This window comes from Bradyrhizobium cenepequi, from assembly GCF_020329485.1.
Classification (GTDB): domain Bacteria; phylum Pseudomonadota; class Alphaproteobacteria; order Rhizobiales; family Xanthobacteraceae; genus Bradyrhizobium; species Bradyrhizobium cenepequi.
This window is the reverse complement of record NZ_JAGKJI010000002.1, coordinates 226,566-341,908: the sequence shown is the minus strand read 5'-3', so window position 1 is coordinate 341,908 and position 115,343 is coordinate 226,566. Positions and strand designations below refer to the sequence as shown.

The window sequence follows — 115,343 nt, the reverse complement described above, 5'->3', positions numbered from 1 at the left end:
GGTGAAGGTGAACGGGCTCGGATTGTTGCAGAGGACGCGCCGCACGCCGGCGCGGACTTCGTCGACCACGCCGGGCCTCAGCGGAAAATCGCGGTTGAACGGGATGTCGTCGTTGTCGGCCATGGGGGTGCCTGGAATGCGGTCTTGTAGGATGGGTAGAGCGCAGCGAAACCCATCACGCGGCGCACGGGGCGTTAAGATGGGTTTCGCTTCGCTCTACCCATCCTACGCTGTCGACGCGACGGTTTACGAAAACGCCTGGATGCCAGTGATGGCGCGGCCCAGGATGAGCGCGTGCACGTCGTGGGTGCCCTCGTAGGTGTTGACGGTTTCCAGATTCGCGGCGTGGCGCATCACGTGATACTCGATCTGGATGCCATTGCCGCCGTGCATGTCGCGCGCCATGCGGGCGATGTCGAGCGCCTTGCCGCAATTATTGCGCTTGACGATGGAGATCATCTCCGGGGCCATCTTGCCCTCGTCCATCAGGCGGCCGACGCGAAGCGAGGCCTGCAGGCCGAGCGCGATCTCGGTCTCCATGTCGGCAAGCTTCTTCTGTACCAATTGCGTCGCGGCAAGCGGGCGGCCGAACTGCTTGCGATCGAGGGTATATTGCCGCGCACGGTGCATGCAGTCCTCCGCGGCGCCCATCGCTCCCCAGGAGATGCCGTAGCGGGCGCGGTTGAGACAGCCGAACGGGCCTTTGAGGCCGGAGACGTTGGGCAGCAGTGCGCTCTCCGGAACCACGACGCCATCCAGCACGATCTCGCCCGTGACCGAGGCGCGCAAGGACAGCTTGCCGCCGACCTTCGGCGCGGAGAGGCCCTTCATGCCCTTCTCCAGGACGAAGCCGCGGATCTGGTTGTCGTGCGCGGCCGACTTCGCCCACACCACGAAGACGTCGGCGATCGGCGCGTTCGAAATCCACATCTTGCTGCCGGTCAGCCGGTAACCGTCGGAAACCTCCTCTGCGCGGGTCTTCATGCCGCCGGGATCGGAACCCGCATCCGGCTCGGTCAGGCCGAAACAGCCGACCCATTCTCCGGTGGCGAGCTTGGGCAGATATTTCTTGCGCTGGCTCTCATCGCCATAGGCATAGATCGGATACATCACCAGCGAGGACTGCACCGAGTTCATCGAGCGATAGCCGGAATCGACCCGCTCGATCTCGCGCGCCACAAGACCATAGGCGACATAGCTCGCATTGGCGCAGCCATATTCCTCCGGCAGCGTGACGCCGATCAGGCCGAGTTCGCCCATCTCGCTGAAGATGTCGCGATCGGTCTTCTCCTCCAGATAGGCGTTGATGACGCGCGGCAGCAGCTTGTCCTGCGCATAGGCGCGCGCAGTGTCGCGGATCATGCGTTCGTCTTCGGTGAGCTGGTCATCGAGCAGGAACGGATCATCCCACTGGAAAGAAGCCGCTGTCGGCTTGTCCTTGGCCTGGGGGCGCACGCTCATGAAAATCCCTTTCGCATCGTCGTTCCGGAATTGACCGATAAAGTAAAGCGCCGTGAGTGGAAGCGCAATTGCATTGGGTTCCCTCCAGTTCACGCTACGCGCGCCCCGGAATGACTTTCGTCAGCTTTCGAGTTTCTCGTTGGAGACAATCTCGATACCAAAACCCGACAATCCCTTGTAGTCGTGCACGGACGAGGTGAGATTGCGGATCGAGGTGACGCCGAGATCGCGCAGGATCTGCGCGCCGACGCCGACTTCGCGCCATTGCCGGTGGCGATCCGCCTCCGCGGTCTTCGGCGCACCAACGGGCTCCACGGGAACACCGGCGGCGCCGTCGCGCAGGTAAACCAGCACGCCGTGGCCGGCCTTCTTGAACTGCTGCAAGACCGCTTCCATGCGGCTTTGGCCGGTGAAGAGATCCTTGACGATGTTAGGCTTGTGCAATCGCGTCAGCACGTTCTTGCCATCGCCGATGCCGTTATAGACGAAGGCGGCGTGCATGATCTCGTCGAACGGCGAGCGGTAGGCATAGCCCTGCAGCGGCCCGATCGGGCTGTCGGCCGTGAACGTCGCGACCCGCTCGATCAGCTTCTCGCGGGCCTGGCGATAGGCGATCAGGTCGGCGATCGTGACGTGCTTGAGGTTGTTGGCGGCGGCAAAGCGGGCGACCTGCTCGCCCTTCATCACCGTGCCGTCGTCGTTCATCAATTCGCTGATCACGCCGACCGGCGGCAGGCCGCTTAGCTTGCAGAGGTCGACCGCGGCTTCGGTATGACCGGAGCGCAGGAGCACGCCGCCGTCGCGGGCGATCAGCGGAAAGATGTGCCCGGGCCGCGCAAAATCATTGGCGCCGGCATTCGGATTGGCCAGCGCGCGGCAGCAGGAAGCGCGCTCTTCCGCTGAAATGCCGGTGCCGCCATCGGGCTTGTAGTCGATCGAGACGGTGAAGGCGGTGGTGTGGCTGGAGTCGTTGTGCGCGACCATCGGGTCGAGCCGCAGCCGCTTCGCATCGTCGGTCGTGATCGGCGCACAGACGATACCGGAGGTGTGGCGGATGATGAAGGCCATCTTCTCGGGGGTACAGAGCGAGGCTGCGACAATCAGATCGCCCTCGCCTTCCCGGTCGTCGTCATCGGTGACGACGACGAGTTCACCCCTGGCAAAGGCTTGCAACACTTCCTGGATCGTATCGGCCATGTCTCAAAATCTCGCTTCTTGCTGGCAGTGCATTAGCCGGAACCGGCAGCCCGCGCCAGCATCAATCCTCAGGCCAGCAGGTATGCCAGGAGGCGTTCCGCTCTGCATCTAGGGCAACACCTCGCGCCGCTCGGCGAGTTGCGCATCCATCTCGGCGCGCTTCTCTGCAAGGAGACCGGCCTCCGCCGCTTCGATCACCGAGAACAGCTCCCTCGCGTCACTGATCCGCGTCACCGTCACGTAGTCCGCCCCAGCGGCGTACAGATCGTTCACGTCGGCCAGAAAATCGGCAGTCGCGACGATCTTGGCAGTCGGATTGAGGCTCCGGACATGGCGCACCAGCTTCTCGTTGTTGGCGCCGACCAGGAGCGAATCCGGCACGCTCAGGATGATGATCTCGGCCTTGCCGATGCCGGCATGCACCAGCGTATCGACATTGCTGATATCACCATAGATCACCTGCAGGCCGCGGTCTTTCAAGGTCCTGAACACCAGCGGGTTGAAGTCAATGACGCTGATCTGCTCCATGAGCGCCTCGTTCTGCCGCTCGATTTGGCTGAGCAGGGCGCTGGCGGCGCGGAAAAAGCCGAGGATGACGATCCGGCGGCTCTCGCCATGGCCACCCTCCTGGTCGCTCCCTTCCGCAAGCTGCGCCTGGTCGAGGTCATGGAGCCCGATCCGCTTCAACGGCCCGATCAGGGAACGGGTGACCTCACCGCTCTTGGTCATCACGAAGGTGCTGAGCACCGCCAGCACGACGAAAGCGAAGGAGACCGCGCTCGACGTCGCCGTGGAGATGTGCCCGGCGGCAACGCCGGTCTGGATCACCACCAGCGAGAATTCCGAGATCTGCGCCAGGTTGATCGCCGGCAGCAGGCTGGCGCGCAGCCCCTGCTTCATCAGATAGAGCGGCGTGAATGTCGTGACCAGGCGGCTCACCACGGTGAACGCCGCGATCAGCAGCGCGAGCCCGATCACGGAGAGGCCGGGAACCGGAATGGTCATCCCGAGCGCCACGAAGAACAGCGTGATGAAGAAATCGCGGAGGGTGGTGACCTTGGCGGTGACGTCGAGCGCATACGGGAAGGTCGACAGCGACACCCCGGCGACCAGCGAGCCCATCTCGCGCGACAGGTGCAGGCGTTCTGCAACCTCGCCGATCAGGAAGCACCAGGCGAGCGCGCCCAATAGGATCAGTTCCGGGCGCCGGGCGATCTGCTGGAACAGCCGCGGCAGCACGTAGCGGCTCAGCACCAGCGCCGTTGCCACCAGCACGCCGACGCGCAGGATCGAAAGCAGGATGACGCCGACCTGGAGGTTGTCGAGGCTCGGCTGCACCGCAAGGAACAGGATCGCAAAGATATCCTGCAGCACCAGCACGCCCAGCGTGATGCGGCCGGGCAGCGTGTCGAGTTCGTGCTTCTCATAGAGCACCTTGACGATGATCACGGTCGAGGACAGCGCACAGGCGACGCAAAGATAAAGCGCGTCGAACTTGCCGCCGCCGCCCATCGACAGCCCGATTCCGACAAAAAACAGGATGCCGAGCAGGCAGCCGCCCAACAGCTGGCCGCCGGCCGCGAACAGGATCACCTTGCCGGCGCGAACGATCTTCTTCAGGTCGATCTCGAGCCCGATCATGAACAGCATGAAGATCAGGCCGAGTTCGGAGATGACGCTGATCGATTCCTGGGACTTGACCCAGGCCGTGCCGAATGGACCAATCAAAAACCCGGCGATAAGGTAGGCCAGAATCAGGGGCTGCCGGGAGAAATGAGCTAACAGGCCAAGCACCCAGGCGAACAGGATGCTTAGAGTAATATCTCCAATAAGTTCATGCATGTCTTGGGGCTTCTCCTCGTCGCAACCTAGAGACCCAAGCACGGGGGTCAAACGAGCAATCTGTCACATCTGCGCCCTTAGCCTATTTTTCGCGATTTTGGCAGACATAAAGAGCCGGAAGGTTTTGGCCTTCTCAACGACAACAACACGGGAGTGAATGTCCATGTCCGCTTCAACCCAATTCGATTTCACGGCGCTGTTGCCCGCCGGCCTGCCGGCACCGGCCGCAAAGTGGACCGGGCTTGCCAAATACAGTTTTGTCGGCGGCAACAATGATCCGGACGGGGTTCCGGTCGATGGGCTGATCGAGGCGGTCAATGCGGTGTTGAAGCGCGAGGGCAAGGCGCTCGCGACCTACAACCTCGCCCATGGCCCTCAAGGGTATCGGCCCTTGCGCGAATTCCTTGGCCAGAAGCTCAAGCGCGATGCCGGCATCAAGTGCACGGCCGATGACATATTGATCGTCTCCGGCTCGCTGCAGGCGCTCGACCTCGTCAACCACACGCTGCTTGCGAAGGGCGACACCGTGCTTATCGAGCAGGAGACCTATCAGGGCTCGTTGAACCGGCTCACGCGGCTCGGCGTCAATACGGTCGGCATCCCCCTCGACCAGGACGGCATCCGGATCGATGCGCTGGCGGCCGCGCTCGCCGACCACAAGCGGCGCGGCATCACGCCGAAATATATCTACACCATCCCGACCGTGCAGAACCCGACCGGCACGATCCTGCCCGAGAGCCGCCGCGCCGAGATGCTGAAGCTGTCGCGCGACTATGGCGTGCCGATCTTCGAGGATGATTGCTACGCCGACCTCACCTGGAGCGGCAAGCGCCCGCCCGCGATCTACGCGATGAGCCAGCATGGCGGCGTGATCCATATCGGTTCGTTCTCGAAATCGATCGCGCCGGCCTTGCGCGTCGGCTTCATCGTCGCGCCCTGGAAGGTGATGTCGCGGATGCTGGCGCTGAAGACCGATGCAGGCTCCGGCGCGCTGGAGCAGATGGTGCTCGCCGAATATTGCGCGTCGCATTTTGCGACCCACGTGCCGGAGCTGACCCGCGGCCTGCGCAAGAAGCTCGATACGCTGATGGAGGCGCTGAACGAGCAGTTCGGCACCGTGGCGGAATTCGAGGAGCCGAAGGGCGGCATCTTCCTGTGGGTCAAGCTTCCGGATCATGTCGATACGCTCAAGCTCTACCAGGCGGCGCTCGCCGCCGGGGTCTCCATCAATCCGGGGCCGGAATGGTCGACCAACAAGGCCTGGTCCGGCAGCCGGCTGCGGCTGTGCTTCGCCAGCCCCTCGCATCAAGAGATCCGCGAAGGCGTGGCGGTGCTCGCCGAAGTCTGCCGGCGCGAATTCGGTGTGCCGACGAGGAGCAGCAATATCGAGCGCGCGCAGCGCTGAACGCATTCATCATCGCATGCTGAACAGAGGTGTAGGGCCGCGCTGCGTAGGATGGGTAGAGCGCAGCGAAACCCATCGCGATGGAGCGAGCCGCGCAAATGATGGGTTTCGCTTTCGCTCTACCCATCCTACGACTGTCGTCCCTGCGAAAGCGGAAAACTCATAACCACCGATGTGTGTTGTGGCGTGAGGAAGCGGTTGCGCAGGGTGGGCAAAGGCGCGCTTGCGCCGTGCCCACCATCCAGCGCCGCGCTCGCGATGGTGGGCACGCTCCGCTTTGCCCACCCCTACGGCTACGATGTCGTCCCCGCGAAAGCCGGGACCCATAACCACAGGGAGCTGTTGTGGCGGGAGCAAGCGGTTGCAGCGGAGCACATCACAAAGTCCTGTGGTTATGGGTACCGGCTCAAGGCCGAGACGACGCGGGGAGAGAGCGGATTAAAATTTCAAACAGCGGAGGGGATGTGAGTCCGCATTCTCGCAGCGCTTTGCGCCCGAGCTTTGCATCACTTTCCACCCTCTTATTGAGTAGAGGGCGCAGGGAAAGCCGGGTGCCGGTTGCACCCGTGGGCCCCGTGCAACAAAAAGCACGGGGGTAGGACCACAGGTCAACCGGAGCAACACCGGCTTTCCCTGCGCAGTGGTTTACGGCTTACTTCGTGCTCTTCCCGGTGACCGGGCTTTCTTGCCACCGTCGCCTGACAGATCATCTCTGCAAGACTTAGCGCCAGCGTCGGGGCGCCAGAACCACACGACTTCGCCGTCCACGGATAGCCACGCTCGTCAGTCGCAACACCCGCGTCCACCGCATCCCACCGCAACGTTCGTGACGATCGCGAGCCGCCCCTCATTCGGGTGAGACGCGCGGAGTTAAATCACTGATTTGCCCGACGACGGAAGCGGAATGTTTTTCGCAGGCTGACTGGACAGGCCAAATCACTTTGGAATTGCTGGCGAATTTTCCTCCGTCATTCCGGGGCATCGCGAAGCGATGAGCCCGGAATCCATATCACCACCTGCGCAAATGGACGAATGGATTCCGGGCTCGCGCTTTGCGCGCCCCGGAATGACAGCGGTGGTTTGCGGCTGACCGAGACACGCGCGGATGGAGTCAAATATGCCGGGCCATGATCTCGTCGGGCCGCGCATCCGTCCGTGGCTCGATGTTGACCGACCAGAGGTCGTGGTTGTGCACGTCCTTCAGCGTCACCGTCATGACTTCGCTTTCGCCATCGATGTCGACGCGGCCGAAGAATTGCAGGCTGAAGCATGGAGCAAGATTGTCGCCCTGCTCTGGGCTGCAACCTTTCTGGTACATCGCTTTCGGGCCGAAGGTGTTGTCGAGCACGCCGGGTGACCAGGTGCCGGCGTGCAGCGGACCGGAGACGAATTCCCAGAACGGCTCGAAATCTGGGAATACCGCGCGGTTCGGATCGTAATGATGGGCCGCGGTGTAGTGCATGTCGGCGGTGAGCCAGACCGTGTTGCGGATGCCGGCACGCTTCATAAAGCACAGGAGATCGGCGATCTCGTGCTCGCGCCGCTCCGGCGGACCGTCACCGAGCGCGACCGCATCCAGGCTGATGAGGCCTATCGGCAAGTCCGCGGCGATCACCTTCCAGGTGGCGCTGGACGCAACAAGCTCGCGCTTCAACCAGGCCAACTGCGCCTTGCCGAGGATGAAGCAGTCGCGATCATCGCCGTTGTTCCAGGTGGAGTCGCGGTAAGAGCGCATGTCGATCAGGAATACGTCGAGCAGCGGACCGTAGGCGATCTTGCGATAGACGCGGCCATCCTGCGCGGGAATAGCGCGCATGGGCATGAATTCGTGGAATGCTTGGCGCGCCCGCGCCACAAGCAGCGAACTGCCGTCCTCGGCATAGCCGGTCTCATCAGCGCTGCCGGTCGGCGACCAGTCGTCGCAAACCTCGTGGTCGTCCCATTGCGCGAACATCGGCACCTCCGCGTGGAAAGCGCGGAAGTTCGCATCACACCAATTGTATTTGTAGTTGCCGCGAAACTGCTCGAGACTCTTGGCAACGACCGACTTCTCCTCGGTGACGATGTTGCGCCAGAGCGTGCCGTCCGGCAGCGTCAACTCTGACGGCACCGGACAATCGGCATAGATGTGGTCGCCGGAATGGATGAAGAAGTCGGGACGGTTTTCCAGCATAGTGCGGTAGCTGCGCAGGCCGCCGCGGGAGGGATCGATGCCCCACCCCTGCCCCACGGTGTCGCCGGACCAGACGAAGGAGATCAATCGGCGCGTCACCGGCGCCGTGCGGAAACGGCCGGTGCTCGCCTCGCCCGCAAGTCCGTCGGACGATTCGAAGCGGACGCGATAGAAGATGTCCTGTCCCGGCGGCGGGCCTTCGAGCAGGAGCTCTGCGGTGAAGTCGGCGGAAGGCAACGCTTCGGTCGAAGCAGTACGAAGGATGGTTTTGAAATTCTCATCAGCCGCGCATTCCACCTGCATCCGCGCGGCCCGATCGGCGCGCGACCAGATCACCGCGGCATCGCTCGAGACGTCGCCCGATTGAATGCCGCATTGAAGCTGCGGTCGATCGGCGGCGCGGCTGAGATAGGGTTTTGCGAGAGTGTCGAGAGTTGCAAGCGCTGCGGTCGAAGCTGAACGGATCAGCAACTGGCGCCGGGTCAGACCGCGCCTGGCGCGCGTGGTGATCGCCATTGGGCAGGACCTCCGTCGAATCGCGACGGAGGTTGCCTGCGCTGCTTGACTCCCGACTTACGGTTTTACGACAGGCGGATGACTCCTGCGTTTGGCGGAGGCGACAGAACGTGGACCAGAAGTAACGGAACAGCGGACTCAACTCTATCTCCTCATCCTGAGGAGGCGCGAAGCGCCGTCTCGAAGGATGAATGGCCCCGCTGTGAGATCGGGGCCTCATCCTTCGAGACGCGCGTTCCGCGCTCCTCAGGATGAGGGTCTTCTGTCGCGAGGAGACTTTCAGTCGTGAGCGCGATCAGCGCCAGTTGCAGATGCCGCCGGAGCGGCAGGGCCAGGTCTGGATACGGGTGTCGCGGGCCTGGGCGTCGAGGGGGTTGACGTGGCGGCGAGCAAGCCAGGCGCGGGCGTGAGCGCGACGCTCGGTGCGCGCCGACCGCTGCGGCGCAGGCGCGGCATGCGCCGCCCTGACCTTCGTCGTTTGCACCGGCTTCGGTTCCGCGACCACGCGCGCCGCATCACTGGGATCGCTCTTGGCCTCGACGGGAACCCGGGCGAACTCAGTAGGCGGACCGAGGCGCTTGGGCGACAGCACGGCCTTGGAGAGATCGAGATTGAAATAGTCGCCGGGCCGGTACTCGTCCGCCAGCGCCGGGGTGCTGAGGACCAGGGCGGCGGTACCAACGGCGGCAAAAACTACATTTCTGGAGATCACCGAACGCCTCCGAAATGACTCAAAATGGAACATGCCCATCATGTAGGAGGCCGGCCGGACAATTCCAGCCGATCCTGCGGGCACGGTTACCGATCAGCGAAGCTATGGCCGCAGATTGCTTCCCACGGCCCAGGGACCGCCACGGAGGGAACCTATTCAGCGGCCTGCGCGACCGGGGCTTGAAGCGCGGCCTCTAACCGCTGGCATTCCTGGCGGTAGCGGGCGACGTTGGCTTCCTTGACGTGGCCGTAGCCGCGCACCAGCTCGGCGGCCTTTGCCAGCGCCACCAGCCGCGGCAGATCGAGCGGCTTCTTGTCGAGATGGCCCAGGATCATCGCCGAATAGTCGCCCGGTAGTGCCCGCTCCATCCGCCGCTCTGCCGTGTAGCCGAAGATGTCGAGCGCGCTGCCACGCAAGCGCTTCAGCCGCGCCAGCAACTTGAACGCGCTGAACACCCAGGGCCCGAACTCGCGCTTCTGCAGATGCCCGGTGACCTTGTCGCGGCGGGCGAACAGCGGCGGGGCGAGCAACACCTTCAGGCCGGGCTCGCCGTCGAACTGCTCCTTCAACGCCCTCGCGAACTCGCCATCAGTATAGAGCCGCGCGACCTCGTACTCGTCCTTGTAGGCCATCAGCTTGAATAGGCCTTTTGCAAACGCTTCCGTCAGTTCATGCGAGCCGGGAGCAGCCGCGGTCTCGGCGGCGCGCACCCGAGCGACGTCGGCGAGGTAGCGCTGCGAATAGGCCTCGTCCTGATAATCGGTGAGGAATTTGGCGCAGAAGGCGGTGATCTCATCCAGCGTGCGCCTTGCCGGCGCCGCGCTCGATGTCTTGAAGCCCGCGGCGCTGACGACGCGCGCGAGATCATGCGCGGCGAGGCGGCCCCAGGAGAAAGCCATCTTGTTCATCTCGACCGCGGCGTCATTGAGCTCGATCGCCTTCATCAGCGCCTCCAGCGACAGCGGCACCGCGCCGCGCTGGAAGGCGAAGCCGAGCAGGAAGGCGTTGGTAGCGATGCTGTCGCCCATCAGCGCGCTGGCAAGCCCGGTGGCATCGAGGATGTCGAGATCGGACGAGGTGACGGCTTCGCTCAGCGCATCGCGCATCGCGCCCGCCTCGAAATCGAGGTCGGGGTTCATCACGAAGCTTGCGGTCGGCAGCAGGTCGGCGTTGACGATCGCGCGCGTGACACCGCGCTCGGCCCGGCTCAGCGCGGCGACGCTGGTCGCGACCACGATATCGCAGCCGAGGATCAGATTGGCGCCGCCGGCGGCGATGCGGACGCTGGCGAGGTCTTTGGCGCCAGGCGCAAGGCGGACATGGCTCATGACCGCGCCGTTCTTCTGCGACAGGCCGGTGAAGTCGAGCGTCGAGCACGCCAGCCCGTCGACATGCGCGGCCATGCCGAGCAGCGCGCCGATGGTGATGACGCCGGTGCCGCCGATGCCGGTGACGAGGATGTTGTAGGAGCTGGAAAGCGCCTGCGGCTTCGGCGTCGGCAGGTCCGCAAACAGCGCCGACGGATCGGCAGCGGCGCGGTCGGCCTTGCGGAGCTTGGCGTCATGGACGGTGACGAAGCTCGGGCAGAAACCCTCGATGCAGGAGAAATCCTTGTTGCAGTTACTCTGGTCGATGCGGCGCTTGCGGCCGAGCTCGGTCTCGAGAGGCTGCACCGAGACGCAGTTCGACTGCACCGAGCAGTCGCCGCAACCCTCGCAGACGCGCTCGTTGATAAAGACGCGCTTGGGCGGATCGGGATAGAGCCCGCGCTTGCGGCGGCGGCGCTTCTCCGCGGCGCAGGTCTGGTCGTAGATCAGGACCGTGAGGCCGGCGATGTCGCGCAGCTCGCGCTGCACGCCATCGAGCTCGCGGCGGTGGTGCACGGTGGCGCCGGCGGGGAAATAGTTGGCCGGGTATTTTGTCGGGTCGTCGGAGACGATGGCGATGCGCCTGGTGCCTTCGGCGGCGACCTGATGCGCGATCTGCGACACCGTGAAGCTGCCCTCGGCGGGCTGGCCGCCGGTCATCGCGACCGCGTCGTTATAGAGGATCTTGTAGGTGATGTTGACGCCGGCGGCAGCGGCCGCGCGCAGCGCCAGCAGGCCGGAATGTGTGTAGGTGCCGTCGCCGAGATTCTGGAAGACGTGCTTCTCCTCCGTGAATGGCGCCTGCCCGATCCAGGCCACGCCTTCCGCGCCCATATGCGAGATGGTCGCGGTGCGGCGCGCAGGAATCGACAGCGCCATGCCGTGGCAGCCGATGCCGGCCATGGCGCGGCTGCCTTCCGGGATCTTGGTCGAGGTGTTGTGCGGGCAGCCCGAACAGAAATAGGGCGTGCGCTGCAGCTTGGCCGCGCCGATGCCCTCGGCCGGGCGGTCGAAGGCTTCGAGCTTGGCTAGCCGCTGCTCTAGCATCGGGCTGCGATGGCCGAGCTTGCGCAGCCGCGCGACAACGGCGGCGGCGACCATGGTCGGCGTCAACTCGCCCTCGCTCGGCAGCAGCACCGCGCCGCTCTCGTCGCGCTTGCCGACCACCGACGGACGTTTCGACGCATCGACATTGTAGAGGATGCGGATGAGCTGCTCCTCGATGAAGCCGCGCTTCTCCTCGACCACGAGCACATCCTGCAGGCCCTCTGCGAAGGCGCGGGCGCCGGCTTCCTCGAGCGGCCAGGTCAGCGCAACCTTGTAAATGCGAAGGCCGAGCGCCTGCGCCTCGGCATCTGATATGCCGAGTTCGGCGAGCGCCTGGCGCAGATCGAGATAGGCCTTGCCGGTCGCCATGATGCCGAGCCGCGCCGGCCTGGAATCGAGCACGATGCGGTCGAAACGGTTGGCGCGGGCAAACGCCGAGACCGCCGCCATCTTAGGGCCGTGCAGGCGCCGCTCCTGGTCCAGTGGCGCGTCCGGCCAGCGGATGGAGAGGCCATCCGGCGGCATCTCGAAATCATCGGGCGTGATGATGCGGATGCGGTCGGGATCGCTGATGATCGAGGCCGAGCTCTCCACCGTCTCGGAGATGGCCTTGAAGCCGACCCAGCAGCCGCTATAGCGCGAGAGGGCAAAACCGAGGATGCCGAGGTCGAGATAGTCTTGGAGCGTCGCGGGATTGACGACCGGCATCAGCGCGGCGGCGAACACCTGCTCGCTCTGATGCGCCAGCGTCGAGGACTGGCAGCCATGGTCGTCGCCGGCGAGCGCGATCACGCCGCCGTTCTTCGAGGTGCCGGCCGAATTGGCATGCTTCAGCGCATCGAGCGAGCGATCGACGCCGGGGCCCTTGCCGTACCAGATGCCGAACACGCCATCGACCTTGGCGCCCGGAAACATGCCGACCTGCTGGCTGCCCCATACCGCGGTCGCGGCCAGATCCTCATTGAGGCCAGGCACGAAGGCGATGTCATGCTGCTTGAGGAAAGATTTCGCCCGCCACAACGTGTGGTCGTACATGCCGAGCGGCGAGCCGCGATAGCCGGAGATGAAACCCGCGGTGTTGAGTCCCTGCGCGCGATCGCGTTCGCGCTGCAACATGGGAAGGCGGACCAGCGCCTGGGTACCGGAAAGGAAGATGCGTTTGACGTCCAACCGGTACTTGTCGTCCAGTCCAACTTCCATCAGCGCCATGCTTCGCTCCCCGTCCCTGCAGATTGTGTGGTTACCGCACAGCATGCACCGATTTTGCTATGCATGGACAGGGCTGCGTTCATGGCCTGACGGCATATCTCACAGCATTCTCCGCCCCTTGCCGAGGTGGCGCATCTTTGAAACGCTGGCGGCAACGGGGAAGACCCAACGGACAAAGATCCGACAGCGGGAGTGAAACGAGATGCGCCTTCGAGATCGTGTCGCCATCATCGTCGGCGCCGGCCAGAGCCCTGGCGAGGGCATCGGCAACGGCCGCGCCACCGCGCTGACCTTTGCGCGCGAAGGCGCCAAGGTGCTGTGCGTCGACCACCATCTGGACTCGGCGCAGGAGACGGTGGAGATGATCGCGGCGAACGGCGGCACCGCGGTCGCATTCAAGGCCGACGTGACGAAGAGCGCCGAGATCAAGGCGATGGTGGCGGACGCGCATCAGCGCTGGGGCAAGGTCGACATCCTCCACAACAATGTCGGCGTCAGCCTCTCCGGCGGCGACGCGGAACTGCTCGAGATCAGCGAAGAGGCGTTCGACCGCTGCGTTGCGATCAACCTCAAGAGCTGCATCCTCGCCGCCAAGCACGTGATCCCGATCATGCGCGTGCAGAAGAGCGGCGCCATCATCAACATCTCGTCGATGGCCGCGATCACGACCTACCCTTACGTTGCCTACAAGGCGACGAAGTCGGCGATGATCGCCTTCACCGAACAGCTCGCCTATCAGAACGCGCAGTACGGCATCCGCGCCAATGTGATCCTGCCCGGCCTGATGAACACGCCGATGGCAGTCGACACCCGTGCACGCGAGTTCAAGAAGAGCCGCGCCGAGGTCGAGGCAGAGCGCGACAGCAAGGTGCCGCTGCGACAGAAGATGGGCACCGGCTGGGACGTCGCCAACGCCGCGCTGTTTCTGGCTTCAGATGAAGCGGGTTTTATTACCGGAGTAACGTTGCCTGTGGATGGCGGTGCCAGCGTACGGCGCGGTTAACTTGCTTTACTTCGCCCCGCTCTTGCGGGGAGAGGTCGGCGCGCAGCGCCGGGTGAGGGATCTCGCCGCGAACGCATCTCTCTCGAAACCGAATATGCGAAAACACCCCTCACCCCACCCTCTCCCCGCAACAGCGGAGCGAGGGAGATGAGGCGGAGCGAGCGTACGGCGCGGTTAAAATTCAATGGATGATTTGATCTTATTGAAGAATTCCAGCCACACGATGATGTGACGCGTTGTTCGAAATCCTGACTCGATCTGGTCGCACGTTCTTCACGAGCGCTGGGTAAACCCCGGCTCGCTAGTGTTAACGAATCCGAGGAACCATGAACGACGAATTCGACACCGAATTAACGGCGGATCAGTGGGAAGTTCTCAAGGCCTTGCGTGCACCTGCAGCAAATCCTTCGAGAATAAACAGGTTTTCGGTCGAAAGCCTGATCACGCTCGGGCTCGTCGCGATGCGCGGCGAATCGCTTGTGTTAACGCCGGCCGGACGCAAGGTGCTGGTCCGCGGCTCCTCGAAACTGCTGCAGGACCTCGCGGCCTGAAGCAGGTGCGAGCGCACGCGACATCATGCCGCGTGCGCCTTTGCAGGAATGGTGGCTTCGCCGTGATGCGTCAGCGGCTTCATGCCGGTCGCGCTGCGGAGCAACACATAGAATACCGGCGTCAGGAACAGACCGAAGATCGTGACGCCGATCATGCCGGAGAACACCGCGACGCCCATCGCGCGCCGCATCTCGGAGCCGGCCCCCGTCGACAGCACCAGCGGCAGCACGCCCATGATGAACGCCATCGACGTCATCAGGATCGGGCGAAGACGCAAGCGGCTCGCCTCGATCGCGGCGCGAATCGGCGAGCGGCCGGCAAATTCCAACTCACGCGCGAACTCGACGATCAGGATCGCGTTCTTCGCCGACAACCCCACCAGCACGATCAGGCCGATCTGGGTAAAGATGTTGTTGTCGCCACCCGAGAGCCAGACGCCGAACATCGCGGCCAATAGTCCCATCGGCACGATCATGAGGATCGCGAGCGGCAGCGTCAGGCTTTCATAGAGCGCAGCCAGCACCAGGAAGACCAAGAGGATCGCCAGCGGGAAGACCCAGATGCCGGAATTGCCGGCGATGAATTCCTGATAGGTCAGGTCGGTCCATTCGAAGGCAAAGCCCGGCGGCAGCACTTCGGCGGCAATCCGCGTCGCCGCTTCCTGCGCCTGGCCGGAAGAATAGCCGGGCGCCGCGGCGGCATTGATGTCCGAGGACAGGAAGCCATTGTAGCGGATCGCGCGCTCCGGCCCTGCGCTCTGGCGGATCTTCAGCAGCGCCGACAGCGGCACCATGTCGCCGGACGCCGAGCGAACCTTCAACTGCCTGATATCGTCGGCGCGGGCGCGGAACGGCGCGTCGGCCTGGACATAGACTGAGTACGTACGACCGAATTTGTTGAAATCGTTGACGTAGTACGAGCCCAAATAGATTTGGAGCGTGTTGAAGACCTCCGTCACGGGCACGCCAAGCTGCAGCGCCTTGGTGCGGTCGATGTCGGCAAAGAGCTGCGGCACGTTGACCTGGAAGCTCGAGAACAGGCCCGATATCTCCGGCGCCTTCGACATCGCCGCCATGAACGCCTTGGTCGCATCGTTGAGCGCGTCATAGCCGAGGCCGGCGCGATCCTCGATCTGCAGCTTGAAGCCACCGATGGTCCCTAAGCCGTTGACCGGCGGCGGCGGGAACATCGCGATGAAGGCTTCCTGGATGCCGGCATATTTCTTGTTCAGTTCGGCGGCGATCGCATTGCCGCTGAGCGAAGAGTCCTTCCGCTCGTCGAACGGCTTCAGCGTCGAGAACACGATGCCGGCGTTGGAGGAGTTGGTGAAGCCGGAGATCGACAGCCCCGGGAACGCCACCGAGCTTTCGACGCCGGGCTGGGTCAGCGCGATGTCGCTCATCTTGCGGATGACCTCTTCGGTGCGATCCAGCGTCGCCCCGTCAGGCAGCCGCGCAAAGCCGACCAGGTACTGCTTGTCCTGGCCGGGGACGAAGCCACTCGGCACCTGCTTGAACATCACGGCGGTGACGCCGATCAAGAGCACATAGACGCCCATCACGGCCGCCTTGCCGAAAATCACCTTGCCGACGCTGCGGCCATAATTCTCCGAGGAGCGCGTGAAGACGCGGTTGAACCCGCGGAAGAACCAGCCCAGCGCCTTGTCGAGGATGAGCGTGAGCCTGTCCTTGGGCTCGTGATGTCCCTTCAACAGCAGCGCCGCGAGCGCCGGCGACAGCGTCAGCGAGTTGATCGCCGAGATCACGGTCGAGATCGCGATCGTCAGCGCAAACTGCTTGTAGAACTGCCCGGTGAGGCCGGAGATGAAGGCGAGCGGCACGAACACCGCGATCAGGACCAGCGCGATCGCGATGATCGGGCCGGACACTTCCTTCATCGCCTGGTAGGTCGCCTCGCGAGGCGACAGCCCAGCCTCGATGTTGCGCTCGACGTTCTCGACCACGACGATGGCGTCGTCCACGACGATGCCGATCGCGAGCACCAGGCCGAACAGGCTGAGCGCGTTGATCGAGAAGCCGAACACATGCATCACCGCGAAGGTGCCGACGATCGACACCGGCACCGCGAGCAGCGGGATGATCGAAGCGCGCCAGGTCTGCAGGAACAGGATCACGACCAGGACGACCAGCACGATCGCTTCCAAGAGCGTATGGACCACCGCCTCGATCGAGGAGCGCACGAACTGGGTGGGATCGTAGACGATCCGGTAGTCGACGCCGTCAGGCATGTTCTTCTTGATCTCGGCCATGGTCGCGCGGACCTTGTCGGAGATATCCAGCGCATTGGAGCCGGGGGCCTGGTTGATCGGGATCGCGACCGCCTGCTTGTTGTCGAGCAGGGAGCGCAGGCCATATTCGGAGGCGCCCAGCTCGATGCGGGCGACATCGCGCAGACGTACCACCTCGCCGCGTGAACCGGTCTTGACCACGATGTCGCCGAACTGCTCCTCGGTCGCGAGCCGGCCTTCGGCATTGACGGACAGCTGCAGATCGATGCCCTTGACGCTCGGCGAGGAGCCGACCACGCCGGCGGCGGCCTCGACGTTCTGACCCTGGATCGCCTTGACGACGTCGCTCGCGTTCAGGCCGTGTTCGGCGGCCTTCTGTGGATCGACCCAGGCCCGCATCGAATAGTCGCCAGCGCCATAGAGCTGGACGTCGCCGACGCCGTCGATCCGCGCCAGCCGGTCCTTGACGTTGAGCACCGCGTAGTTGCGCAGATACGTCACGTCGTAGCGGTTGTTCGGCGACAGCAAGTGCACGACCATGGTGAGATCGGGCGAGCTCTTCTTGGTGATGATCCCGAGCTGGCGCACCACCGCCGGCAGCCGCGGCTCGGCCTGCTGCACGCGGTTCTGCACGAGCTGCGTCGCCTTGTCGGGATCGGTGCCGAGCCGGAAGGTCACCGTCAGCGTCATCGCGCCATCGGTGGTCGCCTGGCTGCTCATATAGAGCATGTCCTCGACGCCGTTGATCTGCTCCTCGATCGGGGTGGCGACCGTTTCCGCTATCACCTTCGGATTGGCGCCGGGATAGGTCGCGCGCACCACGACCGATGGCGGCACGACATCGGGATATTCCGAGATCGGCATCGCCAGAAGCGAGATGAGGCCGGCGAGGAAAATCAGGACCGACAGCACACCCGCAAAGATCGGCCGGTCGATGAAGAACTTTGAGAGATTCATGGGTCTTCCCCCGCCTACGCGGAGCCTTCCAATGTGATCAGGTGATGTCGGGTTTCCCCTTCTCCCCGCGCGCGGGGAGAAGGTCGGGATGAGGTGTAGTCTCCGCGAATGCGGTCACAGTTGGACTCGTGGAGGCTCCCCCCTCAGTCGGATCGCATCTGCGATGCGATCCGACCTCTCCCCGCAGGCGGGGCGAAGTGAAGTCCGGCGGCTCGATCGAACGCCAAGCCGTCACGCGTCACCGCTGCACGATCTGCTTGTTGTCTTCGTTGGAGGCCTGCTGCGTACCGCGTGCGCCCATTTCAGCGATCTCCATCTTCAGGAGAGCACCGGGGCGCACGCGCTGCAGGCCGTTGACGACGATGCGGTCGCCGGACTTCAGACCGGAGGTGATGATGCGCAGGCCCTCGACGGAGCCGCCGAGCGTGATCGGACGGTAGGCCGCGCGACTGTCCTCGCCGACCACCATCACGAACTTCTTGTCCTGGTCGGTGCCGATCGCGCGTTCGTCGATCATGACCAAGGTCTGCTTCTGCGGCTGACCCATGCGCACCCGCGCGAACTGGCCGGGGATCAGGCGGCCGTCGTCATTGCGGAACACCGCGCGCACGCGGATGGTGCCGCTCTGGCCGTTGACCTGGTTGTCGATGAGCTGGATGTGGCCCTTGGCGGTGGTGCCGCCGGACGTCGTCATCTCGACCGGAATCCGGTCGAGGTTGCCGCGCCTGCCGGAGCCATCTGCGATCGAGTTCAACGCGCGCAGCACCACCTCTTCATCAGCATCGAAGCTGGCATAGATCGGATTGACCGAGACCAGCGAGGTCAATACCGGCGAGGCGGTGCCGGCGGCGACGAGATTGCCGACGGTGACCTCAAACTTGCCGACACGGCCGTCCACGGGAGCGCGCACTTCGGTGTAGTCGAGATTGAGCTTTGCGGTTTGCAGCGTCGCTTCGGCAGCCTTGACGTTGGCGATCGCCTCGCGATTGGCGTTGTCGCGCTGGTCATAGTCGCGCCGGGTCACGACGGCATTGCCGACGAGCTGCGCGCCGCGCTCGAGCTCGCTGGTCGTGAAGACCACGCGCGCTTTGGCCGCCTCGAGCTGCGCCTGGGCCTTGTCGACCTCGGCGGCATAAGGCGCGGGATCGATCTTGAACAGGAGATCGCCGGCCTTCACCAGCGAACCCTCGGTGAAGTTGGTCGCCAGGATCGCGCCGGCGACACGGGGCCGCAGCTCGACACGGTCGATGGCCTCGAGCCGACCGGAGAAGTCGTCCCACAGATTGGCCTGTCGGGGCTCGATGACGGCGACCGTCACGGCGACCGCCGGCTCCGGCGCGGCGGCCGCACTGGTCGCCTGCGCGGCATAGAAATAGCGGCCGGAAAGGACCGATCCGGCCGCCGCGATGGCGCCAACGATCACAATACCGCCAACAATGCGTCGGAACCGGCCGGAACGGGGGGTGATGCGGGATGGGGGCATTTGCGCGCTCCAGAATTGTAGTGAGCGCTACAAATGTGAAGCTGGACGCCGATCCGCAAGATACTTATGTAGCGGATGTTAAGAAATTTTCAGGGAGCACGCAATGGCGATGGGCAGGCCCCGGGCGTTCGACGCCGATGCGGCGCTGGACCAGGCGATGGAAGTGTTCTGGCGACACGGCTATGAGGGCGCGACGATCGCGCAACTCACTGACGCCATGGGCATAAATCCGCCAAGCCTGTACGCGGCCTTCGGCAGCAAAGAAGGTCTCTTGAAGGCTGCGCTCGATCGTTACAGCGCCAAGCGCGCCTGCTGGCTGGAACAAATCGTGAGCGCTCCGACCGCCCGCGAAGTGGCCGAGCGAATCCTGATGGGCACCGCCGATACCCAGACCGACCCGGCCAATCCGCCCGGCTGCCTGCTGGTCCAGGGCGGCCTTGCCTGCGGCACCGGTTCGGAAAACGTTCCCTTCGAACTCGCCGCCCATCGGGCGCAGACCGAGAACCAACTCCGCGACCGCTTTATAAGGGCGCGGGCCGAGGGCGATCTCAAGGAAACCGCCGACCCTGCCGCGCTCGCGCGCTATCTTTCCGCGGTCATCGCCGGCATGGGCGTGATGGCTTCGTCCGGCGCGGACCGCGAGGCGCTGCGGCAGGTCGCGGCGGTATCGCTGAAGGCGTTCGAGGAGCAGAGCAATTCATAGTGACCGGCAATGAAGCATTGGAGCTGCTGGCTGCCAGGTCTCGACACCCTCCGTCGATATGAAGCGGCGGCGCTGCCGCGCGATGTCTTCGCCGGGCTCGTCCTGGCGACCATGCTGGTGCCGGTTGGGATTGCGTACGCGGAAGCATCGGGCCTGCCTGGCATCTATGGTCTGTACGCAACGATCGTACCGCTGCTCGTCTACGCATTGTTCGGCCCCAGCCGCATCCTTGTGCTGGCGCCGGACTCGGCTCTGGCAGCCGTCATCCTCGGCGCCGTCGTTCCGTTGTCCGGCGGCGATCCTCTGCGCGCCATAACCTTGGCCGGCGCGATGGCCATCGTGTCCGGGACGATATGCATTCTGGCAGGGATCGTGCGTCTGGGTTTTGTGACCGAGCTTCTCTCCAAGCCGATACGCTACGGCTACATGAACGGCATTGCCCTGACGGTATTGGTCAGCCAACTGCCAAAGCTCTTCGGTTTTTCCATTGAGAGTGATGGACTGTTGCGGAGCTTGCGGGCGATCGCCGGTGCAATCCTTGAAGGCAAGACAAACTGGGTCGCATTTGGGATTGGGCTCGGCACGCTGGTCGCCATTCTCCTGCTCCGCAACAACAAGCGGCTGCCTGGCATTCTGATCGCTGTGGTCGGGGCGACGGTCGTCGTCAGTGCGCTGGATCTCGGGCCGCAATACGGCGTGACCGTTCTGGGTCCTCTTCCGGAAGGTCTGCCGGGCTTCGCCGTTCCCCGGATCGGCTACAACGACATATTGCCGGTCATGATCGGCGGCTGCGCCGTCGCGCTGATATCGTTCGCCGACACCAGCGTGCTTTCCCGCGCCTTTGCCGCACGATTGGGCACGCAAGCCGATCCCAACCAGGAGATGATCGCACTCGGCGCCGCCAATCTGGCAACCGGTTTTTTCCAGGGCTTCCCGATCAGCAGCAGCAGTTCGCGGACGCCGGTTGCGGAAGCCGCGGGCGCCCGCACGCAACTGGCCAATGTCGCCGGCGCGCTGGCCATCGCTCTTCTTCTGCTGGCAGCACCAAACCTCCTTCGGCATCTGCCCAACGCTGCGCTAGCCGCCGTCGTCATCGCCGGCGCGATCGGTCTGATCGAAGTCGCCGACCTCAAGCGAATCTATCGCATCCAGCAGTGGGAGTTCTGGCTATCGATCATCTGCTTTGTCGGCGTGGCAGTGCTTGGAGTCATTCCGGGAATTGGTCTCGCCATCGCGATCGCCATTGCCGAGTTTCTGTGGGACGCGTGGCGCCCACACTCGGCCGTATTGGGCCGCGCAGATCGCGTGAAAGGTTATCACGATATCACGAGATATCCGGACGCACGCCAGATCCCCGGGCTTGTCCTGTTTCGGTGGGATGCGCCTCTGTTCTTCGCCAACGCCGAGTTCTTCAAGGAGCGTGTTATGGACGCCATGGCGAAATCACCGACGCCCGTGCGTTGGCTGGTCGTTGCCGCCGAGCCGGTCACGAGCGTGGACGTCACCGCCGGCGATGCGCTTGCCAAGCTGGACGAGGCGTTGCACGCACAGGGTATCGAGCTGTGTTTTGCCGAACTCAAGGATCCCGTAAAGGACAAGCTGAAGAAATTCGGATTGTTGGCGCAGCTTGGTGAACACAACTTCTTCCCAACCGTCGGCGCCGCCGTTTCCACCTACCTGGAAATCAACAATGATGTGGAATGGGAGGACTGGGAAAAGTGAAACGGGCTCACGGCCAATTCGACCAAATCGCACTACGCCCTGGAGCAATCGGCGATCGGCGAAGGTGCGCGCCCTCGCCCGCTTGCGGGAGAGAGTTGGGGCGAGGGTGTCTCTCCGCATTGGGACTCCCCGAGTGGAGAGAACCCTCACCCGGCGCTATGCGCCGACCTCTCCCGCAAGCGGGAGAGGTAAAGATTCAGTCTGATCGGATCATGCTTTGGATCAGCTCGCTTCGCGCAATTTGAAGCGCTGGACCTTGCCGGTCTGCGTTTTCGGCAGCGCGTCGACGAAGCTGATGACGCGGGGATATTTATACGGCGCGATTTTGGCCTTGACGTGGTCCTGCAAGAGCTTCACCTGCAACTCGTCGCAGCGGCAGCCCTGCTTCAACACGACGAAGGCAGAAACGATCTGCCCGCGTTCATCATCGGCCTGCCCGACCACCGCACACTCCGCGACGTCGGGATGTGTCAGCAGCGCCGCCTCGACCTCGGGACCTGCGATGTTGTAGCCGGCCGAGACGATCATGTCGTCGGCGCGGGCGACGAAGGAAAGCCGGCCATTCTCGTCGCGCACGAATGCATCGCCGGTCAGGTTCCAGCCATCGCGCACATATTTGATTTGGCGCGGGTCCGCGAGATAGCGACACCCGGTCGGGCCGCGCACCGCGAGCTTGCCGACCACACCGGGCGGCAACTCGTTCATGTCGTCATCGACGATCTTGGCCTCATAGCCACAGACCGGATGTCCTGTTGTCCCGGCCACGGCATCGCCGATCCGGTTGGTGATGAAGATGTGCAGGATCTCCGTGCTGCCGATGCCGTCGAGGATCGGCTTGCCGGTCTTCCTGGTCCAGCTTTCGAACACCGGCGCCGGCAGCGTCTCTCCGGCGGAGACCGCAACACGCAGCGATGACAAATCGGCGCCGTTGTCCATCGCGGCCATCATCGCGCGATAGGCGGTCGGCGCGGTGAAACAGATCGTCGCCTTGTAGGTCTCGATGATCTCGACCATCTGGTTGGGCGCAGCGTTTTCGAGCAGCGTTGCGGTGGCACCGAAACGCAACGGAAAGATCGCGAGCCCGCCGAGACCAAATGTGAAGGCGAGCGGCGGCGACCCGACGAAGACGTCATTTTCGGTGACTCCAAGCACTTCCTTCGCATAGCCGTCCGCGATGATCAGGAGATCGCGGTGGAAATGCATCGTCGCCTTCGGCTCGCCGGTGGTGCCCGACGTGAATCCGAGCAGCGCGACGTCGTCGCGGCCGGTTCTCACCGCCTCGAACCGCACCGGCTTGCTGAGCGCGACGCGGTCGAGCTCGGCGTCGTGGTTCTGCGTGCCGTCGAAATTGACGACCTGCTTGAGGAATTTGCTGGTCTTGGCGCAGGCGACGAGTTCATCGGCGATGCGGCTGTCGGTCAGCGCCAGCGCGATCTCGGCCTTGTCGACGATCTTTGTGAGTTCGCCCGCGCGCAGCATCGGCATGGTGTTGACGACGACGGCGCCGGCCTTGGTCGCGGCGAGCCAGGCGGCGACCAGGGCCGGATTGTTGCCGGAGCGGATCAGCACGCGGTTGCCGGGCTTGACCCCGTAGTTTTCGACAAGCGCATGCGCGAGACGGTTCGACCAGTCGGTTAGCTCCTTGTAGGTGCGCTGGCGGCCGTTGCCGATCAGCGCAATGCGGTCGCCAAAGCCCTTCTCGACCATGCGGTCGGTCAGCTCGACCGCGGCGTTGAGATACTCTGGATATTGAAACTCCGGCCGGTCCAGCAGCAGATCCGGCCATTGATGGAACGGCGGAAGATTGTCGCGCGTGAACGTATCGACGTGGGCGGAAGGGCCCAGCTTCGGTGCAAGAACTGCCATATCCATCGCCCCTCGCTTTCCAGCAAGAATGCTCACGATCACGCATCGCGGACGCCCGGCAGCGCATCCGCCAACAATTTTATACTTAAAACAATTCCGCGCAAGCGCCGATTTTTTGCGCTTCGCTGGAACGTGAAGAGAATCAGCCCTGCGCCAATTCGCGCAGCCGTGTGACCATCGCCGAGTCCGGATCGACGAGCGGCGCGATCGCGGTAAAATGGTTGGATTCGGCGATGACGTCGTAGCGGGTGGCAACGCCGGCGGCGCCCCATTCCTCAACGATGGCGCGGCTTTGCCGATGATATTCGGCGCTTTCGGTTTCGCCGACCACGGCATCCAGCGCCGTTCCGGCCGGCGGCTGCCAGAACAGCGGACTTGCGGTCTTGGCCGATGCGACATCCAGACGCAACGCCTTGTTGATCGGGGTCTCGACCAGCGGCGCGAGCTCGAACAGACCCGAGATCGAATAGGCAGATATGACCGGCCGTTTCGGCAGCGACGCATCGAACGTCGTCCAATCGGTGGCAAGCATGCAGGCGGCGAGATGCCCGCCCGCAGAATGGCCGCTCATCACCAGCGGCCGGCCGAGCCGCGCCAGTTCACGGGCCGCGTCGCGCATCTGAATGATGATGTCGGCAATGGTCACGGCGGGACAGAGATCGTAGCTCGGCACGGCGACACTGATGCCGTGAGCGTTGAGCCCGCGCGCGCAATGGCTGAAGAACGAGCCATCGAGCGCCTGCCAGTAACCGCCATGGATGAAGACGACGACCGGCCCGTCGCCCCTTTCAAAAAGATCGATGGTGTGGCGATTGCCGGGGCCGTAGGCGATGCGGCGGGGCGCATGCTGCGCGCGATAGATGGCTGCGTCCCTGGCCCAACCTTCGATCAGCTCAGGGTGTTCCGGCACCCGCGCACGGTTGTTGTATTCGACTTCGTAGTCGACGGCACTCATGGCGTCCGCGCCTTGGCCGATCGCTGCGCCGAGGCCTTTGTCTTGGCAAGCAGCCGCATCAGGTCGCGGATGTCCTTGTGCGAAAGGTCGGCGAAGATGTCGGCGATCCAGGTCTCGTGCTCGGTCGCCATCTTGCGGAACTCGGCGCGGCCGAGCTTTGTCAGCCGGATGAACTGCACGCGGCGATCGGTGTCCGAGGTGCGTCGGTCGAGATGACCCGATTCCACCAGCCGCTCCACCAAGCCCGTGACATTGCCGTTCGACACCATCATCCGCTTGGAGAGATCGGACAGCGTCATGCCGTCGGGCACTTTGTCTAGCTGGGCCATCATGTCGAAGCGCGGCAGCGTGACGTCGAAACGCTCGCGGAGGCGGCTGCGCACCTCGCCCTCGATCAGGTTGGTGCAGGTCAGAAGCCGAAGCCAGAGCCGAAGCTCCGTGCCGTGATCCTCCGGCAGTTCGACCGCTTTTGTCTCGGAATCAAGCATCATGGACAATCACGCCTTTCGCGGCGCCAATCACGGCCAATCGTTTTGACCTTCAAACAATTCATAGCCTATCGCAAGTCCAATGATGAGGCGTACTGTAGCCTATCGCGGAATTTCTTTAAGCTTCAAGCAATTTGGCGCAACGCTTGCATATGGCCTGCCGATGGCCAAGACGCAGCGTGGCATTCGCTTGCGGCGGTTGCCGTCATCGGAATAAGCTGCGGCGCGAGGTTTTGATCTTGTTGGCGCGAGGAGAGACCATGAAACAGGCATTGAAGTTGGCAGGATTGGCGGCGCTGTTCGGAGTTGCTGCCGCACCTAGCCTGGCGCAGGACAAGATCAAGATCGGTGTGATCGTGACGACATCGGGCCCCGCCGCTGCGCTCGGCCAGCAGGTGCGCGACGGTTTTGCGCTGGCGATCAAGGATATCGGCGGCAAGATGGCGGGCCGCGACGTCGAGGTCGTCAATGTCGACGACGAGCTGAAGCCGGATGGCGCGGTGACCAAGGTGCGCGGACTTCTGGAACGCGACAAGGTCAATTTCGTGGTCGGCCCGATCTTCTCCAACATCCTGCAGGCGATCCATCGCCCCGTGACCGAGAACAAGACGTTCCTGATCTCGCCCAACGCGGGGCCTTCAAGCTACGCCGGCAAGGAGTGCAACCCGTTCTTCTACGTCACCTCATACCAGAACGACCAGGTGCACGAGATCCTCGGCAAGGTGGCGCAGGATCGCGGCTACAAGCGCGTCTATCTCCTGGTGCCGAACTATCAAGCCGGGCGCGACTCGGTGGCCGGGTTCAAGCTGGACTATAAGGGCGAGATCGTCGACGAATCCTACACGCCGCTCAACACGCTGGATTTCCAGCCTGAGTTGACAAAAATCTCCTCGCTGAAGCCGGACGCGCTGTTCACCTTCATGCCTGGCGGCATGGGCGTCAATCTGGTGAAGCAGTACAAGCAGGCCGGCGCCACCATCCCCGTGCTGTCGGCCTTCACGGTCGATGAATCGACGTTGCCCGCGCAGCAGGATGCGGCGGTCGGCATGTTCGGCGGCGCCAATTGGGCGCCCAATCTCGACAATCCTCAGAACAAGAGGTTCGTCGCTGCCTATGAAGCCGCCTACAAGAACGTGCCCGGCACCTACGCCATGCAGGCTTATGATGCGGCGCTCTTGATCGACAGCGCAGTGAAGGCGGTGGGCGGCGATCTCTCCAAGAAGGAGGCGGTCGCGGCGGCGCTGAAGAAGGCCGACTTCGTTTCGCTTCGCGGCAGCTTCAAGTTCAACACCAATGGCTATCCGATCCAGGACTTCTACCTGACCCAGGTTACGAAACGTCCTGATGGAAAGTTCCAGACCGAGATCGTACAAAGAGTGTTCGAAAACTATGGCGATCGTTACGCCAAGGATTGCTCAGCCAAGTAAGCGAGGGAGTGGACCGATGAACGACGAGATCGCAGGCATCACCCGCGCCAATGAGGGTATCCAGGGCATCACCTGGAACATTCTCGGCCAGACCTATGTGCCGAAGAACCGCACTGAGCACTCGTTCTCCTGGCATGCGACGTTTCCGCCCGGCACCTTCGTGCCGCCGCACATCCATCCGGACCAGGACGAATATCTCTACATCCTCGAAGGCAAGCTCGACTTCATGCTCGACGGCGCCGATGAATCCGCAACGCCCGGCGATCTCGTGCGCCTGCCGATGGGCAAGCCGCACGGCATCTTCAACAAGTCGCAGCAGGCGGCGAAGACGCTGTTCTGGGTGTCGCCGACGCGCCGGCTTTATGACCTGTTCTGGGCGATCCACAATATGCGGGAACAGAATCCGGACGACGTGGTCCGGCTGGCCGCCGAATACAACATCCACTTCCTGCCGCCGCCTGCGTAAACCCATAGCTTAGGATGGAGCTCGGTCTTCCACCTCTCCCGAAGGGAGAGGTCGGCGCACAGCGCCGGGTGAGGGGTTTCGGTCCCTCATGCACACCGCCCCCTCACCCGGATCGCATCTGACGATGCGATCCGACCTCTCCCCGCCGGGGAGAGGTGGGACGAGCTACTGCCGCGCCACTACGCGGGCGGCGAAGCCGGCCTTGGCGGCGTAGCCGCGCACGATCGCCTCGCGGGCCTCGTAGCTCAGGATGGTATCGATGTCTGTAAAGCCCTGTGGCGCGATCTGTTCGACCGCATCAATCACGCCCTCCGGCCCGCCGCGGCGGTTGGCGGCGACGATGTCGGCGGTCATCGGCAGGCGCTGGCGTTCATAGGCGACCAACGCCTGACGCGGATGTTCCGAGCGCGTCAGCGCGTCCGCAAGGCACCGCGCATCAAGGATGGCCTGCGAGGCGCCGTTGGAGCCGACCGGATACATCGGATGCGCGGCATCGCCGAGCAAGGTGACGCGCCCGCTTGTCCAATAGGGCAAGGGATCGCGATCGCAGCACGGATATTCCCAGAACTCCGGCGTGGCGCTGACCAGCGCCGCAAAATCGACCTGCGGGATCGAGAAGCCTGTGACATGGGGCATCAGCTCTTCCCGCCTGCCGAGATTCGACCAGCCCTCGCGGCGCGGCGGCGGTGACGCGCCGTCGCCGATCCGCACCATCACCGCCCAGTTGGTGAGACGGCTTGCCGGGCTCGAGCCCTCCGCGATCGGATAGATCACGGCCTTGGCGTTCAGGCCGCCGGCGATGATCATCGAGCGGCCCGTCAGAAACGCTGGCCAGTCGGCGGCGCCGCGCCACAGCATATGGCCGTTCCAGCACGGCAGGCCTTCGTTCGGAAACAGCGTCTCGCGCGCTTTCGAGTGGATGCCGTCGGCGCCGATCAGGATATCGCCGCGCGCGGTGTGCACATGCTGGCCGGCGCGATCGAAGAAATGGGCGGTCACGCCGCCCTCGTCCTGCGTGAACGCGCCGAGCCGACAGCCGGTGTGGATAGCCTCAGCGCCAAGCCGCTCGACCACGGCTTGATGGATGACGCCCTGCAGGCGGCCGCGATGAACGGAGAATTGCGGCACGTCGTGGCCGGCATCAAGCCCGCGCTTCTCGTGCCAGACCTGTTGGCCGTGGCGCGTCAGGTAGAACAGCTCAAAGGTGCGGATCGCAACCTTATCGAGCGCGTCGAGCAGGCCAAGGCCGGCGAGTTCGCGGATCGCATGCGGCAAGGTGTTGATGCCGACGCCGAGCTCGCGGATCGTTTCCGCCTGCTCGAACAATTCGCAATCGATGCCGCGGGCCCGCAGCATCAGCGCCGTTGTGAGCCCGCCAATCCCGCCGCCGACGATAATCGCCTTCATCGCCCTACTCCACTCGAAACCCGGACGTTGTGAGACATTGGCAGGGTCGCACGGCGTCAGAGCCGCTCGCAAGACGCTTTATGGTCTCAGCATCCGCTCCGCCCGCGACTTAAGGTTAACGTCTCACCACCTCAATCCGGAACCACCGCGAATGCCTGGATTTCGACCTTGGCGCGATCCTCGATCAGGCCGGAGACCTGCACCGCCGTCATCGCCGGGAAGCGGCGGCCCATGATGTCGCGGTAAACAGCACCGATTTCCTTCAACCGCGAGGAATATTCGCGTCGGTCGAGCAGGAACCAGGTCATCGATACGATATGCTCGGGCCTCGCGCCGCCGCTGGCGGCGACCGCGACGACGTTCCGCAGGGCCTGCCCGATCTGCGCCACGAGGTCATCGGTCTCGAACACGCATTGCGCATTCCAGCCGATCTGGCCGGCGACAAAGATCATCTTGCCGCGCGCGCTAACGCCATTGGCATAGCCGACCGGTTGGGCCCAGCCTTCGGGCTGCAGGAGTTCGATCATGTGCTTGTTCCCGTCACCGCCTCAATTCCCCTCGAAGACCGGTTTCTTCTTGGCGACGAAGGCCTCGAAGGCGCGGCGGAAATCGCCTGTGGCCATACAGATCGCCTGCGCCTGCGCTTCCGACTCCACCATCTCGTCGATGCCCATCGCCCATTCCTGGTTGAACATCGTTTTCGTCATGCCATGCGCGAACCACGGACCGTCGGCGAGCGAACGCGCGAGTTCATAAGCAGCGGACGACAACTCCGCCGACGGCACCAGGCGGTTGTGAAAGCCCCAGGCAAATCCGTCCTCCGCACTCATGGCCCGGCCGGTATAGAGCAGCTCGGCCGCGCGGCCCTGCCCGATCACCCGCGGCAACAATCCGCATGCGCCCATATCGGCGCCGGCGAGCCCCACCCGCGTGAACAGGAAGGCGGTCTTGGCCTGCGGCGTCGCCAGCCGCAAATCGGAAGCGAGCGCCAGCATCGCGCCCGCGCCAGCGCAAATGCCGTCGATCGCAGCAACGATCTGCTGCGGGCATTTGCGCATCGCCTTCACGACATCGCCGGTCATCCGTGTGAACGCGATCAGGTCGGGCATCGCCATCCGCGTCAGCGGCTCGATGATCTCGAACACGTCGCCGCCCGAGCAGAAATTGCCGCCCTCGCCGGTCAGTACGATGGCGCGGACGTCGGAGGCATAAGCGAGATCCCGGAAGAGATCGCGCAGTTCCTCGTAGGACTGGAACGTCAGCGGATTCTTCTTGTCCGGCCGGTTCAGCGTGATGGTGGCGACACGGGCATCGTCATCGGTGGACCATTTGAAATGGCGCGCCGGATAATTCTTGAACGATCGCAGCTTTGCTTTCATCTCGGACATGATTTGTTCCTTTGGCGTTTCCCTTATCCCGTGAAGACCTCGCCGCCGGCGACTGCGATGGACTGCCCGTTGATGGACGACGCGCCCACCGAGGCGAGCCAAAGAATGGTGTCCGCGACTTCCCCTGAAGTCACCAGCCGCTGCATCGGATTGACTTTTGCAAGGGCAGCGCGCGCTTCGGCTTCGCTGCGGCCGGTCTTGGCGACGATATTGGCCGCTGCCTCAGCGACCAATGGCGTATCGGTATAGCCGGGACAGACCGCATTGATGGTGACGCCGCGGCGCGCATATTCGAGCGCGAGCGCGCGCGTCAGCCCAACGACGCCGTGCTTGGCGGCGACATAGGCCGAGACGTAAGAGTAGCCGGTCAAGCCTGCGGTAGAGGCGACATTGATCACCCGCCCGCGCCCTCGTTGCGCCATGCCGGGCACCACCGCTTGCGTCACCAGGAACACGCTGGAGAGGTTGCTCGCCAGCATGTCCGACCACAGAGCCGCATCCGTCTTCTCGAACGGTGCGCTCAACGCCTTCCCCGCATTGTTGACGAGGATGTCGATCGGGCCGGCCTCGGCCTCGATCCGCTTGATGCCCTCAGTGACCGCAATTTCGTCGGTCACATCCATCGACAGAACCGCGCCAGCGCGCTCCCCGAGCGACGCTGCGGTCGTGGCAAGCGCATCAGGCCTTCTGCCTGCGATACTTATGCGGATGCCGGCCTCAGCCAGCGCGCGTGCACTGGCGGCACCGATGCCGGAGCCGCCGCCGGTGATGAGCGCATGCGCGTTGGGCCAGAACTTCCGGGTCATGCTTTCGCTCCCGCTGACGCGCGTTCCAGATTGGCCTCGTATTGCTGCTTGCCGGAGAGATACTGCTTCGGCCACGCAATCGACTTCACGCCGATCTTGGCGGCTTCGTGCAGCGTCCAGGCAGCATCGGCAAGATGCGGGCGGGCGATGGCGCAGAGATCGGCGCGGCCAGCGGCGATGATGGAATTGGCGTGATCAGCCTCGGAGATCGCGCCGACCGCAATCGTCGCAATCCCAACCTCGTTCCGGATCTTGTCGGCGAACGGCGTCTGATAGAGCCGGCCATAGACGGGATAATCGTCGGCCCAGACCTGGCCGGAGGAACAATCGATCAGGTCGGCGCCGGCCTCCTTGAACAACTTCGCGAACTGTAGCGCATCGTCCGGCGTGTTACCGCCCTCGGCCCAGTCATGGCACGACAGGCGGACCGAGATCGGCTTGTCTTGCGGCCACACGTCGCGGATCGCACGAAACACTTCCAGCGGATAGCGCGCGCGGTTCTCGATGCTGCCGCCATATTCGTCCGTCCGGCGGTTGGTGAGCGGCGAGAGAAAGCTCGACAACAGATAGCCGTGAGCACAATGCAGTTCCAGAATGTCGAAGCCGGTCTGCACCCCGCGCCTCGCCGCGGCGACGAACTGTTCGCACACTTCGTCCATTTCGGCGCGCGTCATCGGCTTCGGCGTCTGCCCGTCCGGCAGGTAGGGAACGGCGGAGGCCGACACCACTGGCCAGTTTCCTTCCGGCAGTGGGTCATCCATTCCCTCCCAGGCCACGCGCGTGGAGCCCTTGCGTCCGGAATGGCCAAGCTGGATGCCGATCCTGGCGGCGCTATTGCCGTGGACGAAATCGACGATGCGCTTGTAGGCCTTTGCCTGCGCGTCGTTCCACAGCCCGCAGCAGCCCGGCGTGATCCGCGCTTCTGGTGACACACAGGTCATCTCGGTGAAGATCAGCCCGGCGCCGCCGAGTGCGCGCGCGCCGAAATGGACGAGGTGGAAATCGTTCGGCACGCCTTCCACAGCCGAATACATCGCCATCGGCGAGCAGATGATGCGATTGGGCAATGACAAGCCACGGATGCGGAACGGCGTGAGCATCGGCGGCGCCACGCGATCGTTGGAATCCGGCAGCCCGGCGCGTTCCGCAAACCAGCGCTCATAGCCTTCGAGCCATGCCTTGTCGCGAAGACGCAAATTCTCGTGGCTGATGCGCTGCGAGCGCGTCAGCAGCGAATACATGAACTGCTCGGGCTCCAGTGTGTCGGCATAGCGCGCGCCGACCACCTCGAACCACTCCATCGCATTGCGCGCGGCATTCTGGATCCGCGCAACATCGACGCGGCGGAGCTCCTCGTAGGCTGCGAGCACCGCGGGAATCTTGTCGGACGTCGCGCCGAACTGCTTGAACTGGTTGGTCAGCTCGATCGCATCCTCGAGCGCGAGCTTGGTTCCCGAGCCGATCGCGAAATGCGCGGTATGCGCGGCATCACCCATCAGCACGACATGGCTATTGCCATTGAACGCGGTCCACTTGCCGCAGATCAGCCGCGGGAAGGAAAGCCAGGCCGAGCCGCGCAGGTGGCGGGAATTGGAGACCAACGAATGGCCCTCGAGAATCTCCGCGAAGATCTTTTCACAGAAAGCGATGGAGCCAGCCTGGTCGAGCTTGTCGAGACCATGCGCCAGGAACGTCTCTTCCGTGGTCTCGACAATGAAAGTAGCCGCGCCCTCCTCGAACTTGTAGATATGCGCCTGGAACCAGCCATGCTCGGTCTTGCGGAAGTCGAACGTGAAGGCATCAAAGCGCTTGTTGGTGCCGAGCCAGATATAGCGGTTCGGCCGCATCAGGATGTCAGGCTGGAAGGCATCGGCATAGCGCGTCCGGATCTTCGAGTTCACGCCGTCGGCGGCGACGATCAAATCGGCGTCAGGAAATTCGAGATCGGAATCGACCTCGCGCTCAAAGACCAATTCGACGCCAAGCTCCTCGGCGCGCGCCTGCAATATATTGAGCAGGCGCTTGCGGCCGATGCCGACAAAGCCGTGGCCGGTGGTGCGCATCCGGCGGCCCTTGATCAGGACCTCGATATCGTCCCAGTGATTGAAGGCTTCCTCGATCGCATCTGCCGTGACCGGATCCCATTTGCGCATGTTGTCCATGGTCGCGTCGGAGAACACCACACCGAAACCGAAAGTGTCGTAGGGGCGGTTGCGCTCGACCACCGAGATCCGGTGCGCGGGATCGAGCATCTTCATCAGGATGCCAAAATAGAGCCCGGCCGGCCCGCCTCCGATGCAGACGATGCGCATGACTGTCTCCTCGCTTCGACGGCCAGCGGGGCGCAGCAAACAGAAAGGTTCCCCGGGGCGAAGCCGGCCGATATTTTATGCTTAAAATAATCTTGTCAAGCGAGGGCCGGGCCGCCCGGGCAAAAAAGCGGCCGGCCGCGCCTTTGGGCACGGCGACCGGTCAGGACAGATTGGATCGATGGACGGCCGCCCTCCCTCTCCCTGAGGTGAAAGGGAGCCCGCTGCCGGGTCTTCAATAGGCCAGTGGTTTCGGCCGGCCGACACCGCAATAATGGAAACCGTTCCGCGTCACGTCTTCAGGCGAATAGACGTTGCGGAGGTCGACGATCACGGGCGCTGCCATGATCGTTGCCATCTTCTTCAGGTCAAGCGCGCGGAACTGCTCCCATTCGGTCACGATCACGATCGCATGGCTTCCTCGTGCACAATCATACGCGTCGCGGCAGAAGGTGACGTTCTCGAACACCTTCTTGGCCTGCTCCATCCCGATCGGATCGAACACACGGATTGCCGCGCCCAGGTCCTGCAGCGCTGTTATCAGCGGGATCGACGGCGCATCGCGCATGTCGTCGGTGTTCGGCTTGAAGGTGATGCCGAGCACGGCGATGGTCTTGCCGCGGATGTTGCCGCCAAAGGCGTTCGCCACCTTGCGCGCCATTGCGCGCTTGCGCTGGTCGTTCACCGCGACCACTGTTTCGACGATCCGCAGCGGGGCTTCGTGGTCCTGCCCGGTCTTGATCAGCGCCAGCGTGTCCTTGGGAAAGCAGGAGCCGCCGAAGCCCGGACCGGCATGCAGGAATTTCGAGCCGATCCGGTTGTCCAGTCCGATGCCGCGAGCGACCTCCTGGACATTGGCACCAACCTTCTCGGCAAGATCGGCGATCTCGTTGATGAAGGTGATCTTGGTCGCAAGGAACGAGTTGGCGGCGTATTTCGTCAGCTCCGCGGTGCGGCGGCTGGTATAGAGGATCGGCGAGGCGTTGAGATGCAGCGGACGATAGACTTCCGCCATCACTTCCTTCGCAAATGCATCCTCGGTGCCGATGACGATGCGGTCGGGATGCTTGAAATCCTGGATCGCGGCCCCTTCCCGCAAGAACTCGGGGTTGGAGACGACGGCGAATTTCGCGTCCTTCTTCTCCTCGCGGATGATGCGCTCGACCTCGTCGCCGGTGCCCACCGGAACGGTCGACTTCGTCACGACGACCGCAGATTCCGGCAAGGACGCAGCGATCTCGCGCGCCGCGGCGTAGACATGCGAAAGATCGGCGTGGCCATCGCCGCGGCGGGACGGGGTGCCGACCGCGATGAAGACGACCTCGGAACGGCTCACCGCCCCCTTCAAGTCGGTCACAAAGGCCAGGCGCCCCTGCGCGACATTTCTCGCCACCAGATCGGAAAGTCCGGGTTCGTGAATTGGAATCTCGCCCTTGTTGAGCGCTGCGATCTTCTTTTCATCCTTGTCGACGCAAACGACGTAGTGTCCGAAGTCGGAGAAACACGCCCCCGACACCAGTCCGACATAACCGGCGCCGACCATCGTGATATGCATGGCTTATCCTGTTTGACAAAATGATCGCAGCGGCCGCGCCGGTCATCATTTGACCAGCATCGACTCGCCGTCGAGATGCTGCGGGAAGAAGAAGAAATTGTTCACGTAGAACCGGCCGTCCTTGCGGCCGCCATCTGGGTCGAGCGCGGCCACGTCCTGCAGCTCCCCGACGTCGAATCGTTCGACGTCGACCACATCATCTTCCTTCAGGAAGAAACCACGGTAGGACCGTTGCCGGAAGAAATCGAACACCGATTCCGTCGCGGCAGGCCGATGCCGATCCTCTGCTTCCACCAGGAACACAGGCCGGCAGCGATCCAGGAGTTCGACGGCGCCATTGAGGACGTTGAGCTCGTGCCCTTCCACGTCGATTTTCACGAAGGCGACCTCCTGATGCATCAACGAATCCAGCCGTGCCATCGGCACATGGGCAGCAACGACCGGATCGGACGACGCCATCACCCGCCGCTCGAGCGAGGCCAGGCCATGGACCAAGCCGCTGTCACCGCGCGGGATGAAGAGTTCGGCGTCGCCTTCGTGGTCCGACAGTGCAATCTCGTGCACGCTGACGTTTGAAGCAGACGTCCGCCGCAACAACCGCGCCATGTCGTGCGAAGGCTCAAAAGCGTGAACCTCGCGGGAAAGCCGCGCCAGCGTTCGCGTGTAGAGCCCGCAATTGGCGCCGACATCGACCGTCACCGCATCTTCCGGAATGATCTTGTCGAGATAGGAAAGCTCGCGCTCCGCCGATTTCGGGCGATGCATGAAATGCCATTGCAGCCAGATCGATGGGAATGCATCCTTCAAGAGATCCTTGGCTTGCTGCTTGGCACTCATGTCCATTCCCTCCGTTGTGCGTTGATGTTGGTCGGGCGTGCCGGACGCCGCTTGCCGGATTGGCTTGCGGTCGCCGCGTTACACCCGATGGTAGATGTCCTGCACCCGGACGATGTCGTCCTCCCCAAGATACGTGCCCGACTGCACCTCGATCAGGTTGAGCGGAACTTTACCTGGATTTTCCAGGCGATGCAGGCAGCCGAGCGGAACGAAGATCGATTCGTTCTCGCGCAGCAGCACCTCCTCGTCATCACGCGTGACGACCGCGGTGCCGTTCACCACCACCCAATGCTCGGCGCGGTGAAAATGTTTCTGCAGTGAGAGTTTGGCGCCCGGGTTGACGGTGATACGCTTGACCTGGAAGCGGTCGCCAGCATGAATCGACTGATAGTAGCCCCAGGGACGGTGAACGCTGTGGGTCTGCGTCGCGGCGCGATGGCCGTTGGCTTTCAGCCGCTCGACCAATTTGCCGACATCCTGGGCGCGCTCCCGTTTCGTCACCAGCACGACGTCCGGTGAGGCGGTGATGACGAGATCCTCGACGCCAAGGGCTGCGACCAGCGGACCATCTCCCCGCACATAGCAGCCGGAGGTCTCCTCGGCCACCGCGTCGCCGATCACGACGTTGCCGGAGGCGTCCTTCTCGCCCATCATCCACAGCGCCGACCAGCTTCCGACATCGCTCCAGTCAAAACTGGCTGGCACCACCACGGCCTTGTCGGTCTTTTCCATCACGGCATAGTCGACCGAGATGGACGGGCAGGACTCGAATGCCTTTTCTTCCAACCGCAGGAAATCGAGATCGCGCGCCGCGCCGGCCAGCGCCGCGCGGCAGGCTTCCAGAATGGCGGGCTCGCGCCGCTCCAGCTCGTCGATGAAAGCCCGTGCAGGCAGCAGGAAGATTCCGCTGTTCCACAGATGGTCATTGCCGGCGAGCAAGCGCTCCGCAGTCGCGACGTCGGGCTTCTCGACGAAGCCCGCGACTTTGCGGATCTCGGGAAGATCGCCGATGCCGCCGCCCATGCGGATATAGCCATATCCGGTCGCAGGCCCGGTCGGCTTGAGGCCGAAGAGGACAAATTGTCCGCGGCGCGCCGCCGGAAGGCCGCTCGCGATCGCGGCCCGGAATGCCGCGTGATCGCGCACCCAGTGGTCGACCGGTGTCACCAGGATCACCGCGTCAGGATCGATCTCGCTGGCGAGAAGCGCCGCGATCGCCACCGCCGGCGCCGTGTTTCGTCCGAACGGCTCCAGCACCATGGTCGGACAGGCGATGCCGGCCGCGCGCAGTTGCTCGCCGATGGCAAAGCGGTGCTCGGTATTGGCGATCACCATGGGATCGGCAAACAGCGAGGGCTCGGTCACGCGGCTGGCCGTCTGCTGCAGCAGGGTCTTTTCGCCGAGCAGCGCGAGCAGTTGCTTCGGCTGGTTCTCGCGCGACAGCGGCCACAGCCGCGAGCCGGTGCCGCCCGACAAAAGAACTGGGACTATGCGGCCGCGTGGCTGCAGCATCGTGTCGCTCCCCTTTTGGTGATGATGACGTCGGTGGGCTAGAAGCCGCTGCCGGACAGGAATTCGCGGCGGACGGTGCGCACGATGATCATGACGTCCATGCGCAAGGACCAGCGCTCGATGTAGTCGAGGTCGTAATCGATTCGCGAGATCGCACGGCCGGCCTCAACGGTGCTTCCGCGGCAGCCGCTCACCTGCGCGAGACCAGTGATCCCGGGCCGGGCGCTGTGGCGCTGGAAGTAATACGGCACGAGGTCCTCATAAGGCAGATCGGCGGCCAGCATACCCGGGACATGCGGACGCGGGCCGACTAGCGACATGTCGCCCCTGATGACATTGATCAATTGCGGGATTTCGTCGAGGCTCGTCTTGCGCAGGATCTTGCCAACCCCGGTGACTCGGGAATCGCCTTGGACGGTCTGCTTCACGCCGCGCACGTCACAGGCATTAGTCCGCATGGTGCGGAATTTGTAGATCTTGAAGCGCCGGTTTCGGTAGCCGTAGCGGTATTGGTGAAACAACACCGGTCCTCGCGACGTCAGCTTGATGCCGATGGCGATCGCAATCAAGAGCGGCGCGAAGAACAAAAGCGCCATGCTTGCAACCACGATGTCGAAGATGCGCTTTGCAATGGAGGAGCCCGGTTCGGTGCGCGCCGCTGATCCGCGTGGGCGCTTTGCACGATAAGGGCTGTATGTGCTACTGCCGGCATATTCGACCGGGCGCATCGAGATCGTGCTCCGCTTGTTTCGGAGCGACCTGATACTGTCCTGATCGAAGTTGGCTGTGACGATGGCGGCCATTTGCTCTCGCTCTCTCTGTTGAACCCAAAGAGGTCACATGCGCGACACACGCAGACGGCCGCTGCCCATCTCGCGGGCACCTTCGCAATTGCGAATTTTCCTGCGTAGCAGAGACGCGCCTCGATCGCGCGGCCGTATACCTCTACGAACTCTTTGAGCGAAATGGGGCAGCAAAACGAAAATGTTGCGTGCGGTTTTGCATCGCGGCATCGTGAAGTTTGTGCGATGCAAAGAATCCGTTTTGTTCGGAAGCGCTTAGATTGAGCTGCACGCGAATTGCGCTGCGTGTCCTTCGGTGCAGCCATGCATTAACGCAAGTCTGAAACGGCACGCGAACCGGATTCGATTCAGAAATAGTCGGCCACGCGCTACATCCAGCACTAAATCTGTGCGATCATTTTTGAAGGATTTTTTTCACCGCATACTAAACGGCTACTCGTACTTTGCCCGATGCGACCATTTCAATTGATGGTTTCGTCGATGATTGCGAGGCGTCAACATATGGAAACGGCGTTAACCAAGAAGCCGCTCGTCTCGGAAGAACTTTCCAGGGAGGCGCCAATGATCGCGGCGCGTTTGGATCGCCCTGAACCAAGACGGCTCGATCCGGCGGGGCGCAAATTGAGAAACCGCATCATCCTGGCGAACGTGCTTGCCTGGATCGTGATCATCCTGCTCATCCGAATGATCTTCTTCTAGACCTTATATACTTGGGAGGAACAGGGAAGCAGGTGCCGCGGCGGCGCCGCCGATTGACCTTATGACGGTTCCATGATCGAAGCAGTCGATGATGCGGCCGCCAATTGCACATCCGCAGTTCGTTGCACCCTCGGCTCCCGCAGACACGCGCATCTACGCGGTCGGCGACATTCATGGACGTGCCGACCTGCTCGCCGAGACCATCGCGCGCATCGACGATGACGTAAGCCGGCGGCCGATCCGTTACGTTCTCGAGATCTATCTCGGCGACTACATCGACCGCGGCCCCGATTCCAAGACCGTGCTCGATCTGCTGGCAGTTCGCCTGGTCAGGCATCACGCAGTCTGCCTGCGCGGCAATCACGAAGAGCTGCTGCAAGACTTTCTTCACGATCCGGCGGTATTCGCACAGTGGCGGCGGCTCGGCGGCATGCAGACGCTCGCCTCCTATGGCGTCGTTCCGCGCGATATGCCCGTCTCCGAAGTCAGCCTGCAACAGCGCTTTCTCAGCGTCTTCCCACGCGCGCACGCCCTGTTCCTGCAGTGCCTGCGCGACAGCTTTAGCTGCGGCGACTTCTTCTTTGCCCATGCCGGGATCCGCCCCAAGGTGCCGATCGAGCAGCAGCATCCGGAAGACCTGCTCTGGATCCGTCAGGAGTTTCTCAATTCGGATGAAGATCACGGCAAATGTGTCGTGCACGGCCACACCCCGGTCCCCCATCCCGATATCAGGCACAACCGCATCAATATCGACACCGGTGCCTGGAAAAGCGGCACCCTGACCTGCGTCGCCATCGAGGGAACAACAGTCCTGGTCCTGTAAACCCTGCAAAAGGAGGCAGGCGCCATTAACGCTGCGCGGCCATGGAACCGCATGGCGGCGTCGCGGAACCGCCGTCCACATTGTTTCGCCTTGTTTGCTTACCTATGATCCGCACCGTTACTGACAGACTTTCGTGGGGATATAGTCATGCAGCAACAAACGATCCGTGTCGCCCTCGCGGCGCCACGCAATGTCCTATTTGCGCTTGCTTTAGCGAGTATCGCGAGCTTCGCAACTTGCGCATCAGCCCAAACATATACCGGCGCGCATGCGTTCTCGACGGGAACCTACGTGCTTGGTCCGAACGACAGGGTGCGTGTGAAGGTCTATGGGGAGCCTGATATCACCGGGGAGTATGAGATCGACGCGAGCGGTCAGGTCTCAGTGCCACTCGCAGGACGCCTGAAAGCGTCCGGCATGACGACCAAGCAGTTGGAACGCGCGATCACATCCGCGCTATCGAAGGACATCGTGCGTGATCCGAAGGTGAATGTCGAGATCGTCGCGTACAGGCCTTATTACATTCTCGGCGAGGTCAAGAAGGCCGGCGAATATCCGTATCGTCTCGGTCTGACGGTGATGGATGCCGTCGCAAGCGCCGGCGGATTCACCTATCGTGCCAACGAAGCCAAGGTCTATGTGCGGCGCTCGGGCAGTCCAGCGGAAGAAGTCTACGCGCTCGATGCGCCGATCCTGGTGTTTCCCGGCGACAACATCCGGATTGCCGAGCGCTACTTCTGAGTGCTCGTTCGACGGAGCAATCTCGCTCGCAAATCACGCGCGTAAACATTTACGTCATGCGCACTGCCATAGTGTCGTCGATTTGCGGTGGGTATTATTTTGCAATGCAGAAAACCTTTTCCCGCGACGCACGTTGGGAAGATGTTCTCTGATCGAACCAGCAATGCTCCGTAGTGCGCGCGTAATAAGTGCAAGGATTGCCATGTCGATGGGCAATCCGCGGTGACTTTGTGAGCACGGGTAACCGGACCTCGCGATTTCGCCGTCTCCAGAGTTCCCGCAAGGGATGGATTATGGAACGCACCACTGCATTTGGCTGGTTGAACGCGCTTGGAACGAGTGGGTCGCAAACCCGTTCGGTCGTCGCGTTCGGTCGCCGCGGACTGAAGATCGTACCCGCGCTGGTGACTGCGATTGTCCTTGGATTTGGATCACCGGCGAATGCGCAGGTGCTCCCCTGGCCAAATTTGGAGGTGGCACCGCCATGGAATGCGCAGCAGATCTTCGAGCCATCCCCGTTACCCAAGCTGACTGATCCTGACACCCGTGAGGACATCCCGCCGGAGGACACGCCCGTGAAAGGCCGCCTGCAGCCTGGCTATGAGCCTGTGGGCATTCGTTCGGGCTCCTGGATGTTCAATCCGTCGCTGATCACCGGCGGCTTCTTCGACAGCAACGTGTTCGCGTCGAATACCGACATTCGCGGTGACTTCGCGGCGGTGGTCGAGCCGTCGCTGCGCGCCCATACACTCTGGGAGCGGCACGGCATCGACCTCAAGCTCGATGCCCAGGAGACGGTCTACAAGCAGAACTCCAGTCTCAACCAGACCAATGCCAGCCTGAAGGGCAATGGCTGGATCGACATCGCCCATGACATGGCGCTGCTGACCAGCTTCCAGGTCGCACATTTCAACGAGGGCGTCGGCTCGCTGAGTTCGCCCGCCAACGCCATCGCACCGACACCTTATAATTGGTACTCAGGCGATGTGACCTTCCGCAAAGAATTCAACCGGCTGACCACGTCGGTTGGATTCAGCACCGATTCCTACGACTTTGGGTCGACCCGCGCGCAGAACGGGACCATCATCAGCCAGGACGCCCGCGACGGCCAGATCTACGCGCTGCACAGCCGGATCGATTACGCGTTTTCCGAAACCCTCGGCTGGTTCGCCGGCGCCGAGGGCAATGTGCGCGACCTCCGCGGCCTTCCAGGTGCGCCACTGGATTCCCAGGGCTATCGTGCACTCACCGGCGTCACCATCGGACTGACCCGTCTGATCACCGGCGAATTCGGCGTCGGCTATGTGCAGCAACGCTTCGTCGATCCGACCATCGGCACGATCGAAGGCCCGACCTATCGCGCCCGGCTGACCTGGAGCCCGACGCGGATGATCGACGTTCACTTCAACGCCGAGCAATTGGTGACCCAGACGTCCGATACCAGCGCGACCGGCGTGCTCGCCAACGCCGTTCAGCTCGGGCTGGACTATGAGCTGCGCCGCAACGTCATCGTTTCGCTTGCCGGCGCCTATGAGAGCGACCGCTTCTTCGGGCAGGTGCGCAAGGATCAAGTCACCACCTCCGATGCCCGCGTCAAATATCTGCTGAATCGTTTCGCCGCGATCGCGGTCTACTACCGCTTCACGTCGCGCGAAAGCAACGTCTCGACCTTCAGCTACGACAAACACCTGGTGGGATTGAATGTTACAACGCAGTTCTGAGCACTTGGCTCGCCCCCCGGAAGAGGCCACCGAACCTGCGGCGCCCCGTTGGCAGCCTCCGACCGTCGATCTGCGCGAGATGGGGCGCATCCTGCGCCGCCGCTACAAGTTCGTCATTCTGCCGCCTGTGGTGCTGGTCGCGCTCGCGCTGACCTTCTGTCTTCTGGCCACTACATTATATACGGCGACCTCCACCGTGCTGGTCGATCCACGCCGTGCCGCGGCTGTCGAGACGAATAGCCAGACCGCGCTTTCGAACTATGGCACCGATGATGCAACCATCGAAAGCCAGGCCTTGCTGATCCAGTCGGTCGCTATCCTGGATCGGGTGGTCCGCCGGCTGAAGCTCACGGAGGACCCGGAATTCATCCCGACACCGGGTCTCCTCGATCCGATCAAGCGGCTGTTCGCCGCGTCCGCGCCCAAGGGTGCGGCGAATCCTCAAGACGCTGCGCGTGCGCGTTCGATCGATATCCTGCAGAAGCGCTTGAAGGTGGCGCGGCAAGGCACAACCTTCCTTGTCGACATCAATGTCAGCTCGGAATCGCCGTCGAAGGCCGCTCTGATCGCCAACGCGCTCGCGGACGCCTATTTCGACGACCAGGTCCGCGCCAAGAATGACGCGACCCGCATCGCCGCGAACTGGCTCAACGGCCAGATCAACGATCTCAAGGCGAGGGTCGTCACCTCCGAGAAGGCGGTCGAGGATTTTCGCTCCGCCAACAATCTGACCGTGTCGCAGGGCGTAACCGTCAACGATCAGCAGATCACCGAACTCAACAACAAGCTGATCGCGGCGCGGGTGCAGACCGCGGAGGCGCGCGCCAAATACGACCAGGTGCAGCAGACCGCCAAGTCGGGCGGCGATCCCGGCGGCATCAATGCTGCAATTTCGTCGGACATGATCACGAAATTGCGCACGCAGTATGCCGACATCGCCAAGAATGAGGCCGATCTCTCCAGCAAATACGGCGCGCGACACCCGCTCGTCACCAATGTGCGTGCACAGCTCAAGGATACGCAGCGGCTGATCAACGAGGAAATCAAGCGCATCCTCGAGAGCACCAAGCACGACTACGACGTGGCGCTCTCCCGCGAGAATTCGCTCAGCCAGAGCCTGGAGCAGTTGCAGAACGTGTCCAATACGTCCGGTCAGGCGCAGGTGCGGCTGCATGAGCTGCAGCGCGAGGCCGAGGCCAACCGCACGCTCTATGAATCCTATCTGGCGCGCTCCAAGGAAACGACCTCGCAGGAGAGCCTGGAGCTGCCGGACTCGCGGGTGGTGACCAAGGCCAGCGTCCCGATCCGTCCCTCCTGGCCGAAAAGCATGCTGATCCTTGGTCTTGCCGGGATGCTCGGCCTCGGTTTGGGCACCGTACTCGCCTTTGGCGCCGACTACCTCGACGGCCGCATCAAGACGCTGGAGCAGGCGGAATCAGTATCTGGCGTGCCGGCGCTGGCTGCGGTGCCGTTGATCGGCACGAGGGAACTTGCAGGACTCGCGCGACGACGCGGACGACGCGAGCTCGAAAATCACGATCCGAAGACGATCAAGCTGTTGCCGGCCGCCTTGCAGCCGCCCCTGATACGCTATGCGATCGACGAACCCGCCACATTCTTCGCCGAAGCAATTCGCTCCGTGCGCCTGGCACTGCAACGGACGATGCGGATGCAGCCGGTCAGGGTCGTGCTCGTTACCTCCGCCCTCGACAGTGAAGGCAAGACCACGCTCGCCGGCAATCTGGCGCAGTCGCTGGCGACGCTCGGCATCCGGACGCTTCTGATCGACGGCGATCTCCGCAACCCGCAACTCACCCGCTCGCTCTGCCCGCGCGCCGACATCGGGCTTCTGGACGTGGCCCTGGGCCGCGCGGCCATTGAGCAGGCTATCCTGACCGATGAAAGCACCGGCCTGTCCGTGCTGCCGTCGACTGCGGTCAAGCAGGCCGAGATCATCACTGAGCTGATGTTCTCCGACCGCATCGTCGACGTGCTCGATCATCTGCGTCATCGCTACGAACTGATCATCATCGACTCGCCGCCGCTGGTGCCGCTGGTTGACGGCCGGGCGCTGGCCGAGCTTGCGGACCGCATCATTCTGGCGCTGGCCTGGGATCAGACCCCGCGCGAGGTCCTGACCCACACCATCGATCTGTTGTCGCCGGTTCGGGACCGCATCCTCGGCACCGTATTGACCCGCGTCGACCTCAGCCGTCTGCAATTCTACGACTACTACCGCAGCTCCGCCTATCTCAAGCCATACGCAACTGCGAGCCTCAGCCCCGGAGCGGCGCGGTGAACGTCCGCGGCTTCGCCAGCCAGCCTGTGGGCCTGCCCGGCGCGGCGTCGCGCGTGCCGTCCGGAGCGCAGACGCGTGCGATGGCGTTCGACACGTTTGTCGAGTGGCTGGCGACGGGGTTTCTTCTGCTCGCGATCGTCGCGATGTTCATGCTCTCGGCCGGCATGCTCACCAACTTCAAGATCCACTATCTGACGGCAGGCGGGAATTTCTACGAGAAGCTGCATCCGGCGACATACCTTACGTTCCTCGCCTTTTTCCTGCTGCTGATGCGCAGCCGCGGACCGATCGGCGAGATCGACCGGATGTTCTCGGAGGCGAAGCTTCTGCTGTTCTATATGGCGTGCTGGTTGTTCCTGCTGGTGCAGATGTTCGTGCTGGAACGGCCGTTCACAGTGATCTTCGACACGTTCCTGCTGCCGGTCGTGCTGTGCCTTGCGATCTGGCAGCTCTCGCCGTCACAACGACGGCCGCTGGTGTGGGCGGTCCATGTCACGATTCTGATCAATATCCTGGTCGGCTACTATGAGTATTTCTCGGGTCACCGCCTGATTCCGCTGACCATGGGCGACATCGTCGTCCTCGGCGAATGGCGCGCCTCGGCCTTTCTCGGCCATCCCCTCACGGCATCGGGCGTCGTCGGCGGCTATGTGCTGGCCTTGCTGCTGCGCCCGGCGCTCTGCCCTCAAATCCTGATACGGGTGCCGCTGATCGCCTTCAGCCTGGCTTCGCTGATGGCGTTCGGTGGTCGGACCGCGCTGGTGACCGTGCTGATCGTGATGGGACTGCTTCTCGCCTTCGAGATGCTGCGCATGCTGCAGGGCAAGCGCATCCCGCTCTCGGCCGCGATCCTCGCGATCTGCTTTCTGTTCGTGGCGGGCGCGGTCGGGTTTGCGGCGCTCGACCTCGGCATCTTCGACAAGATGCTGCTGCGCTTCTCCTCCGACAAGGGCAGCACGCTGGCGCGCTATGCCACCTTCCACCTGTTATCGTATTTCGATTGGAGAGAGTTGCTCCTCGGGCCCAATCCGGTCCGGGTGACTTCACTGCAGAGCCAGCTCGGTCTCGGTTATGGCATCGAGAATTTCTGGATCTCCTGCATCGCTCAGTTCGGCATCATCCACACCGCGGCACTGACGATCGGACTTGCCTGCCTCTTCACCGAGATCATCAGGCGCGCCAACCGCAGCGTCTGGGCGATGCTGCTGCTGATGTTGACGATCGCTGCAAGCTCGGTGAGCTTCTCGTCCAAGAACATCCAGCTTGCACAGTTCATCGTCCTGATCACCGTGCTGCTGCCGCGCGAGGGATATCGGCGGACATCCCCTCCGCCTGCCGTCGCCCAACGGCGTTACCGGCCCGTTCCCGCGTAATTCTGGCGTCAGGACATCGTATGGACATCTACGTCGACAACACCCATCTCGGACGTCATGTCACCGGGCTCGAGCGCATCACGCTCGAACTGTTTTCCGCGACCGCACTCGCTCCGCTCAATGTGATGCCGGTCACCGCACGCGGCACGCGGCAGATGGTGACGACGCAGACCTTTGGCTTGCCGCTACGGCTTGCGACTTCCTCGGCGATGCTGCTTTGCCCCGGATTTCCGCCGAGCCCGCTTCTGCTGCCGTTCGCCTCGCGCGTACTGCCCTACATCCACGACGATTTCCTGGTCACGCGACCTTCGGAACTCAATGCGCGCGCCCGTCTGTATATGGCGCGTCCCTTCAAGCTGGCGCTGCGGCACTATCCCCGCTTCCTTGCCAATTCCAATGATACGAGGCGCCGAATCGCCGCCCACACGCGATCCGATGCCGAGATCACGCTGTACCGCCCCTCCGTACGCAACGTGTTCGGGCTGCAGTCAGACAAGCGCGCGGGGCGCACGACCACGCCGCGCCCGCTGCGGCTGGTCGCACTCGGCACCGTGGAGCCGCGCAAGAATTTCAAGGCAGCCGGCGCGCTCGTTGCGGCGCTGCGCGAGAGGGGTTTTGCCGATGCCACGCTGCATATCGTCGGCCGGCGCGGCTGGGGCGATGACTGGCAAGCGCTGGAAGCCATGCCAGGCGTTACGCTGCATGATTATCAGCCCACCGAACGCGTCAGGGAACTGCTTGATACGGCGGACCTCTTCGTCTGCACGTCGCATGACGAAGGGCTCGGCCTGCCTTTGCTCGAGGCACAATATGCCGGGCTGCCGATCGCAGCACCCGATGCGCCGATTTTCCGCGAGGTGCTTGATGCATCCGGCATCTTCATCAATCCCGCCGACCCCGCCGCAGCGGCAGCGCAGATTGTCGCCACACTCTCGATCCAGAATTGGCGGGCACGCTATGTCGCGCTTGCCGAGCAGAATCTTGGTCGCTGGAACGCGCTTGCCTACCGCGACCGCGAGGCGGTGATCGATCTGATCTCGCGCCTTGCTGCTCACCCCCTCGACTCCGGCCAGGTCAACCCGAAGCGGATCTGAAATTTGCGCACGACCATCAACGCGATGCGGCACCTCGACAGCCTGCGGATCATCGCAGCCTGCGCCGTGGTGGTCCTGCACTATTCCGATTACTTCAAGGAACTCGCCGTCGGGCGCTTGATGATCGCCCATGTCTGGCATTTCAATCTGTTCGTGGACCTGTTCTTCGTGGTCTCCGGCTTCGTTATCGCACGTCAATATTTTGACGACGTCGGTGACGGCCCTGCGATCGGACGCTTCCTGTGGCGGCGCATCGCCCGCATCTATCCCCTGCACCTGGCCACGCTGGCATTCTATATCTGTATCGCTCTCGCGCTCTCGTTCGGCATGGCGCATACGGACAATCCCGCGCGCTATTCGTTCTCCGATCTGCCGGCCCAGTTCCTGTTGCTGCATGCTTTCGTTGGCGAACGATTGACGTTCAATTTCCCGAGCTGGTCTCTATCGGCGGAAATATTCTGCTATCTGCTGTTTCCGCTGATCGTTGCGATCACATTGCGGCGCAAGACGTTAATCATCGCACTCGTGGCGGTGTCTGCGCTCGCCAACAGCATTTGGGCGGCGACCAACGACACCTTGCCGTGGCCCGAGTGGATCAACGAGGGTGGCGCCTTCCGTGCGGTTCCCGCATTCAGCCTCGGCATTGCCTGTTCCGTCTACCGCGATCAGATCGCGCGCTGGCCCACAACGCGCGGCGCGCTGATCTCGACGCTCGGCGCGTTCATCCTGTTCGGCTCGTGGCTAACGCCAATGGCTGCGCTCGTTGCTGTCTACGTCATCGCCGTACTTGCGATCCAACTCGACTGCCGCGGCCGCGATACGTTGTTATCGATGCTCAAGCTCGATCGCTTGGCACCGTTGACCTATGCCAGCTATATGCTGCACATGCCTATCGCGACCATCATCATCACTTTGGATTCGCGTCTGGCCCTCTTCGCCTCTCCAGAGGCCAAGCTGATCCTGGCACCCGTGTCGGTCACCGTCCTCGGCATCGCCAGCGTGTTCTCCTACCGATATTTCGAGACGCCGGTCCGGCGCTATCTGACCGATCTCTACGACCGCCGCTTCGCAAAGGCCGTAGCGGCACCGGTCCCGCAGCGGGAGATCGCCTGATGACACTCGCGGCATCGGCACAGGCGGACGTCGTTCACGCACCCACAGGCGTGCGGGCGAAGAGTCGCGACGCGGTGATCGACACCATGCGAGGCGTTGCCATCCTGATGGTGATCGGGATCCATTCGCTGCCACAGCCGCTCGATCTCGCCTGGACAAAAACGATCGATGCGGCGCTGCGGCCCTGCGTACCCATATTCCTGTTCGCGTCCGGCTATCTGACCGCGCGGGCCGGACGCGTACCGCTGCTCAAGCGACTGAAAGCGGCAATGATCCCCTATGCCGTTGCCTTCGCCGCCGCCTACCTCTATATGGCCCTGCACAATCCCGCGATGGATCATCGCGTAACCACGACGGCGGCGCGATTCGTGCTGGCTTATGTCTTCGTGTACTACTACGTGTTCGTCTATGTCGGTTGCACCGTCGTACTGTGGCTGATCTATGCTGCCGCTGGTTCTGACCGGCACGACACGGAACTGCGGATGACAATCCTGCTCGCCATTGCGATCGGTTTCGGGCTTGTCGCCGGAAGCTACCTCGATCCCCTGCTGTTCCGCCTCGGCTTTGTCGAATCTTTCGTCGATGAAGTGCGGATGCGCAACATACCCTTCTGGTTTTCGTTCGTGGCGCTCGGCGCACTGACGGTCACTTTGGCCGGCGCAACCGCGCGGAACATGCGCGCAATCCTTGTCGCTGCCATGCTGCTCGCCTATTTGCTGTATCTGGCCGTCCGCCTGTCCGGAATCGGCGATGCCGCGGTCTACGACTCGACGGCGTTCTTCCTCTATGCGGCGCTGTTCAGCCTTGCTTTGCTTGTGCTGCAGCCGAACGCACCCTGGCTCGCGAGCCTCGGCTCGGGCAGCTATTTCATCTATCTCTGGCACATCTTCATCGTGATGTTGTTGCGCGACCATGCCGGATTGCGCCAGTTCGGCTCGGCCGCGAGTTTTGCAGTCACCTTCGGACTGACGGCCATCGTCAGCATCGCCGCGCTCGGCGCGGTCAGGCAATTCTCCTCCGCACGCGTTGCTCGCTGGCTTGGAGCCTAACGATGCTGCTGCGCCACACCCTGCTCTATCTTCCTGCGCAGTTCGTCGGACCGCTGTTCCAGCTGATCGCTATGATCGTGTGGACCCATGTGGTCAACGATCACACGCTGGGCATCATCACACTGGTTACCGCCACGCACGAATTTCTGCAGATCGCCTTCCTTGCCTGGTGGTCGCAATACGCACTGCGCTTTTCCGGCCGCTATCGGGATGGCGAGGCACCGCGCTTCTACCGCACTGAAAATGCGGTGCTGCTGGCGTCGGTCCTGCTGCAGAGCCTCGTCGTCGTCGTCGTGCTGCGCCTCGTCATTTCCCCCGACGCGCACTTCGGCATGCTGCTTGCCGCCATCGCCTACGTGGTCACGCGTTCGCTCAACCTATATATCGGCGAGCGCGCCCGCGCCCAGCAGCAGATCTGGGTCTATACGATCCAGCAGGTGGTCGGGCCCGCGGTCGGTTTCGCCGTGGGCCTTGTGATGATCAAACTGTTCGGCCAGTCCGCCGAATGGCCGCTGGCGGGCTACGCCATCGCCCAACTCGCCGCCGCGCTGGTCGTGCTGCCCAAGATGGCCCACGGCCGACGCCTTTGGCCGGTCGATCGCGAGATCGTTGCGCACGCCCTGCATTACGGCGTTCCCCTGATCATCGGCGGCGGACTTGGCTGGGTCGGGCTCAATGCCTCGCGCTTCATCATCAACGAAATGTCGGGCGTGGCCGCCGCTGGTCTGTTCGCCGTTGGTTACGGACTCGGACAGCGCGCCGCCGCGGTTGCCGCCATGCTGGTGACAGCCGCCGCCTTTCCGCTCGCAGTCAAGAGCATGGAACAAAGCGGCAGCAAGGCGGCGATGCGGCAGCTTGCCGATAACACAGCTCTTCTGGTCGCGATCCTCGCGCCAAGCCTGACCGGCATCTTCATGCTGCGGTTCGAGATTGTGCATCTCCTGATCGCGGTGCCGTTTCAAGACGCGACTCTGAGCGTGCTGCCGCTCGCCACGCTCGCCGGCGCAATCCGTAACCTTCGTGCTCATTTCGGCGACCAGGTCTTCCTGCTGCACAACCGCACGCGCTGGATGATGGCGATCTCCGCCATCGACGCCACCATGACGGTGATCCTGAGCGTGGTCGGCCTGCGCTACTGGGGACTTGCCGGCGCGGCCGGCGCCACAGTTCTCGCCGCGACGGCCGCAGCCGCCACGAGTTTCAGCATCGGCTTCTCGCTGTTCGGGCTGACCCTGCCGTTTTCACATCTCGCGCGCATCGCGGTGGCGACCGTCGCGATGGCGGCGCTGCTGCGCGAGTTCCCGGAGGCGGGAAGCGCCGCCATGCTCGCTGCGCACATCGCAGCGGGCGCGGTGGTCTATCTTACAGCGCTGGCGCTGTTGTACGCGCCGTCACTGCTAAAGATGTTGCGGGCACGCCCGCAACATTCCGGCGCATGACAGTTCTGTTACGCCTTCTTTGCATTCTCGAACGCGCGCGCGATTGCGAACCACAGCGGCTTTCGTTGCATCGATGAATCGTAAGGCAGCGGCCGCGGCAGCCGTTGCGCCAACGGATCCTTCTTCTTGGCGGCGTCCGTATAGAAGGAATAATTGTCCGCGAGCTCCCAGGCGATCACCATCTTGACCGCCGGCACCCGCAAGACATTGGTGAGGAATTTCTCGCCGGTTTCGGCGATCATCGCGTCACGGGTGGCGATGTCGTCCGGGAACGTGTCATCGCGGACGTCGAATTCGGTGATGTAGATCTCCACGCCGCGTGATGCGAGCTCGTGCAGGAACTCCGCAAACCGTCCCGGATCATGCGGATAGCGCGGCTGCAAATGGCCTTGTAGGCCGACGGCCGCAAGCGGCACACCGGCCTGCTTCAATTCATCGACAAGCTGCAGCAATCCGCGACGCACGATGTGTCCCACCTCGTCATCGCGCTCGGTCTGCGCTTCGTTGAGAACGAATTTCGTTTTCTTGTCGACCATGGCCGCGCGTTCGTAAGCGCGGCGGATGTAGCCGGTTCCGCCGAACGCGTCATACCATGGGCCGAGCCTGTAGCCGCCCGGCGCCTTATGGCCCGGCCAGAACGGCTCGTTGACCACGTCCCATGAATGCAGCTTGCCGACATAGCGGCTCACCACTTCCTCTATGTAGGAATCGAAAAACGCCTGACGCTCCGCGTTGCTCATGTTCTTGATCCACTGCGGAACCCAATCGTTCCAGATCAAACAGTGGCCGCGCATCGGGATGCGGTTGCTCGCACAAAATTGCAGCAGACGATCGGCGCTCTCGAAACGTTTGGGGCCAGGTTGTGGCGCGATCGTGCCCATTTTCATCGCAATGTCGGTCGTGATGATGCGCGTCTGCGTCGTGTAGAGCTGGCGATAGGCACCGTCCTTGTCGATGACGGGACCAGCAGCAGCGCCAAATGCGAATCCATGTTGTGCAGCGATCGCACCGAGACTCTGACTTTGCGTCGGCGCCGCAGTTGAAACTCCTGCACGCGCGGCGAAGCTCGTTCCTGCGAGAATGGCGAGTGCACTTCGTCGCGACATCTGCATGGCTGCTCTCCATCAAGTGAATGCATTCGTTGCGCTGAGTCACTTCTGCACAGCGGCATCGCCATCGTTGCGACGCAATAGTTCTATTTCGTGACGCCGCTCGTCGAGGAAGAGTCTTCGAGATGCGAGTTCCCTGTTCGCACAAGCATTGAGCATGCCGACGACTTCCGTCAGCGCGCACCTCGGCTCCTCTGTCACCTGGAGATCGACATGCCGGAAATACAGACGCAGCCTGCGACATCCAATCTCAATGTTGATGGCATCGCCATCAACATTGGCTCACTTCCCGAAGCCGTGAACTCGATCGTATCGGCCGCGGAGCAAGGTGAGAACTTCAGCGTGTGCACGTTGAATCTCGATCACGTCGTTCAACTGCAACATCGGCCCGACTTCCGGGCGGCTTATCGCCGCGCCAAATTTGTGACGGCCGACGGGTTCCCGATCGTGGTGCTGTCGCGTTTGCTTGGCACGCATATCGAGCGGACCACCGGCGCCGACCTTGTGGAACCGCTCTGCGAAGAAGCACGGAAGAAAGGCCTTCCTGTATTTCTGCTCGGATCGAATGACGCGACACTGAAGGTCACGGCGCAACGTTTGTCGGAACGGTTCCGCGGCCTGCAAGTCGTGGGCTGGTACGCGCCAGGTCGCAACTTCGATCCTTATTCGGCCGAAGCCGACCATGCGATCGAACTGATCCGCGACTCCGGTGCAAGGCTCTGTTTCGTTGCGCTCGGAGCGCCGCGTCAGGAAGTATTTGCCGCACGCTGCCTCGACGAACTCGATGGCACCGGCGTGTTGTGCATCGGCGCCGCGCTCGATTTCATCGCCGGGGCGCAGAAGCGCGCACCATCGGTTACCCAGAAGGCCGGACTCGAATGGGCCTGGCGCATGCTGAGCAATCCGAGCCGGCTCGGACCGCGCTATGCCCGCTGTATGGCCGCCGTTCCGGGACTCGTTGCGCGAACCCTGCCCCAGATCATCAACGCACGAATCCGGAAGACCGCATGACCTCGACCGTGACACTGGCGCTGCGCGCCCGCAATGCAAGCCGCGTTCGGCCACGCTATCAGATCTGCTTGATCCATCCGTTCGACCCGCGCGGCCAGAAGGTCGGCGGGCTCGAGACCTATATCCGCGACTTCATCACCTTCCATCCTGACAACACCGACATTCTATTCGTCGGCGTGGATTCGATCGGCGACCTCGCGCTCGGCGAAGTGCACCGGGTCACGTTTCGCGGCCGCACTTTCGATTTCCTTCCGATCCTGCGCTACAGCGATGCTCAGGCGCGTGAAGCCGCGCGCACCATTCGTTCTTCCCTGACCGGTCAATTCTTCATGGCGCTGCTACACCATTTTGGCCAGATCGCACGGCTGGTACGGTCGCGGCGCTGCTCGATCGACCTGCGACGAGTGGAGTTCTCCTGGCTGCCGGCTATCCTGCGTCTCCCCTTCGTGCAGATGCTGCATGGCGAGGGCGCACCGAAGCTGCAGATGGATTCGCTGCTTCGGAAATATTCCTTCGTTCACAATACCGGCGAACGGTTCGCGGTGACGATGAGCGAGAAATTCCTCTGCGTTAATCCGTTCATCACCGAGCGGATGCAGAAAACCTATCCGCGCAGCAAAGAGAAGATCGATACGCTGTGGACCTGGGTCAACACCGACATCTTCCAGCCGCAGCCATTCCCTGAACGCATTTCGCCATTCCAGATCGTGTTCGCCGGCAGGCTCGACGAATTCAAGGACCCGCCGCTGATGTTCCGCACTATCGAGCGATTACGCCAGCGGCTGAACGGCGCGATCCGTTTTCACTATATCGGCACCAGCGATCCGCATCGCTTCAGCGAGTTTGCCGCGATCGAGGACATCACCATTCGCCACGGCTTCAAGGATGCCATGGGCATGGCGAAGACGCTGGCAGGGGCGCATGCGGGGATTCTCACCTCCGAGTTCGAGGGCATGCCGCGCTGCGTGCTGGAGACGCTCGCGGTCGGCCGTCCCGTGGTCGCGATGCATCTGCCGCAGCTCGAGTCCGTCATCCATGACGGCCAGAGCGGTTATCTCGTGACGCGCGACGGCAGCCGCGACGACATGGCTGAGACTCTCGCGCAGCGCTTCATTGATGTCCGCGATGCGATCGACGGCGGCAGGATCACACGCCAGCAGGTCGCCGATGCGATCCAGGACTTCACGCCGGCCACGCAACTGGCGCGCGTCTATCGCTATCATCAGGAAATTCAGGACGCCCGCGGCTTCGCCGCCGCCATCGCCTCTTGAGGCATCGACGTGGATATCCTGCTGCTGACCAGTGAGTTCGCTCCCGCCATGGGCGGGATCGGCACCTATGCAGGAGAGATCGCCGCCGCCGCGGCGCGGCTCGGCGCGCGCGTCACCCTGGTGGCGCCGGACTATGGACAGGACAATGCAGGCCGCGATCGCGTGCTGCCGTTCGAAGTGACCCGCTTTTCCGGCCGCCTGCATTCAATGAAGGACCTGCCGGCGAAAATGATGCTGGCCCGCAACAAGGTTCGCGACCGCCGCTACGATGTGATCCATGCGGCCGATTGGCCGTTCTTCATTCCCGTCGCGTTGTCACGCTGGCAGACGCCGGCACGCCTGCTGATGACGGTGCATGGCACCGAGATCAACGAGACCCAGACTCCGCTGAAGCGGCTGGCGATCCGAAGCGCCGGCGTGTTCGGACCGCGGACCGAGATCATCGCCAACAGCCGCTACACCAGGGATTTGTTCTGCGAACGGTTTTCCGTCGATGCGGGCCAGATCAGCGCGATCAGTCTCGGCGTTTCGGACTTCTGGTTCGGAGAGCGCCGGGATCGCGCGGACATCCGCGGCGGCCTTGGGCTGGCGCCGGAACGTCTGGTGATGGTCACCGTCGCACGGATCACCCACCGCAAGGGGCATCATCTGACGCTCGCGGCACTGGCGCGTCTCCCCGAGCGGCTGCGCCAGCGCATCACCTGGCTCGTGATCGGCCCGAACGGCGAGGCCGAGTATGTCAACGAGCTCCAGCGCCGGATCGGAACGGCGAATTGCGATGTTCGCCTGCTTGGCCCGCTGCCGAACGAGGAAATCCGCGACATCTATGGCGCCGCTGACCTGTTCTGCCTGACAGGGCTTCCGGATTCCTCCGGTCGGGTCGAAGGATTTGGATTGGTCTATCTCGAGGCGGGCGCCGGCGGCGTGCCCAGCGTTGCGACGGCCGTCGGCGGCGTTCCTGATGCGGTGCTGCCGGACCAGAGCGGCATCCTTGTTCCGCCCGATATCGATAGCATCTCCGCCGCGATTGCCAGGTTCGCCGAGAATGACGCATTGCGTGCGACCCTTGCCGCGGGCGCATCTGCTCACGCGCGCTCATTGTCCTGGGAGCGGTGCGCTGCCGCGACCTACGGACTGGCGCGGAACGAGGGGCCTGCGCCCCAAGCGGAGGTCGTGACGGCATGAGACGGATCGCCCTCGCCGCGACCCTGCTTGTGCTCGCAACCGGCGCAGCGCGCGCTGACGCCGACAATTGCCGTCGAAGCCGCGAATATCTGCTGGGCAGCCTTGGCGGCGATCTGAAGATGCCGCCCCAGTCCTACAACGATCTGTTCAAGATTTGCCTGGCGGCGAGCAACATGACGAATGTAAAGGACGCCTACGTCCTCAAGGACGGCGGCATCGCGGTCGTTCCCAAGCAGGACACCATTCCCGCCACGGCAGCGACGCTTTCGCAATTCTGCAATGCCTATCCGAGCGCGACGCTGCGCTTCCTCACCCGCAAGGAGATGCTGGCGATAAAATCCGTCGTCGACATCGTGCAGCTTTCCTCGACCTCGGCGACACCTTGCAAGAAGATCAAAGGCCTCACCTGAAGGCCGAAGACGCCGAGCATCATTTCTGTGCGTCGTAATATTGCGGCATGACGTGCGGATCGATCGGGCGCTCCGCCCGGCGCCCGAGGAAGAAGAAGCCGCTCGCCGCATCCGATCCTGCGCGGCCGCGCGTCAACGGATCGAGCAGGCGGATCCAGAAGAACGGCAGCGCGACCAGGCGCGACAGCTTGTCGCCGGCGCCGAGCGCACGGGCGAAGTAGCGGATCGACCATACCAGAGCGACGCCTGCACCACCGACGCGGCCCGCGCGGATTTCCGAGAACTGCCTGAACAGCCAGCGGTGGCCGCTGCGCGTGAAACGCGAGAAATCATAGCCGCGCTCATGCACTTGCTGCATGAACGGCGTCTCGGCATAGACGAGGCCTCTGCGCCGGAGCACGCGATGTATCTCGCTGACGACGGCGGTAGGCTCCAGCACATGTTCGAGCACGGCCTGGACCCAGACGCCGTCAAACACGCCATCCTCGAACGGCAGCCGGTGCGCGTCGGCCACCAGCAGGGTGTAGGGCGAGGCGTAGACGTCGGTCCCGATCAACTCGAGCGAGTCATCCGTGTAGAGTTCGTCGGCGCCGTCGCCAACCGCACCCCCGCCGATGACGAGCACGACCGGCCGTTCGGATTCCTGCTTCAGGAGCTCGATGAAGCGCGCACAATTCGATTGTGCCACCTGATTGCCGCCGAAGGTGAGTTGATGGAGGCGCGAGCTGATCGAGCGACGCGACACATCGCGATGAAAGATTGAACCATTGCCGCCGCGATACATTCCGCGATCGAAGACGCTGGTGGCGAAATCGATCAGGACCGGCTGGTCCTCGACGACCGGAAACCCGCTTCCGGCGTACTCACACGTCGCATTGGAACAGAACGGCCGCGCGTCGATCTCGCGCAGCGGGGCCGCACAGCGGGGACAGCGGACCGCGCGCCGCCACCAGTCGGTCTGGGCCCACGCGTCCACTCGGTCGGTGACGTAAGAATCCAATGAGGCCCCTTCGTTCAGCGAGGTTCCCAGGTTCGGCCCAAGAACTGATTATATCTCGATTGTTTGAGGCAAATTACGGCGCCTGTGCGACGCAACAAGCCAACGCGTGCGGGGCAAGATGGTTCTGTTTGGTGAGCGAATAGACCTGCTTTCAACAAGTCATAAGCTACCCGCCGCCGGTCACGTCACGTATGGACGTGTGCCCGCTTCCGATTGGGCAGAATGAATCTTCAAGTTGTCAGCACGATGGCCGCGCCGGTCGCCAACACGATCCGAGTGCGGCTCACTGTGTGAAGATGGTTCACGGAACTTCTTTGCTCGGACAGCCAGTTCCTAGAGCGTTTTCGAGCGAAGTGGATACCGGTTCGCGTGAAGAAAACGCGTCAAAACAAGAGTCTAGAGCTTCGGTTCTGATTCAATCAGAACCGAAAATGCTCTAGCAGAACTCAGATCAGTGCACGGCTCTTCAGCGAGGTGCTGTTGGTGGACTGAGTGCACTGGGTGGATTTCGTGGAACTGGTGGACCTGCGGTTCTTCGATTCCGCGAAATCATGCATTCCCGTTTGCCACTGCAGGCCGACGATCGCGCCTTTCGTCGGCTGGAGCAGCGCGAGCGACGAGAACAGCGTCAATGGCAGCCATATCGCGAGTTGCAGCCATGCTGGCGGCGCGTAAGCCATCTCGACGGCGAGCAGGGCCGGCACGATCACGTGTCCGACGACGACGATGACGAGATAAGCGGGAAAGTCATCGGCACGCTGCGGCGTGTAGTCCTCGCCGCAAACCTCGCAATGATCCACGACCTTCAGGAAGCGGCGGAAAAGGTGACCCTTCCCGCAATTGGGGCATCGCATGGTGAAGCCCCGCCACGCGGCTTGGGCAAGCGAAACTGGCTGTGTCATGGCTGAATTCCTTGACGTGAGGCATGTCCATACAGTACGAGAATGTATGGATACAATCAAAGACAACTAGGCTTATTGTATGGATTGGGCCCCTACACTTTCCGAATGGCAAGGCCCCCTGTTCATGCGCATCGTCGATGCGCTGGCCGCCGACATCGAGGGCGGCCGGCTTGTTCGCGGACAGCGACTGCCAACACACCGTGCGCTCGCGACTGAACTCGGCATCGATCTCACCACCGTCACCCGCGCCTACGGCGAAGCGCGCCGGCGCGGGCTGCTGGATGCAAGGGTCGGCCAGGGAACGTTCGTCTCGGAGACCACGGTCCGTTCGCCATCGCACGTTCCTTCGCAAGTCACTATCGATCTTTCGATGAACCTTCCGCCTCAACCGGTGGAAGCCAATCTGGATCTTCGGATCGCGCAGGGGTTGGACACCATTCGCCGGGAAAGCGGCTTCAGCGCATTCCTGACCTATTCAAGACCAGGCGGCAGCGATCTCGAATTGGAGACGGCCACCAATTGGCTGCGCCATCGTGTGATGGATGCGAATGCCGAGTGTCTTGTGATCTTTCCGGGATCGCAAGCCATCGTGTTCAACGCGCTCCTCGCCCTGACCTCGCCCGGTGATGTGGTCCTGACGGAGGCTCTCACCTATCCCGGCCTGAAGACGGCGGCTGCCCGATTGGGCGTTCGGCTGATCGGCTTGCCCATGGACGAGCAAGGTGTGCGCCCCGATGCGCTCAAGGATGCATGCCGCAAGCACAAGCCGAAGGCCGTCTATCTGGTGCCGACACAGCAGAACCCGACGACAGCAACGGCGGGCCCGGTGCGGCGCAAGGCCGTCGCCGAAATCATCCGTCATGCCGGGACCTTCCTGATCGAGGACGACGCCTATGGTCTGCTCGAGCCATCGGTTTCCCCGATCGCGAACCTGATCCCCGAGCGGACCTATTTCGTCGCCAGCACGTCGAAATGCATCGCGCCGGGATTACGCGTCGCCTATCTGGCGGCGCCCCATGCCACCGCCGCACAGACCATGCGTAGCGGATTGCAGGCGACGATGCAGATGTCGCCACCCTTGATGGTCGCGCTCCTCACCCATTGGATCCGAAACGGTATCGCCGACGAGATCATCGAGGCGGTACGCAACGAGGCCAAGGGACGACAGCAACTGGCGAGCCGCATCCTGAAGGGTATTACTTTCGCATCCCGTCCCGCCAGCCATCACCTTTGGCTGGAGGTACCGCCATCCTGGAATCGGATGGACCTGCTCTCGCATCTGCTGCGGCACGGGCTTGCCGTTGTCGGCGAAGATGCGTTCGCCGTCATCGATACGCCGCCGCGCGGGATCCGCGTCTCGCTTGGAGCGGCGCGCAACCGCGCCGATGTCAGCCAGGCCATGCAGGTACTCGCCGCAGCGATGAAATTGTCGGTCATGGCGACGCAGATCGTCTGAAGCGCCGGCAGCTCAATTCGGCTTTCGCCCCCAGATGAACAGCGCGTAGAGAACGACCGGAACAGCCAGCGTCACCCATGAGACGGTGTCCCACCAGCCGTCTCCCACGAGCGCGCCGACGAGGCCGAGCGTGCTGACGATCGCAACCAGCAGGGGCGCGATAAAGATCTGCGAAAGCGTACGATGCATGGACTTGCGCGACGGCATCAGGACGACAATGCGGGACTTTCGATGCCGGAGGAGCGCGCGATCACGCGGTCGACGCTCACCCCTGCCTTTCGCCGCCGTACCCACAAATAGATGCCGGTGACGAGGATGATGATCGTGAGCACGTCGAGCACCGCCCAGAGGATCTTGAGCGGCATTCCGCCATAGTCGCCGAAATGCAGCGGCTGGGAGACGAACAGCGTCGAGACATACCAGGGCATGTCGCGGCTGTCGGTGAGCGCGCCGGTCTCGGCGTCGATCAGGGCTGGCTTCAAGAGGCGCGAGGTGAGCGGCGTGTTGCCGCGCAGGAATACGGCATAGTGGCTCTTGCTGCTGAAGATCGAGCCGGGGAACGCGACGAAGCCTGGCGTCATCCCCGGCACCGTGCGGGCCGCCACCTCGACCGCAGCATTGACCGACGTCAGCCTCGTCGGCGGCGAGCGGTCTCGATATTGCGCGGTCATCTCGGCAAGCTGACCATACTGCCACATCTTCAGGACCAGGTCGGCCCATGTGTTGATGACGCCGGTGAAGCCGACCACCAGCGTCCACGCGACCAGCAGGATTCCTGCGAGATTGTGGACATCCAGCCAGCGCACCACCCGCCTCCGCCCCGCGCGGTAGGTGCCGAAGCTCAGCTTCCGCATCGATGGAGCATAGACGACGATGCCCGAGATGATGGCGACGCAAAACAGGATGCCCATGAGGCCAAGGAAGAGCTTGCCCGGCAGCCCGGCGAACATATCGACGTGCAGCTTGAACATAATGTAAGTGAAACGGCCGGTGACATCGGGTGCGTCCAGATAGGCACCCGTGTGCGCGTCCATCCGGATCAACAGGTTCTTGGACGGATCTGATGTGATCGACGGCCCGACGCTGACGAACATGGCGTTCGGGTCGTCACGATCCCAGACCAGGAAATGAGGCACCTGCCCCGGCGCGTTGGCAAGCGCATTGGCGAGCAGATGATCGAGATCGGCAAGTGGCGTGTCCGGCGCCACCTCCGCTGCCTTCACCTGACTGTGCAGGACGTCGTCGATCTCCTCATGAAAGATCAGCGGCAACCCCGTGATGCACAGGAGCAGCATGAACACCGTGCAAATGAGGCTCGTCCACTTGTGGACGAAACCCCACCGCCGAAGAGACCTGGTCGCTGCCGTCACTTTGCCTTCCTAGTTCCAGCTATATTTCAACGTGCCGAGCACCGTACGCGCATTTCCCAATCCACAATAGGGCAAGCCGGTCAAGCACGATGCCACATAGAAATGGTCGGTCAGGTTGGTCACATTGACCTGCGCCTTCAATCCCTTCAAGTCCGGCCGCAGATAGCCGAAATCGTAGCTCACTGCGGCATCGAACAGCGTGTAGGATGGGATGACGAAGGTGTTGAAGCTGTCCCCGTAGGTCTCACCGACATAGCGCACGCCGAACCCGAGTCCGAGACCCGCAACCGGACCATCGTACCAGGTGTACTTTGCCCAGAGCGAGGCCTGGTCCTGGGCCGTGTTCATCATGTACTTGCCGGCATATCCGGCAATGCTTGAAGTGACCTTCGGATCGAGATGGCTGTAGCCGCCGACGATCTCCAGTTCGCGGGTGATGTTGCCTTTCGCTTCAAACTCGAAGCCGCGAACGCGCACCGCGTCGGTCTGCACGTTGAACAGCGGATTGATCGGGCTCGCTGTGAGGATGTCCTGCTGGTTGATCTCGAACACGGCCGCCGTCAGCATCAGGTTCGATCCGTTCGGCATGAACTTGACGCCGGCTTCAGTCCCGTCACCAGTCGTCGGCTTGAACGAGTTGCCGGCGAGATCCGCGCCAAGGTTGGGCGTGAACGACGTCGCATAGCTCACATAGGGCGACAGGCCGAAATCGAAGAGATAATTGAGGCCAACGCGCCCCGTCTGCGCCCGGTCGTCGCGAGAATAGCTTCCGGCGGGGGGAAAGAATGCGCCACTGGTGAATTCCGTGTGGGCCCAGTCATTGCGGCCGCTGACCGTCAGCGTCCAGCGATCGAGCTTGATCTGGTCCTGCAGATAGAGACCGGCCTGGCTCAGCTTGTCGTCGCGCAGGATGAACGGCGCCAGCGATGCGAAGGACGGAACCGCGGTATTATATATCGGAGCGTAGGCATCGATCGGAGCGATGCCGGCCGATCGATAGTCGGTGTTGGACCAGAGATTGAAGTAGTCGAAGCCCAATAGCACCTTGTGGGCGAGCGGCCCGGTGAGGAAATCCGCTTGCAGCTGGTTGTCGACGGCAATGTTGGCCGAGCTTGCCTTCACGTAATTATAGGTGCGATTGACGAGACGGTCGCTTGCCATGCCTTCGGTGCGAACCGACGAGAGATCGTTGGTGACATCGGTGTAGCGCAGATTCTGGCGGAACTGCAGGTTGTTGTCGAAGCGGTGCTCGAAGGCATAGCCGAGCATGAATTGCTCGAGACTATAGCCGTCAGCCCCGGGCACGCCGAGGTAGCGGCTATACGGAATGTGTCCGTTCGGATTGGGCAGGAACGACACCTGGCCGGTGACGTATTGCTGGTAGCCCCTGTTGTCCGCCTTCTGATATTGCGAGAGCAGCGTGAAGCTGGTGTCCACCGTCGGACTCCAGGTGAAGCTCGGCGCGATGAACAGCTTATTGTCCTGCACGAAGTCGGTCTGGCTGTTGCTGTCACGTGCGAGCCCGACGATGCGGTACAGGAACTCGCCATTCTTGTCGATCGGACCGCCAAGGTCGAACGCGCCCTGGAAGCGCTCGAACGAGCCGAACGTACCCTCGATCGTATATTGCGGCGTCGCCGTCGGCCGCTTGCTGACAAGGTTGAGCAGACCGCCCGGGTCCGACTGGCCATAGACCACCGACGACGGCCCCTTCAGCACCTCGATCCGCTCCAACCCGTAGGTCTCGATCCGCGGGATGGCGAAGGTCGTTTGATCCTGCGGCAGTCGCAGACCATCCAGATATTTCGGCGCATCGAAGCCCCTGAGCTTAAAGGAGTCGAAGAACGCGTTGGCTCCAAAGCTCTGCACTGTCACACCCGGCGTGTAGCGCAAGGCTTCGGTGATGTTCTGGGCGCCTTGCGCCTGGATCTGGTCCTGGGTGACGATCGAAATCGACTGCGGTGTCTCCAGCAGCGGCGTGTCGGTCTTGGTCGCGGTCACGCTTTGCGTGGCGAGATAGCCGACCACCGGACCAGTGCCCCTTTCACCGGTCGAGCGGCCCGCCACTCCGGCCGGCGCGGCGGCTTCCTGCGTCACTGGCGCCGGCGACCGCCGCGCGACGTTGCGGCCGGATCGTGCGGCTCGCGTCGATCGCACCGGGGCCACACGAGTGCGTTGCTGGCGCGGGGCATCGACCGTGACCGGCGGCAGCTCGCTGTTCGATCTCGGCTGCTCGGCGCCGGACGGGCTCTGCGCCAATGCCGGCGCGTCCGTGAACGCCACCATGGCGACACCACAAATCGTCATAAGGGCGAGTCCCCACTCGCTCTTTCGCTTGAATTCCATCGCTTGATCCCCCGTCGCGGAGCGCCCGCTAACTGAGGGGACTGAGTGCAAGAATTTCAACGCTCACGCCTTTGCGATTGCGCAAAAACTCTTTGATCTGTTGTCGACGACCTCCAGATTGGCCGCAGAGACATTCCGCCTCGGCACGCGCTCCCGCTATATTGGTGCGCGTCGCAACCAGTCGGCCTATTACGTAGAATTATTCTTATTCTAATTCGTTGGCAGACGGCAGCGACTGGGGGCGTATCCGAAGTGCTTGCGAAACGCGGTTGCGAAATTGGCAGGGTTGCCGTAGCCCGCGAGATAGGCCGCCTCGTTGATCGATATGCCCTGCTCGATGATCGCATCGCGCGCCGATTCGAGCCGACGGGTCCGTAAGTATTCGGAAGCGCTGACGCCAAACGCCCGTCGGAAGTGGGTGTTGAAGGAGCGGCGGCTGATGCCGGCCTCTCGCGCCAGTTGGGAGACTTTCCACGGACGCCGGAGATCCGCATCGATCGCATTGCGGATCGCGCACAAGCGCCGCTGCTTGTGGTCGCCAGCCATCTCCATGCTCGCGCGCTTGCCCGCGATCGATATGACGCGCGCGAGGATCTCCATTGCATGCGCGGACAGCAGCAGTTCCCCTGCGCGCCCGTCGAGCGTCGGAGACAGCATTTCCGTCGCCATCGCAAGAATGCGTGGCGGCGCCTTCAGCGTGATCACGAATTCATCGGCTTCGGCCGAAGAAAACAGTTCGAAGAACTCGTGTTGCAGACCGAGGCGGTCGATCGATGCCTTGGGAAAGGCAAGGCCCGCGGCGAACATGCGGGCGCCACTGCACGTCTCGCCGGTCCACAGCAGAGGCTTTCGCAAGGCCATCACGACGATCGAATTTTCCGAGTAACGGAACCGCGTCATATCGCGATGCGGCCCGCCCTGTCCTGAGCCCTTCAATACGATGGTGACGAACAGGCCGGCCTTGATCACGCCTTCGCCGCGTATCATGCGATCAAGGATGAAATTGTTTCGCTGGAACAGGCAGCCGGGAGATTCAAGCCATCGCGCGGCCTCCGCGAAGTCATCCTCCCTTGATGCACCCTCGGAGTCGAAGACACGGAACTGATCAAAGATGCGATGATAGATCTGCGTCACGTCCTTTGCCTGGAGCCGGCGGGCGAAACAACCTATCTGCCTCTCAATCGTTGCCGAAGCAATTAGAACGCTTTCAAAGTGCCGCGCAGCCTCCGCGAGGCTGTATGATAGTAGAGTGAAACCCATCGCGGTGGAGCAAGCTGCGCGATGATGGGTTTCGTTCTACCCGCCCGACGATTCTGCTAGTCCCTCATCCTGAGGAGCCGCGAAGCGGCGTCTCGAAGGATGAGGTGGTGACGCTGTTCAATCGCCTGCTCTGGCGGCAGCTCTACGCCTTTGGCGAACGTCGCTTGCGTCTTGACTGAGTTGCATCCGGGCAGAGTGCGGAAACCGGCATCCTGATGTGTATTGAGATCAGGTTAAGTTGCGTCCGCAACGGATGCTGCGCTCCCTCTCTGACTGCCTAAAATGGCGCCGCGTTGCCTAACCAGTCCGGAACCGCCGGAGCCCTATTCCGAAACGCGGGATTGTGCATCGCAGCACCATCGCTAGATTGCGCCTCTCCAAGAGGTTGCTACGTGTCTGAAATCAATGCCGAGGCCTGGGTATCGTCAGGCCACCGCCCAATGGGCTTCCCCGAATTTGTCATTGTGATCGCATCGATCATGGCGCTGAACCCGCTGGCGATGGACATGATGCTGCCGGCGCTGCCGAGCATCGGCGCCGCATTCCAGATTGCCGACGTCAACCATCCGCAGATGGTGCTATCGATCTTCCTGCTCGGCTTCGGCGTCGGGCAGTTCGTGATGGGCCCGTTATCGGATCGCTTCGGCCGCCGCCCGGTGCTGCTCGGCGGCATGGCCGTCTATGGCGTCGCGAGCCTGCTTGCGATCGCTGCGCCTTCCTTCGAGACGCTGCTGTTGGCGCGCGCGCTGCAGGGCCTCGGCACGTCGGCAACGCGCGTGATCGCCACCTCGGTCGTGCGCGACTGCTACGCCGGAAGGCGGATGGCGAGCGTGATGTCGCTCGCGATGATGGTGTTCATCGCGGTGCCCGTGGTCGCGCCATCGCTCGGCCAGGCGGTGCTGCTGCTAACGGAATGGCGCGGCATTTTCGTAGCGCTGATGCTGTACGGCGTGATCGCGCTGATGTGGAGCGCGCTGCGCATGCCGGAGACGCTGCCGGCGGAAATGCGGAAGTCGCTCGCGATCCGCGACGTGCTCGACGCCTTCCGGCAGACGCTCACCAACCGCCAGACGCTGGGCTATGCGCTTGCGGCCGGCGGCGTGCAGGGTGCGCTGTTCGCCTTCGTGTTCACCTCGCAGCAGCTCTTCACGGACATCTATCGGCTCGGACATTATTTTCCGCTGGCGTTCGCTTCGATCGCCGCGGGCGTCGCGATCGCAGGCTTCCTCAACTCCCGCTTTGTCGGACGGCTCGGCATGCGCGTGATCTCCCACGGCGCGCTGGTCGGCTTCGTCCTCGTTGCCGCGGCGATGCTGGTGGCGGCGAAGCTGCAGATGCTGCCGCTGCCTCTGATGATGCTGCTGGCAGCGTTGATGATGTTCACCTTCGGGCTGATGATCGCCAACTTCACCGCACTGGCGATGGAGCCGCAGGGCCATATCGCCGGCACCGCCTCATCGCTGTACGGATCGATCACCACGCTGCTCGCCATCGGCATCGGCATGGTGATCGGGCAGGGCTACGACGGCACGCTGCTGCCGTTCTCGACCGGCTTCTTCCTCTGCGCGCTGGCGGCGCTGGCGGTGGTGCTGGCGACGGAAAGAGGCCGGCTGTTCAGGCCGCATCACGCGACTCGCTAACTGCGCAGGCGTGACGACTTGAATCGAGCAACCGCTCGGCTTTACCTCGCCCGCGTGCGGGGAGAGGTCGAAATTCAAGCATCGCTTGAATTTCGGGTGAGGGGGAGCCTCCGCGAACGCTTCTGTCACCGAATTCGCGGATAGAGCCCTCACCCCAACCCTCTCACCGTAAGAACGGGGAGAGGGAGAAGGATCGTCAGTCGCTCCCGACCTGGCATCGTCGCGCTTATTTTCCGCCACGCACCTGAACCACCAGCGCGTTCAAACTCGCGTTCAGCTTGGCGTAATCGACATTCGCGCCGCCCAGGCCGGCCATGCATCTGCGCTTGCATCCACCGCCGCCACCGCCACGGGCCGGCTCGCCGAAGGTGGCGACGGGAACGCTGCCGGTGACCTGGAAGCCGCGCGCCATCAGCCGCGAGCGCACTGCAAGACAGTAGCTCACCGACAGATGGGAGAAGCGCGTCTCGCCATGGCCGGCGCGGTATTTCATCACGGCGGTGCAGAGATCGCCGCGGGCGAGCCGCCACGCCTGCGCGAGGTAGGTCACGCCGTAATGGATGTTGGTCTCGGGCATGGCGAGTTCGGCACTGGTGCCGGTGAAGCCGAGCATCCGCGCGGTCGAGGGCAGGACCTGCATCAATCCGATTTCGCCGACGCCGCCGATCGCGCCAGCATTGTAGCCGCTCTCCACGCCCATCACGGCTTCCGCGATCTCGGGCGCGAGGCCCGTGCCGGCGGTTTCCTTCTCGATCAGATCGCGATAGCGGGAGCGGGGCTGCGCGCTCGAGGTCGTAACACCTCGCGTCGGGGGCAATCCGACCTTGGCATTCTCGCGCCATCGCCGTTCGATGGCTGCCGGTGCTTCGGCCGGCGCAGCGTCCTTGGCTGGCGCTGCGTCCTTTGCAGGCTCGCTTGCCGACTCGGTAGCAGGAGATTCCTCCGGCGCCGCGGGCAAGGTATCGGCGAATGCGAAAGTGCTTGTCAGCAGCAGGCCGACGCCGGTCGCCAGCGCAAACGACCATCCGCGTAACAGTCTCTTCCCCCGCTGCCCCCGCACGCCCCGCCTCGCTCACTCTGTGGATCGAAGCCGCAGGCGAAGACGCAGCGGCTGAAGCATGTCGGGAGGCGGCGTGCCGGCATTGGCGGAGGCAAGCAGCGGACGCAGCCGGCCGCCAAGCTCGGGATCCATGCTGCTGTCGAATGTGATCCGATCCATCCTGCCATCCGGCAGGATCGAAGCGCTCACGACGAACGTCAGCGGCTTGTTCTCCTTCTCCCGCCCCGCCGCGAAGTTAACAAGCCACTGCGACATGTCGCCGTCGGCCTCGATCTGCTGCTGAAAGGCGCCCTGCAGCCGCGACGCATAGTCACGCCAAGCCGCGGGCGCCTCGGACGCGGCCTTGTAGTCGGTGGTCTGCGCCACAGCCGGCGCGCGGGCGGCGGTAACGCCAAGCGCCACGAGGCCAAAGGAGCGCAGCAGACGCCGCAGCCTGCCGGGATGGCCGTTCACGATCGGGGATTTTGACGCCATCGCTTCCGTGCCGAACGCGGTTAGCGGGCAGCGCCGGCCGACTGCGTCAGCTCGCCGGCGATGCGGGACAGTGCGATCTCGTTGACCGCAGGCGGATTCTGTTCGAGCACCCGCGCAACATAGGCGCGGCGGTTGAGCTCGGCGCGCTGCGCCCGCAGGCGCTGGACCAGGGTGTCGCGCACGTCGGCAAGTGCCATGGTTTCGGATGGCTTGGTCTCGATCAGCTTGACGATGTGATACCCGTCGGCAAGCTTGATCGGCTCGCTCACGGCGTTGACCGTCATTCCCATCACGCGGGTCTTGATCTCGGGAACGAGCTGCGGTTCGGGCAGCCAGCCGAGATCGCCGCCCTTGTCCGCGAGATCGCGCTGGTCGGTGGTATCCTTGGCGATCTGGGCGAAGTCCGCCTTCGGCTGCTTCAGCTTGGCCTGGATGTCCGCGACCTTCGCCTTGGCCTTCTCTTCGGCGGCACTGTCCGATCCTTCCGCGAGCGCGACATAGATCTGGGCGAGATGAAAGCGGCGCGGCATGACCAGCGCGCCCTTGTTGGCGTCATAGGCCTTCTGGATTTCAGCTTCATCCGGATAATTCTCCGGCGGCGCCGACACCGACTGCAGATAGGTCTCGACGATGGCCTCCTCGCGCAGCTTGGCGAGCTGAGCGGCGATGGCCGGTTGCTCCTGCCACTTCTTGTCTGCGGCTTCCTTGAGGATGAGCTGCCTGGCAAACATCGCGCGGAGTGTCTGGTTGAGAAGCGCGGGATCGCGGGCAAGCGCAGCGCGCTGATCGGGTCCGACGGCCGCCAGGAAGGTGCGGATTTCCGACGAGGAGACATCACGCCCGCCAACCCGCGCCACCAGCTCGCCGGCCGATGCCGCCGCCCCGGTATGTGGCGCCCCGGTATGTGGCGCCGGAGCAGCCGGCTGGGCCGCCGCGGCAGCCGCCGGCGCAGCGGCGGGCGCCTTCGGCTTCACCGCCCGCTGCGGCGCCGCCGGTGGCGGGTTCTGCGCAAGAGCAGCTTCAGTCCCGCCCCAAGCGCCGGCCATTCCGATGATCGCCAAAGCCACGACATGACGGCCCGCACGCAAGCGCCGGTATCGAGGTGTTGGGCCTTCAAACGCAGAACGATGGACAATCATAGCGACCTCAGGGTTCGATCTTCTGGTTCAGGACCCGGTCGCCTTAATCGTGAAGCAGGTTCTGGATCTCGACGCGACGGAATCCGAGCAGCGGTTCATCGGTCACTACTACATCACCAAATGCCACAGTTTCATAACAGCCATCAGCGCGCAGCCGACCTTGATCGGTTACTGGTATCTCTGTACGCACTTGGTTGATCAGCGCCGAGAAGGTTCTTGGGCCAGAAGGTTCTTGTAGACCTTTCCGCCCTTCATGATGACCAGGAAATTCCTGGCCGGGTCTTCTACGAGCTTGATGTTGTCAATTGGATTGCCATCGACCAGCAGGAGGTCCGCCAACGCGCCCTCCTCCACCACGCCGAGCTTGCCGGGATAAGGATTTCGGAGTCCGGACAGGCTAAGCAATTCGGCGTTCGTCGATGTCGCCATCGCCAGCGCTTCAGCTGGCGTGTACCAGCGGGTGAGGTCGGCCAGCATGGCACCTTGCCGCTCCGCCAGCGCCTTCGAGAACAGGATGTCAGTGCCAAAGGCTGTCTTGATTCCGTATTTCTTTGCCAAGGCATAAACTCTTTCGGTGCCGGCAACCACTTGCCGCATCTTTCCCTGCTCCGAAGGTCCGAGCGCACTTGCGCCCGCCAGATCGAGGAAAGGTTGCGTGCTGAGCCAAATTCCTTTTTCAGCCATGAGGCGCGCCGCATCCTCGTCCATCAGATGGCCGTGCTCGATGCACTTTGCTCCCGCCGCGATCGAGCGCTGGATTGCAAGCGGCGTATAGGCGTGCACGGCGACATAGGTGCCCCAGTTCTCCGCTGCTTCGACGGCGGCCCGCAGCTCCGGCTCGGTGAACGTGGATACATCGAGCGGGCTGAATGGCGATGCGACGCCGCCGCCCGCGGTGAGCTTAACCTGCGAGGCGCCCTGCATGAGTTGCTCACGCGCGCGCATGCGAACCTCATCCGGACTGTCCGCGACCATGCTGCCGCCAATCCTTTCCATGCGGCTGAGCATGCCGCCGATCGTTCTCGGCAGATCGGTAAGCTGCCGGAAGTCGCCATGGCCGCCGGTGATGGTGATCATGGCACCAGACGGGTAGATGCGAGGACCGGGGACGAGACCTTCGTCAATCGCGCGCTTGAGCCCAAAACTTGGTCCGCCCATGTCACGCACGGTGGTGAAGCCCCGCATGAGCGTGGCAGTCGCTTCCGCAGCCGCAAGAAGATTGTTGTAGCCGACATCATCCGCCAGGGAGGCCGCCGGCGTCGGGCGCACCAGCATCGCATGCCAATGCGCATCGATCAGCCCGGGCATCAGCACGCGTTCGCCGCCATCGATCACCTGAGCGTCCGCTTTGATCGCGGCCACCGAAATCTTCTCGATCTTGTTGTCCCGGATCAGGACATTGGACAGCGCGGAGAGCGCGGCGTTCCTTCCGTCGAAGATGCGAACGTTCTGGAACAGTATTGCGGGCGTCTGTTGAGCCTGTGCAGCCGGCAACGCAGTGAGGCTCATGCCAATTGAAGCCAGAAATGCAGCAATCTTGAAAGTTCGACCCGGCGGCTTCAAACCTGACATATCTGATCTCCGCCAATCGCGCATGGCACGAAGCCCGTATCGATCTTGCCGTACGGGAGAGAACGCCCGACATGATCGCGGGCGGTTAGCGAGTGTACTTGCCGGTCCTTGTCGATCGACGGCCGCTAGCCCGTTCTGGCAGCCGGCAGCCAGGCGAGGGTTAGCCATCCGACGCCGTGAGTAAGCAGGTCGATGCCCAGCAGCAATCCGAGCACCCATGCACCGGTGGCCGGAAATCCTGTCAGGATGATGAGGCCCGCCAGAACGCCGAACAGGCCGGACACCAGCATGATCCAGCCGAACTGCCGCCAGTGCGTGATGCCGATCAGCACACGGACGATCCCGGAGATCAGAAGCAACAGACCGAGCACATAGGTGAGGATCAGCGCACTCATCACCGGCTGAGTCACCAGCACGATGCCGAAGGCAAGATAGAGAGCGCCGAGCAGCAACTGCCATACGAACCCTCCCCACCCTTTGGTCCAGAACGCGTGAACGATCTCGAATCCACCGGCGATGATCGCCATCCAACCGATGAAGATGGTGCTGATCACGGTGAACAGCACGACATCGCCCAGGACCAGCAGGCCCGCGATGATCATCACGATTCCCAGCAGGATGCATACCCACAAAGGCGGTGTCGGCAGCCCGGTCAGGCGCATCGCGGAACCGTTGTCGTAGGTGGTCATGTCATTCTCCCTGATTTCAAGGCTACCGACCCCAGCGCGCGTCAGGTCGATCGCCCTCCTTCGCTCGCCGCCTCGTCGCTCGGAATCTCTCCCGGTCGATAGTTCGGCAGCCGCCCGGCCGGAATGATCGCAAGCAGCGCAAGGCCGGCCATGATCAACAGCCCGATCTTCAGCGCGCGCAGCCGCGCCTCGGTGTTGACCTGCACGGCCTCCTCGACCTGCTGCGGCGTGGCGCTCGTGCCTTCCAGCACGGTCCGCAACCGGTCGTTGCTGACGAAATTTATGCTGTCGAGATTGACCTGGCTCTGAATTTCCTTGGGCAGCAGCGGGTCCTCCACGATCTTGCCGAGCACGATCGTGCTCAGGAGGCCGACGAGCAGTGCGCCGGCGACCGCGGTTCCGACCGCCGCGGCGAGATTTTGCGTGGTACCGCGCAGCGATCCGACGTCACCAGCCAGTTCCTTGGGCGAAGCGGTGACCAGCACGTTGAACAACAGCGTGACCAGCGAACCCTGCCCGATCCCGAACAGCACGAGGCCGACCAGCACAGGAATCTCGCTCCAATCGTTGCGCATGACGACAGCGAGCCACACCAGCGCGATGGTGCAAAGGGCAAATCCATAGCGGCCGATCTGCCGCGGCGTTAGCCTGTCGTAGAGATTGATGATCAGCATCGCCGCAAAGAATACCGTGAGATTGAACGGCATCATCGCGATTGCAGTCGCCAGCGGCGAGCGGCCCTGCACGATCTGGATATAGAGCGGCACCGAAAAATTCAGCGCGGCCTCCAATGCGACCACGGCGAACAGCGCATAGACCGCGCAACGCTCCTCCGGCGAGTCGATCACTTCGAGCGCCAGGAGCGGCGTCTTGCCTGCCTCCTGCCGCCAGTGCGTCCACATCAGGAATGCCTGCCCGAGCACGACGCCAATAACAATCAGGATCGGCGCCGGCGAAATGCCGAGCAGATCAAACGGCGCGTTGGGCGTGGCCAGGCCTGCGCCCCAGCCATTCAGATTGTTGAAGCCGAAGCTGATGCAAATGATCGCGGCCGCCGCCAGAACGACGCCCACCAGATCGATCTCCACGTCCGGCCGGCCGTGGTCGCGCTTGAGCCGGAAGCTCAGCAGGAAAACAATGGCGGAAACAGCAATAAGAATTCCGAACGCGGGCCGCCAGCCGATATAGGTGCCGAGGATGCCGCCAATGACGAAGGCGAGGACACCAGCCGCCGCGCGCGCAGAGCCGAGCGCACCCACCGCGGTCGCCTGCTGGCGTCCGGTGTAGTTCTCGGCAATGAGGGCGACCAGCGAAGGCACGATCACCGCACCGGCGGCGCCGCAGAGCGCCTGCGCCGTGACCATCACGACAGCCGTGGGGCTGAACGTCATCATGACCTGCGATATGAAGAACAGCACAACGGCGGCGCGGAACACCTGGAGCGCGCCATACCGCTGCGCGAGCTTCGCGCCGAGCATCACGAAGCCGGCGACCAGCATGGAATAGGCCACGATGCCGGTCGCGACCGTCGTTGGAGGGACACCGAAGCTGTTGACCATTCCCCCCATCGCCACCGGCAATGAGGCGACGTTGAACGACATGATCATCTGGCCGAGCGCGATTGCGATCATGGGAATCCATGATGCGCGTTCCTCCTGGTGGGTGCCGCCGATCGAGATTGTCTGTGCCACTATGGCGCCCTCTGATTTGCTCGGGCTTTTCTGGATCGACTAGCTGGACGGGACGCCGATCCGGTCAACATTTGTCAGTTTTCCGGTTGCGAGACGAACAGATCCATGCCCAATCGCTGCGACAGAAATTTCGCGGCGAGTTGTCCCCTCACGCTGTTGCCGGCCGCGTCCAGCGGCGGAGCGAACGTGCCGAAGCCACCTTTGCCGGGAGAAACCGCGACAATGCCGCCGCCGATCCCGCTCTTTCCGGGCAGGCCGATGTCGTAAAGCCAGTCGCCTGATGTCTCATACAATCCGGCCGTGATCATCACGGCCAGGGCGTAGTGGCAAACCGCAGCGTCGACCACGCGCTGCTTCGTGATGGGGTTCACCCCTCCGTCCGCCAGTGTTGCGCCCATCACCGCGAGGTCTCTTGCGGTCACATTCAGCGAACACTGCCTCGTGTAGAGATCGGTCGCCTGCTTGGCGTCGCAATAGATCCGGTCGTAGCTCTCAAGCAGCCGCGCGATGCTGCGATTGCGGAAATTGGTCCGCGAAGCCGAGGCGTAGACCTCTTCGTTGAGTGGAAGCTTGCGGCCTGCGAAGCGCGACAGCCCATCGTGGATGAACTCCCACTGCGGTTCGGCGGACCCGCCGGGCGCGAGGCTCGTCGTGGCGATCGCGCCCGCATTCACCATCGGATTGGTTCGCCCTTCCCCACGCTCGATCGCAGCGAGCGAGTTGAATGGAAATCCAGTGGCGTTCGCGCCGAGTTTCACGCGCGCCTCTTCGGGGCCGATCGTCTCGCAGATCAGCGCAAACACGAATGGCTTCGACACGCTCATGATGGAGAATTCGTAGTCTATGTCTCCCGCGCCATAGACATGCCCATCGGTCGCAACGACACAAACGCCGAACAGCTCGCTCGGCACTCGGGCGAGTGCCGGGTAGACTTGCGAGTTCTTGCCGTCAGCGTTCGATTTGAGGCGCCGGTGCGCGTCTTCCACCAGCGACTGCACCATCTCGGGATTAGGTAGATGGCCGGTCGAAACGTAGGGCCGTTCATCGATCGCCGCTCGTGACGCCATTGCACCACTCCGCCAAACTCGGCTCTCAACTCCGGCCGGGTTATCCGATCCAGAACTCGATGCAGCGTTTCATCATCTAACGCCTACGTTTAAATCGAGTCAATCTGCAACCGTCGCAACGGTTTGCCGGCGGACCACCAGCTGTGAGGGCTACCGTCGATTTCGCCTCTCACGGGTACGCAAGGCTCCAACACTCGCTAGGTAAGGCACGCTGTCGCAATCATCATCGTGCGCAATTGAATCAAAGCGCAGTCATTGCCTGCAGAATCTGAACGCCGGGAAATTTCCAATATGGCCCGGTCGAGTGTACGATTGCGTTCTGCTCATGCGAGCCTGCCGCTGATCTGAGAAAACTGACGCGACGAGAATCGGAGAAGGCGGGGATCATCTGAACAGCGAGGCTGATCATGGTGGCAAGTACGAGTGACGGACACCTTCTGCTGGTGAAGAAGCTTGGTGGGTTGGTTGCGATCATCATCGGATGCCTGCTGACGGCAATCGGCGTGGCGTACGAATCCGCCAGCACAACGACGGTCGGCGTTGTATTTCTTGTGCTCGGCGCGGTGCTGCTCGCGCTCAAGATCATAAGACGAAATCAAGGAAGCCCGCTCGGATAGCTGGGACAACGGGCGGCGCGAGCGGAACGGGTCAGCACCCTGTGCCGCTCGGGCGTCTTCTGCTTGAACGCTTAATGCCGTCCCAAGGGCGGCGAATACACCAGCGGCGGCGGCCGGTACGGCCGGGCCGAAATGCCGAAGTTCTGTCCGTACTGCTGCTGGACGGCCGGTATGTTGATGACGCCGACACGGGTGTCCGGCGATCGCGCATCGATCGGCGGCTGATTCGTGACCGGAGGATTGACGCGGTTGACCTCGCCCCTCAAGCGCCGGTTGAGATCGTCATAACCGCGATTGGCGGCATTGCCGGTGCTGCCGCCGGCGACGCTGCTGTTGCCTGATCCCTGCGGCCCGACGCCGAGAGCCGGCGGCAGATTATTCTGCTGCGCGTCGATGCTCACGGGCGGAAGGGCGAATGGCCGCTCGTCCGCCACAGCTACTCCCGCCACGGCGAAGGCTGTCAAATTGATAAGCAATAATAGGCGCATCCCAATCACCTGCTCGACAGTTACGATAGCGACACCCCTTAATATAGTGCACGCTGATTGCAAAAGCGTGTGTCTTGCGCAGGGGTGCAATTCAAATTCTACGTGCTTCCGCTGCTCCCGGTAAACCGCTTGTTCAAACGAGACCCGATCAGCATCTTCGGCAGGATCAACCCCCAGGGTGATCGCAAGGGTGATCAGGACCGCGTTGGCTCCATCCGCAAGTGTTGCCTGGCGCAAACGCGAGGAAACGTTACCGTCGCTTGCGACGAGCTCGAGCAGTCCGTCCGCCATCCGGAACAGGAATACGCCCGGGACCAACCAAACCACGGATGCAAAAGGCAAGCCCAGCATAGGGCAACCTGAGGCGTTCTGCCACAGGCGTGGTGATCACTCCGACGATGAGGCAGGCGACGAAGGTGCCGCCCGCCAGGCTTGCGCCGGCCTTGGCCAACAGGGCCCAGCGCGCCATGGGCGAGCATCCCGATCAGGATCGGGACAGGCAGCATCGGCCATGGCATGGAGAAAAAGGTACCATAGGCCGCGATCACGCCTGAGCAAGAGCCTCTTCGCGGCTTGCAATCAGGGCCCGCAACGGCTCCGCCACGGCAACCGAGTTATGGGTTCGCTGGTCCGTGCACACCCACACGATTTCGCCGGTGGAGCGGAGGTCATCGCTGCCCTTGGCGAAAATCGCGAGCGCGAGCGTGATCGAGGATCGGCCGATCCTCGCGACACGCACGCACACATCGATCTCCTCGTCGAACCGGATCGGCGCCTTGTATTCGACGACCGACCTCACAAGATGGAAATCGACGCCGGTCCTTTCGACCTCGCCGAGATAGTCATAGCCGAGCGCGCGAAAATACTCGGTGATCGCCGTGTCGAAATAAGTCAGGTAATGCGCGTTGAACACCACGGCCTGTGCATCAACCTCAGAATAGCGTACCCGAAATGGATGATGGAACCAGAAATCCTGACGCATGCTTCCTCCTTGCACGAAGTATCGTCCGTCCTCTGATACCACGATCGCTGGGGATGTGGATTGCCCATGACAACCTGCCGTGATCGCTCTGGCGTGACCGTCCTTAGGCCTGGAAACAATATGCAATCGCACGCGCGGCGGGAGACATGATGTCCCCGGCGCGATTGGCGCATGAGTCTAAACGAGCTGCTTTGGTAGCGAGTGGAAGAGCGGAGCGCCGAAGTTGGCCGTGACCTGCCGCTGCAGCTCGACCGGGCAGGTATCGGCCGCGGTCGGACAAAAGCGCAGTGAATCAGGTCGCGCGGCTGCGCTCGCTGGCGATCGAGCGGTGCAGCGTATTGCGCGGGAAAACCGACCTGCAGGGTGCAGCGATGCCGCTCGATCGTGTCGAGGACGGCGTCGGCGTGGAAGCTCTCCATTAGCACAAAGGGGATGTCGGACTGGATGCAGGTGAGAAAGCAGGCAAGCCCGCCAGGGGCAGGGGCATGGCGATGCCGGCAAAGCACTCAATTGCGCGTGACCTTCTCGCGATCGCAGGGCAAGCCGAGCGGCTGCGACGCTTGCGCACCGGCGCCAGCGATCCCCCTTTCATGCTCCTGAGAATCTGCCATAGTAACGACAATGTGCTCCGCTCTCACCATGCTGACCCCGCCGCGGATTGCGACCGACGCGTTTACTGACGCCGCTGCAGCGGTTGCCCGCCTTGAAGAGATCTACGGGCGCAACACCGCCTTCCTGCGGGATCACTTCGAAGCCTATGCCAATGGCGGGTCGCTCGCGGCGCGCGTGCGCGCCAACTATCCGTTCGTGCGCATTGCAACCTCGACCTATGTGCGGGTCGATTCGCGCCTCGCTTACGGCTTCGTCGCGAGGCCGGGCGTGTATGAAACCACGGTCACGAGACCGGACCTGTTCCGCACCTATCTCACCGAGCAGATCGGACGATTGATCGACAACCATGGCGTACCGGTGGAAGTCGGCGAGTCGGACGAGCCGATCCCGATCCATTTCGCCTATCGTCGCGACATCAACATCGAAGCCGCACTCTCTCCCAGCGACAAGTCGAATGTCATGCGATCGCTGCGCGACCTCTTCGACGTGCCTGACCTGGCCGCCATCGACGACGCGATCGCCAATAATACGCTCGAGCTCGCGCCCGGCGCTCCTCAGCCGCTGGCGTTGTTTCGTGCGGCGCGTGTCGATTATTCGTTGCGCCGGCTTTATCACTACACCGGCACGGATCCTGAGCACTTCCAGAACTTCGTGATCTTCACCAACTACCAGTTCTACATCGATGCGTTCGTTGAGTTGTGCCAGAAGCGCCTGGCTGCAGGCGAAAGCGGCCCGGACGCCTTCGTTGGCCCGGGAAACGTGATCACGCACAACGCGCGCCTTGGCGGCGGCACGACCGGGATTCCCCCGGAACGCATGCCGCAAATGCCGGCCTTTCATCTGGTCGAGGCCCGCTATCGGGGCATTACCCTGATCAACATCGGGACCGGTCCGTCCAATGCGCGGAACATCACCGACCATGTCGCGGTGCTGCGTCCGCACGCATGGTTGATGCTCGGGCATTGCGCCGGCCTCAGGAACACGCAGCGGCTCGGAGACTACGTGCTCGCGCATGGCTATGTGCGCGAGGATCATGTGCTCGACCACGAACTGCCGCTTTGGGTGCCGATACCGGCGCTGGCCGAGATGCAGGTCGCGCTCGAGGAGGCAGTGGGCGAGGTGACAGGGGTCGAAGGGTTCGAGCTGAAGCGGTTGATGCGCACAGGAACCGTCGCAAGCGTGGACAATCGCAACTGGGAGATCGGCGATCCCTCGGTTATCCGGCGTTTGTCGCAATCGCGCGCGGTTGCCCTCGACATGGAATCGGCCGCGATCGCCGCCAACGGCTTTCGTTTCCGTGTTCCCTACGGCACGCTGCTATGCGTCTCGGACAAGCCCTTGCATGGCGAGATCAAACTCGCGGGCATGGCGAGCGAGTTCTATCGGCAGCGCGTCGGCCAGCATCTTGAAATCGGCCTGAAGGCACTCGAGCGGTTGAGAGAGCAGCAGTTGGAGCGCCTGCATTCGCGCAAGCTCCGGAGTTTCGCCGAAGTCGCGTTTCAATAACACGACAGACTTTTGCGCGGCCGAGCGCGATCTTCCGCCCATAAGCGGGCCTGATGTGGGGGATGGCTGTGAAGGAGGGCGGAACTGCTGGCAAATAGAGACCCCGCCAGTTACCTTAGTAAACTGACGGGGCTCGTGAACGGTACCTGGTTGGACTTCCTTTTGTACCGCTCACTTACGTGCAGAACGCGTATCGGTATCCGACGTTCCGGGCGTTACAAGAATTTTTTTGCAGCTACCGGCTATAGGTTCCGATCAGCTCCGCCTGCCCGAGCATGTGCTTTTCCGCCGCGCTCCAGATGTCGGCGACCGGCATGTTGGGCGCCCGGGAGAGTTCTTCAACGTCGAGTGCGGCGAGCTTGAAGTGATAGTGATGGGTGCCATGCCCCTTGGGCGGCGCCGGTCCGCCATAGCGCTGTTCGCCAAAATCGTTCACGCCCTTGCCGAGGCGCTCTGTCTTGGGGCCGCGGCCCACGCCTTCCGGAAGCAATGTTCGCTCGCCCATGATGTTGTAGAGACCCCAGTGGCGGAAGGTTCCAGAGGGCGCGTCGGGATCCTCCACAATGAGCACAAAACTCCTGGTTCCTGCAGGCGGGTCCGACCATTCGAGCGGCGGTGACAGATTTTCACCGTCAGCCGTGTATTTTTGCGGGATCGTCTTGCCATCCGCAAAGGCGGGGCTTTTCAAGTTGAATGTCATGCGATCACTCCTGCGGCTTCAGCATCAGGAAGCTTCTTGCTGGCTTGGAACGCAAACCCTCAGCGACGCTCCTTGTCCGTCATCTCGGAAATGCCCTGCAGCGCATCCTGCGCGGCGCCGCCTTTTGAGCGGCCGAGATCGGCAAGCGCGATCACGCCGACCATGCGCTTGTCGCGATTGAGCACGGGAAGCCTGCGCACCTGATGCTTGGCCATCACCTGGGCCGCGGCCTCCGCATCATCATCGTCAAAGCAGTAGCTGACGCCTTCGGACATGACCTCGCGCACCGCTGTGTTGCCCGCGGCGCGGTTGTCGGCGACGGCGCGCACGACGATGTCGCGGTCAGTCACCATCCCAATCAACCGGTTATTCTCGCCGACCGGTAGCGAACCTATGTTGTCGGCCCGCATCTTGCGCGCTGCATCCCCGATCGACATGTTTGGATCGGTGATCTCGACGTCGGGTCGCATGATTTCTCGAACTTGCATCCTCTTCTCCTGCAACTTTGATCGAGGATCCTGTTCCACCCGCTGCACGCTTCGACTGCGAGCGGCGATGAGGAGGAACGTCCGGCTGCGGGATGAGTTGCGTTGAAAATTGCCAGTTGAAAATTACCAAATGCGTCTCTCAGCCGCGGGACCGGTCTGCCGCTGTGCGATGTTGGCGCGCTGAACCAACAAACACCAAGGGAACCCAGCATGGCCCTCTCCCCTGCTGCCGAGCGCGTCCGCGAGAGCAGCGACCGCAAGCGCATCGATCTCCTCCGCGCGGCGCGTGAGCACTTGCCCGACCTCTGTCCATTCGGATTCCGATCATGACGAGCGGACCAGAGCAGATCAGCGACGTCAGCATTGGTCCGCATCATCTCGCCGGCATACTGGGCGTGCCTAAGGGCGCGACTGCCATCGTGGTCTTCGCGCATGGCAGCGGCAGTGGCCGCAACAGCCCGCGCAACAATCAGGTGGCAGCGGGACTACGCGCGGCAGGTTTCGCTACCCTGCTGCTTGATCTCCTCAGCGAACAGGAAGAGCGCGACCGCAGCAATGTCTTCGATATCGGCCTGCTGGCGTCACGGCTTGCCGAGGCCACGGACTGGGTTCATGCCAGGCCCGAATTCGCGATGCTTCCCGTCGGCTATTTCGGCGCAAGCACTGGGGCCGCGGCTGCTCTGGTGGCGGCGGCCGAACGGCAGAATGTCGGCGCGATGGTCTCGCGCGGCGGACGGCCCGATCTCGCCGGCACGGCGCTGCGCGCCGTCACCGCGCCGACGCAATTGATCGTGGGAGGCGCCGACTTGCCGGTCATTCCGCTCAACCGTGCCGCCTTCGATGAGCTCTCCTGCGAAAAGAATTTCGTCATCGTGCCGCGGGCCACTCACCTGTTCGAAGAACCGGGCGCGCTCGAGGAGGTCATCGAGCACGCGAGACGCTGGTTCCGCCAGTTCCTGTCATCGCCTCTGCCAGGAACGTCCGACGAATGGGTCTTCGCCGACCGGCGCGAGGCAGGACGCCGGCTCGTGACGGCTCTCGCGAAGTTTGGGAACGACAACCCGGTGGTGCTGGCGCTGCCGCGTGGCGGCGTGCCGGTCGCATTCGAGGTCGCGCAGGCGCTGAACGCGCCGCTCGATGTCGTGCTGGTGCGCAAGATCGGTGCGCCCGGACACGAAGAGCTTGGGCTGGGCGCGGTGGTCGACGGCGCCAAGGCGCAGGTGGTAATGAACGACGAGATCGTTCGCGCCATCGAGCCCGGCGCCGACTATCTCAAGGCCGAGACATCGCGCCAGCTAGCCGAGATCGAGCGGCGGCGCCGCCTCTATCGCGACAGCGAGCCACCCGTCGACATTGCCGACCGCACCGTGATCGTGATCGACGACGGCATCGCAACCGGCGGAACGATGAGGGCCGTGCTCAAGGCGCTCTCCAGGGTGGGGGTGCGCCGGCTGGTGCTCGCAGTGCCAGTCGCTCCGCGCGACACGCTCGAGAGCCTGAAGGCGGAGGCCGATGAAATCATTTGCCTGATGACACCCGAATCGTTCTTTGCAGTCGGCATGCACTACCGGGACTTCAACCAGACCTCGGACCGCGAAGTGGTGGAGCTGCTGCGTCGCGCCAAGGGGAATGGAGGCCGTGGGTGAGCCGATCGGGCGAAGGTAATGCGGCGAACTTGAATGCATGATGTCGAGAATGGCTTCATGATTACCTCAATCCTTTGTCAAAACTATTGAGCCGGAAGAGCGTCATCGATGGTGCCGGTGACCGCCGTGCCGCAATCGCCTGGCGCAGGCCGGTCCGCGAACCTGGCGTCGTTGACGCGCTGGACAAATGAATCAGATGACGCGGTAAATGAGGTTTGGCATCAAATTGTCCTTTCCAACAGAGCGCGGGCCGGTGCGGGCCTACCCGCCAAGGTGGCGAGACAAATGATGGGGACGCCGGGCAAAACAAATACTGCTTCGATATGCAGCCATCGGCGGATATGGCTGGTGCTGGCCGAGCCATTCCGCCCCCGCAAGCCCTCCTCGCGGAGCGCGATTTCGACAATTTCCCTCAGTGGCTTGCGTGCTGCCTGACTAGCGTAGCTCAGTGGAAAATCGTTTGAGGAGATCAGCGAACAGGTCAGGAACGAGAGGCGGCGGGAGCGATCCAGCGCGCTGATCGCTTACTCGGCAGGACCGCGCCTTTCGACTGACTCGACGAACTGTTGCACGAAGGACGCACTCCATGACATCCATGTCCGCGATCATCGGCGCTTCACGTCGGTCATCTTCCAAGACGGATACGGCACCCCACATTTCCCAGCACATGCGCCACTCGACCTGCCGCAACCCCCGACCGCGTGCACGGCAGGCGTCACCCGCTATCAATATTTCGAACGGCGGATGATCGCATTTTTGACGCGCGCATCAACGCCGATCGTCTGAATACGAGTCCCCTGGAAGTCAGCCCTCATGGTTTCGACCTATACCAAGAACGCCGTTGTGCTCGGCCTGCTGTCGGCGGTCGGCCCATTCGCCATCGACATGTACCTACCGGCGCTGCCGACCATCGCGCATGACCTGAACGCCTCGACGGCGGCGACGCAGATGACCTTGATGGTGTTCTTCGTCGCCTTCGGCATCTGCCAGATCGTCTACGGCCCGATCTCCGACATGGCCGGCCGCAAGCCGCCCCTCTATGTCGGCCTGACGCTGTTCATCATCGGCTCGATCGGGTGCGCTCTTTCGCCTAGCGTCGGCTGGCTGATCGCCTTCCGGTTCGTGCAGGGCATCGGCGCCTCGTCGGTGATGGTGATTCCGCGCGCCATCATCCGCGACCTGCACACCGGCATCGAGGCGACGCAACTGATGGCGCTGGTGATGCTGGTGCTGAGCGTCTCGCCAATCCTTGCGCCGCTCGGCGGCAGCGCGTTGATCGTGCCGTTCGGCTGGCGCGCCGTCTTCGTGGCAGTCACCATCGTCGCGGTGCTGGCCTTCATCCTGATGGCGCTGCACCTGCCGGAAACGCGGCCCGCGCACGAGCGCGTCGACGTGAGCATGCACCATGTGCTGGAAAGCTTCGGGCAATTGCTGCGGCACTGGCACTTCCTCGGCCTCACCTTCATCGGTGGGCTCGGCATGGCGAGCTTCTTCGCGTTTCTGGCGAGCTCTTCCTTCGTCTATATCGACCATTACGGCCTATCGCCAACCACCTTCAGCTTCGCGTTTTCGATCAACGCCTTCGGCTTTATCGGTGCCTCGCAGTTTGCAGCAAGGCTCGGCCAGCGCTACGGCATGGGCCGGGTGGTGATTGCGGCGACGGCGGCCTATGCGCTGTTCACCACGCTTCTGCTCGCCCTCAACCTCGCCGGCATCGATAGTCTTGCAGTGATGATGGTGCTGCTGTTCCTGGGCTTCGCCGCCATGGGGCTCGTAATCCCCTCGACCATGGTGCTGGCGCTGGAGGAGCACGGCCCGATCGCCGGCATGGCATCGGCGCTGGGCGGTACCCTACAGATGGTGACGGGCGGTCTGATGATCGTGATCGTCAGCCTGTTCTTCGATGGCACCGCGCGGCCGATGGTCGCGACGATCTCCTTGTGCGCGCTCGGCGCTCTCGCACTCTCGCTCGCCACGTTGCGCCGGCGCGAGCTCGCCACGCCGCAGCCCGCAGAGTGACTGCGGCGGCCGCGCCGAATCGCGCCACCAGCGTCTGGAAACTGTCCGAAATCGCGGCCCATCCGCCGTGCAACAGGCCATTACGTTGTGCAGCCAGGATATCGAAACTATAAGTACTTGAAACTAATGGTCGGAGTGGCAGGATTCGAACCTGCGACCCCTGCGTCCCGAACGCAGTGCTCTACCGGGCTGAGCCACACTCCGACTAAGAACGCGGCTTATAGCGTCGGGCTTGGGTAACCGCAAGCAGCGCATTTGAGGATTTTAGTCACAGTGGAAACCAGCCTGGAAACCCGGATCCTGCCGGCCGGAACAGCCGCGACCGCGGCGGCCGCCGGCGCGCTCGCAGGAGGCGGCCTGGTGGCGTTCCCGACCGAGACCGTCTACGGGCTCGGCGCCGACGCCACCAATGCGGCCGCGATCGCTCACCTCTACCAGGCCAAGGGGCGGCCGGCGTTCAATCCCCTGATCGCGCATGTCGGCGATCTCACTGCTGCACGGCGGATCGCCCGGTTCGATATGGTGGCGACCGCGCTCGCCGAGGCGTTCTGGCCGGGGCCGCTGACGCTGGTGCTGCCGAAAACCGAAGACTGCCCCGTGGCGGAGCTCGCGACCGCGGGGCTCGAGACCGTCGCGGTGCGCGTGCCCGCCCACCCCGTCGCCCGCGACATCCTCCGCGCCTTCGGCCGGCCAGTGGTGGCGCCGTCCGCCAACGTGTCCGGCCACGTTTCGCCGACCACGGCGGAGCATGTCGCAAGCGACCTTTCGGGGCGCATCGACCTGATCGTCGATGGCGGCCCGGTCGAGGTCGGAGTCGAATCGACCATCGTCGGCTGCTTCGAGCGCGCGACGCTGCTCCGGCCAGGCGGGCGGCCGCGCGCGGAGATCGAGCGCGTGCTCGGCCACAGGCTCGACCAATTGCCGGCGGATGCCGAAAGCGACAGCGGCCAGCCGCTCGCGCCGGGCGACGGCGGCAGGCCGCTCGCGCCGGGCATGCTTGCCTCCCACTATGCCCCGCGCACACGCGTGCGACTCAACGCCGACAGCATCGCGCCCGGAGAGGCGCTTCTGGCGTTTGGGCCCTTGAGAATATCGGGGGTTGATTCGGCCGCCGCCGTGATGAATCTGTCCGTTGGCGGCGATCTTGCCGAGGCCGCCGCCAATCTGTTCGGCCATCTCCGCGCGCTCGACACCAAGGCCGCGCGTGCGATCGCGGTGATGCCCATTCCGGGTGAAGGTCTGGGCGAAGCCATCAACGACCGGCTGCGCCGCGCAGCCGTTGGCCGCGACTGAAGCGCGGCCGGAGTGAAAGAGACCGGGATGAACATCGCAGAGCCGCCAGCACCGCCGCTTTCGCCGGACCTGATCGACAAGTTCCGCGCCATTGTCGGCGACAAATATGCGGTGACTGACGCCACCGACATCGCGCCCTATCTGGTCGAAGAGCGCAACCTGTTCCAGGGACGCTCGCCGCTGGTGCTGCGGCCGGGCTCGACCGCGGAAGTATCTGATATCTGCAGGCTCGCGAGCGAGCATCGCATCGCGCTGGTGCCGCAGGGCGGCAATACCGGCCTGGTCGGCGGGCAGACACCGCATCATGGCGAGGTCGTGATCTCCCTGCGGCGGCTGGACAAGATCCGCGAGATTGACACCGCCTCCAACACCATGACCTGCGAAGCCGGCGTGGTGCTGCAGGTGGCCCAGCAGCGCGCGAGCGATGTCGACCGGCTGTTTCCGCTCTCGCTCGGCGCCGAGGGAAGCTGCACCATCGGCGGCAACCTCTCGACCAATGCCGGCGGCACGGCTGCATTGGCGTATGGCGTGGCGCGCGAGATGGCGCTGGGGCTCGAAGTGGTGCTGGCCGACGGGCGAGTGCTCAACGCACTATCGAAACTGAAAAAGGACAATACCGGCTACGACCTGCGCAACCTCTTCATCGGCGCGGAGGGCACGCTCGGCATCATCACTGCCGCGACCTTGAGGCTGTTTCCCAAGCCGCGGGCGATCGAGACCGCCTTTGTCGGGCTGAAATCGCCGGCGGACGCGTTGAAGCTATTGTCGATCTCGCAAGCGGAAGCCGCCGGGAGCCTGACCAGCTTCGAACTGCTCGCCGACATCGCGGTGGATTTCTCGATCCGGCACGGCATCGACATCCGCGATCCGCTTGCCAGCAAGCACCCCTGGTATGTGCTGATGGAGCTGTCCTCGCCGCGCGACGACGCGCGCGACACGCTCGAGGTGATCCTCGCCGAGGGCATGGAAGACGGGATCGTCGACGACGCCGTGATCGCGGCCAATTTGAGCCAGCGCCAGGCGTTCTGGAAATTGCGCGACGAGATGTCGGCGGCGCAGAAGCCCGAAGGCGGCTCGATCAAGCATGATATTTCGGTGCCGGTCGCCGCAGTGCCGGCCTTTATTGAAGAGGCCAATGCAGCGGTGGTGAAGCTGATCCCGGGCGCAAGGCCGGTGCCGTTCGGCCATCTCGGCGACGGCAACATCCACTACAATGTCAGCCAGCCGATCGGTGCCGACAGCGCGGACTTCCTCAGCCGCTGGCATGAGGTCAACGCTGTCGTGTTCGACATCGTGCTGCGGATGGGCGGCTCGATCTCGGCCGAGCACGGCATCGGCGTGCTCAAGCGCGATGAATTGCCCGACGTCAAGGACGGGGTCGCGATCGAACTGATGCGCAGCATCAAGGCGATGCTCGATCCGCTCGGCATCATGAATCCCGGCAAAGTGCTGTGAACGCTTCAACCCACGAAACGCTGACGATCAGGCCAATCGAAGATGCTGACGTCGGCGACGTCATCGCGCTGTGGCAACGTTGCGGCAGCGCGCGGCCATGGAATGATCCGGCCTCCGACATCGCGCTGGCGCGCAAGGAAAGTAATTCGACGGTCCTGCTGGGCCGTCATGACGGCAACATCGTCGCGTCAGTGCTGGTTGGCCACGACGGCCATCGCGGCTGGGTTTACTACGTCGCGTCCGATCCCGATCACCGCTTCAAGGGTTTTGGCAGGGCGATGATAACGGCGGCTGAAGACTGGCTCCGTGCCCGCGGTATCGCAAAAATCCAGCTTATGGTGCGACCCGACAACAGCAAGGTTCAAGACTTCTATGAATCGCTCGGCTATTTCGAACAGAAGCGTATCTTCTACGCCAAATGGCTCGATGGACGCGAACCGACGCCGTAGCCGGAGTCACTCATGAGCATCTCCGATCTCGTCCGCGTCAAGGAGGTCCGCACACTCTCGGACGAGCACTACGTGCTGAAATCGGTGACCTTCGACTACCGCCGCAGCGACGGTGCCTGGCAGACACTGAACCGCGAGGTGTTCGACCGCGGCAACGCCGCGACGCTGCTGCCCTACAATCTCGCAACGCGCAGCGTGGTGCTGGTGCGGCAATTCCGCCTGCCGCCGTTCCTCAACGGCCATGATGATCTCATGATCGAGGCGGCCGCGGGCATGCTGGACGATGAAACCCCGGAGAACCGGATTCGCGCCGAGGCGGAAGAGGAAACCGGCTACCGGCTTCATCATGTCCACAAAGTATTCGAAGCCTTCATGAGCCCGGGCTCGGTGACCGAGAAGCTGCATTTCTTCGTCGCCGAATATGATTCCTCGATGCGGATCGGCGACGGCGGCGGCCTTGCCCATGAGGGCGAGGACATCGAGGTGCTGGAACTGTCGATCGATGAAGCGCTCGCGATGATTGCAGACGGCCGCATCGTCGATGCCAAGACCATCATGCTCGTGCAATACGCGGCGCTGAATATTTTCAGGTGAAGTGTAGGGTAGGCAAAGCGCAGCGTGCCCAGTCTAGAGACTATGCCTTCGCGGTGCCAGTTACTGTGCCCTCTCCCCTTGTGGGAGAGGGCAGCGCCGGGGTCCGCAACGAACTCGATTGGGTGAGGGGTCTCTCTCTGCGAGCGCCTCGCCCGCGGAGACAACCCCTCATCCGTCGCGCATTGCATGCGCGCCACCTTCTCCCACAAGGGGAGAAGGGAAAGAGGTGCGCTTTGCCCCACGCTACCACTTCAAAACAAACTCCCCTGCCCGTCGTCATCCGCCACGGTCGGCGGCTTGCGCGGCGCGGCCCGTTTTGCCTTCGGCGTCTCGGCCGCACGCTCTTCTTCCGAAATCGGCAACGGCAATTGCGCATCGTCATTGGCGGCGTGGTTGACCCGCATTGAGACCTCATGCCAGGCGAATTCGCCGACCACCGGGCCCTCCAGCATCGGCGTTGCCAGCGAGACATCGTCGTTGCGGCAATCGAGCCAGCGCTCGAACGCGTCCGGCAAGATCGTCACGGGCACGCGGGGATGTAGCGTCGCCAGATCAGCACTGGCTGGCGCGGTGATGATCGCAACCGTATCGACCTCCTCGCCGTTCGGTCCCATCCAGGTCTCCGCCAGCGCGGCGAAACCAACCGGCTGCTTGTCGCGACGATAGATGAAGTAGGGCCGCTTGCGGCTGCCCTCATCGTGCCATTCATAATAGCCGTCGGCCGGGATCAGCGAGCGGCGGCGCCTGATCGCATTCTTGAAGGCGGGCTTCTCCAGCACCGTCTCCGAACGGGCGTTGAACAAGAGGCCAACCTGGCGGGGATCCTTGACCCAGGCGGGCACCAGGCCCCAGCGCATCAGCCGGAAATGCCGGCCGCCGTTCTCGAGGATCACCACCGGAACGGGTTGGGTCGGCGCGATATTGTGCCGGGGCGGGAAGTTGGGCTGCTCGACGTAGCCAAAGAGCAGCCTGATCGCCTCCGGCGGCGAGGTGATGACGAAGCGTCCGCACATGGTTCAGGAAAACTAAGTACTCGTTCAGGACCTTTTAACCGCCTCTGTCAAACACTGGACGGGATGACATCCACGGGCTCACCAGCAGCGGAATCCGATCGCCCGACACGGCGACCGGCGGGCCCGGACGAGGCCCGGACGGCAACATTGCGCGCCGCCAACATCAATCCCCGCACCGGGCTCGCCACCGATTACCTCAATCACTTCAACGAAGCCATCATGCTGCTCGAGATGATTCCGGACATGCCGGAATGTGCCGAGGATTTCATGAGCTGGCGCCCGCTGTCATACGCCGAGCACTTCACGGCCTCCAACTTCAGGGCACGCGATCTCGCGATCGAAGCCTATGAAACCGCCGATCCCACCATCCGCGCCGAGTTCGACAACATCACGACGACCATGACCTCGATCCTGACGGCGGTGAGTGCTGCGATGGGCAAGGTGAGCCAGGACAAGACCCGCGCCAAGCTGGCGGAGCAGGCCACGATCTGGGTCAAGCCGCTGGTCGCACTCGCCGGCGGCATCATCAATGGCGGCACCGAAGCCGATATCGAGCGCATCATGGCGAGCGAGTAGCTGCGCTGCGGTTAGACCTTTCGTCGCCAATCGGGCATGATCGCCGCCGGTTTCCCCGGATTTGGATCGCGTCTTGACCTCCCCCGCCCTGCCTGCCCGCCCCCAGCTTGCCGTTTCCGGTGCGATCTTTCGCAACGGCAAGGTGCTTTTGGTTCGCCGCGCCCGCTCGCCAGGCAAGGGCTTCTATTCGCTGCCGGGCGGCCGGGTCGAATTCGGCGAATCCCTGCATACGGCGCTGCACCGCGAGGTCGACGAGGAGACCGGACTCAAGATCGACGTCGTCGCGCTGGCCGGCTGGCGCGAGGTGCTGCCGGGTCCGACCGGCAGCGGGCATTATCTGATCATGTCGTTCGCGGCGCGATGGGTGGCGCGGGAACCACGCCTGAACGACGAGCATGATGATTTCAAATGGCTGGAGCCCGAGGCGATCGGCGACCTCAAGGTCACCGGGGGCCTGCAGGAGATGATTGAGGCGGCCCGGCGGCTGATTTGAAGCCCTGGATCATGATCCGATTAAACGGAATCGGATCATGATCTCATCTCTTTGTTTGAGCATGATCTTTTCGGAAAACCGGGTTCCACTTCTCCGGATCATGCTCCAGGGGCGGCTTCCGGCGCCTTGCCTGCAGCACGATCCACGGGCATATGACGGCTCCCATGTCGAAATTTCTCCTGGCCGCCCTCATCCTCGTCACGGCGTGCAGTCTTGCGCCCGCGCGGGCCGAGGATGCTGCGGCGCCATTTGATGGCGACCTTCAGCGGCTCGCCGAAATCCTCGGCACCCTGCATTATCTGCGCGGCATCTGCGGCAGCAACGAAGGCGCCAAATGGCGCAACGAGATGCAGGCGCTGATCGACGCCGAAACCCCCTCCGGCGACCGCCGCGCCCGCATGATCGCGGGCTTCAACCGCGGCTATAACGGGTTCCAGCAGACCTACCGCAGCTGCACGCCGGCGGCTGTCGTGGCGATCCGCCGTTACGTCGAGGAAGGTTCGAAGATCTCGCGCGACCTGACCGCGCGCTATGCCAACTGAGCGATTCACCCTAGGCGCCGCCATTAACCTTTCCTAAAGATGTGGCCTAGGCGCGTCCGATGCGCGTGCTACAGCTTGCTGCATGACGCGATTCGCCGTGAATCGCGCCCACATGCCCCGTGAGTTTCATGCGCATTCCAGCGTTCTCGATTGCCCGCAATCCCCTGCCTGACCATGAGCAGAAGCAGGCCGCGCTCACCTATTTGAACGAGGCCTGGGCCGAAGCACGCCATGACGGCATCGACGGCGACTGCCTCGCGCAGGCGAGCCTGTTCGCCGCGCTGGCCGAGCTCGTCGGCACCTATGGCGAGGAAGCGGTGGCGAAGTTCGTCGAGGGGCTGCCGGCGCGCGTGCGCAACGGCGAATTCTCGCTGGCGCTGGCGCGGCAGTAGATCCTACGGCCTCAGCGTCTCCAGAAACCGCACCGGCTCGCCCAGTGAGGACGTCACCACTTCGCCCTGCCACATCACCCGCCTGCCGCGCACGAACGTGCCGACTGGCCAGCCGGTGACGCGCATCCCGTCATAGGGCGTCCAGCCCGCACGCGAGGCGACCCACTGGTTGGTGATGGTCTCGCGGCGCTTGAGATCGACAATGGTGAAATCGGCGTCATAGCCGGCCGCGATACGGCCCTTGCAGGCGATGTTGAAGAGCCGCGCGGGGCCGGCGCTGGTGAGGTCGACGAAACGGGCCAGCGACAGCCGGCCGGCGCTCACGTGATCGAGCATCAAGGGCACCAGCGTCTGCACGCCGGTCATGCCGGAGGGCGAGGCCGGATAGGTCTTCGCCTTCTCTTCCAGCGTGTGCGGGGCGTGATCGGAGCCGAGCACGTCGATGATGCCCTGCTCGATGCCGTACCAGATCCTCTCGCGATGATCGGCCGAGCGCACCGGCGGATTCATCTGCGCGCGGGTGCCGAGCCGCTCGTAGCATTCCGGCGCGGCCATGGTGAGGTGATGCGGCGTCGCCTCGCAGGAGGCGACATCCTTGTGGTCGCGCAGGAAATCGATCTCCTGCTTGGTCGAGATGTGCAGCACGTGGATGCGCTTGCCCGTCTCATGCGCGAGCTTGACCAGCCGCTGTGTCGCCATCAGCGCGGCGACCTCGTCGCGCCAGACCGGATGCGAGCGCGGATCGCCCTCGACCCTGAGCGGCTTGCGGTCGTTGAGGCGATATTCATCCTCGGCGTGGAACGCGGCGCGGCGGCGGATCACCTGGAAGATGCGGCGCAGACTCTCGTCGTCCTCGACCAGCAGCGTGCCGGTGGAGGAGCCGATGAACACCTTGACGCCGGCGCAGCCCGGCGCGCGCTCGAGCTCCGGCACGTCCTGCACGTTCTCGCGGGTGCCGCCGATGAAGAAGGCAAAATCGCAATGCATACGGTGATGGGCGCGCTTCACCTTGTCGGTGAAGGCGGCTTCCGTCACCGTGAGCGGATCGGTGTTCGGCATCTCGAACACGGCCGTAACGCCGCCCAGCACCGCGCTGCGCGATCCGGTCTCGAGATCTTCCTTGTGGGTCGGGCCGGGCTCGCGGAAGTGCACCTGGGTGTCCATCACCCCGGGCAGGACATGCAGGCCCTTGCAGTCGATCACCTCGTCGGCGGAATCACAGTTCAGGCCGCCAATCTCGGCGATGCGGCCACCCCTGATGCCAATGTCGCGGACGCCCTCGCCGTCCTGATTGACCACGGTGCCGGATTTTAGAATGGTATCAAAACGCTGATTCATCGCTCCTCGCGCGTGCCGTCCGGGCCTTGTTCGGCGCAGTCTAGCGCCTTAACTTCGCAGGGGATATCCGCTAGCTCCGTTTCCCAAAGGAACCCTGGAAAAAGGCCCAATACAGCTCGATGAAAGCAGCATTTCTACCCGATCGGGGCGTGGTCAAGGTGACGGGCGAGGACGCCCGCAACTTCCTCAACGGCCTCGTCACATCAGACCTGACCGAGCTCAAACCGGGCATGGGCCGGTTCGGCGCGCTGCTGACCCCGCAGGGCAAGATCATCGTCGATTTCCTGATCACGGAGGCTCCCGCGGGCCATGGCGGCGGCTTCCTTATCGATGTGCCGCGAGCACTTGCGCAGGCGCTGACGGACAAGCTGCGCTTCTACAAGCTTCGCAGCAAGGTCGCGGTCGAGAACCTCTCCGACGGGCTTGGCGTGCTGGCCGCCTGGGATGGCGAGCCGGCGCTGAAGCCTGACCTCTGCTTCGCCGATCCCCGGGGTGACGCGCTGGGTTTCCGCATCCTGGTGCCCGAAAACTTGAAAGCCAAGGTCGCAGGTCTTATCGACGCCGATCTCGTCGACAGTGCCGTCTATGAGGAGCATCGCATCGCGAGCGGCATCCCGCGCGGCGGGCTCGACTTCAGCTATGGCGATGCATTTCCGCATGAGACCAATATGGACCGGCTGGGCGGCGTGGATTTCGACAAGGGTTGCTATGTCGGCCAGGAAGTCGTGTCGCGGATGCAGCATCGCGGCACTGCGCGCACGCGCACCATCAAGGTCATCCTGGACGGTCTCTCGCCCGAGCCGGGCGCCACGATCCTCGCCGGCGACAAGCCGGTCGGCACCATGGGCTCGACCGCAGGACAGAACGGCCTCGCGCTAGTCCGCACCGACCGCGTCACTGATGCCCTTGATGCCGGCCTTTCACTCTCCGCCGGCGGCCTTGGCCTGAGGCTCGCCGAGCCGGACGCCGTCCGCGCCACACCGAAAAAGACGGTCGCATGAGCCGCGCTGCGCAACTGCATCCCGACGGCAAGATTCGCTGCCCGTGGCCGGGCGAAGATCCGTTTTACGTCGCCTATCACGACGAGGAATGGGGCGTGCCGGAATATGACGACCGCGCGCTCTATGAGAAGCTCATCCTCGATGGTTTCCAGGCCGGCCTCTCCTGGATCACGATCCTGCGCAAACGCGAGAATTTCCGCAAAGCCTTCGACGACTTCCAGCCCGAGAAGATCGCGCGCTACAACGCCAAGAAAGTCCACGCGCTGATGAACGATGCGGGCATCGTGCGCAATCGCGCCAAGATCGAGGGCACGATCGAGAGCGCGAAGTCCTATCTGAAGATCATGGAAGAAGGACCGGGCTTCGCGAAATTCCTGTGGAATTTTGTCGACGGCCGACCCAAGGTCAACGAGTTCAAGACGACGGCGAGCGTGCCGGCCTCGACGCCATTGTCGATCAAGATCTCGAAAGAACTGGCCTCGCGCGGCTTCAAGTTCGTCGGCCCGACCATCGTCTACGCCTTCATGCAGGCGACCGGCATCGTCAATGACCATCTCGTCACCTGCTTCTGCCACGAGGCCTGCGACGGCAAGCATCGCAGTCCGCGCTTGAAAGTGAAATGAGCAGCAGACGATCGGCGCCGAAGCAGGACGCGCGGGCCTGGCAGCGCATGCTGTCCGGGCGGCGGCTCGATCTGCTTGACCCTTCGCCGCTTGATATCGAGATCGCCGACATCGCCCATGGCCTCGCCCGCGTCGCCCGCTGGAACGGGCAGACCAGCGGCGCGCATATCTTCTCGGTCGCGCAGCATACCCTGCTGGTCGAGGCGGTGATGCGCCAGGAAATGCCGCGCGTCGATGTCAGCGTACGACGCGCTGCACTGCTGCACGATGCGCCGGAATATGTCATCGGCGACATGATCTCGCCGTTCAAGGCAGTGCTCGGCGGCGACTACAAGTCGGTGGAGAAGCGCCTGCTCTCCGCGATCCACATCCGCTTCGGCCTGCCGCCGGTGCTGGCGGACGAGATCACGCAGCAGATCAAGGCCGCCGACCGCGGCGCCGCCTTTCTCGAAGCAACCCGCCTTGCCGGATTTTCGGAAACCGAAGCCAAGCGCCTGTTCGGCCGTGATCCCGCACTGCCGGAGGCGACCGAGCGCGACTACCTGACGCCCTGGACCGCCGCAAAAGCCGAAAAGCGGTTCCTCGAACGCTTCAAGGCGGTAGCCGGCCTAAATTAGTAGGGTTGGCAAAGCGCGCGTCCTTCCCTTCTCCCCTTGTGGGAGAAGGTGGCGCGAAGCGCGGATGAGGGGTTGCCTCCACGGGCAACGGCGCTCGTGGAAAGAACCCCTCACCCAACGAGTTCATTGCCGACGCCGGCGCAGCCCTCTCCCACAAGGGGCGAGGGCGCAGTAATTGGCACCGCGAAGGGCGCCTTTGCCCACCCTACGGCAGCGGTTATAATTGGGTCCAACCACCTTGCCCAAGGACCATGATGCTTCACGTCTGCTCGCTCGCCCTGCTTCCCGAAACCGTCAGACTGACCGGCGCCAGCCATATCCTCACCGTGATGGCCAATGTCGCGCAGGTGCAGCGGCCGGCTTCCATACTCGAGGCCAACCATCTGCGCGTGCAGGTCGACGACATCACCGAAGTGATGGACGGCTTCATCGCGCCGTCGGAAGAACACATCGAACGTGTCTTGAACTTCGTGCGGAAGTGGGACCGCAGCGCTCCGATGGTGGTGCACTGCTATGCCGGAATCAGCCGCTCGACCGCGAGTGCTTTCGCCGCCGCCTGCGCGCTCAATCCACATCGCGACGAGATCGAGATCGCGCGCAAGATCCGCGCCGCCTCTCCGGTCGCGTCGCCGAACCGGCTGCTGGTGAGCCTCGCCGACAAGGCGCTCGGGCGGGAGGGGCGGATGCTGCGCGCCCTCGACGAGATCGGGCCAGGCGCCATGAGCATCGAAAACCAGCCGTTCCGGGTCGACCTGGAGTGAGTCGCGCGGAAATGCCGCTTTAACGATTGAACTTTGTACGGGGCAGCCTCCACTCAGAAGATTGCGACGACCGCGGACGTGATTGGTTACGCCCCTCGCGCGTCCGCCTGGAGGCCTGATGCTTGAGTTCATTGTTTTCGTCATTGCGATCGTCGCATTTGCATTTGCGCTGAAGGCAACGAATGAGGTGGCCGCGCTGCGCACGCGGCTGGACGCCCTCGAAGGCGCGAACGTCGCGGCGCCAAGGCCAGCACCGCCGCCACTCGCCCCGGAGCAAGAGCCGGAGCCCACGCTTGCGACCTCGCGGCCGGTGGCCACACCTCCGCCATTGCCGCCAGAGGCCATCCAGCACGCCCCTGCCATGGCCGAGCAAGCGGCCGCGCCAAGTGGTCCCAGCGAGGCGCCGCCCGCACCGCCACCCGCGCGACCCGGCTTCGAAGAGACCATCGGTACCCGCTGGGTGGTGTGGCTCGGCGGCCTGACGCTGGCGCTCGGCGGCTTCTTCATGGTGCGCTATTCGATCGAAGCCGGCCTGCTCGGTCCCGGCGTGCGCACCACGCTCGGCGGCGTGTTCGCACTGGCGCTGCTCGGCGCCGGCGAATGGACGCGGCGCAAGGAAAGCATCTCCACAATCGCGCCGCTGCCGATCGCCAACATTCCAGCGATCCTCACCGCCGCAGGAACGGCAGTGGCATTCGCGACCATCTATGCGGCCTACGCGCTCTACGACTTCCTTGCGCCGGCCACCGCCTTCGTGCTGCTCGGACTGGTCGCGCTTGGCACGCTCGCCGCGGCGCTGTTGCATGGGCAGGCGCTGGCCGGGCTTGGCGTCGTCGGCGCCTTCGCTACGCCGATCCTCGTGTCATCGGAAAAGCCGGACTTCTGGGCGCTCTACATCTACCTTGCGATCGTGACCGCGGCATCGTTCGGCCTCGCCCGCATCCGGCTGTGGCGCTGGCTTGCCGTCACCACGGTCGTGTTCGCGCTGCTCTGGACGTTCCCCTGCCTGCAATGCGGGCCGTCGATGATCGGGCCGCACGCCTTCCATGTCATCGCAGGATTCATTCTCGCGGGCGGTATTGGTCGTCTGCGGCTTCATGCTCGGACCGGAGCCGGAGGGCGAGCATGTCGAGCCGATCTCATCGGGCTCCTTGATCGCCTATCTGTTCGGCGCGCTGCTGATCGTGCTCAACAGCTTTCACGCCGACCCCGCGCTGATCAGCTTCGGCCTCCTCGTCGCCGGCAGCTTGTTCGTCGCCTGGCGGACGCCGGCGGCTACTGCTGCGATCGGCGCCGCCGCGCTGTTCGTGTTTGTCGTGTTCGCCGAATGGGCGGTGCGCGGCAATCCGGACATGCTGGTGCTGCCCGGCGGCCCCCTGCCCGGCATCGGGCCAAACGCCACCGACGGTTCGGTCTCGCTGCACATGACCACGGCGGCGATCTTCGCGAGCATGTTCGGCGTGGCTGGCTTCCTGGCGCAGCGCCGCTTCACCACAACTGCGATCATCGTGCAGTGGGCTGCGGTGGCCACGTTCACGCCGCTCGCGCTGCTGGTCGCGCTCTACGCCCGGATCGCGCAGCTCGACCGTTCGATCCCGTTCGCGATTTTCGCGGTATTGCTCGCCGCGGCCTTCGCCGCCACGACCGAATTCCTGACCAGGCGCGAGGACCGGCCCGAACACTCCGCGCCGATCGCGCTGTTTGCGACCGGCACGCTCGCCGCGCTGGCGCTCGCACTCACCTTCGCGCTGGAAAAAGGCTGGCTCACAATTGCGCTGGCGCTGATGTCGCTCGGCACTGCCTGGATATCGCTGCAGCGGCCAATTGCCTTCCTGCGCACGCTGGCCGCGATCCTCGCCGGCATCGTCGTGCTGCGCATCGGCTATGAGCCGCGGATCGTCGGCGATGCGGTCGGCACCACGCCGATCTTCAACTGGCTGTTGTGGGGCTACGGCATTCCCGCCGCCTCGTTCTGGGCCGCCAGCATCTTCCTGCGCCGCAATGGCGACGATGCGGCGCTCCGTGCGGTCGAGTCGGCCGCGATCCTGTTCACGGTCCTGCTCGCCTTCATGGAGATCCGGCACGCCGTCAACCAGGGCGATGTCTACCGTAGCAGCGCCGGCCTCACCGAGGTCGCGCTGCAGGTCTGCACCGCGCTGGCGATGGCGATCGGGCTGGAGCGTCTGCGCATCCGCACGGCCAGTATCGTGCACAATATCAGTGCGGTACTGCTGACGGTGTTCGCCGGTCTTGCCGCGGTCTTCGGCCTGATGCTGCTGGAGACGCCGATCCTGTGGCCGATCAATGTCGGCGGCGGCTTCATCAACCTGCTCCTGCTCGGCTATGCCCTGCCGGCAGTGCTGGCGCTGCTGTTGTCTTATGCGGTGGCGGGACGGCGTCCGGCCGCCTACGCAAACACGCTCGCAGCCGGCGCGCTGATCCTCGCGCTCACCTATGTCAGCTTTGAAATCCGCCGGCTCTACCACGGCCCCGTGCTCTCGCACGGCCCGACCACGGGCGCCGAGCAATACACCTATTCGATCGCCTGGCTTGTGTTCGGTGTCGTGCTGCTCGGGATCGGCATCGTCGCTGGCTCGCAGCGCGCGCGGATGGCCTCCGCCGCCGTCATCGCGCTGACCATCGTGAAGGCGTTCGTGGTCGACATGTCGCAGCTCACAGGCGTCTACCGCGCGCTGTCCTTCATGTGCCTTGGCGTGGTGCTGGTCGCGATCGGCTGGCTCTACCAGCGCATCTTGTTCCGGCGGCAGGCTGAGACGCCGCCGGTCGCGGGATAGATCGGCAGGGTCCTATCGCATCCGCGCGTGACATCACGTCCCCGTGACGCGACTTTGTGCATGACGAAGTGTCGCGTCGGCTCACGCCATTGGGACTGGACGTGGGCAGACATTTTCTGGACATAGTGTGAGTTTCAAAGAGCGATATTGTGGCGGCCGACCATTTTTGCGAGGGGAGCGTTTTGCAGCGATACATTGCAGGAGCGCTCGCGCGGCTGGCGGGCCTCGTTCTCATCTGCACCACACTTGCGATCCAGCCTGCGGCAGCGCAGACGATGGCCGCGACATGTCCGTCGGAGGCAGGCCCGAGAGCAACGCAAATCCTGCGCTGCCGCGACGGGCTGATCGTCGTCGCCGAGGATGGCGCGAGGTTCACGCTGCAAGGCCATGATGGCAGCGCCACGTCAGTCGACCTGCAGAGCAAGGCGTTGTTGCTCGACGCGCCCAAACAGCGCGGCAAGAATCGTTTTCGCGTCAACACGCCGCAAGCGATTGCCGCCGTGCGTGGGACCAAATGGGCGGTCGATGTGCAGGAGGCGAGGACATCGGTGCTGGTGCTGCAGGGCCGGGTCGCAGTGCGCCGGCCGCGCGGCGGAAACCAGGTGGTGCTTGCTCCGGGTGAAGGCGTCGATGTCGATCCCGGAAACGAGCCGCTGGTGGTCAAGCGCTGGGGGCAGGCTCGTGTCGATGCGCTGCTCGCGCGTCTCGGACAATGATCCTTGGTGAGCGGCCGGATCCCTCAAACCTCAATCGCGCTTCTGCTCTCGCTCGTCTGGGCGGCGGCGCTGGGAATAGGCTACTGGAACGGCGACGTTCAATTCCTCGATCGTGCCGAAGGCGTGCTGACCGATCTGCGCCTGCTGGCGCGCGGTGAACGCGCGGCGCCCGACGTCGTAACCATCATTGCCATTGACGATGAGGCCGTCGCCAGGCAAGGCGGCTATCCGCTGCCGCGCGCCGACCTCGCCGCGATCATCGAGACGATTACCCGCCATGAGCCGCGCGCAATCGCGGTCGACCTCTTGCTGCTGGACCAGGGCAAGGACGGCGGCGATGCTGCGCTGGCGCAAGCGCTCGCAAAGCGCCGCTCCGCCATCGCCGCCGCTGCGGTGTTTCCCGATGCGATCCAGATCCTGGAGGCGGATGACAAGAGCCCGCTTGCGCGCCTGCCGCGGGCGGAGAGATTCCTGCGCCCGCTTCCCGCCTTCGCCGAACACGCGGCGGTCGGCGTGGTCAACCTGACGACCGACAAATCCGGTACGCCGCGCGGCATTCCCTTGCTGGTCCGCACCAGCGACAAGGTCGAGTTATCGTTTCCGCTGCGCGTCGCGGCATTGGCCGTAGGCCATGATCCGGTGATCGAGGCTGATGGCGTGCGCCTCGCCGGGCGGAACATCCCGACCGACATCGATCATGTGCTGCCTCTCGCCTATTACGGCCCGCGCGGCACGGTGCCGACGGTGAGTGCCGCGTTGGTGCTGGACGGTAGCGTCGCACAAGCCGCCATCCACGATCGTATCGTCGTCATCGGCGCCACCGTGACGGGCGGCGGTGACGTGTTTTCGACACCGTTCGATCCTGTGATGCCTGGCGTCGAGATCGTCGCGACCGCGATCGATTACCTGATGACCGGCGACGGCATCCTGCGCGATCGTTCGACACGCCTGGCCGATGCGATCCTCGCAGTGGCGCTGACACTTGCGGTGGTCGGCCTGTTGGCGTGGCGGCGCAGCGCGGCCGGCCTGCTCTCGATCGCCGCGCTGGTGGCGGTCTGGGCTGTCACGAACTACGTCGCATTTTCGCGCGGCATCTGGCTCGGCGCAGCATTGCCGATTGCGGCCGCCGCGCCGCCCGCGATCCTGTTCGGCTCGATCCAGCTTTGGCTGAACCGCCGGCAGGCCCAATATTTCGCTGTCAAAAGCGAGCTGTTGCAGCAATTCCAAGCGCCGGCGCTTAACCAATGGCTGACCGGCAATCCGGCGTTCCTGCTCGAGCCGCGGCACCAGGATGCGGCGGTTATCTTCATCGACCTCTCGGGCTTCACGGCATTGAGCGAAACCCTCGATATCGACGCAGGGCTGGCGCTCTTGAAGGATTTTCACACCCTCGTCGACGACGAGGTCGAGTCGCACAGCGGGATCATCACGAGCTTCCTTGGCGACGGCGCCATGATCCTGTTCGGCCTGCCGGAAGCTACCGAGGACGATGCGCGCAGGGCCGCGCGCTGCGCGGTCACGCTTTGCAACCATGTCGCGCAATGGATCGATTCGTTGCCGGCAACGGTGGCGCCACGGATCGGCTTCAAGGTGGGGGCGCATTTTGGCCCGATCGTCGCCTCGCGGCTTGGCGGCAGCTACCAGCACATCACAGCGACCGGCGACACCGTGAACGTGGCGAGCCGTCTGATGGAGGTTGCAGCCAAGTATGGCGCGGCGCTCGCGCTCAGCGACGACCTATTGCGACAGGCTGGCCCCGCATCCGCATTGACCGAGAGCGGCACGCTCACCGGCCCGAATGAGACGCGCATCCGCGGACGCACGCGTCCGCTCTCGGTCTGGCTATGGCGCAACGATTCGCGCGACCGCTCTAATCGACCGACTCCGCGATCAGGCGAATTCTGAACACGGGCTTCTTGCTCTCGTCGATCAGCTCCATCTGCCACTCGGCGTCCTGCTTGAGGTTGCGCGCGATGCTGCCGAGAAGGTTGCCGCTGACTTTGGTCATCTCGGCCCAAGCGGCCTCACGGCTTTCGAATTCCGATCCCTGATCGGACGCGCCGGCGAAGCGACCGTGGCTGATCCTGAAGAAATATTGCGGCATTTGGAACTCAGTTGTTGGCCTGCCCCCGGCCGTCCCCTCACGTTAGATAAGAGACCGGTCGCTACCAAGCCATGAATTCGCGAGCCCGTATCACTACGGACCTTCGCTGCCGCTGCGATCAGACGAAGTCGGCAGGACCGACGATCTCGATTAGTCGGTCGAACGACGCAATTCCGACGCGCCTTCCGGTTGCGCCGGTTCGGGCTTCACCGCCTCGAGCTTGTTACGCTCGACCGGCGGCGTCTCGACGCGTGCAGACACTTCAGTGCGGGAGGCGTCGGCCGAGCGAGTAGCTTCCGAGGCGCGCAGCGAGCGCGGCCGCGCCACCGAGCGCGCCATCAGCATCTGCTTGACGCCCTGATGGCGGAAGTCGCAATAGGCAAAGCCCATGCCCGAGACCGAGCCGCGGAACGAGCGATCGTCGCGCTTGTCGAGGTTGAAGCAGGGCTCGAACGGAAGGCCCTTCAGCGAGGCACAGACGGCCTGGCCGCGAACCTGCAGGGTGTTGCCCGGCAGCCTGACGTGGCGAATCGGGCCGGAGCCTGCGAACTGGATCGAGCCGGCGGCGCCCATGTCGTCGAGGATACGGCCAGCGCCGCGGGTACCGTCAAAGCAGGTGAAGGCGAACACCTTGCCGGCGACAAATCGCCTGGCCTCTTCAGCGTTCATCGATCCGGCCAGCGCAGGCGCGGCCAGCGCGCCGGCCATGACCGTCCCCAATACCAGACGCGCAAGCATGAGCCACTCCACTTACCCAGCGCGGGCACCCCGCCTTTACCCGCTGCTTACCATACCAACCAAGGCAACATTGGAGCAGCTTGGTTGGTAAATTCTGAACGCCGTCAGACTATTTTTACCACGATCCGGCCGCGGACCTCGCCCGCGAGGATTTTCGGCCCAAAAGAGAAGACCTCGTCCAGGCTGATTTCGTGAGTGATATCAGCGAGTTTTGCCTTGTCCAAATCGCTGGCGAGGCGGCTCCAGGCGCGCTTGCGCCGTTCGATCGGGCACATCACCGAATCGATGCCAATAAGGCACACTCCGCGCAAAATGAACGGAGCGACCGACGAAGGCAGGTCCATGCCGGCGGCAAGCCCGCATGCGGCGACGGCGCCGCCATACTTTGTCATCGAGAGCATGTTGGCGAGCGTGGTCGAGCCGACGCTATCGACGCCGCCGGCCCAGCGCTCCTTCGCAAGCGGTTTGACCGGGCCGGTGAGCTCGCTGCGGTCGATCACCTCGGCGGCGCCGAGGCCCTTAAGGTAGGCTGCCTCCGATTGCCGCCCGGTGGAGGCGATCACGTGATAGCCGAGCTTCGACAGCACGGCGATCGCGACCGAGCCGACGCCACCAGCAGCCCCCGTGACCACGATCGGCCCGCTCTTGGGCGTAAGTCCGTGGTCCTCCAGCGCCAGCACCGAGAGCATCGCGGTATAGCCGGCGGTGCCGATCGCCATCGCATCGCGCGCCGAGATCCCATCGGGCAGGCGCACCAGCCAGTCGCCCTCGACCCGCGCCTTCTCGGCATAAGCGCCGAGATGGGTCTCGCCCATGCCCCAACCGTTGCAGACGACCTTGTCGCCGGCCTTCCAGTCGGGATGCGAGGATTGCTCGACGGTGCCGGCGAAATCGATGCCGGCGATCATCGGAAAGCGCCGCACCACCGGCGCCTTGCCGGTCAGCGCCAGGCCATCCTTGTAGTTCAATGTCGACCATTCGACGCGGACGGTGACGTCACCATCCATCAATTCCGCGTCGTCGAATTGCGTAAGCGCGGCGGTCGTACCCTTGTCCGCCTTGTCGATCCTGATCGCCTTGAACGTCGCCACGATGCCACTCCCTGAAACGCTTAAGTCTTAACAGGAGTGTTTATCGCATCAGGCAGGCTGCGCAACCGGGCGCGACACAGGAGCCTCCACGATCGGCAGGTTGATCAGCGCCGATAGCACGCCGAACAGGATCGAAAGCCACCAGATCGGCGTATAGGAACCGAACTGCTCGAACACGATGCCGCCGAGCCAGACACCGAGGAACCCGCCGACCTGATGGCTGACGAAGGCGAAGCCGTAGAGCGTCGCAAACCAGCGCGTGCCGAACATTAGCGCCACCAGCGCCGAGGTCGGCGGCACCGTCGACAGCCAGGTGAGGCCTGAGATCGCGCCAAAGGCGACCGCGGAGAACGTCGTGATCGGGAAGGAGATGAAGGCGATGATTGCCAGCGCCCGGGTGAAGTAGATCGCCGACAGGATGTAGCGCTTGGGGAAGAAGTTCTGCAGCCAGCCGACGCCGAGCGAGCCCATGATGTTGAACAGGCCGATCGCCGCGATCACCCAGCCGCCGGTCGAGGTCGGAATGCCGCGATCGACGAGATAAGCCGGCAGGTGCACGGTGATGAAGGCAAGCTGGAAGCCGCAGGTGAAGAAGCCGAGTACGAGCAGCACATAGGAACGATGGCCAAACGCTTCCGCCAGCGCCGTCTTGAACGACTGCTGGTCGCCGGCCGGCGCGTTCGTCGTCTCCGCCGGCGGCGTTGCGATCGCAAGCGACAACGGCACAATCAGCAGCATTAGCAAGGCGAACGCGGTCAGAGCGGCCTGCCAGCCGAAATTATCGATCATCGCCACGCCGAAAGGCGCGAACAGGAACTGGCCGAATGAACCCGCGGCAGTGCCGGCGCCGAGCGCGAGGCCGCGCTTCTCCGGCGGCAATAACTTGCTGAAGGCCGACAGCACCAGGTTGAACGAGGAGCCGGACAGGCCGAAGCCGATCAGCACGCCGGCGCCGATGTCGAGCGACAGCGGCGTTGCCGAATAGCGCATCATGTAGAGGCCGGCGGCATAGAGCAGCGCGCCCACGATCATCACGCGCATGATGCCGAAGCGGTCGGCGATCGCTCCGGCGATCGGCTGGCCCAGTCCCCACAACAGGTTCTGCAGCGCCAGCGCGAGGCCGAAGACGTCGCGGCCCCAGGCGAATTCACGGCTCATAGGCTGCACAAAGAAGCCGAGCGCCGAGCGCGGCCCAAAGCTGAGCAGCGCGATCGCACAGCCGCAGATGATGATGATCAGCGGCGTGCGCCAGCTATCGAGGCCGGAGGAAGGCCGAAGGTCGCCGGTGGTCACAGCCATCGAATAATTTCCCCGCTAGAAAACATGGCGCCCGGAACCGGCCAGGCGAAAGGTTACAGGGAATTAATGCATCTGCATGAAAGGCCCAAGAGGGTCGGAGAAAAAATTTTCAGCGCAGGGCAGCCCTGCAGAATTGATGATGCCTTGCTGCGTCGTCGCGGCGCAGGCCGGGACCCATACCGCGGGATCGCGCAATTTGGGAAAGCGGCCGTCGACCAGCGCGTTTAAAAACAACGGCCTGTGGTTGGGGGTCCCCGCCTTCGCGGGACAACGAGACTCAGCGCTTCGCGCTGGCCTGCTCAGCGGAGCTTTGCGCGGCGTCGGCGAGCTCTGCCGAGATCTCCGCGGTCTCGGCCGCGCTTCCCCAGCTCGGCGCGTCGCTGCCATCGCCCCAGGCACGCGGGCGATAGAAGGTGTGGACGCCGAACTTGTACATCTTCTTCATCTCGCTAACCCAGGACGGGCGCACCCAATAGGCGTGATAGTGCGTCGACTTGTCGACCTCGGGCAGCCAGAGCCGGCCATCGAGCATCTCCTTGGCGATCTTCCGCGCGCGGTCCCACATATCAGGCTCGCGGATCACATCGCGGACGTTGTCGCAGGCGAAGGTGAACTGGCAGGCCAAGTGGCGGTACTTGTTCTGGTAGACCACGCCACAAACCGTAGTCGGATATTTGCCGGAGAAGGCGCGGTTCAACACCACCTGCGCCACCGCGATCTGGCCACGCACCGCCTCGCCTCTCGCTTCGAAATAGACGGCTTCGGCAAGACACTTTTCCGATTTGGCGCGCGACTTCTCGTCGAACAGGCCGAGCTGCTCGGCCGGCGTCTTGGCGTGCTGGTTGTCGGCGTTGACCTCGCCCTTCGGCGCGATGCTCTCGCCCACGTCGCCGGCGCGCACCGGCCCGTCGGCATCGACCGGCAGTGATGCCATCGCCTTCATGTCCGGATCGGACGACGCATCGGGCACGACGATCGTCGGCTCCTCGCCAGGCTGCCAGCGCTCCATGGTCTCGGGTGTTCCGAGCGAGGAGCCGAAGAACAGGCTCGAGGTCTTGAACGAGAACACATCGCGCGGCGGTGGCGCCGTCTCGGGCGCAGCCGCCGGTGCGGTGGGCTGCGCGTTCTTGTAGTCGTCGAACTGATCGGACGCCGGTTGCGACGGGGCATATTGCGGCAATGGCGGCGCGTTCAGCGCGTCCTGCAGTTCGGGATCAAGCGGCACATGGTCGGCGGGTGCGCGCACGGCGGTCTTCATGCCCTCCACGGAAGAATTCGAGGTCGAAGGATCTTCACTTGCGGGCGCGGGCCCGCTGCGTGCGGCTTCAGCGGGCACCGGCGGCGCAACGGGGAGACGATCGCCCTTCAGCGTGCGATCGACCTTGGGAAAATCGGAGGCGACATAGCGCGGCGGCGGCGCGATGATCGCATTGCGGATGATGGAACCGGTGAGGTCGCCGCCCTGGCTGTCAAGTCTCGCCAGCCGATAGGTCGCAACTTGCGGCGAGGACGTTCCAATCGGTCGGCCGAAACTGTAGGCGGCGACGTGGATCGTTCCCATGGCGGAGAACATCCGCTTCTGCCAGCGTTCGGCGACGCCGGGCTGACGGGCAAGCAGTGACGCGATGTCCTGATATCCGATCTCGGCCGGCATCAATGCGAAGATGCTAAGACCGAGTCCGAAGAGCGCAAACCGTGCGCCCTTCGGATGGTTACGCAACACTAACATCGATACGCTCACGCAACGCTTACACCGACCGAATGCAGTACATCCGTGCAATTCGACCAAATTTGGTGGTATCGAATTTAGGTTGCCGCGGGGTTAATCGGCGTGACTTGCGCGCTACAGGCAAGAAATCGCAGAGATTTTGCGCGACGCATCGAATGCTTTGGTAAATGCCTCGCGGACGAAAGTGGTAAATGTGAGGTCAACGAACGTGGTGAAGAATTTCTTGCAAGCGCGACGCGATCCTACGTTTCGCGCAAGAGTGTCTGCAGGCGGCGAGCCAGGTCGGCGACATGGAACGGCTTCTCAATGATCGGAAACTCGTCCACGGCGTGATGTCGCTCTAATGCATCCCCCGCATAGCCGGAGGTGAGCAGGATCTTGATGTCCTTGGATAGCCGCCTGGCTTCGCGCGCGAGCTCGATGCCGTTCATGCCGCTCGGCATCACGATGTCGCTGAACAGGAGCGCGAAGTGCTCGCCGCTCCTCAACATGTTCAGGGCCTCCAGGCCGTTGCGGGCGCAGACAATTTCGTAGCCGAACGAGCTCAACATCGCCGCGGTGACCTCGAGCAGATCTTCATTGTCGTCGACGACGAGGATCCGCTCCGAACCTCCCGTTATGGCTCGCGCCTTCCGTTCCTGCACCGGCGCATCGGGCGCCTTGTCGGCCTTGGGCAGATAGAGCGCGACCGTAGTCCCCGCTCCCGGCGTGCTTTCGACAGTGACGCGCCCGCCGGACTGTCGAACGAAGCCGTAGACCATGCTCAGCCCGAGCCCGGTCCCCTTGCCGACCTCCTTGGTCGTGAAGAACGGCTCGAAGATCCTGTCCCGCACTTCGGGCGACATCCCGCAACCGGAATCCGTAACCGCCAGCCTTACATACGATCCAGCCAAACACTCGGCCACGGCGCCCTGCTCCAGTTCGACATTCTGCGTCTCGATCTCAAGCACGCCGCCGTCCGGCATCGCATCGCGCCCATTGATCGCAAGGTTGAGGAGAGCGGTCTCCAGCAGAGAGGGATCGACGTGGCACAACCACAATTTCTCGTCGGTCCGCAGCCTGACCTCGCATCCTCCCCCGACCGCTTGCTGGATCAGTCCCTGGAATTCGCAAATGAGCTGGTTCGCGTTGACCAGCTTGGGATTCAGTATCTGCCGCCGCGAGAAGGCGAGAAGCTGCGACGTCAGCTTCTCCCCTCGCCGGGTGGCGCGCCGCGCCGCCGCGGCATACTGCCGGATCTTCGAGAGGTCGGCGGCATCCTCGATGAGATCCAGGCTGCCCGAGACCACCGTGAGCAGATTATTGAAGTCGTGCGCGATGCCGCCGGTGAGCTGGCCGACCGACTCCATCTTCTGGCTCTGGTGGAATTGCTCCTCGATCAGCCGGCGCGCCTCCACCGCATGCTTGTGATCGGTGATGTCGCGGAGAAAGATCGCAAGCCCCTGACTGGAGGGAAACGCATTGACGGCGTACCAGACCTGTCGACGTGCGCAGAACACTTCGAGGAATGCCGGCTTCTGCTTTGACATCACCTCGAGGACCTGGTTGGTGGTATCGAGGTCATCAGCGTCTGGAAACGCCTCCGACAACGTCATGCCCCTGACATCCTTGCCTTCCGCAATGTCTGACCAGGCCGGCCCGTTGAGATAGGTGAGGCGCCAGTCCCGATCGACGATCAGCACGCTGTCGGTGGTGCTCTCGAAGATCATCGTGATTCGGGCCGCGGCCTCTTCCGCTTTCTTCCTCGCGTCGGACAGTTCGTGCTCGCGCTGTTCCAGCGCATCGGCCATGGTGTTGAATGCATCGGCGACCCGCGCGATCTCGGAAGTGCCGGGGATGTCCACCCGCCGGGTAAAATCGCCGAGCCGCCATTGATTGGCGGCGTCGACCAATTGCCCAAGCGGACGACGGATGAATCGCCGAGCACCCAACGATGTCAGGATCAGCACCAGCGCAGTGCTCAGGATGATCAGGAAGATACCTCGCTGCGTGCCGTGTTGGATCGCGGTGAATGCCCGGTTCTTGTCCAGGCCAAAGCTGATCAGAAGGCCTCCGGAGTTGTCCGGCAGGGCCGCATAGCCGACGATCCGCTCCACGCCGTCGATATCCATGGCGTCGACCGCGCCCGATTTCTCAACGTGTGGATCATGCCCCTCGTTCAGGGTCCGCCCGACAAAGCGTGCGTTGTCGGGATAGCGGGCAAGATATCTGCCGTTGCGGTCCATGATTCCAAGCGCAGCTCCCGCTGGAGCGCCCTTTCGCGCAATGTAGTCGGCGAGCCAATCCAGGCTGAGGGTCGCGATGATGGCGCCGCCCATCTGTCCGTCCTGTTCGTAGAACGGCAATGCAAACTGAATGGCCTTTCGACCGGATGACAGGCCAAGCGAGAATTCGCCGACGGAGAATGCGCCGGTTTTCCGCAGGTTGGCGAAGTAGGCCCTTCTCGAGACATCGACCGGCTTGCGATTGTTGTCGGGGGTGCAGAAGGTGACGCCGTTCATATCGGTGACGACGATGGTGAGGAAGGCCGGGAATCGCTGCTTTATCGCACCCATATAGGCGTTGCATGACTCGCTGTCCTTTGCCTTGATCGACGGCAACTCCGACAGCGTGATCAGGACCTGATGAATTCCCTGAACGATCTGCTGTTGCTCCGCGGCGGCAAGTTCGGCCAGATTGAGCGCCTGGTTCTGCACCTCGATCTGACGGGCGCGACGCAGGTCGAATTCATTATATGCTTGGATCGCTATTGCCGGCAGCAGGGCGACAGCCACCAGCACAAGCAGCCGTGATAGAAGCGTCACTTCCCATCAGGCCCCGATCCTGACGCTCGCCCGCCATAGCACCGACGCCGCGCTGATCCCAATTGAAGACGCAAAAACAACTTGAAGCACGCCATGCCAACCTCACTTTACTGGCAGAGGATTGTGAGCGCGGGTTACAGTTGGATTTCATCTCGCGGAAAGTTGAGTTACGGCTGTAACGCATCTTTCCTTGTCCGCGCGCTGCGGGACCGTCCGTTGCACGTTGCGAGAAAAAAGAAATGGCCGGGAAAATCCCGGCCATTTCTTGCCAGCTCATGAAGCGACGAGATTGAAGTGCGTCCGCGCTCGACACTGCACCCCCTCTCCCGCTTGCGGGAGAGGGCTAGGGTGAGAGCTCTTTCCACGGCAGGACTCTTCGTGTGGAAAGAGCCCTCACCCGGCGCGGAGCCTGTACTCGGACGGCGCGAAGCGCCGATCCGGGTGCGCCGACCTCTCCCGCAAGCGGGAGAGGTTACTCCAAAGCCGCTCCGCGTCGAAAGTTGCCGAACGAATGCGTCACGCCTGGCTGGCGATTGCCTTGCCGAGCGCCGCTTGGGCTGCGGCCAGCCGCGCGATCGGCACGCGGTAGGGCGAGCAGGAGACATAGTCGAGCCCGACCTCGTGGCAGAACGCCACGGAGGCAGGATCGCCGCCGTGCTCGCCGCAGATGCCGACCTTCAGGTTGGGACGCGTCTTGCGGCCGCGCTCCACACCGATCCTGACCAATTCGCCGACGCCGTCGCGATCGACCGAAATGAAGGGGTCGATCTCGAGGATACCCTTGGCGATATAAGTGCCGAGGAAGCTGGCGGCGTCGTCGCGGCTGATGCCGTAGGTGGTCTGAGTCAGGTCGTTGGTGCCGAACGAGAAGAACTCGGCGGTCTCGGCGACCTGGCCGGCCATCAGGCAGGCGCGCGGCAGCTCGATCATGGTGCCAACCTGGTAGGTCAGCTTGGCGCCGGTCTCCTTCATCACGGCATGCCCGGTGGCGTCGATCCGCGCCTTCACCAGATCGAACTCGGCCTTGGTGGCGATCAGCGGCACCATCACCTCGAGCCCGACAGCCTTGCCGGTGCGCTTGCCGGCTTCGACCGCGGCTTCGAAGATCGCACGCGCCTGCATCTCGGCGATTTCGGGATAGGCGATCGCCAGACGGCAACCGCGGAAGCCGAGCATCGGGTTGAACTCGGCCAGTTCGCGGGCACGGTCGGCAAGGCGGCGCGGATCGGTATTCATCGCGCGCGCGACTTCCTCGATCTCGGCCTGGGTGTGCGGCAGGAACTCATGCAGCGGCGGATCGAGCAGGCGGATCGTGACCGGCAGGCCTTTCATGATCTCGAACAGCTCGACGAAGTCGGCGCGCTGCATCGGCAGCAGCTTCGACAGCGCGGCGCGGCGCGATTGCTCGTCTTCCGACAGGATCATCTCACGCACCGTGCGGATGCGCGTCTCCTCGAAGAACATGTGCTCGGTGCGGCAGAGACCGATGCCCTCGGCGCCGAATTTCACCGCGGTACGTGCATCCTCGGGCGTGTCGCCGTTGACGCGGACGCGCAGCCGGCGCACATCGTCGGCCCAGCCCATCAGCGTGCCGAACTCGCCGGACAGCTCCGGCTCGATCATCGGCATGCGCCCGGCCAGCACCTGGCCGATCCCGCCATCGATGGTGATGACGTCGCCGGCCTTGAAAGTGCGCGAGCCCACACTCATCGTGCCGCGGCCATAATCGACGCGGATGGCGCCGCAGCCGGAGACGCAGGGCTTGCCCATGCCGCGCGCCACCACCGCGGCATGCGAGGTCATGCCGCCGCGGGTGGTCAGGATGCCCTCGGCCGCATGCATGCCGTGGATGTCTTCCGGGCTGGTCTCGATACGGACGAGAATGACCTTGCGGCCATCGGCCTGCAGCTTGGCCGCTTCGTCGGAGGAGAACACGATCTCGCCGGACGCCGCACCGGGCGAGGCCGGCAGGCCGGTGCAGATGATATCGCGCTCCGCCGCCGGGTCGATGGTCGGGTGCAGCAATTGATCGAGCGAAGCCGGATCGATCCGCGTCACCGCATCTTCTTTCGAGATCAGGCCCTCATTGGCGAGCTCGACGGCGATGCGCAGCGCCGCCTTTGCCGTACGCTTGCCGCCGCGAGTCTGCAGCATCCACAGCTTGCCCTGCTCGACCGTGAATTCCATGTCCTGCATGTCGCGGTAGTGCTTTTCGAGCAGCGTATAGATCCGCGTCAGCTCCTTGAAGGCGTCGGGCATCGCGGTTTCCATCGACGGCTTGTCGGAGCCGCTCTCCTGACGCGCGTACTCGGTGATGTCCTGCGGCGTGCGGATGCCGGCCACGACATCCTCGCCCTGCGCGTTGATCAGGAATTCGCCGTAGAGCTTGCTTTCGCCGGTCGAGGGGTTGCGGGTGAAGGCGACGCCGGTCGCCGACGTCTCGCCCATATTGCCGAACACCATGGCCTGCACGTTGACGGCCGTGCCCCACGACTCCGGAATATCGTGCAGCTTGCGGTAAGTGACCGCGCGCGCGTTCATCCACGAGGAGAACACCGCGCCGATCGCGCCCCACAACTGGTCGTGCGGATCCTGCGGGAACGGATGGCCGGTCTCGCGCTCGACGGCTTCCTTGTACTTGCCGACCAGCTCGACCCAGTCGTCGCCTGTCAGGTCGGTGTCCAGCGAGTAGCCCTGGCTGTCCTTGAAGCTGTCGAGGATCTCTTCGAAGTGATGATGCTCGAAGCCGAGCACCACGTCCGAATACATCGTGATGAAGCGGCGGTAGCTATCATAGGCGAAGCGGCGGTCGCCGGAGAGATCGGCCAATGCCTCTACGGTCTGATCGTTCAACCCGAGGTTGAGAACCGTGTCCATCATGCCCGGCATCGAGGCGCGGGCGCCGGAGCGCACCGAGACCAGGAGCGGGTTCTTGGCGTCGCCGAAGATCTTGCCGGTCAACTTGCCGACATAATCAAGCGCCTTCTCGACCTGCGCCTTGAGCTCCTTCGGATAGGTCTTCTCATGCTCATAGAAATAGGTGCAGACCGAGGTCGGGATCGTGAAGCCGGGCGGCACCGGCAGGCCCAGATTGGCCATCTCGGCGAGGTTGGCGCCCTTGCCGCCGAGCAGATCGCGCATATCGGCTTTGCCCTCGGCCTTGCCGTCGCCGAAGGTAAAGACCCATTTGTTGGGCTTGATCGCCGATGCGGCCGGCTTTGGCGCCGGCGCCTTGGTCACGGACTTCACTGCCGGCTTGGCGGGGGCTTTAACCGCCGCCTTGGCAGGAGCCTTTGCGGGGGCCTTGACTGGAGCCTTTGCCGCCATTTTTGCCGCGCTCTTCTTCAGCGCCTGTCGCGCCGCCGGGGCGGCCTTGCGGGCCGGGGCGGAGGGCTTTGATTTCGCTGCGATTTTCTCTGCTGCTTTCTTGGACTTCGCGACGGCTTTGGCCATGGCTTTCAACAATCCGGATAGAGGGGCAAGAAGAAGATGCGCGCCTTACACCACTTTGGTGTGTCGGGCGCAAGCTGCGAACGGGCTTTCGATCCTACAAATGAAACCAGCGTAAAAGCCCCATGCCGATCAGGCCCACGAAGATCAGGTAGATCGCGACGATGAAGTTCAGCAACCGCGGCATGATCAGGATCAGAATGCCTGCGATCAGGGCCACGATGGCAGGAATATGCGCAGCGGTGATGATCATTTGAAGAAGCTCCGGCGGATTTGTTCGGGAAATCGAATCGAGGTGGGCATTGTACCGGGATAGCGTTTTCGAGCGAAGTGGTACCGGTTTCGTATGAAGAGAACGCGTCAAACCGGCGGTCCCGCCCGACCCGCCAATACGACCCAAAATTAGAGACGCCCGGCCGTTCAATCGGTTCCGCCATTCACGAAAACTGCTCAAAATTGCCGCGGATACGGCCGCGCTTTTTGCGGAACATCGGCGCGAGCGATGCATTGGCCCCGCATTGTGCATCGGCAAAAAGCCGGCACTCGGTGGCATCTCGAAGGAGACCCGCCCTAAAGCAAAATCGTCGCGAAGGAGTGAGCCATGCGAAACCGATTACTTGCCGCTACAGCGATGGCATGCGCGATCAGTGCACCGGTCGCGGCGCAGGCGCAAGGCACGACCACCGGCGTGGTCGGCGGTAACACTGTCGTAGTTGAAGAAGGGGGCGGGATCACGGCCGAGCAGCAGCCTGCGTTCCGCGAGTATATCGTGCGCGAACGCGTGCCGAATTACACGATTCCGGATCGCGTCGTGGTCGGCACTGTGCTGCCCGATACCGGCGTGACAGTCTACGACGTGCCGCAGCGCTTCGGCGGAACGCCCTATCGCTACACCGTCGTGAACGGCGAGACCGTGCTGGTCGAGCCACGCTCGCGTCGCATCGTTCAGGTGATCGACTAGTGGTCCACCAGCTTCGGACGTGAGCGAGTAGTCCGGGCGCCGCGCAAGCGGATGTGCGCGACCGCGACCGGACCCAAGAGCCCCGCCTGGCCCTCCCCTCCAGGCGGGGCTTTGCTTTGTTGGATTACCCTCGCAGCATCGAGAGCAGCGTCGATGTCGACTTGTAGTTCTTGATCGCGGCATCCTGGAATTCAGGCGTCCAATTCGTCGCCAGGCGCTCTTCGGAGCTCATCGAGGAATAGGCTTTCAGGATGCCGAGGCTGAGCTGGCGCGGATCGCCGGTCGATTGGCTCTGCTTCAGTGCGTCGAGCACGGAGGCGCGTGTCCGCGCACTCAATTCCTGCTTGGCCGCATAGATCTCCTCGCCGGAGAAGCGATTGTCCTGGTTCAGCGTGATCGCCGACAGCGAGCGGTTGTCGAGCGAGGACAAGTCGGCCAATTGTCCGGTCTTGCGCCTGGGATCATAGACCAACTCCTTGCCGTTGCTCGCCGCCTCGCTCTTCTGGCGGTCGAGGAACCCGCGCACGTCGCTGGCGATATCGCCGAAGTCACGGCTCTTGTTCGGCGTAGGCGTGACCGTGCCGGCGAGCGCGGGCGCGACCGGATCGCCGGGAATCCCCTTTGGCGCGACCGTCGGGTCCTGCTGCGTTGCCTGATAGCCTTTGAGCACCGCGGCGCGCTGCGCCGCCCAGGTCGCCGTTGCCTTCTCTTCGGGACTTGCGCCATCGAGATAATCCAGCGCCGCCTTGTAGCTGACATTGTAGTCGCCGGTCAGGCGCGTGGTCGCCAGCGACGGCGCCAGCGCAGCATCGAAGCGCTGCTTCAACTCGCCCGCCGCCACCGCCTGTTCATCGGGGATGAACTTGCCGCCATTGTTGGTCGAGATCGCAAACAGCGAGCGACGATCCAACGTCGAGAGGTCGATCGTCGTCTTGCCATCGACCAGCGGTCCCTTCACGCCGGCTGCCGTATAGAGCCGGTCGAGGGTCGCGCGCGCGTCATTCGTGACTATCGTGAAATCGATCGGCGATGCCTTGGCGAGCTGCGCGCGGGCCGCTTCCGACAAGGTCAGGTTGGTCGCACTTCCTCCGAGCGGATCATTGTTCGCGGTGTCGTTGGATAGTGTCGATGCCAGCGACGGCGTCGCCGCGGCCCGCGCATAGGCCGAACCAACCTGGGCGTAAGGATTGAGCGCCGTGCCGATGGAGGTCATCGGGAAATTCCTGCATTTGCGCGTGGGGTGATGTCTTAAGAAACCGTTCACCCGGCGCGACCTTCGCAGGACGTGGTTAACAGGGGGTAAATGTTGCGGGATATTTCTGGCGGACACGCCGTCGCCCCCCGCCGTCATTCCGGAGCGCGCGAAGCGCGAGCCCGGAATCCATTTCACCGCGTACTCTGCCGCCCGATGGATTCCGGGCTCGTCCTTTCGGAAGGCCCGGAATGACCAGCATCAGGCTCAATCCTGGATCTTCGAGAAATCCGCTACCGCCCGCGTCGCCGCGCGAATTTCATTCAACACCTTCAGCCGGTTCTCGCGCACCTTCAGGTCGTCGTCATTGACCTTGACCTTGTCGAAGAACGCATCCACCGCCGGCCGCAGCTTCGCTAGCGCGCTCATCGCGCCGGCGAAGTCCTCGCGCGCCACCGCATTACTTGCCTCGCGCTTCACCTGATCGATCGCTTTCGCCAGCGCCTTCTCTTCATCCCGCCGATAAAGCGACGGGTCGGGCGCGCCGTCGAATGTGCGCTTGTCCCTCTTTTCCTCGATCGCAAGGATGTTGCCCGCGCGCTTGGTGCCCGCAAGCAGGTTCTTGCCATCGTCGGTGTCAAGGAATTTGCCAAGCGCCTCGACGCGACGAACGACGAGCAGAAGGTCATCCTGCCCACCGAGCGAGAACACGGCGTCGACAAGATCATGCCGCGCACCTTGATCGCGAAGCTGGACCTTCAGGCGGTCGGCGAAGAAGGCGAGAAGGTCCGACGGAAGGTCGTCGATAATTGCTTCCTTCGGACGCTTCTCAAGCAAGCTGCCAAGCGCCGAGTTTGTCACTTCCAGGACCGAGAGACGAAGCTCATTTTCGGCAATGAGCCTAATCGCCCCTAAGGCCGCGCGCCTCAGCGCATACGGGTCCTTGCTCCCCGTCGGCTTCTCGTCGATCGCCCAGAAGCCAACCAGCGTATCGATCTTGTCCGCCAGCGCGACCGCGACACTCACCGGGTCGGTCGGCACGCGGTCCGCAGGTCCTTGCGGCTTGTAGTGGTCCTCGCTCGCCGCCGCGACTGACGCATCCTCGCCTTGCGCAAGCGCGTAGTATTTCCCCATCAGGCCCTGCAGCTCCGGGAATTCGCCGACGACTTCCGTCAGCAAATCCGCCTTCGCCAGACGCGCCGCGCGTTTCGTCTTCTCGATGTCGGCGCCGACCAGTGGCGCGATCTCCGCGGCCAATCGCTCGATCCGCTTGATGCGCTCGCCCTGGGTACCCAGCTTCTCGTGGAACACGATGTGGTCGAACTTCGGCAGCCGGTCTTCGAGCCTGGTCTTCAGGTCCGTCTCGTAGAAGAACTTCGCATCACTCAGCCGCGCGCGGATCACGCGCTCGTTGCCGGCGACGATGGCCTTGCCGCCGTCGGTGGCCTCGATGTTGGCGGTGAGGATGAACTTGTTGGTCAGCTTGTCCGTGTTGGGATCGCTGACCACGAAGCATTTCTGGTTGTTGCGGATGGTGGCGCGGATCACCTCGTCCGGGATCGACAGGAATTCCTCATCGAACGAGCCCATCAGGGGCACCGGCCATTCGACGAGGCCGGCGACCTCATCCAGCAGCCCCTGGTCCTCGATCAGCTCAAAGTTCTGCGCCTGCGCCAGCGTCTTTGCATCGGCGAGGATCATGTCCTTGCGCGCCCGCGGATCGAGCACGACCTTGGCCGCCTGCAGCTTGGCCTCGTAGTCATGAAAATGGCGCACGGAGATCGCGTTAGGTGCCATGAAGCGGTGGCCGAACGTGGTCTGCCCCGCTTCGATGCCGTCGACCGAGAATTGCACGACGTCGGGCTCCTCGGTCTCCGGACCGAAGGTGGCGGTGATCGCGTGCAGCGGGCGCACCCAGGTCAGCGCGCCGGGCCTCGCCGAACGCGCGCCCCAGCGCATCGATTTCGGCCAGGGGAAGGTTCGGACGATCACAGGCAGGATCTCGGCGAGCACGTCGAGCGCGGGCCGGCCCGGCTTCTCGAGCAGCGCGATGTAGAAATCGCCCTTCTTGTCGCTCTGAATCTTGGCCTCGCTGATCGAGGATAGCCCGGTGGCTTTCAAAAATCCCTGGATCGCGGGCTCGGCCCCGCCGACGCGCGGGCCGCGGCGCTCTTCCTTCAGATCGGGCTGCCGCGCCGGAATGCCGTGCACAATAAGCGCCAGCCGCCGCGGCGTCGCGAACGCCCTGGCGCCCTCGTACACCAATCCCTCGGCGACGAGCTTGTCAGTCACCATGCGGCGCAGATCGTCCGCCGCCTTCGCCTGCATGCGCGCGGGGATTTCCTCGGAAAACAGTTCGAGCAGGAGATCAGGCATCACGCGGCCCTGCCGGCTTCGGTGTGCACCCAGGCTTCGCCGCAGGCCTTCGCCAAGTCGCGCACCCGCAGGATGTAGCTCTGCCGCTCCGTCACCGAGATCACGCCGCGCGCATCCAGGAGGTTGAACACGTGGCTTGCCTTGATGCACTGGTCATAGGCCGGCAGCGCCATCAGGTGCTCGCGCTGGTTGCTCCCCTCGCGCCAGCCGGCCGCGAGATACTTCTTGCAGGCTTCCTCCGCCATCCTGAACTGCTCGAACAGCATCGCGGTGTCGGCAATCTCGAAATTGTGCCGCGAATATTCCTGCTCGGCCTGCAGGAAGACGTCGCCATAGCCCACCTTCTCGGCGCCCTCGCGGCCGTTGAAGTTGAGGTCGTAGACGCGGTCGACGCCCTGCACATACATCGCCAGCCGCTCGAGCCCATAGGTGAGTTCGCCCGCCACCGGCGCGCATTCGACGCCCGCGACCTGCTGAAAGTAAGTGAACTGCGACACCTCCATGCCGTCGCACCAGCATTCCCAGCCCAGGCCCCACGCCCCGAGCGTCGGGCTCTCCCAGTCGTCCTCGACAAAGCGAATGTCGTGCAGCGCGGAGTCGACGCCGATCGCGGCGAGCGATTTCAGATAGAGCTCCTGGATGTCAGGCGGCGACGGCTTCAGGATCACCTGGAACTGGTAATAGTGCTGGAGACGGTTGGGGTTCTCGCCATAGCGGCCGTCCTTCGGCCGGCGCGAGGGCTGCACATAGGCCGCGTTCCAGCGCTTCGGCCCCAGCGCGCGCAGCGTCGTGGCGGGATGGAAGGTGCCGGCGCCGACTTCCATGTCATAGGGTTGCAGGATCACGCAGCCGTAATCCGCCCAGTAGCGCTGCAGCGTCAGGATCAGTCCCTGGAACGAACGTTCCGGGCGCATATGGGCAGGCAGGGAATCCATCGTCGGCATCGGTCTCGCGATGAGGGGTTTGAAAGCGCGCGGACCGTATCGGTGGGGAGACAGGGAATCAAGGCGAAGGAGGACCTTAGTCCCTCATGGTGAGGAGCGCGTCTTCGCGCGTCTCGAACCATGAGGCCCGGATCTCGCCCGGGGCCATCCTTCGAGACGCGGGCTCGCGCCCGCTCCTCAGGATGAGGGGGAGCCTAGCCCGGCCGGTAGGCGCCGGTGACGGGGTCGCGGCGAAGCGTCGGAATCTCGCTCCGGCTCATAGCCTCGGCCATGCGGGCGCGACGCGCCTCTTCCAGTTCCTCGTTGACCCGCAGCGCCGTGCGATAGGCCCAGCGGACCACGGCGAGCCCACCCAAAACACCCGCGAAAGCGATCAGCGGTGGCATCGGTCGATCCTTGTCGTTCACCTGTCGGGCCCCCAATGGGTACATTGTCGCCGAAGCCGGGGTGCGCCGCAATCAACCTTTTGGGACCAAATGGCGCGGAAAGAGTGATGTCAAAACCCGAATTTGGCCCAGAT

At 63.4% G+C, this 115,343-nt stretch carries 97 protein-coding genes, 1 tRNA gene and 1 pseudogene (2 of these 99 cut by a window edge); 44 read left to right on the top strand and 55 right to left on the bottom strand.

Features of this window, described 5'->3' with window-relative positions; translation table 11 throughout:
* From J6497_RS04890 to J6497_RS04875, 4 genes are all read right to left on the bottom strand, one after another.
* Positions 1 to 123, bottom strand: the beginning of a protein-coding gene (locus J6497_RS04890) for an MBL fold metallo-hydrolase (protein WP_225703089.1). It extends 795 nt beyond the left edge of the window; the window shows 123 of its 918 coding nt (coding positions 1-123); the start codon lies at positions 121 to 123; its stop codon lies beyond the left edge, outside the window.
* Positions 124 to 246: 123 nt separating this feature from the next.
* A complete protein-coding gene (locus J6497_RS04885) occupies positions 247 to 1,461 on the bottom strand; it encodes an acyl-CoA dehydrogenase (protein WP_225703088.1) in 1,215 nt (404 codons plus the stop codon).
* 120 nt (positions 1,462 to 1,581) lie between these two features.
* A complete protein-coding gene (gene ribB, locus J6497_RS04880; protein ID WP_225703087.1) occupies positions 1,582 to 2,658 on the bottom strand; it encodes a 3,4-dihydroxy-2-butanone-4-phosphate synthase in 1,077 nt (358 codons plus the stop codon).
* A gap of 108 nt (positions 2,659 to 2,766) precedes the next feature.
* Positions 2,767 to 4,500 carry a cation:proton antiporter domain-containing protein gene (locus J6497_RS04875; protein ID WP_225703086.1) on the bottom strand — a complete coding sequence of 578 codons (1,734 nt, stop codon included), beginning with the start codon at positions 4,498 to 4,500 and terminating at the stop codon, positions 2,767 to 2,769.
* Between the two features lie 163 nt (positions 4,501 to 4,663).
* Here J6497_RS04875 and J6497_RS04870 point away from each other — a divergent pair, with 163 nt between their 5' ends.
* On the top strand, positions 4,664 to 5,905 hold the full coding sequence (locus J6497_RS04870) for an aminotransferase-like domain-containing protein (RefSeq protein ID WP_225703085.1): 1,242 nt from the start codon (positions 4,664 to 4,666) through the stop codon (positions 5,903 to 5,905).
* A gap of 1,111 nt (positions 5,906 to 7,016) precedes the next feature.
* On the opposite strand, the gene J6497_RS04865 is transcribed toward J6497_RS04870, so the two are convergent.
* The 3 genes from J6497_RS04865 to J6497_RS04855 all read right to left on the bottom strand — a co-directional run bounded on the left by J6497_RS04865 (position 7,017) and on the right by J6497_RS04855 (position 12,929).
* Entirely contained in the window at positions 7,017 to 8,594 is a 1,578-nt protein-coding gene (locus J6497_RS04865) for an alkaline phosphatase D family protein (protein WP_225703084.1), read from the bottom strand.
* 295 nt (positions 8,595 to 8,889) lie between these two features.
* Positions 8,890 to 9,303, bottom strand: a complete 414-nt coding sequence (locus J6497_RS04860; RefSeq protein WP_225703230.1) for a hypothetical protein — start codon at positions 9,301 to 9,303, stop codon at positions 8,890 to 8,892.
* A gap of 155 nt (positions 9,304 to 9,458) precedes the next feature.
* Positions 9,459 to 12,929, bottom strand: a complete 3,471-nt coding sequence (locus J6497_RS04855) for an indolepyruvate ferredoxin oxidoreductase family protein (RefSeq protein WP_225703083.1) — start codon at positions 12,927 to 12,929, stop codon at positions 9,459 to 9,461.
* Between the two features lie 202 nt (positions 12,930 to 13,131).
* Here J6497_RS04855 and J6497_RS04850 point away from each other — a divergent pair, with 202 nt between their 5' ends.
* Entirely contained in the window at positions 13,132 to 13,932 is an 801-nt protein-coding gene (locus J6497_RS04850) for an SDR family NAD(P)-dependent oxidoreductase (RefSeq protein ID WP_225703082.1), read from the top strand.
* A 326-nt stretch (positions 13,933 to 14,258) separates the two neighbouring features.
* A complete protein-coding gene (locus J6497_RS04845; protein WP_225703081.1) occupies positions 14,259 to 14,483 on the top strand; it encodes a hypothetical protein in 225 nt (74 codons plus the stop codon).
* Positions 14,484 to 14,506: 23 nt separating this feature from the next.
* Here the strand turns inward: J6497_RS04845 and J6497_RS04840 are convergent, their stop codons facing one another.
* Positions 14,507 to 17,689, bottom strand: a complete 3,183-nt coding sequence (locus tag J6497_RS04840) for an efflux RND transporter permease subunit (RefSeq protein ID WP_225703080.1) — start codon at positions 17,687 to 17,689, stop codon at positions 14,507 to 14,509.
* Positions 17,690 to 17,927: 238 nt separating this feature from the next.
* A complete protein-coding gene (locus tag J6497_RS04835) occupies positions 17,928 to 19,172 on the bottom strand; it encodes an efflux RND transporter periplasmic adaptor subunit (protein ID WP_225703079.1) in 1,245 nt (414 codons plus the stop codon).
* A 103-nt stretch (positions 19,173 to 19,275) separates the two neighbouring features.
* Here J6497_RS04835 and J6497_RS04830 point away from each other — a divergent pair, with 103 nt between their 5' ends.
* Together J6497_RS04830 and J6497_RS04825 are read left to right on the top strand one after the other, a co-directional pair.
* Positions 19,276 to 19,875, top strand: a complete 600-nt coding sequence (locus tag J6497_RS04830; protein WP_225703078.1) for a TetR/AcrR family transcriptional regulator — start codon at positions 19,276 to 19,278, stop codon at positions 19,873 to 19,875.
* A gap of 9 nt (positions 19,876 to 19,884) precedes the next feature.
* Positions 19,885 to 21,597, top strand: a complete 1,713-nt coding sequence (locus J6497_RS04825; protein WP_225703077.1) for a SulP family inorganic anion transporter — start codon at positions 19,885 to 19,887, stop codon at positions 21,595 to 21,597.
* 222 nt (positions 21,598 to 21,819) lie between these two features.
* Here the strand turns inward: J6497_RS04825 and J6497_RS04820 are convergent, their stop codons facing one another.
* From J6497_RS04820 to J6497_RS04810, 3 genes are all read right to left on the bottom strand, one after another.
* Positions 21,820 to 23,463, bottom strand: coding sequence for a benzoate-CoA ligase family protein (locus J6497_RS04820; RefSeq protein ID WP_225703076.1), 1,644 nt, complete (start codon positions 23,461 to 23,463; stop codon positions 21,820 to 21,822).
* A gap of 142 nt (positions 23,464 to 23,605) precedes the next feature.
* Entirely contained in the window at positions 23,606 to 24,418 is an 813-nt protein-coding gene (locus J6497_RS04815) for an alpha/beta hydrolase (RefSeq protein ID WP_225703075.1), read from the bottom strand.
* Positions 24,415 to 24,909 carry a MarR family winged helix-turn-helix transcriptional regulator gene (locus tag J6497_RS04810; RefSeq protein ID WP_225703074.1) on the bottom strand — a complete coding sequence of 165 codons (495 nt, stop codon included), beginning with the start codon at positions 24,907 to 24,909 and terminating at the stop codon, positions 24,415 to 24,417. The genes J6497_RS04815 and J6497_RS04810 overlap by 4 nt, the downstream gene beginning before the upstream one ends.
* Positions 24,910 to 25,166: 257 nt before the next feature.
* On the opposite strand from J6497_RS04810, the gene J6497_RS04805 reads away from it, so the two are divergent.
* The gene (locus J6497_RS04805) at positions 25,167 to 26,333 is read left to right on the top strand and encodes an ABC transporter substrate-binding protein (RefSeq protein WP_225703073.1); all 1,167 of its coding nucleotides are present in this window, start codon (positions 25,167 to 25,169) and stop codon (positions 26,331 to 26,333) included.
* 16 nt (positions 26,334 to 26,349) lie between these two features.
* Positions 26,350 to 26,799, top strand: coding sequence for a cupin domain-containing protein (locus J6497_RS04800; RefSeq protein WP_225703072.1), 450 nt, complete (start codon positions 26,350 to 26,352; stop codon positions 26,797 to 26,799).
* Between the two features lie 165 nt (positions 26,800 to 26,964).
* Here J6497_RS04800 and J6497_RS04795 read toward each other — a convergent pair whose 3' ends face one another.
* The 9 genes from J6497_RS04795 to J6497_RS04755 form a co-directional block, all read right to left on the bottom strand.
* Positions 26,965 to 28,206, bottom strand: a complete 1,242-nt coding sequence (locus J6497_RS04795; RefSeq protein ID WP_225703071.1) for a flavin-dependent oxidoreductase — start codon at positions 28,204 to 28,206, stop codon at positions 26,965 to 26,967.
* A 131-nt stretch (positions 28,207 to 28,337) separates the two neighbouring features.
* Positions 28,338 to 28,733, bottom strand: coding sequence for a RidA family protein (locus J6497_RS04790; RefSeq protein ID WP_225703070.1), 396 nt, complete (start codon positions 28,731 to 28,733; stop codon positions 28,338 to 28,340).
* 21 nt (positions 28,734 to 28,754) lie between these two features.
* Positions 28,755 to 29,594, bottom strand: a complete 840-nt coding sequence (locus J6497_RS04785) for an enoyl-CoA hydratase family protein (RefSeq protein WP_225703069.1) — start codon at positions 29,592 to 29,594, stop codon at positions 28,755 to 28,757.
* A gap of 23 nt (positions 29,595 to 29,617) precedes the next feature.
* The gene (locus J6497_RS04780; protein WP_225703068.1) at positions 29,618 to 30,400 is read right to left on the bottom strand and encodes an SDR family NAD(P)-dependent oxidoreductase; all 783 of its coding nucleotides are present in this window, start codon (positions 30,398 to 30,400) and stop codon (positions 29,618 to 29,620) included.
* Positions 30,397 to 32,712, bottom strand: coding sequence for a bifunctional salicylyl-CoA 5-hydroxylase/oxidoreductase (locus tag J6497_RS04775; RefSeq protein ID WP_225703067.1), 2,316 nt, complete (start codon positions 32,710 to 32,712; stop codon positions 30,397 to 30,399). The genes J6497_RS04780 and J6497_RS04775 overlap by 4 nt, the downstream gene beginning before the upstream one ends.
* A 232-nt stretch (positions 32,713 to 32,944) precedes the next feature.
* Positions 32,945 to 34,264, bottom strand: coding sequence for a UDP-glucose dehydrogenase family protein (locus J6497_RS04770; RefSeq protein WP_225703066.1), 1,320 nt, complete (start codon positions 34,262 to 34,264; stop codon positions 32,945 to 32,947).
* 45 nt (positions 34,265 to 34,309) lie between these two features.
* Positions 34,310 to 35,101, bottom strand: coding sequence for an FkbM family methyltransferase (locus tag J6497_RS04765; protein WP_225703065.1), 792 nt, complete (start codon positions 35,099 to 35,101; stop codon positions 34,310 to 34,312).
* 78 nt (positions 35,102 to 35,179) lie between these two features.
* Positions 35,180 to 36,613: a mannose-1-phosphate guanylyltransferase/mannose-6-phosphate isomerase gene (locus J6497_RS04760; protein WP_225703064.1), complete on the bottom strand. Its 1,434-nt coding sequence runs from the start codon at positions 36,611 to 36,613 to the stop codon at positions 35,180 to 35,182.
* 38 nt (positions 36,614 to 36,651) lie between these two features.
* Positions 36,652 to 37,416 carry a sugar transferase gene (locus J6497_RS04755; RefSeq protein ID WP_225703063.1) on the bottom strand — a complete coding sequence of 255 codons (765 nt, stop codon included), beginning with the start codon at positions 37,414 to 37,416 and terminating at the stop codon, positions 36,652 to 36,654.
* Between the two features lie 561 nt (positions 37,417 to 37,977).
* On the opposite strand from J6497_RS04755, the gene J6497_RS04750 reads away from it, so the two are divergent.
* From J6497_RS04750 to J6497_RS04705, 10 genes are all read left to right on the top strand, one after another.
* Positions 37,978 to 38,115: a hypothetical protein gene (locus J6497_RS04750; protein WP_225703062.1), complete on the top strand. Its 138-nt coding sequence runs from the start codon at positions 37,978 to 37,980 to the stop codon at positions 38,113 to 38,115.
* Positions 38,116 to 38,203: 88 nt separating this feature from the next.
* Complete coding sequence (locus J6497_RS04745) at positions 38,204 to 38,938, top strand: metallophosphoesterase family protein (protein ID WP_225703061.1); 735 nt, start codon at positions 38,204 to 38,206, stop codon at positions 38,936 to 38,938.
* 147 nt (positions 38,939 to 39,085) lie between these two features.
* On the top strand, positions 39,086 to 39,679 hold the full coding sequence (locus J6497_RS04740) for a polysaccharide biosynthesis/export family protein (protein WP_225703060.1): 594 nt from the start codon (positions 39,086 to 39,088) through the stop codon (positions 39,677 to 39,679).
* Positions 39,680 to 39,972: 293 nt separating this feature from the next.
* Entirely contained in the window at positions 39,973 to 41,400 is a 1,428-nt protein-coding gene (locus J6497_RS04735) for an outer membrane beta-barrel protein (RefSeq protein WP_225703059.1), read from the top strand.
* Between the two features lie 4 nt (positions 41,401 to 41,404).
* Complete coding sequence (locus J6497_RS04730) at positions 41,405 to 43,699, top strand: polysaccharide biosynthesis tyrosine autokinase (protein ID WP_225703058.1); 2,295 nt, start codon at positions 41,405 to 41,407, stop codon at positions 43,697 to 43,699.
* On the top strand, positions 43,696 to 45,072 hold the full coding sequence (locus J6497_RS04725) for a VpsF family polysaccharide biosynthesis protein (RefSeq protein WP_225703057.1): 1,377 nt from the start codon (positions 43,696 to 43,698) through the stop codon (positions 45,070 to 45,072). Before J6497_RS04730 ends, J6497_RS04725 begins: the two co-directional genes overlap by 4 nt.
* 20 nt (positions 45,073 to 45,092) lie before the next feature.
* Positions 45,093 to 46,166, top strand: coding sequence for a glycosyltransferase (locus J6497_RS04720; protein ID WP_225703056.1), 1,074 nt, complete (start codon positions 45,093 to 45,095; stop codon positions 46,164 to 46,166).
* Between the two features lie 3 nt (positions 46,167 to 46,169).
* Positions 46,170 to 47,279, top strand: a complete 1,110-nt coding sequence (locus J6497_RS04715; RefSeq protein ID WP_225703055.1) for an acyltransferase family protein — start codon at positions 46,170 to 46,172, stop codon at positions 47,277 to 47,279.
* Entirely contained in the window at positions 47,279 to 48,328 is a 1,050-nt protein-coding gene (locus J6497_RS04710) for an acyltransferase family protein (protein ID WP_225703054.1), read from the top strand. The genes J6497_RS04715 and J6497_RS04710 overlap by 1 nt, the downstream gene beginning before the upstream one ends.
* Before the next feature lie 2 nt (positions 48,329 to 48,330).
* Positions 48,331 to 49,767, top strand: coding sequence for a lipopolysaccharide biosynthesis protein (locus J6497_RS04705; RefSeq protein ID WP_225703053.1), 1,437 nt, complete (start codon positions 48,331 to 48,333; stop codon positions 49,765 to 49,767).
* Between the two features lie 8 nt (positions 49,768 to 49,775).
* Here the strand turns inward: J6497_RS04705 and J6497_RS04700 are convergent, their stop codons facing one another.
* Positions 49,776 to 50,879, bottom strand: a complete 1,104-nt coding sequence (locus J6497_RS04700) for an endo-1,4-beta-xylanase (RefSeq protein ID WP_225703052.1) — start codon at positions 50,877 to 50,879, stop codon at positions 49,776 to 49,778.
* Positions 50,880 to 51,089: 210 nt separating this feature from the next.
* Between J6497_RS04700 and J6497_RS04695 the strand changes: the two genes are divergently transcribed.
* The 4 genes from J6497_RS04695 to J6497_RS04680 are packed head-to-tail and all read left to right on the top strand — an operon-like array spanning position 51,090 to position 54,753.
* Positions 51,090 to 51,887 carry a WecB/TagA/CpsF family glycosyltransferase gene (locus tag J6497_RS04695; RefSeq protein ID WP_225703051.1) on the top strand — a complete coding sequence of 266 codons (798 nt, stop codon included), beginning with the start codon at positions 51,090 to 51,092 and terminating at the stop codon, positions 51,885 to 51,887.
* On the top strand, positions 51,884 to 53,158 hold the full coding sequence (locus J6497_RS04690) for a glycosyltransferase (RefSeq protein ID WP_225703050.1): 1,275 nt from the start codon (positions 51,884 to 51,886) through the stop codon (positions 53,156 to 53,158). Before J6497_RS04695 ends, J6497_RS04690 begins: the two co-directional genes overlap by 4 nt.
* A 9-nt stretch (positions 53,159 to 53,167) precedes the next feature.
* Entirely contained in the window at positions 53,168 to 54,343 is a 1,176-nt protein-coding gene (locus tag J6497_RS04685) for a glycosyltransferase family 4 protein (RefSeq protein WP_225703049.1), read from the top strand.
* The gene (locus J6497_RS04680; RefSeq protein ID WP_225703048.1) at positions 54,340 to 54,753 is read left to right on the top strand and encodes a hypothetical protein; all 414 of its coding nucleotides are present in this window, start codon (positions 54,340 to 54,342) and stop codon (positions 54,751 to 54,753) included. Before J6497_RS04685 ends, J6497_RS04680 begins: the two co-directional genes overlap by 4 nt.
* 19 nt (positions 54,754 to 54,772) lie before the next feature.
* Here the strand turns inward: J6497_RS04680 and J6497_RS04675 are convergent, their stop codons facing one another.
* Both J6497_RS04675 and J6497_RS04670 read right to left on the bottom strand, forming a co-directional pair.
* Positions 54,773 to 55,753, bottom strand: coding sequence for a class I SAM-dependent methyltransferase (locus J6497_RS04675; protein WP_225703047.1), 981 nt, complete (start codon positions 55,751 to 55,753; stop codon positions 54,773 to 54,775).
* Positions 55,754 to 56,199: 446 nt separating this feature from the next.
* Complete coding sequence (locus J6497_RS04670; RefSeq protein WP_225703046.1) at positions 56,200 to 56,655, bottom strand: DUF983 domain-containing protein; 456 nt, start codon at positions 56,653 to 56,655, stop codon at positions 56,200 to 56,202.
* Between the two features lie 79 nt (positions 56,656 to 56,734).
* On the opposite strand from J6497_RS04670, the gene J6497_RS04665 reads away from it, so the two are divergent.
* Positions 56,735 to 58,111 (top strand): aminotransferase-like domain-containing protein, encoded by a 1,377-nt coding sequence (locus J6497_RS04665; protein WP_225703045.1) that lies wholly within the window; start codon positions 56,735 to 56,737, stop codon positions 58,109 to 58,111.
* Between the two features lie 12 nt (positions 58,112 to 58,123).
* Here J6497_RS04665 and J6497_RS04660 read toward each other — a convergent pair whose 3' ends face one another.
* From J6497_RS04660 to J6497_RS41495, 4 genes are all read right to left on the bottom strand, one after another.
* Positions 58,124 to 58,300, bottom strand: a complete 177-nt coding sequence (locus J6497_RS04660; protein WP_225703044.1) for a hypothetical protein — start codon at positions 58,298 to 58,300, stop codon at positions 58,124 to 58,126.
* A gap of 17 nt (positions 58,301 to 58,317) precedes the next feature.
* Positions 58,318 to 59,481, bottom strand: a complete 1,164-nt coding sequence (locus J6497_RS04655) for a PepSY-associated TM helix domain-containing protein (protein ID WP_225703043.1) — start codon at positions 59,479 to 59,481, stop codon at positions 58,318 to 58,320.
* Positions 59,482 to 59,490: 9 nt separating this feature from the next.
* On the bottom strand, positions 59,491 to 61,827 hold the full coding sequence (locus J6497_RS04650) for a TonB-dependent siderophore receptor (protein ID WP_225703042.1): 2,337 nt from the start codon (positions 61,825 to 61,827) through the stop codon (positions 59,491 to 59,493).
* A gap of 210 nt (positions 61,828 to 62,037) precedes the next feature.
* Positions 62,038 to 62,961, bottom strand: coding sequence for a helix-turn-helix transcriptional regulator (locus J6497_RS41495; RefSeq protein WP_225703041.1), 924 nt, complete (start codon positions 62,959 to 62,961; stop codon positions 62,038 to 62,040).
* A gap of 518 nt (positions 62,962 to 63,479) precedes the next feature.
* Between J6497_RS41495 and J6497_RS04640 the strand changes: the two genes are divergently transcribed.
* Positions 63,480 to 64,727 carry a multidrug effflux MFS transporter gene (locus tag J6497_RS04640; RefSeq protein WP_225703040.1) on the top strand — a complete coding sequence of 416 codons (1,248 nt, stop codon included), beginning with the start codon at positions 63,480 to 63,482 and terminating at the stop codon, positions 64,725 to 64,727.
* A gap of 226 nt (positions 64,728 to 64,953) precedes the next feature.
* Here the strand turns inward: J6497_RS04640 and J6497_RS04635 are convergent, their stop codons facing one another.
* The 7 genes from J6497_RS04635 to glsA form a co-directional block, all read right to left on the bottom strand.
* On the bottom strand, positions 64,954 to 65,787 hold the full coding sequence (locus J6497_RS04635) for a lytic transglycosylase domain-containing protein (RefSeq protein WP_376708164.1): 834 nt from the start codon (positions 65,785 to 65,787) through the stop codon (positions 64,954 to 64,956).
* 12 nt (positions 65,788 to 65,799) lie between these two features.
* A complete protein-coding gene (locus J6497_RS04630; protein WP_225703039.1) occupies positions 65,800 to 66,261 on the bottom strand; it encodes a hypothetical protein in 462 nt (153 codons plus the stop codon).
* 20 nt (positions 66,262 to 66,281) lie between these two features.
* Entirely contained in the window at positions 66,282 to 67,307 is a 1,026-nt protein-coding gene (locus J6497_RS04625; RefSeq protein ID WP_225703038.1) for a peptidylprolyl isomerase, read from the bottom strand.
* A gap of 291 nt (positions 67,308 to 67,598) precedes the next feature.
* Positions 67,599 to 68,909, bottom strand: coding sequence for a metal-dependent hydrolase family protein (locus tag J6497_RS04620; RefSeq protein ID WP_225703037.1), 1,311 nt, complete (start codon positions 68,907 to 68,909; stop codon positions 67,599 to 67,601).
* A 188-nt stretch (positions 68,910 to 69,097) separates the two neighbouring features.
* Positions 69,098 to 69,661, bottom strand: coding sequence for an HdeD family acid-resistance protein (locus J6497_RS04615; RefSeq protein ID WP_225703036.1), 564 nt, complete (start codon positions 69,659 to 69,661; stop codon positions 69,098 to 69,100).
* A 41-nt stretch (positions 69,662 to 69,702) separates the two neighbouring features.
* Positions 69,703 to 71,352 (bottom strand): MFS transporter, encoded by a 1,650-nt coding sequence (locus tag J6497_RS04610; RefSeq protein ID WP_225703035.1) that lies wholly within the window; start codon positions 71,350 to 71,352, stop codon positions 69,703 to 69,705.
* A gap of 74 nt (positions 71,353 to 71,426) precedes the next feature.
* On the bottom strand, positions 71,427 to 72,419 hold the full coding sequence (gene glsA / locus J6497_RS04605) for a glutaminase A (RefSeq protein ID WP_225703034.1): 993 nt from the start codon (positions 72,417 to 72,419) through the stop codon (positions 71,427 to 71,429).
* Positions 72,420 to 72,826: 407 nt separating this feature from the next.
* Here glsA and J6497_RS04600 point away from each other — a divergent pair, with 407 nt between their 5' ends.
* Positions 72,827 to 73,036 (top strand): hypothetical protein, encoded by a 210-nt coding sequence (locus J6497_RS04600; RefSeq protein ID WP_225703033.1) that lies wholly within the window; start codon positions 72,827 to 72,829, stop codon positions 73,034 to 73,036.
* 71 nt (positions 73,037 to 73,107) lie between these two features.
* Here the strand turns inward: J6497_RS04600 and J6497_RS04595 are convergent, their stop codons facing one another.
* Positions 73,108 to 73,875: a hypothetical protein gene (locus tag J6497_RS04595; protein WP_225703032.1), complete on the bottom strand. Its 768-nt coding sequence runs from the start codon at positions 73,873 to 73,875 to the stop codon at positions 73,108 to 73,110.
* Between the two features lie 193 nt (positions 73,876 to 74,068).
* The gene (locus J6497_RS04590) at positions 74,069 to 74,506 is read right to left on the bottom strand and encodes an acyl-CoA thioesterase (protein ID WP_225703031.1); all 438 of its coding nucleotides are present in this window, start codon (positions 74,504 to 74,506) and stop codon (positions 74,069 to 74,071) included.
* A gap of 287 nt (positions 74,507 to 74,793) precedes the next feature.
* Between J6497_RS04590 and J6497_RS41175 the strand changes: the two genes are divergently transcribed.
* Together J6497_RS41175 and J6497_RS04585 are read left to right on the top strand one after the other, a co-directional pair.
* Positions 74,794 to 74,928, top strand: a complete 135-nt coding sequence (locus tag J6497_RS41175) for a hypothetical protein (RefSeq protein WP_283844386.1) — start codon at positions 74,794 to 74,796, stop codon at positions 74,926 to 74,928.
* A gap of 217 nt (positions 74,929 to 75,145) precedes the next feature.
* Positions 75,146 to 76,624 carry an AMP nucleosidase gene (locus J6497_RS04585; RefSeq protein WP_225703228.1) on the top strand — a complete coding sequence of 493 codons (1,479 nt, stop codon included), beginning with the start codon at positions 75,146 to 75,148 and terminating at the stop codon, positions 76,622 to 76,624.
* Between the two features lie 235 nt (positions 76,625 to 76,859).
* Here J6497_RS04585 and J6497_RS04580 read toward each other — a convergent pair whose 3' ends face one another.
* Together J6497_RS04580 and J6497_RS04575 are read right to left on the bottom strand one after the other, a co-directional pair.
* A complete protein-coding gene (locus J6497_RS04580; protein ID WP_225703030.1) occupies positions 76,860 to 77,324 on the bottom strand; it encodes a YbhB/YbcL family Raf kinase inhibitor-like protein in 465 nt (154 codons plus the stop codon).
* A gap of 59 nt (positions 77,325 to 77,383) precedes the next feature.
* Positions 77,384 to 77,812: a CBS domain-containing protein gene (locus J6497_RS04575; RefSeq protein ID WP_225703029.1), complete on the bottom strand. Its 429-nt coding sequence runs from the start codon at positions 77,810 to 77,812 to the stop codon at positions 77,384 to 77,386.
* A gap of 326 nt (positions 77,813 to 78,138) precedes the next feature.
* Between J6497_RS04575 and J6497_RS41490 the strand changes: the two genes are divergently transcribed.
* Positions 78,139 to 79,458 (top strand): phosphoribosyltransferase family protein, encoded by a 1,320-nt coding sequence (locus tag J6497_RS41490; protein ID WP_312010215.1) that lies wholly within the window; start codon positions 78,139 to 78,141, stop codon positions 79,456 to 79,458.
* A gap of 813 nt (positions 79,459 to 80,271) precedes the next feature.
* Entirely contained in the window at positions 80,272 to 81,477 is a 1,206-nt protein-coding gene (locus J6497_RS04560) for a multidrug effflux MFS transporter (protein WP_225703028.1), read from the top strand.
* A 127-nt stretch (positions 81,478 to 81,604) separates the two neighbouring features.
* On the opposite strand, the gene J6497_RS04555 is transcribed toward J6497_RS04560, so the two are convergent.
* Positions 81,605 to 81,681, bottom strand: a tRNA-Pro gene (locus tag J6497_RS04555).
* Between the two features lie 69 nt (positions 81,682 to 81,750).
* On the opposite strand from J6497_RS04555, the gene J6497_RS04550 reads away from it, so the two are divergent.
* From J6497_RS04550 to J6497_RS04535, 4 genes are read left to right on the top strand one after another with little or no spacing between them, the layout of a single operon-like run.
* Positions 81,751 to 82,770, top strand: a complete 1,020-nt coding sequence (locus tag J6497_RS04550) for an L-threonylcarbamoyladenylate synthase (RefSeq protein ID WP_225703027.1) — start codon at positions 81,751 to 81,753, stop codon at positions 82,768 to 82,770.
* A 27-nt stretch (positions 82,771 to 82,797) separates the two neighbouring features.
* On the top strand, positions 82,798 to 84,225 hold the full coding sequence (locus J6497_RS04545; protein ID WP_225703026.1) for an FAD-binding oxidoreductase: 1,428 nt from the start codon (positions 82,798 to 82,800) through the stop codon (positions 84,223 to 84,225).
* Positions 84,222 to 84,674: a GNAT family acetyltransferase gene (locus J6497_RS04540; RefSeq protein ID WP_225703025.1), complete on the top strand. Its 453-nt coding sequence runs from the start codon at positions 84,222 to 84,224 to the stop codon at positions 84,672 to 84,674. The genes J6497_RS04545 and J6497_RS04540 overlap by 4 nt, the downstream gene beginning before the upstream one ends.
* Positions 84,675 to 84,686: 12 nt before the next feature.
* Positions 84,687 to 85,268, top strand: coding sequence for an NUDIX domain-containing protein (locus tag J6497_RS04535; protein WP_225703024.1), 582 nt, complete (start codon positions 84,687 to 84,689; stop codon positions 85,266 to 85,268).
* A gap of 251 nt (positions 85,269 to 85,519) precedes the next feature.
* Here the strand turns inward: J6497_RS04535 and J6497_RS04530 are convergent, their stop codons facing one another.
* The gene (locus J6497_RS04530; RefSeq protein ID WP_225703023.1) at positions 85,520 to 86,281 is read right to left on the bottom strand and encodes an SOS response-associated peptidase; all 762 of its coding nucleotides are present in this window, start codon (positions 86,279 to 86,281) and stop codon (positions 85,520 to 85,522) included.
* 63 nt (positions 86,282 to 86,344) lie between these two features.
* Here J6497_RS04530 and J6497_RS04525 point away from each other — a divergent pair, with 63 nt between their 5' ends.
* The 4 genes from J6497_RS04525 to J6497_RS04510 all read left to right on the top strand — a co-directional run bounded on the left by J6497_RS04525 (position 86,345) and on the right by J6497_RS04510 (position 88,284).
* Positions 86,345 to 86,857, top strand: coding sequence for a hypothetical protein (locus J6497_RS04525; RefSeq protein WP_225703022.1), 513 nt, complete (start codon positions 86,345 to 86,347; stop codon positions 86,855 to 86,857).
* A gap of 73 nt (positions 86,858 to 86,930) precedes the next feature.
* On the top strand, positions 86,931 to 87,350 hold the full coding sequence (locus tag J6497_RS04520; RefSeq protein WP_225703226.1) for an NUDIX hydrolase: 420 nt from the start codon (positions 86,931 to 86,933) through the stop codon (positions 87,348 to 87,350).
* A gap of 164 nt (positions 87,351 to 87,514) precedes the next feature.
* Positions 87,515 to 87,892 (top strand): TIGR02301 family protein, encoded by a 378-nt coding sequence (locus J6497_RS04515; protein ID WP_225703021.1) that lies wholly within the window; start codon positions 87,515 to 87,517, stop codon positions 87,890 to 87,892.
* Between the two features lie 128 nt (positions 87,893 to 88,020).
* Entirely contained in the window at positions 88,021 to 88,284 is a 264-nt protein-coding gene (locus J6497_RS04510; RefSeq protein WP_225703020.1) for a hypothetical protein, read from the top strand.
* Positions 88,285 to 88,287: 3 nt separating this feature from the next.
* Here J6497_RS04510 and J6497_RS04505 read toward each other — a convergent pair whose 3' ends face one another.
* The gene (locus J6497_RS04505; protein WP_225703019.1) at positions 88,288 to 89,622 is read right to left on the bottom strand and encodes a dihydroorotase; all 1,335 of its coding nucleotides are present in this window, start codon (positions 89,620 to 89,622) and stop codon (positions 88,288 to 88,290) included.
* 119 nt (positions 89,623 to 89,741) lie between these two features.
* On the opposite strand from J6497_RS04505, the gene ygfZ reads away from it, so the two are divergent.
* From ygfZ to J6497_RS04470, 7 genes and pseudogenes are all read left to right on the top strand, one after another.
* Positions 89,742 to 90,623, top strand: coding sequence for a CAF17-like 4Fe-4S cluster assembly/insertion protein YgfZ (ygfZ, locus tag J6497_RS04500; protein ID WP_225703018.1), 882 nt, complete (start codon positions 89,742 to 89,744; stop codon positions 90,621 to 90,623).
* Positions 90,620 to 91,246 (top strand): DNA-3-methyladenine glycosylase I, encoded by a 627-nt coding sequence (locus J6497_RS04495; protein WP_225703017.1) that lies wholly within the window; start codon positions 90,620 to 90,622, stop codon positions 91,244 to 91,246. The genes ygfZ and J6497_RS04495 overlap by 4 nt, the downstream gene beginning before the upstream one ends.
* Entirely contained in the window at positions 91,243 to 91,863 is a 621-nt protein-coding gene (locus J6497_RS04490) for a YfbR-like 5'-deoxynucleotidase (RefSeq protein ID WP_225703016.1), read from the top strand. The genes J6497_RS04495 and J6497_RS04490 overlap by 4 nt, the downstream gene beginning before the upstream one ends.
* Positions 91,864 to 92,117: 254 nt before the next feature.
* Positions 92,118 to 92,624, top strand: a complete 507-nt coding sequence (locus J6497_RS04485) for a tyrosine phosphatase family protein (RefSeq protein WP_225703225.1) — start codon at positions 92,118 to 92,120, stop codon at positions 92,622 to 92,624.
* Between the two features lie 118 nt (positions 92,625 to 92,742).
* Positions 92,743 to 95,419: pseudogene (locus J6497_RS04480) on the top strand (DUF2339 domain-containing protein).
* 182 nt (positions 95,420 to 95,601) lie between these two features.
* Entirely contained in the window at positions 95,602 to 96,135 is a 534-nt protein-coding gene (locus tag J6497_RS04475) for a FecR domain-containing protein (protein ID WP_376708163.1), read from the top strand.
* A gap of 6 nt (positions 96,136 to 96,141) precedes the next feature.
* Positions 96,142 to 98,040, top strand: a complete 1,899-nt coding sequence (locus tag J6497_RS04470; protein ID WP_225703015.1) for a CHASE2 domain-containing protein — start codon at positions 96,142 to 96,144, stop codon at positions 98,038 to 98,040.
* On the opposite strand, the gene J6497_RS04465 is transcribed toward J6497_RS04470, so the two are convergent.
* The 8 genes from J6497_RS04465 to J6497_RS04430 all read right to left on the bottom strand — a co-directional run bounded on the left by J6497_RS04465 (position 98,006) and on the right by J6497_RS04430 (position 109,603).
* A complete protein-coding gene (locus J6497_RS04465; protein WP_225703014.1) occupies positions 98,006 to 98,239 on the bottom strand; it encodes a DUF6894 family protein in 234 nt (77 codons plus the stop codon). The genes J6497_RS04470 and J6497_RS04465 overlap by 35 nt on opposite strands.
* 150 nt (positions 98,240 to 98,389) lie before the next feature.
* Positions 98,390 to 98,977, bottom strand: coding sequence for a hypothetical protein (locus tag J6497_RS04460; protein ID WP_225703013.1), 588 nt, complete (start codon positions 98,975 to 98,977; stop codon positions 98,390 to 98,392).
* 104 nt (positions 98,978 to 99,081) lie between these two features.
* Entirely contained in the window at positions 99,082 to 100,068 is a 987-nt protein-coding gene (gene acuI, locus J6497_RS04455) for an acrylyl-CoA reductase (NADPH) (protein ID WP_225703012.1), read from the bottom strand.
* Positions 100,069 to 100,116: 48 nt separating this feature from the next.
* Positions 100,117 to 101,367 carry an MFS transporter gene (locus J6497_RS04450; protein ID WP_225703011.1) on the bottom strand — a complete coding sequence of 417 codons (1,251 nt, stop codon included), beginning with the start codon at positions 101,365 to 101,367 and terminating at the stop codon, positions 100,117 to 100,119.
* A gap of 277 nt (positions 101,368 to 101,644) precedes the next feature.
* Positions 101,645 to 103,096 (bottom strand): cell wall hydrolase, encoded by a 1,452-nt coding sequence (locus J6497_RS04445; protein ID WP_225703010.1) that lies wholly within the window; start codon positions 103,094 to 103,096, stop codon positions 101,645 to 101,647.
* Between the two features lie 242 nt (positions 103,097 to 103,338).
* Positions 103,339 to 105,900, bottom strand: coding sequence for an ATP-binding protein (locus tag J6497_RS04440; protein ID WP_225703009.1), 2,562 nt, complete (start codon positions 105,898 to 105,900; stop codon positions 103,339 to 103,341).
* Positions 105,901 to 106,416: 516 nt separating this feature from the next.
* Positions 106,417 to 109,353, bottom strand: a complete 2,937-nt coding sequence (gene ppdK / locus J6497_RS04435) for a pyruvate, phosphate dikinase (RefSeq protein ID WP_225703008.1) — start codon at positions 109,351 to 109,353, stop codon at positions 106,417 to 106,419.
* 94 nt (positions 109,354 to 109,447) lie between these two features.
* Positions 109,448 to 109,603 (bottom strand): DUF3096 domain-containing protein, encoded by a 156-nt coding sequence (locus J6497_RS04430; RefSeq protein ID WP_225703007.1) that lies wholly within the window; start codon positions 109,601 to 109,603, stop codon positions 109,448 to 109,450.
* Positions 109,604 to 109,951: 348 nt separating this feature from the next.
* On the opposite strand from J6497_RS04430, the gene J6497_RS04425 reads away from it, so the two are divergent.
* The gene (locus J6497_RS04425; RefSeq protein WP_225703006.1) at positions 109,952 to 110,311 is read left to right on the top strand and encodes a DUF1236 domain-containing protein; all 360 of its coding nucleotides are present in this window, start codon (positions 109,952 to 109,954) and stop codon (positions 110,309 to 110,311) included.
* A 124-nt stretch (positions 110,312 to 110,435) separates the two neighbouring features.
* Here J6497_RS04425 and J6497_RS04420 read toward each other — a convergent pair whose 3' ends face one another.
* The 5 genes from J6497_RS04420 to J6497_RS04400 all read right to left on the bottom strand — a co-directional run.
* Complete coding sequence (locus J6497_RS04420; protein WP_225703005.1) at positions 110,436 to 111,524, bottom strand: hypothetical protein; 1,089 nt, start codon at positions 111,522 to 111,524, stop codon at positions 110,436 to 110,438.
* A gap of 246 nt (positions 111,525 to 111,770) precedes the next feature.
* Positions 111,771 to 113,879 carry a glycine--tRNA ligase subunit beta gene (gene glyS, locus J6497_RS04415; protein WP_225703004.1) on the bottom strand — a complete coding sequence of 703 codons (2,109 nt, stop codon included), beginning with the start codon at positions 113,877 to 113,879 and terminating at the stop codon, positions 111,771 to 111,773.
* Positions 113,879 to 114,814 carry a glycine--tRNA ligase subunit alpha gene (locus J6497_RS04410; protein WP_225703003.1) on the bottom strand — a complete coding sequence of 312 codons (936 nt, stop codon included), beginning with the start codon at positions 114,812 to 114,814 and terminating at the stop codon, positions 113,879 to 113,881. The genes glyS and J6497_RS04410 overlap by 1 nt, the downstream gene beginning before the upstream one ends.
* Before the next feature lie 203 nt (positions 114,815 to 115,017).
* On the bottom strand, positions 115,018 to 115,209 hold the full coding sequence (locus J6497_RS04405) for a hypothetical protein (RefSeq protein ID WP_225703223.1): 192 nt from the start codon (positions 115,207 to 115,209) through the stop codon (positions 115,018 to 115,020).
* A gap of 110 nt (positions 115,210 to 115,319) precedes the next feature.
* A protein-coding gene (locus tag J6497_RS04400) for a S49 family peptidase (protein WP_225703002.1) crosses the window boundary here: on the bottom strand, positions 115,320 to 115,343 show its final stretch. It continues 888 nt past the right edge of the window; only the last 24 of its 912 coding nucleotides appear in the window; the start codon falls outside the window, past its right edge — the gene reads right to left on this strand; the stop codon is at positions 115,320 to 115,322.

Excerpts from the sequence above, each read along its gene's own strand:
- J6497_RS04885 (WP_225703088.1), bottom strand. The coding sequence starts at position 1,461 with ATGAGCGTGCGCCCCCAGGCCAAGGACAAGCCGACAGCGGCTTCTTTC.
- ribB (WP_225703087.1), bottom strand. The coding sequence starts at position 2,658 with ATGGCCGATACGATCCAGGAAGTGTTGCAAGCCTTTGCCAGGGGTGAA.
- J6497_RS04875 (WP_225703086.1), bottom strand. The coding sequence starts at position 4,500 with ATGCATGAACTTATTGGAGATATTACTCTAAGCATCCTGTTCGCCTGG.
- J6497_RS04870 (WP_225703085.1), top strand. The coding sequence starts at position 4,664 with ATGTCCGCTTCAACCCAATTCGATTTCACGGCGCTGTTGCCCGCCGGC.
- J6497_RS04865 (WP_225703084.1), bottom strand. The coding sequence starts at position 8,594 with ATGGCGATCACCACGCGCGCCAGGCGCGGTCTGACCCGGCGCCAGTTG.
- J6497_RS04855 (WP_225703083.1), bottom strand. The coding sequence starts at position 12,929 with ATGGCGCTGATGGAAGTTGGACTGGACGACAAGTACCGGTTGGACGTC.
- J6497_RS04850 (WP_225703082.1), top strand. The coding sequence starts at position 13,132 with ATGCGCCTTCGAGATCGTGTCGCCATCATCGTCGGCGCCGGCCAGAGC.
- J6497_RS04845 (WP_225703081.1), top strand. The coding sequence starts at position 14,259 with ATGAACGACGAATTCGACACCGAATTAACGGCGGATCAGTGGGAAGTT.
- J6497_RS04840 (WP_225703080.1), bottom strand. The coding sequence starts at position 17,689 with ATGAATCTCTCAAAGTTCTTCATCGACCGGCCGATCTTTGCGGGTGTG.
- J6497_RS04835 (WP_225703079.1), bottom strand. The coding sequence starts at position 19,172 with ATGCCCCCATCCCGCATCACCCCCCGTTCCGGCCGGTTCCGACGCATT.
- J6497_RS04830 (WP_225703078.1), top strand. The coding sequence starts at position 19,276 with ATGGCGATGGGCAGGCCCCGGGCGTTCGACGCCGATGCGGCGCTGGAC.
- J6497_RS04825 (WP_225703077.1), top strand. The coding sequence starts at position 19,885 with ATGAAGCATTGGAGCTGCTGGCTGCCAGGTCTCGACACCCTCCGTCGA.
- J6497_RS04820 (WP_225703076.1), bottom strand. The coding sequence starts at position 23,463 with ATGGCAGTTCTTGCACCGAAGCTGGGCCCTTCCGCCCACGTCGATACG.
- J6497_RS04815 (WP_225703075.1), bottom strand. The coding sequence starts at position 24,418 with ATGAGTGCCGTCGACTACGAAGTCGAATACAACAACCGTGCGCGGGTG.
- J6497_RS04810 (WP_225703074.1), bottom strand. The coding sequence starts at position 24,909 with ATGATGCTTGATTCCGAGACAAAAGCGGTCGAACTGCCGGAGGATCAC.
- J6497_RS04805 (WP_225703073.1), top strand. The coding sequence starts at position 25,167 with ATGAAACAGGCATTGAAGTTGGCAGGATTGGCGGCGCTGTTCGGAGTT.
- J6497_RS04800 (WP_225703072.1), top strand. The coding sequence starts at position 26,350 with ATGAACGACGAGATCGCAGGCATCACCCGCGCCAATGAGGGTATCCAG.
- J6497_RS04795 (WP_225703071.1), bottom strand. The coding sequence starts at position 28,206 with ATGAAGGCGATTATCGTCGGCGGCGGGATTGGCGGGCTCACAACGGCG.
- J6497_RS04790 (WP_225703070.1), bottom strand. The coding sequence starts at position 28,733 with ATGATCGAACTCCTGCAGCCCGAAGGCTGGGCCCAACCGGTCGGCTAT.
- J6497_RS04785 (WP_225703069.1), bottom strand. The coding sequence starts at position 29,594 with ATGTCCGAGATGAAAGCAAAGCTGCGATCGTTCAAGAATTATCCGGCG.
- J6497_RS04780 (WP_225703068.1), bottom strand. The coding sequence starts at position 30,400 with ATGACCCGGAAGTTCTGGCCCAACGCGCATGCGCTCATCACCGGCGGC.
- J6497_RS04775 (WP_225703067.1), bottom strand. The coding sequence starts at position 32,712 with ATGCGCATCGTCTGCATCGGAGGCGGGCCGGCCGGGCTCTATTTTGGC.
- J6497_RS04770 (WP_225703066.1), bottom strand. The coding sequence starts at position 34,264 with ATGCATATCACGATGGTCGGCGCCGGTTATGTCGGACTGGTGTCGGGG.
- J6497_RS04765 (WP_225703065.1), bottom strand. The coding sequence starts at position 35,101 with ATGAGTGCCAAGCAGCAAGCCAAGGATCTCTTGAAGGATGCATTCCCA.
- J6497_RS04760 (WP_225703064.1), bottom strand. The coding sequence starts at position 36,613 with ATGCTGCAGCCACGCGGCCGCATAGTCCCAGTTCTTTTGTCGGGCGGC.
- J6497_RS04755 (WP_225703063.1), bottom strand. The coding sequence starts at position 37,416 with ATGGCCGCCATCGTCACAGCCAACTTCGATCAGGACAGTATCAGGTCG.
- J6497_RS04750 (WP_225703062.1), top strand. The coding sequence starts at position 37,978 with ATGATCGCGGCGCGTTTGGATCGCCCTGAACCAAGACGGCTCGATCCG.
- J6497_RS04745 (WP_225703061.1), top strand. The coding sequence starts at position 38,204 with ATGATGCGGCCGCCAATTGCACATCCGCAGTTCGTTGCACCCTCGGCT.
- J6497_RS04740 (WP_225703060.1), top strand. The coding sequence starts at position 39,086 with ATGCAGCAACAAACGATCCGTGTCGCCCTCGCGGCGCCACGCAATGTC.
- J6497_RS04735 (WP_225703059.1), top strand. The coding sequence starts at position 39,973 with ATGGAACGCACCACTGCATTTGGCTGGTTGAACGCGCTTGGAACGAGT.
- J6497_RS04720 (WP_225703056.1), top strand. The coding sequence starts at position 45,093 with ATGGACATCTACGTCGACAACACCCATCTCGGACGTCATGTCACCGGG.
- J6497_RS04710 (WP_225703054.1), top strand. The coding sequence starts at position 47,279 with ATGACACTCGCGGCATCGGCACAGGCGGACGTCGTTCACGCACCCACA.
- J6497_RS04705 (WP_225703053.1), top strand. The coding sequence starts at position 48,331 with ATGCTGCTGCGCCACACCCTGCTCTATCTTCCTGCGCAGTTCGTCGGA.
- J6497_RS04700 (WP_225703052.1), bottom strand. The coding sequence starts at position 50,879 with ATGCAGATGTCGCGACGAAGTGCACTCGCCATTCTCGCAGGAACGAGC.
- J6497_RS04695 (WP_225703051.1), top strand. The coding sequence starts at position 51,090 with ATGCCGGAAATACAGACGCAGCCTGCGACATCCAATCTCAATGTTGAT.
- J6497_RS04690 (WP_225703050.1), top strand. The coding sequence starts at position 51,884 with ATGACCTCGACCGTGACACTGGCGCTGCGCGCCCGCAATGCAAGCCGC.
- J6497_RS04680 (WP_225703048.1), top strand. The coding sequence starts at position 54,340 with ATGAGACGGATCGCCCTCGCCGCGACCCTGCTTGTGCTCGCAACCGGC.
- J6497_RS04670 (WP_225703046.1), bottom strand. The coding sequence starts at position 56,655 with ATGACACAGCCAGTTTCGCTTGCCCAAGCCGCGTGGCGGGGCTTCACC.
- J6497_RS04665 (WP_225703045.1), top strand. The coding sequence starts at position 56,735 with ATGGATTGGGCCCCTACACTTTCCGAATGGCAAGGCCCCCTGTTCATG.
- J6497_RS04660 (WP_225703044.1), bottom strand. The coding sequence starts at position 58,300 with ATGCATCGTACGCTTTCGCAGATCTTTATCGCGCCCCTGCTGGTTGCG.
- J6497_RS04650 (WP_225703042.1), bottom strand. The coding sequence starts at position 61,827 with ATGGAATTCAAGCGAAAGAGCGAGTGGGGACTCGCCCTTATGACGATT.
- J6497_RS04630 (WP_225703039.1), bottom strand. The coding sequence starts at position 66,261 with ATGGCGTCAAAATCCCCGATCGTGAACGGCCATCCCGGCAGGCTGCGG.
- J6497_RS04625 (WP_225703038.1), bottom strand. The coding sequence starts at position 67,307 with ATGGCCGGCGCTTGGGGCGGGACTGAAGCTGCTCTTGCGCAGAACCCG.
- J6497_RS04620 (WP_225703037.1), bottom strand. The coding sequence starts at position 68,909 with ATGAGCCTCACTGCGTTGCCGGCTGCACAGGCTCAACAGACGCCCGCA.
- J6497_RS04615 (WP_225703036.1), bottom strand. The coding sequence starts at position 69,661 with ATGACCACCTACGACAACGGTTCCGCGATGCGCCTGACCGGGCTGCCG.
- glsA (WP_225703034.1), bottom strand. The coding sequence starts at position 72,419 with ATGGCGTCACGAGCGGCGATCGATGAACGGCCCTACGTTTCGACCGGC.
- J6497_RS04600 (WP_225703033.1), top strand. The coding sequence starts at position 72,827 with ATGGTGGCAAGTACGAGTGACGGACACCTTCTGCTGGTGAAGAAGCTT.
- J6497_RS04595 (WP_225703032.1), bottom strand. The coding sequence starts at position 73,875 with ATGCTGGGCTTGCCTTTTGCATCCGTGGTTTGGTTGGTCCCGGGCGTA.
- J6497_RS04590 (WP_225703031.1), bottom strand. The coding sequence starts at position 74,506 with ATGCGTCAGGATTTCTGGTTCCATCATCCATTTCGGGTACGCTATTCT.
- J6497_RS04585 (WP_225703228.1), top strand. The coding sequence starts at position 75,146 with ATGCTGACCCCGCCGCGGATTGCGACCGACGCGTTTACTGACGCCGCT.
- J6497_RS04580 (WP_225703030.1), bottom strand. The coding sequence starts at position 77,324 with ATGACATTCAACTTGAAAAGCCCCGCCTTTGCGGATGGCAAGACGATC.
- J6497_RS04575 (WP_225703029.1), bottom strand. The coding sequence starts at position 77,812 with ATGCAAGTTCGAGAAATCATGCGACCCGACGTCGAGATCACCGATCCA.
- J6497_RS41490 (WP_312010215.1), top strand. The coding sequence starts at position 78,139 with ATGACGAGCGGACCAGAGCAGATCAGCGACGTCAGCATTGGTCCGCAT.
- J6497_RS04560 (WP_225703028.1), top strand. The coding sequence starts at position 80,272 with ATGGTTTCGACCTATACCAAGAACGCCGTTGTGCTCGGCCTGCTGTCG.
- J6497_RS04545 (WP_225703026.1), top strand. The coding sequence starts at position 82,798 with ATGAACATCGCAGAGCCGCCAGCACCGCCGCTTTCGCCGGACCTGATC.
- J6497_RS04535 (WP_225703024.1), top strand. The coding sequence starts at position 84,687 with ATGAGCATCTCCGATCTCGTCCGCGTCAAGGAGGTCCGCACACTCTCG.
- J6497_RS04530 (WP_225703023.1), bottom strand. The coding sequence starts at position 86,281 with ATGTGCGGACGCTTCGTCATCACCTCGCCGCCGGAGGCGATCAGGCTG.
- J6497_RS04525 (WP_225703022.1), top strand. The coding sequence starts at position 86,345 with ATGACATCCACGGGCTCACCAGCAGCGGAATCCGATCGCCCGACACGG.
- J6497_RS04515 (WP_225703021.1), top strand. The coding sequence starts at position 87,515 with ATGTCGAAATTTCTCCTGGCCGCCCTCATCCTCGTCACGGCGTGCAGT.
- J6497_RS04510 (WP_225703020.1), top strand. The coding sequence starts at position 88,021 with ATGCGCATTCCAGCGTTCTCGATTGCCCGCAATCCCCTGCCTGACCAT.
- J6497_RS04505 (WP_225703019.1), bottom strand. The coding sequence starts at position 89,622 with ATGAATCAGCGTTTTGATACCATTCTAAAATCCGGCACCGTGGTCAAT.
- ygfZ (WP_225703018.1), top strand. The coding sequence starts at position 89,742 with ATGAAAGCAGCATTTCTACCCGATCGGGGCGTGGTCAAGGTGACGGGC.
- J6497_RS04495 (WP_225703017.1), top strand. The coding sequence starts at position 90,620 with ATGAGCCGCGCTGCGCAACTGCATCCCGACGGCAAGATTCGCTGCCCG.
- J6497_RS04490 (WP_225703016.1), top strand. The coding sequence starts at position 91,243 with ATGAGCAGCAGACGATCGGCGCCGAAGCAGGACGCGCGGGCCTGGCAG.
- J6497_RS04485 (WP_225703225.1), top strand. The coding sequence starts at position 92,118 with ATGCTTCACGTCTGCTCGCTCGCCCTGCTTCCCGAAACCGTCAGACTG.
- J6497_RS04465 (WP_225703014.1), bottom strand. The coding sequence starts at position 98,239 with ATGCCGCAATATTTCTTCAGGATCAGCCACGGTCGCTTCGCCGGCGCG.
- J6497_RS04460 (WP_225703013.1), bottom strand. The coding sequence starts at position 98,977 with ATGCTTGCGCGTCTGGTATTGGGGACGGTCATGGCCGGCGCGCTGGCC.
- J6497_RS04450 (WP_225703011.1), bottom strand. The coding sequence starts at position 101,367 with ATGGCTGTGACCACCGGCGACCTTCGGCCTTCCTCCGGCCTCGATAGC.
- J6497_RS04445 (WP_225703010.1), bottom strand. The coding sequence starts at position 103,096 with ATGTTAGTGTTGCGTAACCATCCGAAGGGCGCACGGTTTGCGCTCTTC.
- ppdK (WP_225703008.1), bottom strand. The coding sequence starts at position 109,353 with ATGGCCAAAGCCGTCGCGAAGTCCAAGAAAGCAGCAGAGAAAATCGCA.
- J6497_RS04430 (WP_225703007.1), bottom strand. The coding sequence starts at position 109,603 with ATGATCATCACCGCTGCGCATATTCCTGCCATCGTGGCCCTGATCGCA.
- J6497_RS04425 (WP_225703006.1), top strand. The coding sequence starts at position 109,952 with ATGCGAAACCGATTACTTGCCGCTACAGCGATGGCATGCGCGATCAGT.
- J6497_RS04420 (WP_225703005.1), bottom strand. The coding sequence starts at position 111,524 with ATGACCTCCATCGGCACGGCGCTCAATCCTTACGCCCAGGTTGGTTCG.
- glyS (WP_225703004.1), bottom strand. The coding sequence starts at position 113,879 with ATGCCTGATCTCCTGCTCGAACTGTTTTCCGAGGAAATCCCCGCGCGC.
- J6497_RS04410 (WP_225703003.1), bottom strand. The coding sequence starts at position 114,814 with ATGGATTCCCTGCCTGCCCATATGCGCCCGGAACGTTCGTTCCAGGGA.
- J6497_RS04405 (WP_225703223.1), bottom strand. The coding sequence starts at position 115,209 with ATGCCACCGCTGATCGCTTTCGCGGGTGTTTTGGGTGGGCTCGCCGTG.